Annotated in this window: 99 protein-coding genes and 1 pseudogene (2 of these 100 running past the window's edge); 15 read left to right on the top strand and 85 right to left on the bottom strand. The window is 41.9% G+C overall.

Going from position 1 to position 115,343, the window contains the following annotated elements; genetic code table 11:
* Window positions 1–1,172 carry the 3' portion of a murein biosynthesis integral membrane protein MurJ gene (gene murJ / locus AC1DIV_RS03035; RefSeq protein WP_340878112.1) on the top strand. It extends 355 nt beyond the left edge of the window, so the window shows 1,172 of its 1,527 coding nt (coding positions 356–1,527); the start codon falls outside the window, past its left edge; the stop codon is at window positions 1,170–1,172.
* Window positions 1,173–1,196: 24 nt separating this feature from the next.
* Window positions 1,197–2,363 (top strand): glycosyltransferase family 4 protein, encoded by a 1,167-nt coding sequence (locus tag AC1DIV_RS03030; RefSeq protein ID WP_340878113.1) that lies wholly within the window; start codon window positions 1,197–1,199, stop codon window positions 2,361–2,363.
* 38 nt (window positions 2,364–2,401) lie between these two features.
* On the opposite strand, the gene tagH is transcribed toward AC1DIV_RS03030, so the two are convergent.
* From tagH to AC1DIV_RS03005, 5 genes and pseudogenes are all read right to left on the bottom strand, one after another.
* Window positions 2,402–3,199: a teichoic acids export ABC transporter ATP-binding subunit TagH gene (gene tagH, locus AC1DIV_RS03025; protein WP_034315705.1), complete on the bottom strand. Its 798-nt coding sequence runs from the start codon at window positions 3,197–3,199 to the stop codon at window positions 2,402–2,404.
* 17 nt (window positions 3,200–3,216) lie between these two features.
* Complete coding sequence (locus AC1DIV_RS03020; protein WP_323596338.1) at window positions 3,217–4,014, bottom strand: ABC transporter permease; 798 nt, start codon at window positions 4,012–4,014, stop codon at window positions 3,217–3,219.
* Between the two features lie 3 nt (window positions 4,015–4,017).
* Window positions 4,018–5,223, bottom strand: a pseudogene (locus AC1DIV_RS03015) (CDP-glycerol glycerophosphotransferase family protein); the annotation flags it as partial.
* Window positions 5,224–5,359: 136 nt separating this feature from the next.
* On the bottom strand, window positions 5,360–6,898 hold the full coding sequence (locus AC1DIV_RS03010; protein ID WP_340878114.1) for a glycosyltransferase family 2 protein: 1,539 nt from the start codon (window positions 6,896–6,898) through the stop codon (window positions 5,360–5,362).
* Between the two features lie 96 nt (window positions 6,899–6,994).
* Window positions 6,995–10,324 (bottom strand): CDP-glycerol glycerophosphotransferase family protein, encoded by a 3,330-nt coding sequence (locus tag AC1DIV_RS03005; RefSeq protein ID WP_340878115.1) that lies wholly within the window; start codon window positions 10,322–10,324, stop codon window positions 6,995–6,997.
* A gap of 886 nt (window positions 10,325–11,210) precedes the next feature.
* On the opposite strand from AC1DIV_RS03005, the gene tagD reads away from it, so the two are divergent.
* The 4 genes from tagD to AC1DIV_RS02985 all read left to right on the top strand — a co-directional run bounded on the left by tagD (window position 11,211) and on the right by AC1DIV_RS02985 (window position 15,302).
* Window positions 11,211–11,609, top strand: coding sequence for a glycerol-3-phosphate cytidylyltransferase (gene tagD / locus AC1DIV_RS03000; RefSeq protein WP_034315711.1), 399 nt, complete (start codon window positions 11,211–11,213; stop codon window positions 11,607–11,609).
* Window positions 11,602–12,765: a CDP-glycerol glycerophosphotransferase family protein gene (locus tag AC1DIV_RS02995; RefSeq protein WP_340878116.1), complete on the top strand. Its 1,164-nt coding sequence runs from the start codon at window positions 11,602–11,604 to the stop codon at window positions 12,763–12,765. The genes tagD and AC1DIV_RS02995 overlap by 8 nt, the downstream gene beginning before the upstream one ends.
* Window positions 12,766–13,057: 292 nt before the next feature.
* Window positions 13,058–14,098: a C40 family peptidase gene (locus tag AC1DIV_RS02990; protein ID WP_477575707.1), complete on the top strand. Its 1,041-nt coding sequence runs from the start codon at window positions 13,058–13,060 to the stop codon at window positions 14,096–14,098.
* A gap of 277 nt (window positions 14,099–14,375) precedes the next feature.
* Window positions 14,376–15,302, top strand: coding sequence for an LCP family glycopolymer transferase (locus AC1DIV_RS02985; protein ID WP_340878119.1), 927 nt, complete (start codon window positions 14,376–14,378; stop codon window positions 15,300–15,302).
* Between the two features lie 17 nt (window positions 15,303–15,319).
* On the opposite strand, the gene AC1DIV_RS02980 is transcribed toward AC1DIV_RS02985, so the two are convergent.
* The 4 genes from AC1DIV_RS02980 to secA all read right to left on the bottom strand — a co-directional run bounded on the left by AC1DIV_RS02980 (window position 15,320) and on the right by secA (window position 20,190).
* The gene (locus tag AC1DIV_RS02980; protein WP_340878120.1) at window positions 15,320–17,110 is read right to left on the bottom strand and encodes an LTA synthase family protein; all 1,791 of its coding nucleotides are present in this window, start codon (window positions 17,108–17,110) and stop codon (window positions 15,320–15,322) included.
* A 76-nt stretch (window positions 17,111–17,186) separates the two neighbouring features.
* Window positions 17,187–17,369, bottom strand: a complete 183-nt coding sequence (locus AC1DIV_RS02975; RefSeq protein WP_142398479.1) for a hypothetical protein — start codon at window positions 17,367–17,369, stop codon at window positions 17,187–17,189.
* Window positions 17,354–17,815, bottom strand: a complete 462-nt coding sequence (locus tag AC1DIV_RS02970) for an SLAP domain-containing protein (protein ID WP_340878121.1) — start codon at window positions 17,813–17,815, stop codon at window positions 17,354–17,356. Before AC1DIV_RS02970 ends, AC1DIV_RS02975 begins: the two co-directional genes overlap by 16 nt.
* Window positions 17,812–20,190 carry a preprotein translocase subunit SecA gene (gene secA / locus AC1DIV_RS02965; protein WP_340878122.1) on the bottom strand — a complete coding sequence of 793 codons (2,379 nt, stop codon included), beginning with the start codon at window positions 20,188–20,190 and terminating at the stop codon, window positions 17,812–17,814. Before secA ends, AC1DIV_RS02970 begins: the two co-directional genes overlap by 4 nt.
* A gap of 256 nt (window positions 20,191–20,446) precedes the next feature.
* Here secA and AC1DIV_RS02960 point away from each other — a divergent pair, with 256 nt between their 5' ends.
* On the top strand, window positions 20,447–21,871 hold the full coding sequence (locus tag AC1DIV_RS02960; protein ID WP_340878123.1) for an alkaline phosphatase: 1,425 nt from the start codon (window positions 20,447–20,449) through the stop codon (window positions 21,869–21,871).
* Between the two features lie 491 nt (window positions 21,872–22,362).
* Here AC1DIV_RS02960 and AC1DIV_RS02955 read toward each other — a convergent pair whose 3' ends face one another.
* From AC1DIV_RS02955 to AC1DIV_RS02945, 3 genes are all read right to left on the bottom strand, one after another.
* Window positions 22,363–24,432: a SpoIID/LytB domain-containing protein gene (locus AC1DIV_RS02955; protein ID WP_340878125.1), complete on the bottom strand. Its 2,070-nt coding sequence runs from the start codon at window positions 24,430–24,432 to the stop codon at window positions 22,363–22,365.
* Between the two features lie 323 nt (window positions 24,433–24,755).
* A complete protein-coding gene (locus AC1DIV_RS02950) occupies window positions 24,756–26,762 on the bottom strand; it encodes a penicillin-binding transpeptidase domain-containing protein (protein WP_340878127.1) in 2,007 nt (668 codons plus the stop codon).
* Between the two features lie 154 nt (window positions 26,763–26,916).
* Window positions 26,917–28,353, bottom strand: coding sequence for a magnesium transporter CorA family protein (locus AC1DIV_RS02945; protein ID WP_340878128.1), 1,437 nt, complete (start codon window positions 28,351–28,353; stop codon window positions 26,917–26,919).
* A 463-nt stretch (window positions 28,354–28,816) separates the two neighbouring features.
* On the opposite strand from AC1DIV_RS02945, the gene AC1DIV_RS02940 reads away from it, so the two are divergent.
* Window positions 28,817–28,960 carry a hypothetical protein gene (locus AC1DIV_RS02940; protein ID WP_153246105.1) on the top strand — a complete coding sequence of 48 codons (144 nt, stop codon included), beginning with the start codon at window positions 28,817–28,819 and terminating at the stop codon, window positions 28,958–28,960.
* A 28-nt stretch (window positions 28,961–28,988) separates the two neighbouring features.
* On the opposite strand, the gene AC1DIV_RS02935 is transcribed toward AC1DIV_RS02940, so the two are convergent.
* Window positions 28,989–29,306 (bottom strand): hypothetical protein, encoded by a 318-nt coding sequence (locus AC1DIV_RS02935; protein ID WP_340878129.1) that lies wholly within the window; start codon window positions 29,304–29,306, stop codon window positions 28,989–28,991.
* Between the two features lie 547 nt (window positions 29,307–29,853).
* Between AC1DIV_RS02935 and AC1DIV_RS02930 the strand changes: the two genes are divergently transcribed.
* From AC1DIV_RS02930 to AC1DIV_RS02920, 3 genes are all read left to right on the top strand, one after another.
* Window positions 29,854–30,747, top strand: a complete 894-nt coding sequence (locus AC1DIV_RS02930) for a helix-turn-helix domain-containing protein (RefSeq protein ID WP_048681463.1) — start codon at window positions 29,854–29,856, stop codon at window positions 30,745–30,747.
* 489 nt (window positions 30,748–31,236) lie between these two features.
* Window positions 31,237–32,862, top strand: coding sequence for a hypothetical protein (locus AC1DIV_RS02925; RefSeq protein WP_340878132.1), 1,626 nt, complete (start codon window positions 31,237–31,239; stop codon window positions 32,860–32,862).
* Window positions 32,855–35,827: a DEAD/DEAH box helicase gene (locus AC1DIV_RS02920; RefSeq protein WP_340878133.1), complete on the top strand. Its 2,973-nt coding sequence runs from the start codon at window positions 32,855–32,857 to the stop codon at window positions 35,825–35,827. Before AC1DIV_RS02925 ends, AC1DIV_RS02920 begins: the two co-directional genes overlap by 8 nt.
* Window positions 35,828–35,956: 129 nt before the next feature.
* Here the strand turns inward: AC1DIV_RS02920 and AC1DIV_RS02915 are convergent, their stop codons facing one another.
* Window positions 35,957–36,565, bottom strand: a complete 609-nt coding sequence (locus AC1DIV_RS02915) for a LysE/ArgO family amino acid transporter (protein WP_034315735.1) — start codon at window positions 36,563–36,565, stop codon at window positions 35,957–35,959.
* A gap of 123 nt (window positions 36,566–36,688) precedes the next feature.
* Between AC1DIV_RS02915 and AC1DIV_RS02910 the strand changes: the two genes are divergently transcribed.
* Window positions 36,689–38,134 (top strand): aminotransferase-like domain-containing protein, encoded by a 1,446-nt coding sequence (locus AC1DIV_RS02910; protein WP_340878135.1) that lies wholly within the window; start codon window positions 36,689–36,691, stop codon window positions 38,132–38,134.
* Between the two features lie 70 nt (window positions 38,135–38,204).
* On the opposite strand, the gene AC1DIV_RS02905 is transcribed toward AC1DIV_RS02910, so the two are convergent.
* The 8 genes from AC1DIV_RS02905 to ssb form a co-directional block, all read right to left on the bottom strand.
* Entirely contained in the window at window positions 38,205–38,621 is a 417-nt protein-coding gene (locus tag AC1DIV_RS02905) for a hypothetical protein (protein ID WP_063595730.1), read from the bottom strand.
* A gap of 706 nt (window positions 38,622–39,327) precedes the next feature.
* Complete coding sequence (locus AC1DIV_RS02900; RefSeq protein WP_340878136.1) at window positions 39,328–43,065, bottom strand: S8 family serine peptidase; 3,738 nt, start codon at window positions 43,063–43,065, stop codon at window positions 39,328–39,330.
* 206 nt (window positions 43,066–43,271) lie between these two features.
* Complete coding sequence (locus AC1DIV_RS02895) at window positions 43,272–44,174, bottom strand: ABC transporter permease (protein ID WP_340878137.1); 903 nt, start codon at window positions 44,172–44,174, stop codon at window positions 43,272–43,274.
* A gap of 12 nt (window positions 44,175–44,186) precedes the next feature.
* Window positions 44,187–45,191, bottom strand: a complete 1,005-nt coding sequence (locus AC1DIV_RS02890; protein WP_133351499.1) for an ABC transporter permease — start codon at window positions 45,189–45,191, stop codon at window positions 44,187–44,189.
* Window positions 45,192–45,306: 115 nt separating this feature from the next.
* Window positions 45,307–46,923, bottom strand: coding sequence for an ABC transporter substrate-binding protein (locus tag AC1DIV_RS02885; RefSeq protein WP_057278170.1), 1,617 nt, complete (start codon window positions 46,921–46,923; stop codon window positions 45,307–45,309).
* A 42-nt stretch (window positions 46,924–46,965) separates the two neighbouring features.
* Window positions 46,966–47,934 carry an ABC transporter ATP-binding protein gene (locus AC1DIV_RS02880; RefSeq protein WP_057278171.1) on the bottom strand — a complete coding sequence of 323 codons (969 nt, stop codon included), beginning with the start codon at window positions 47,932–47,934 and terminating at the stop codon, window positions 46,966–46,968.
* The gene (locus AC1DIV_RS02875) at window positions 47,915–48,919 is read right to left on the bottom strand and encodes an ABC transporter ATP-binding protein (protein ID WP_152908346.1); all 1,005 of its coding nucleotides are present in this window, start codon (window positions 48,917–48,919) and stop codon (window positions 47,915–47,917) included. Before AC1DIV_RS02875 ends, AC1DIV_RS02880 begins: the two co-directional genes overlap by 20 nt.
* A gap of 440 nt (window positions 48,920–49,359) precedes the next feature.
* Window positions 49,360–49,722, bottom strand: a complete 363-nt coding sequence (ssb, locus tag AC1DIV_RS02870; RefSeq protein WP_214811232.1) for a single-stranded DNA-binding protein — start codon at window positions 49,720–49,722, stop codon at window positions 49,360–49,362.
* Window positions 49,723–50,082: 360 nt separating this feature from the next.
* On the opposite strand from ssb, the gene AC1DIV_RS02865 reads away from it, so the two are divergent.
* A complete protein-coding gene (locus AC1DIV_RS02865) occupies window positions 50,083–50,517 on the top strand; it encodes a YwpF family protein (protein ID WP_034315749.1) in 435 nt (144 codons plus the stop codon).
* A 114-nt stretch (window positions 50,518–50,631) separates the two neighbouring features.
* On the opposite strand, the gene AC1DIV_RS02860 is transcribed toward AC1DIV_RS02865, so the two are convergent.
* The 8 genes from AC1DIV_RS02860 to AC1DIV_RS02825 form a co-directional block, all read right to left on the bottom strand.
* Complete coding sequence (locus tag AC1DIV_RS02860; RefSeq protein WP_251540651.1) at window positions 50,632–50,913, bottom strand: hypothetical protein; 282 nt, start codon at window positions 50,911–50,913, stop codon at window positions 50,632–50,634.
* Between the two features lie 290 nt (window positions 50,914–51,203).
* A complete protein-coding gene (fabZ, locus tag AC1DIV_RS02855) occupies window positions 51,204–51,632 on the bottom strand; it encodes a 3-hydroxyacyl-ACP dehydratase FabZ (RefSeq protein ID WP_034315755.1) in 429 nt (142 codons plus the stop codon).
* Window positions 51,633–51,760: 128 nt separating this feature from the next.
* Window positions 51,761–52,015 carry a DNA-directed RNA polymerase subunit beta gene (locus tag AC1DIV_RS02850; RefSeq protein WP_053087418.1) on the bottom strand — a complete coding sequence of 85 codons (255 nt, stop codon included), beginning with the start codon at window positions 52,013–52,015 and terminating at the stop codon, window positions 51,761–51,763.
* A 168-nt stretch (window positions 52,016–52,183) separates the two neighbouring features.
* Window positions 52,184–53,026: a flagellar hook-basal body protein gene (locus tag AC1DIV_RS02845; RefSeq protein ID WP_340878138.1), complete on the bottom strand. Its 843-nt coding sequence runs from the start codon at window positions 53,024–53,026 to the stop codon at window positions 52,184–52,186.
* A 48-nt stretch (window positions 53,027–53,074) separates the two neighbouring features.
* Window positions 53,075–53,914 (bottom strand): flagellar hook-basal body protein, encoded by an 840-nt coding sequence (locus AC1DIV_RS02840; protein ID WP_477575705.1) that lies wholly within the window; start codon window positions 53,912–53,914, stop codon window positions 53,075–53,077.
* Between the two features lie 277 nt (window positions 53,915–54,191).
* A complete protein-coding gene (mreB, locus tag AC1DIV_RS02835) occupies window positions 54,192–55,193 on the bottom strand; it encodes a rod shape-determining protein (protein WP_048685812.1) in 1,002 nt (333 codons plus the stop codon).
* Between the two features lie 307 nt (window positions 55,194–55,500).
* Window positions 55,501–55,773 carry a sporulation transcriptional regulator SpoIIID gene (gene spoIIID / locus AC1DIV_RS02830; protein WP_034315767.1) on the bottom strand — a complete coding sequence of 91 codons (273 nt, stop codon included), beginning with the start codon at window positions 55,771–55,773 and terminating at the stop codon, window positions 55,501–55,503.
* Between the two features lie 434 nt (window positions 55,774–56,207).
* The gene (locus tag AC1DIV_RS02825; RefSeq protein WP_340878614.1) at window positions 56,208–57,086 is read right to left on the bottom strand and encodes a stage II sporulation protein SpoIIQ; all 879 of its coding nucleotides are present in this window, start codon (window positions 57,084–57,086) and stop codon (window positions 56,208–56,210) included.
* 154 nt (window positions 57,087–57,240) lie between these two features.
* On the opposite strand from AC1DIV_RS02825, the gene AC1DIV_RS02820 reads away from it, so the two are divergent.
* The gene (locus AC1DIV_RS02820) at window positions 57,241–57,666 is read left to right on the top strand and encodes a VanZ family protein (protein WP_340878140.1); all 426 of its coding nucleotides are present in this window, start codon (window positions 57,241–57,243) and stop codon (window positions 57,664–57,666) included.
* A 20-nt stretch (window positions 57,667–57,686) separates the two neighbouring features.
* On the opposite strand, the gene spoIID is transcribed toward AC1DIV_RS02820, so the two are convergent.
* The 45 genes from spoIID to AC1DIV_RS02595 form a co-directional block, all read right to left on the bottom strand.
* Complete coding sequence (gene spoIID / locus AC1DIV_RS02815; protein WP_226990485.1) at window positions 57,687–58,724, bottom strand: stage II sporulation protein D; 1,038 nt, start codon at window positions 58,722–58,724, stop codon at window positions 57,687–57,689.
* Between the two features lie 202 nt (window positions 58,725–58,926).
* Window positions 58,927–60,228 (bottom strand): UDP-N-acetylglucosamine 1-carboxyvinyltransferase, encoded by a 1,302-nt coding sequence (gene murA / locus AC1DIV_RS02810; protein ID WP_034315774.1) that lies wholly within the window; start codon window positions 60,226–60,228, stop codon window positions 58,927–58,929.
* Between the two features lie 32 nt (window positions 60,229–60,260).
* Window positions 60,261–61,010, bottom strand: a complete 750-nt coding sequence (locus AC1DIV_RS02805; RefSeq protein ID WP_048685820.1) for a YwmB family TATA-box binding protein — start codon at window positions 61,008–61,010, stop codon at window positions 60,261–60,263.
* A gap of 158 nt (window positions 61,011–61,168) precedes the next feature.
* Window positions 61,169–61,411, bottom strand: coding sequence for a DUF1146 family protein (locus AC1DIV_RS02800; protein WP_034315776.1), 243 nt, complete (start codon window positions 61,409–61,411; stop codon window positions 61,169–61,171).
* A 149-nt stretch (window positions 61,412–61,560) separates the two neighbouring features.
* The gene (gene nuoN, locus AC1DIV_RS02795) at window positions 61,561–63,087 is read right to left on the bottom strand and encodes an NADH-quinone oxidoreductase subunit NuoN (RefSeq protein WP_340878141.1); all 1,527 of its coding nucleotides are present in this window, start codon (window positions 63,085–63,087) and stop codon (window positions 61,561–61,563) included.
* 3 nt (window positions 63,088–63,090) lie between these two features.
* A complete protein-coding gene (locus tag AC1DIV_RS02790) occupies window positions 63,091–64,614 on the bottom strand; it encodes a complex I subunit 4 family protein (protein WP_340878142.1) in 1,524 nt (507 codons plus the stop codon).
* Window positions 64,611–66,482: an NADH-quinone oxidoreductase subunit L gene (nuoL, locus tag AC1DIV_RS02785; RefSeq protein WP_340878143.1), complete on the bottom strand. Its 1,872-nt coding sequence runs from the start codon at window positions 66,480–66,482 to the stop codon at window positions 64,611–64,613. The genes AC1DIV_RS02790 and nuoL overlap by 4 nt, the downstream gene beginning before the upstream one ends.
* Window positions 66,483–66,516: 34 nt before the next feature.
* The gene (gene nuoK / locus AC1DIV_RS02780) at window positions 66,517–66,831 is read right to left on the bottom strand and encodes an NADH-quinone oxidoreductase subunit NuoK (RefSeq protein ID WP_034315785.1); all 315 of its coding nucleotides are present in this window, start codon (window positions 66,829–66,831) and stop codon (window positions 66,517–66,519) included.
* Window positions 66,828–67,346, bottom strand: a complete 519-nt coding sequence (locus tag AC1DIV_RS02775) for an NADH-quinone oxidoreductase subunit J (RefSeq protein ID WP_048685826.1) — start codon at window positions 67,344–67,346, stop codon at window positions 66,828–66,830. Before AC1DIV_RS02775 ends, nuoK begins: the two co-directional genes overlap by 4 nt.
* Window positions 67,343–67,762 carry an NADH-quinone oxidoreductase subunit NuoI gene (gene nuoI / locus AC1DIV_RS02770; RefSeq protein WP_048685828.1) on the bottom strand — a complete coding sequence of 140 codons (420 nt, stop codon included), beginning with the start codon at window positions 67,760–67,762 and terminating at the stop codon, window positions 67,343–67,345. The genes AC1DIV_RS02775 and nuoI overlap by 4 nt, the downstream gene beginning before the upstream one ends.
* Window positions 67,763–67,795: 33 nt before the next feature.
* Window positions 67,796–68,803 carry an NADH-quinone oxidoreductase subunit NuoH gene (nuoH, locus tag AC1DIV_RS02765; RefSeq protein WP_477575703.1) on the bottom strand — a complete coding sequence of 336 codons (1,008 nt, stop codon included), beginning with the start codon at window positions 68,801–68,803 and terminating at the stop codon, window positions 67,796–67,798.
* Window positions 68,804–69,901 (bottom strand): NADH-quinone oxidoreductase subunit D, encoded by a 1,098-nt coding sequence (locus tag AC1DIV_RS02760; protein ID WP_048685832.1) that lies wholly within the window; start codon window positions 69,899–69,901, stop codon window positions 68,804–68,806. It lies immediately after the preceding gene.
* A gap of 5 nt (window positions 69,902–69,906) precedes the next feature.
* Window positions 69,907–71,058, bottom strand: a complete 1,152-nt coding sequence (locus tag AC1DIV_RS02755) for an NADH-quinone oxidoreductase subunit C (RefSeq protein WP_477575701.1) — start codon at window positions 71,056–71,058, stop codon at window positions 69,907–69,909.
* A complete protein-coding gene (locus AC1DIV_RS02750) occupies window positions 71,059–71,535 on the bottom strand; it encodes a NuoB/complex I 20 kDa subunit family protein (protein WP_170946902.1) in 477 nt (158 codons plus the stop codon).
* A 26-nt stretch (window positions 71,536–71,561) separates the two neighbouring features.
* Window positions 71,562–71,936: an NADH-quinone oxidoreductase subunit A gene (locus tag AC1DIV_RS02745; protein ID WP_048685838.1), complete on the bottom strand. Its 375-nt coding sequence runs from the start codon at window positions 71,934–71,936 to the stop codon at window positions 71,562–71,564.
* Window positions 71,937–72,278: 342 nt separating this feature from the next.
* Window positions 72,279–72,680: a F0F1 ATP synthase subunit epsilon gene (locus AC1DIV_RS02740; RefSeq protein WP_048685840.1), complete on the bottom strand. Its 402-nt coding sequence runs from the start codon at window positions 72,678–72,680 to the stop codon at window positions 72,279–72,281.
* 25 nt (window positions 72,681–72,705) lie between these two features.
* Window positions 72,706–74,103, bottom strand: coding sequence for a F0F1 ATP synthase subunit beta (atpD, locus tag AC1DIV_RS02735; RefSeq protein WP_048685843.1), 1,398 nt, complete (start codon window positions 74,101–74,103; stop codon window positions 72,706–72,708).
* Window positions 74,104–74,190: 87 nt separating this feature from the next.
* Window positions 74,191–75,051, bottom strand: coding sequence for a F0F1 ATP synthase subunit gamma (locus tag AC1DIV_RS02730; RefSeq protein ID WP_048685846.1), 861 nt, complete (start codon window positions 75,049–75,051; stop codon window positions 74,191–74,193).
* Between the two features lie 37 nt (window positions 75,052–75,088).
* Window positions 75,089–76,597, bottom strand: coding sequence for a F0F1 ATP synthase subunit alpha (gene atpA, locus AC1DIV_RS02725; protein WP_048685849.1), 1,509 nt, complete (start codon window positions 76,595–76,597; stop codon window positions 75,089–75,091).
* 24 nt (window positions 76,598–76,621) lie between these two features.
* Complete coding sequence (locus AC1DIV_RS02720; protein ID WP_063595715.1) at window positions 76,622–77,158, bottom strand: F0F1 ATP synthase subunit delta; 537 nt, start codon at window positions 77,156–77,158, stop codon at window positions 76,622–76,624.
* Window positions 77,155–77,676: a F0F1 ATP synthase subunit B gene (atpF, locus tag AC1DIV_RS02715; RefSeq protein WP_048685855.1), complete on the bottom strand. Its 522-nt coding sequence runs from the start codon at window positions 77,674–77,676 to the stop codon at window positions 77,155–77,157. Before atpF ends, AC1DIV_RS02720 begins: the two co-directional genes overlap by 4 nt.
* Before the next feature lie 165 nt (window positions 77,677–77,841).
* On the bottom strand, window positions 77,842–78,066 hold the full coding sequence (gene atpE, locus AC1DIV_RS02710; protein WP_048685857.1) for a F0F1 ATP synthase subunit C: 225 nt from the start codon (window positions 78,064–78,066) through the stop codon (window positions 77,842–77,844).
* A 64-nt stretch (window positions 78,067–78,130) separates the two neighbouring features.
* Window positions 78,131–78,826, bottom strand: coding sequence for a F0F1 ATP synthase subunit A (gene atpB / locus AC1DIV_RS02705; protein WP_048685858.1), 696 nt, complete (start codon window positions 78,824–78,826; stop codon window positions 78,131–78,133).
* A gap of 22 nt (window positions 78,827–78,848) precedes the next feature.
* Entirely contained in the window at window positions 78,849–79,217 is a 369-nt protein-coding gene (locus tag AC1DIV_RS02700; protein WP_048685860.1) for an ATP synthase subunit I, read from the bottom strand.
* A 458-nt stretch (window positions 79,218–79,675) separates the two neighbouring features.
* Complete coding sequence (locus AC1DIV_RS02695; protein ID WP_289351364.1) at window positions 79,676–81,904, bottom strand: S8 family serine peptidase; 2,229 nt, start codon at window positions 81,902–81,904, stop codon at window positions 79,676–79,678.
* Window positions 81,905–81,987: 83 nt separating this feature from the next.
* Entirely contained in the window at window positions 81,988–83,130 is a 1,143-nt protein-coding gene (gene wecB, locus AC1DIV_RS02690; protein WP_318291515.1) for a non-hydrolyzing UDP-N-acetylglucosamine 2-epimerase, read from the bottom strand.
* A gap of 23 nt (window positions 83,131–83,153) precedes the next feature.
* On the bottom strand, window positions 83,154–83,783 hold the full coding sequence (upp, locus tag AC1DIV_RS02685) for a uracil phosphoribosyltransferase (protein ID WP_034315825.1): 630 nt from the start codon (window positions 83,781–83,783) through the stop codon (window positions 83,154–83,156).
* Window positions 83,784–84,017: 234 nt separating this feature from the next.
* On the bottom strand, window positions 84,018–85,259 hold the full coding sequence (locus AC1DIV_RS02680; RefSeq protein ID WP_063595710.1) for a serine hydroxymethyltransferase: 1,242 nt from the start codon (window positions 85,257–85,259) through the stop codon (window positions 84,018–84,020).
* A gap of 370 nt (window positions 85,260–85,629) precedes the next feature.
* Window positions 85,630–86,223, bottom strand: a complete 594-nt coding sequence (locus AC1DIV_RS02675; RefSeq protein ID WP_251541601.1) for a TIGR01440 family protein — start codon at window positions 86,221–86,223, stop codon at window positions 85,630–85,632.
* 59 nt (window positions 86,224–86,282) lie between these two features.
* On the bottom strand, window positions 86,283–86,729 hold the full coding sequence (gene rpiB / locus AC1DIV_RS02670; RefSeq protein WP_034315832.1) for a ribose 5-phosphate isomerase B: 447 nt from the start codon (window positions 86,727–86,729) through the stop codon (window positions 86,283–86,285).
* Window positions 86,730–87,068: 339 nt separating this feature from the next.
* A complete protein-coding gene (locus AC1DIV_RS02665; protein WP_340878151.1) occupies window positions 87,069–87,512 on the bottom strand; it encodes a low molecular weight protein arginine phosphatase in 444 nt (147 codons plus the stop codon).
* A gap of 141 nt (window positions 87,513–87,653) precedes the next feature.
* Entirely contained in the window at window positions 87,654–88,220 is a 567-nt protein-coding gene (locus tag AC1DIV_RS02660; protein WP_048685870.1) for a manganese efflux pump MntP, read from the bottom strand.
* Window positions 88,221–88,294: 74 nt separating this feature from the next.
* Window positions 88,295–89,344, bottom strand: a complete 1,050-nt coding sequence (locus tag AC1DIV_RS02655) for an L-threonylcarbamoyladenylate synthase (RefSeq protein WP_034315839.1) — start codon at window positions 89,342–89,344, stop codon at window positions 88,295–88,297.
* A 289-nt stretch (window positions 89,345–89,633) separates the two neighbouring features.
* A complete protein-coding gene (gene spoIIR, locus AC1DIV_RS02650) occupies window positions 89,634–90,569 on the bottom strand; it encodes a stage II sporulation protein R (protein ID WP_340878152.1) in 936 nt (311 codons plus the stop codon).
* A 151-nt stretch (window positions 90,570–90,720) separates the two neighbouring features.
* The gene (gene prmC, locus AC1DIV_RS02645; protein WP_340878154.1) at window positions 90,721–91,590 is read right to left on the bottom strand and encodes a peptide chain release factor N(5)-glutamine methyltransferase; all 870 of its coding nucleotides are present in this window, start codon (window positions 91,588–91,590) and stop codon (window positions 90,721–90,723) included.
* The gene (gene prfA / locus AC1DIV_RS02640) at window positions 91,583–92,653 is read right to left on the bottom strand and encodes a peptide chain release factor 1 (protein WP_202313896.1); all 1,071 of its coding nucleotides are present in this window, start codon (window positions 92,651–92,653) and stop codon (window positions 91,583–91,585) included. Before prfA ends, prmC begins: the two co-directional genes overlap by 8 nt.
* A 163-nt stretch (window positions 92,654–92,816) precedes the next feature.
* Entirely contained in the window at window positions 92,817–93,266 is a 450-nt protein-coding gene (locus AC1DIV_RS02635; protein ID WP_251541608.1) for a hypothetical protein, read from the bottom strand.
* A gap of 188 nt (window positions 93,267–93,454) precedes the next feature.
* The gene (locus AC1DIV_RS02630) at window positions 93,455–94,060 is read right to left on the bottom strand and encodes a thymidine kinase (RefSeq protein ID WP_034315845.1); all 606 of its coding nucleotides are present in this window, start codon (window positions 94,058–94,060) and stop codon (window positions 93,455–93,457) included.
* 138 nt (window positions 94,061–94,198) lie between these two features.
* The gene (gene rpmE, locus AC1DIV_RS02625; protein WP_034315847.1) at window positions 94,199–94,399 is read right to left on the bottom strand and encodes a 50S ribosomal protein L31; all 201 of its coding nucleotides are present in this window, start codon (window positions 94,397–94,399) and stop codon (window positions 94,199–94,201) included.
* Between the two features lie 149 nt (window positions 94,400–94,548).
* Window positions 94,549–95,838, bottom strand: coding sequence for a transcription termination factor Rho (gene rho, locus AC1DIV_RS02620; protein WP_034315849.1), 1,290 nt, complete (start codon window positions 95,836–95,838; stop codon window positions 94,549–94,551).
* Window positions 95,839–96,156: 318 nt separating this feature from the next.
* A complete protein-coding gene (gene glpX / locus AC1DIV_RS02615) occupies window positions 96,157–97,119 on the bottom strand; it encodes a class II fructose-bisphosphatase (RefSeq protein ID WP_034315852.1) in 963 nt (320 codons plus the stop codon).
* 99 nt (window positions 97,120–97,218) lie between these two features.
* Complete coding sequence (locus AC1DIV_RS02610) at window positions 97,219–98,502, bottom strand: UDP-N-acetylglucosamine 1-carboxyvinyltransferase (RefSeq protein ID WP_048683515.1); 1,284 nt, start codon at window positions 98,500–98,502, stop codon at window positions 97,219–97,221.
* A 209-nt stretch (window positions 98,503–98,711) separates the two neighbouring features.
* Entirely contained in the window at window positions 98,712–99,362 is a 651-nt protein-coding gene (fsa, locus tag AC1DIV_RS02605) for a fructose-6-phosphate aldolase (RefSeq protein ID WP_034315855.1), read from the bottom strand.
* A 162-nt stretch (window positions 99,363–99,524) separates the two neighbouring features.
* Window positions 99,525–100,382, bottom strand: coding sequence for a class II fructose-bisphosphate aldolase (locus AC1DIV_RS02600; protein ID WP_048683519.1), 858 nt, complete (start codon window positions 100,380–100,382; stop codon window positions 99,525–99,527).
* A gap of 247 nt (window positions 100,383–100,629) precedes the next feature.
* Entirely contained in the window at window positions 100,630–101,001 is a 372-nt protein-coding gene (locus AC1DIV_RS02595; protein WP_034315860.1) for a response regulator, read from the bottom strand.
* Between the two features lie 310 nt (window positions 101,002–101,311).
* On the opposite strand from AC1DIV_RS02595, the gene AC1DIV_RS02590 reads away from it, so the two are divergent.
* Window positions 101,312–101,842 (top strand): DUF2529 domain-containing protein, encoded by a 531-nt coding sequence (locus AC1DIV_RS02590; RefSeq protein ID WP_063595704.1) that lies wholly within the window; start codon window positions 101,312–101,314, stop codon window positions 101,840–101,842.
* A 258-nt stretch (window positions 101,843–102,100) separates the two neighbouring features.
* Here the strand turns inward: AC1DIV_RS02590 and AC1DIV_RS02585 are convergent, their stop codons facing one another.
* The 10 genes from AC1DIV_RS02585 to AC1DIV_RS02540 all read right to left on the bottom strand — a co-directional run.
* On the bottom strand, window positions 102,101–103,708 hold the full coding sequence (locus tag AC1DIV_RS02585) for a CTP synthase (RefSeq protein ID WP_048683527.1): 1,608 nt from the start codon (window positions 103,706–103,708) through the stop codon (window positions 102,101–102,103).
* Between the two features lie 411 nt (window positions 103,709–104,119).
* Window positions 104,120–104,710 (bottom strand): DNA-directed RNA polymerase subunit delta, encoded by a 591-nt coding sequence (rpoE, locus tag AC1DIV_RS02580; RefSeq protein ID WP_057278194.1) that lies wholly within the window; start codon window positions 104,708–104,710, stop codon window positions 104,120–104,122.
* 205 nt (window positions 104,711–104,915) lie between these two features.
* Complete coding sequence (locus AC1DIV_RS02575) at window positions 104,916–105,086, bottom strand: hypothetical protein (protein ID WP_156319604.1); 171 nt, start codon at window positions 105,084–105,086, stop codon at window positions 104,916–104,918.
* 138 nt (window positions 105,087–105,224) lie between these two features.
* Entirely contained in the window at window positions 105,225–108,491 is a 3,267-nt protein-coding gene (gene icmF, locus AC1DIV_RS02570; protein ID WP_323596375.1) for a fused isobutyryl-CoA mutase/GTPase IcmF, read from the bottom strand.
* Window positions 108,492–108,521: 30 nt separating this feature from the next.
* Complete coding sequence (locus AC1DIV_RS02565) at window positions 108,522–109,154, bottom strand: TetR/AcrR family transcriptional regulator (RefSeq protein ID WP_034315867.1); 633 nt, start codon at window positions 109,152–109,154, stop codon at window positions 108,522–108,524.
* Between the two features lie 111 nt (window positions 109,155–109,265).
* Window positions 109,266–110,405, bottom strand: coding sequence for an acyl-CoA dehydrogenase (locus AC1DIV_RS02560; RefSeq protein ID WP_048683536.1), 1,140 nt, complete (start codon window positions 110,403–110,405; stop codon window positions 109,266–109,268).
* Between the two features lie 35 nt (window positions 110,406–110,440).
* Complete coding sequence (locus tag AC1DIV_RS02555) at window positions 110,441–111,577, bottom strand: acyl-CoA dehydrogenase (RefSeq protein ID WP_340878157.1); 1,137 nt, start codon at window positions 111,575–111,577, stop codon at window positions 110,441–110,443.
* Between the two features lie 35 nt (window positions 111,578–111,612).
* On the bottom strand, window positions 111,613–112,464 hold the full coding sequence (locus AC1DIV_RS02550; RefSeq protein WP_283866836.1) for a 3-hydroxybutyryl-CoA dehydrogenase: 852 nt from the start codon (window positions 112,462–112,464) through the stop codon (window positions 111,613–111,615).
* A 33-nt stretch (window positions 112,465–112,497) separates the two neighbouring features.
* Window positions 112,498–113,688: an acetyl-CoA C-acetyltransferase gene (locus AC1DIV_RS02545; RefSeq protein WP_063574642.1), complete on the bottom strand. Its 1,191-nt coding sequence runs from the start codon at window positions 113,686–113,688 to the stop codon at window positions 112,498–112,500.
* Between the two features lie 197 nt (window positions 113,689–113,885).
* Window positions 113,886–115,343: the 3' portion of a (Fe-S)-binding protein gene (locus tag AC1DIV_RS02540; protein ID WP_340878615.1), read on the bottom strand. It continues 672 nt past the right edge of the window; only the last 1,458 of its 2,130 coding nucleotides appear in the window; its start codon lies off the right edge, out of view; the stop codon is at window positions 113,886–113,888.

Raw genomic sequence — 115,343 nt, 5'->3', positions numbered from 1 at the left:
TCTCCGATTCAGAGCTTGCCCTGACGGAGTCACTGACCCGGATCATGCTGCCCAGTTTACTATTTTTCACGCTTTCATACATGGCGACGGGGGTCCTGAATGCGAATAAGCGCTTTATTCTGCCGGCACTCACTTCAACTGCACAAAACACGGTCATTATAGCAGCCACCGTATTGTTCGCTGCTCCCTTTGGGATTGAAGGACTGGCTTGGGGGTTTGTGTTCGGTGCAGCAAGCCAGTTCCTTATTCAATACCCATCATTGAAGAAATACGGAATCCGGCCCATCGTCTCTTTCCTGCCTCATAAAAGGCAGATTGCACAAACACTGTTCACCTTTTATCCAATCATTATCGCAGCTTTGGCGATCCAGTTGAATAGTGTCGTCGATCGAATTATTGCGACTTCGCTCGAAACTGGAAGCGTATCGGCCCTGAACTATGCGAATCGGCTGCTGTGGCTGCCATTGAGCATTGTCCTCACGCCGCTGATTACCGTATTGTACCCTTCAATCGTCGAGCGCGCGCTTATAGGCTATCAATCTTTCCTTAATTTGACCTTAAAAGGGTTGAAATCGTTGTTATTTTTAGCGATTCCGTTCATGGTCGTCATGTTAATCAGCGGAAACAGCTTAATCACTCTGGCTTTCCAACGCGGGGCTTTCGATGCTTCAGCAACTGACATGACTTATAGGGCATTCTTCTTTTATTCAGCTTGCCTCCCGTTTTTTGCACTGAGGGATTATTTGATGAACGCCTTTTACGCCTTGAAGAAAACGAAAGTGGCCATGTATTCCTGCCTGATTGCCGTTTTGCTTAACGTGCTGCTCAGCTGGGTTCTATCACGTTATCTCGGCGTCGGTGGAATTGCTTTAGCATCGGGGATTTCCATGCTCCTGCAATCCCTCTACCTTTTCGGCTACCTGTGGCTGAAGACAGGAAGAACGGACAAGGCTGCTTTCAGGGATGTTTTTCAGGAAAGCGGCAAGCTTACCATCATCGGAGCCATCATTTACGGAATCGCTCTCTGGATCCATCCGCTTACCCTATCGTTGCCCATCATCATGGAATTGGTGATCATCACGCTGCTGGTATTCGGATTATATCTCGCACTATCCATTCTTTTTAAAGTAAGCAGCCTGCAAGGGATGAAAAGGATCAGATCATCAAAGTAATACATTAGAAGAAGGAGTGCCAATATGAACATTTTAATCACAACCATTTTCAACTACCCTCATGAAGGAGGGCTATCGAGCCATATCACTACGTTAAAAAAGGGTTTAATGACACGGGGCCATAATGTGGACATATTATCTTTCTCTCAATTACCAGCTTTCAAGAGGAAGATGCTCGCCCAGGCTCCAGGATTTTTATTAAATAAAGTAAAACAGGGGAGCGGCCAGCTTTTCAATGATCGGCAACGCCAAAAATTATTGGCTTCATCTATTAATGGCTTGAAAAAGAACTATGATGTCATTAATGCCCAAGACATTTTCGCAACGCTCGCCTCCATCGAATCCGGGATACCAACGGTGCAAACCGTCCATGGATATTATTCATTCGAGGCAGTCAGCAGGGGCGCCCTTCTTCCGGACAGTGAAGAAGATTTGATCATTCGCGAGCTAGAAAGAAAAGCTTATCAGTCCGCTGCAAAAGTTGTGACGGTCGATCAAAGGATCAAAGACTATATAAATCATTTGGCACATATAGAGGCGGATACGATCAAGAACTTCATTGACGTGTCTGCTTTTAAACCGGAGATGGCAAAGCGGGAGCAAACTCGCCGGGACTTTCAAATACCGCTACATAAAAAGATGCTTTTCGTTCCGAGAAGAATGACGGAAAAGAACGGTGTCATCTACCCGCTCCTTGCTTTGCCGGAGGTGCTGGAAAACCATCCTGAAACGGTTTTGGTCTATGCAGGTACAGGGGAACAGCGAAGCCGGCTTGAGGAAACCGCAGCCAGTCTCAATATATCCGCTTCCGTACTTTTCCTGGGTTCTGTGCCGTTCGAGAAAATGCATAACCTCTATGAAGCATCGGACATCGTACTCATCCCTAGCGTTCATTCCCACGGGGTGGAAGAAGCGACTTCCATTTCCGCTTTAGAAGCGATGAGTTGCCGCTCACCCGTCATTGCAAGCGCAATCGGAGGTTTAAAGGAGATTCTCATTGATGGCGAAGATGGCCTTTTAGTAGAGGAAAAAAATAAAGAAGAACTTGCACAAGCCATCTCCCTTCTGCTTAAAGACCCTGAATATGCAGCAAAGTTAGCTTCGAAAGCAAGGTGTAAAATGGAAAGTGAATACTCCCACCTTTCAGCGGCCGAGCGGTTTGAGAAAGCTTATGTTGAAGTGCTTAACTAAAAAAAAGCAGACCCGAAGCCCGGGTCTGCTTTTCACGTTCATACCAGTGCGGAACTACGTCTTTTCATTTGCTCTTCACGGTATTTTTTCTGTTCTTGTTTAGACATGGCGTTATATTCTTTTAAGAATGCCTCATATTGCGGCATTACTTCCTTCATGGCACCGTATGCCTTTAACTCTCCATATTCAAGCCATAATGCCTTTTGGCAAAATTTCTTCATCTGACCGATTGAATGGCTGACAAAGAACATCGTTTTGCCCTTTGCCTTAAATTCGTTCATTTTCTCTAAACACTTCTCAGCAAAGTTTTTATCCCCGACTGATAAGGCTTCATCAATAATCAGGATATCTGGATCGATATGCACGGAAATGGAAAAACCAAGCCTGGACTTCATGCCGCTTGAGTAGGATTTCACCGGTTGGTCAATGAACTTACCAAGTTCCGAAAACTCAATGATCTCAGGCTCAAGTTCTTTGATCCGATTTTTATCGAATCCGAGCATCAGCATTTTCAGTTCGATGTTTTCCCTGCCCGTCAACTGATTATTCAGGCCCGATGAAACGGCAATCAAAGCCGTTTTCCCATTAGTTTGGACATTTCCGTCCGTAGGCGGGACAATGCCTGCAATAATATTGGACAATGTGGATTTACCTGATCCGTTGACCCCGACAAATCCTATTACATCGCCCTTTTCTGCTTCAAAACTAACATTCCTCAGAGCGAAGTACTCTTCCCCATAGCTTTTAGGCAAAAGGAGATCCAATAATTTTTCCGAGTTTTTATTATATAATTTATATTTTTTCGTTATATCTTTGACTATTACCGATTTTTCCAAATTTTCTCACTTCCAGTTTACTTAAAGTCAACAAAGCGATCTCTGAACCTGACATGCAGCGAGGAACCTATCATAAACAAGATGATAACGACTGCCCAGAAATAAATCGTATACTCCCAATGCGCTATCAGATACCATGATTCCCCCAACAACGAAGCTCGATACCCTTCCACAATATAATATAGTGGATTCAGCTTCATGATGTTGACTATGGTAGGGTGTTCCTTAGCATCCATTACCCAAAGGATTGGTGTTAAATAAAACATGACTTTCATTAAGGACACGATGATATTATGAACGTCACGAATGATGGTTGATAATGTTGAAGTGATTAAACCCAATGAAAATAACAGCAAGACCGTCGCTGCAACATAATACGGCAGTTGCAAGATGTAGAGTGTAGGGAGGTAACCTGTAAACCCTAATAGGATGATGATGACTCCCAGCAGCATGAGATGCTGATACAACTTAGCAAAGATGACATACGATGGAATCACACTCATCGGAAAGCTCATCTTGGATACCATATTCATTCGGGAATAGACGGATTTGGACGTTTGGGTTATGGCCGGGTTCACAAAGAACCAGACAACGATCCCTGCCATCAGCCATGGAAGGAAATCATCCCCGCGATTTAAGATGATAAATCCAAATACAAACCAATAAATCGCAATCTGTATCATCGGATTGATGATTTCCCATAGGACTCCCAGGTAGTTACTGCTGTTGGCACTTTTCACCTCATAAACAGATAAACGCCTTACCAAATAAAAATGTTTGATTTGTTCTTTTAAAACGGTCAAAGCTGAACTCATAAATTACACAGACCTTCCTAAAAACACTTTTTCTACGACACGGCGTGAAGCCTGGCCATCCTCGAGTGCACAAAACCGCTCGTGAAAATGATTGATATCATTGGTATTTTCATATTTCATCGTCTTGATACTATCAATGACCGCATCAGATGTTTTGACTAACAAACCTGGTGCATTCTTTTCGAAATCAAAGTAAAATCCGCGAAGCTTATCCCTGTAATTTTCAATATCATATACATAGAAAAGCATCGGACGCTGTAAATTTGCGTAATCAAAGAATACGGATGAATAATCGGTTATTAATAAATCCGAAATAAGATACAAATGACTAATATCTTCGTAACTGGATAAATCATAGGCGAATCCTTGATACGCCGATAAATCCAAGTTCTCAGAAACCAAATAATGAAGACGGAGCAAAATGACATACTCCTCCCCCAATTCCCGTTTCATTCGATCCAGATCCAGTTTTATTTCGAACTTATATTTTCCCTTGCTATAAAACTCATCATCTCTCCAAGTCGGGGCATATAAAACGATCTTTTTCTCTATTGGTATACCCAACTTCTGTTTCAATGAGTCGATTGTATCACGATTATTCCCGTTGTAAAGGATATCATTACGAGGATAACCTGTTTCCAGAATTTTAGAGGTATCGACATTGAAGGCCCGGGCAAAGATTTCACTTGAATAAGCATTCGGTGAAATTAAATAATCCCATTTACTTGATTCGGCATGGAAATTTTCTTTATATTTATCCGTTGTCGTTCCAGGCATATGAACTTCATTCATATCCGCTGCAAGTTTCTTTAGTGGAGTACCATGCCACGTTTGCAAATAGATCGTGTGCTTCGGCTTCGGAATCCAAAGCGGGAGCCTGCTGTTCGTCACCCAATAACGGGCCCTTGTCATTTTGAGCAGCCAACTGAATGAAAAACGATCGAGATATGGAATGCCTGCCTCTTCGAAAAGAGCTGCATACTTTTTATCTACGCTCCAATACATTTTATATTCAGGATGGTTACTCTGCAAGTATTCATAAATCGCCCGGGGATTACAGCTATACTGCTTGCCCAAAAAGCTCTCAAAAATGACAAGCTTCTGGTCCACTGGCAACACTGTGCCAGCAAATGCAAAAGCCATTTTATATCCTCTTAAAATAATTGCTTTAGCCTTATTTTTAACTAGCGATAGAAAGGAAGGTCTCTTTGAGGTTTGTACTTTTTCATTTGACATATCCGATCTCCCTTTTTATTGATTAATGATCATTGAACCATGCTAATTTCAAACTAAAAATAAGCTCACCCAATAAAAGGGAGAGCTTATTTTTGGCGTACTTCTACAGCTACTCCAAAGACTTAATTGCCAGTCCCAAATTATTTGCCACTGTTGTATAAAACTCCACATTTTTCTTATTATACGTCATCTTATTTTTCAGGACCCTTTTAATATTCATCAATTGATAATCATTGTAGCGAATGAACACTGTAAATAATGACATTTCCATTTTATCAATTTCTTCTAAAGAAACAGTAAACTTGCCTATATTACCGTCTATTTGAACTTCGCAATTGATTTCATTGTCCATTCTTTTTCGATCACGTATCAATACAGAATCTATGTTGTCTATATCATCACCATAAATCTCAAAACTTTGGTGATAGACATTATCCATGATAAAGGAATCCATTGCACGGGCAAGCATCGGTATCCTGACAAAGCGATATTCGTCTTCCAGAAATGGAAGTTCATAATATGGTAAACCATCTTTTATATGATACTTTTTATTGGAATCTCGCTTTAACCATTCAAATAACTTTACGAAATCCTCAATGCGATCGCCCATGAATAATTCAAGAGCCAATTTATAAACAGGCACCTTAAATTCATTCTTAAAGTCATATGACAGGTTTTTCGCAGTTTCGACAGCTTCCCTTAATATTTCTATAAAATCTTCTTTATTCTTGGATTTCACAAAAGTTTGGCTGTCGAACGTTTTTACAATATCGTACTCATAAATCCGGTTAAGGGCCACCTTTTTCAATTCGATGGCAATGTCCTTGGATTGAATATACTTTATTATGTCGATATCCGCTTTTCTTTTTTCCAACACATTCGTAACACGTGTTAAAGAAGAGGGATTTTCTGAAGTCCTATTGACATAATAAATAGGTTTTTTAGTAGTTGATACTGCTCTGACTTTAAAGAAAACATCATTAAAAAACCATTTATCTTCACCGAATTTCATATTCGGAAAACCAATTTCATTTTCTTTAATCATAGGCAGATTCATCATCCTGGCCGTTGGACCCATATGATAAAAAAAGTGCGGAACATCCATTGGGGTGATGCTTCTTCTTTCTTTAATGGAAGCAAACTCACCGATGACACTCTCTGCCTCAGATTCGACTTTTACCGTTTTGCCCACTACATAATCATCACCGGTTTCCTCCAGGATGTTATAGAGGCTTTCCAGTCCATCATGGGCAAGCCAGTCATCCGCGTCTAAAAAAGTTATATATTTGGATGTCCCCAACTCTATTCCAATGTTTCTGGGGGTCCCAGGTGACCCATTATTTTCTTGAAGAGTTACTGAACAGATATTTTTATATTTAGCTGTATACTCCTGAATGATTTTATTGGTAGCATCAGTCGAACAATCGTCAATAATGATATATTCAATCTGATCTATACCCATTGTCTGATTTATGACTGATTCAATCGTTTTTCTGATGAATTTTTCAGCATTATAAGCAGCCGTGACTACAGTGACCTTTTTTTCTTTTCCTAAAAATTTATTCCTTAAGCCAACAGGGTTATTTTTTATTGAAATATTACCGCTCTTTAAAAGTTCCCTCGCCTTTTGACGTACCAAGAAATTCATACGATTCCCTCCTTTTAAGTAGAGGTAACATAGATGTTTCTATCAGGCAGCCAGTTACCAGTTACTTAAAAGCAACAATACCCTTTATTTAAGGAATCAATCATTAAAAAATTTATCCACGATTCTCTGTGTAGCTTTACCATCCTCTATTCCACAATACTTCTCTCTAAATAAACCATATCTCTCTTTGTATTGCATGTTTATTTCATCAATATTGGTAATAGTATCGATAATCTCCTCAGTCGTTTTTAAAAATGGACCTGGTGCTTCCTTTTCAAAGTCCATATAGAATCCGCGGATGTTATCTCTGTAATCTTCCAAGTCATACGTGTAGTACAAAATCGGCCGGGCAGTATTAGCAAAATCGAACATTACGGAAGAATAATCCGTAATCAATATATCAGAAATCAGGTAAAGTTCCTGGATATCTGAATAATTGGATACATTTATCACGAAATCCTCGAATTCGCTCGGAATGCTCAGATTATTACTTATAACAACATGCATCCTTAACAACAGGATATATTCATCCCCTAGTTCTTCCTTCATTCTTTCCAAATCAAATTTCAGCTCGAAAATGAATTTATTATTTTTCGAAGTTTGATTATCCCGGAATGTAGGAGCATATAAGATGACTTTTTTTCCTTTTGGTATCTTCAGTTTTTCCATCACTGAGTCGGCAACCATTGAAGCATCTTCCTTGTAAAACAAATCATTTCTCGGATATCCCGTTTCCAATATTTCCCCTTCATATTTGAAAGCACTTCTGAAGGCTTTGGATGCGTATGGACTTGGTGATATTAAATAATCCCAAGTTCTCGTTGCACCATGCACCCGATTCAAGTACCCCTCGTCTCTTCCTTGAATATTATCGATATCAAACAGCATTTTTTTCAAAGGGGTTCCATGCCAAGTCTGAATATATGTCGTTTCCTTCCTTTTGCTTAAATAAGTAGGGAAGTTTTGATTATTTATCCAATAACCTGCTTTGGCTAAATAATAATAATATTCCGGGCTTAGGCGTTTGATCAGCTTCGTATTCTTTCCTTTTATCGGTAAATTACCATTATACACCCAAACTTTTTTATATTTATTATCCCTTTTGACCAGTTCTTCATAAATATATTTGGGGCTATCGGAGAATTGCTTCCCTATCCCACTTTCAAAAAGAATAAGGTTCCGGTCAACCGGTATGACCCTGGACATGATTTTATAAACTTTTTTCATGACAGGGAAATATTGTTCACTTTTCCTAAATCGATTCATAATGAGTTTTGATATCGGGTGGTTATATAATTTAATAAGTGAATTCTGATCTTTTTCTGCATGTTTAATCACTTCGAATATCCTTGAATTAGAATGGACATCCCGATATTTAATAAAACGGTTGGCCTTATCGATATACTTTTTCTTCATGACAAAATCAGTATTGGCGTATTCGGCTAATACACCTAACAATCCATCCAATTCATCAACGATTTCACCCGGAAGATCGTTATCCAAATCCAAATGTGACGGTCTTTTCCCTATGAAACGATCTCTATCAAATTGATAGTAAATAACCGGTTTATGCAGGAAACTAAAGTCGAAAGCAACACTTGAATAGTCCGTGATCATAATCGCACTTTCCTTAATTAACCTTTGGACATCCACTTCACCCTGACTAATCACCCGAACAGGGGCATCTTTAAAATAAGACGTGAATTTCTGCATATTAGGGTGAAGGCAAAAAATGATTTCAAACCCATTATTTTTAGATAACTCATGTAAAACCGGGTGATTCACCAAGTTCTGATACCTTTCGAAATACTCGCTTTCCAAAAATATTTCATCGGATGTAATCCAATCTCGCCATGTCGGAATGATCAGTAATTGCCGCTTTGTTAAAACATCATCCTTAAATAGTGAGTCGAACCTAGAAAGTCCGGTCGTGAATACTTCCTTCTCGTTGTATCCAAAATCCGTTACGATCATATCATTTTCGAAGTCTGAACTAACTAGAAAAACATCCGTACTAAAACCGGAGGATGCATTTTTGCCGTAGTTTGCAACCATGTTCTTAGTGCCCATTACACCATGTTGAAGAAATACTTTAACTCCCTTAACACGATTTTTAAATTCAGATGTTCTTAAAGGATATAAATAATCCGGATGATGTGATGAAATGATACGTGTCGATTCCATTGTCTTTTTAATATGATCCTTTGACTTGAAATAAAGGATATTTCCAAAGGGCTCGACGTTCTTGGCTTCCACGGAATTTTCTTCTATTACATAATACACTTCTTTTTCAGGGTGGTTTTCCCTCATATATTTAAAAAAGTGATATCCGGTATCTTGGGCTTTATAAGTTCTTTCACCAATTAGCCAAACATCCTTTTTCTTTTTAAATAGGGCCAGAAAACGCCTCCATCCCATCATCTTTTTTAAATATCGATAACTTTCCGTAGAGAAGTTAAACACTTCCAAAGATAAATTGGATGCTTTAAAGGTATAATATGGATTGATGATGGCCACTCCATTATTCGAGCTCACATCGGTCTTTTTTGTAAATAATTTAGTTCTCGTGGTTGGTCTTCCGACGCGTACCATTTTCGGCTCTTCCTGATCATGCAAATGTAATTTCATGTAAATATCATAGACATCATCTTCCAAGTCCACACTGACTAATTGTTCTAAATCCAATTTCAAATCATATATATAACGATTCAGTCCAAATTTCTTAATATTCATTTCCTTATTATGAATAAAAGATAGATTGGCCTGATATTCTTTGCCACTTTGTCTTCCTCTAACTAGGCCCTCACCTTTTATGATCACGGAATGCTTGGTGAAGATTTGACCATTAACCTGCATGGTCTTCGAATTGTTTTTGATTTTTTCAATTTGAGACTTAATCTGAATTTTAGGGGTTTTATTGATGCAAAGAGATATATTTCCTTTATTCGTTATCGAGAATATACTTTGTTTATCTTCATAGGTGAAAATACTTAAATTGTTCGTGTACGTCTCCTGAAAACGCCCTAGACGAATTGGAAATTCAATATGAACCTGTTCGTTCTCTTCTACATATTCAGCTTTATGTTCGATATTAAGTATTGTTTTCTTGCTCAGCTTTTCAATCGGAACGGCTACCTTTATATAACAGTCATAAACAGTCGGTTCATCATCTGCTAATTTCCTCATTAAATCTTTCATATCTACTTTAAAATCAAATTTAGACGAGCTCACTGATTCAGCTATTTTTATTTTTTGATCTTCATTTTCCCTAGAATGTAGCCATAGTTCTTTTGCGCAATAATGTTCTATTGAGAATTCTCCTTTAATCAATAGCATATTTTCTTCTTGCGCAATGGTCAGAACTTGTTTCAGCTTAATTTTAGGCGCTTTTTTTGCTTTCCCTTTTCCAAGAAGCTTTTTAATCATTTTAGACCACCTATAACAAATTATTTATTTAAATAAAAATGAATCATTCATTGTACTTTAAAATCATAAACTTTTTTTGGTTTTTCCTCAATATCATTAAACAGACAGGTAGATTTCCCGTATTTTCCCTTCAATTCCTCTTATGAACAAAAAAGAAAAAATCCAGGTGATTCATTGTCGTACTGAAACAAAAAAACCGCAAAAATCATTTGCATGTCCTTCCATGTTGCCAGAATGGAAAGGGAATAGCAAAAACATGTCTTTCAATTACAAAGAAGTCTTCTTACTATCAAAGTGAACGCTTTCAAAACAGGTCAACCGTTTATATTTTCCCCTCATTATGGATCCATAAAAGTTAAGCGATAGATTTATGGCCGATAGATACCATCCTCTGTCCTTTACCTTTCACTATTAGAAAACAGGGATTTATGAAGCCCCTCTAGTTGTTCTCTCTTAAACGTGGTAAAATTGTGAGTGGCTTTTCTGATTGCAGCAAGAATGATGAAATCTTTCTTCATTCATTAATGTGAGGGAAATTATTTTTAAATATCATTTAGTATAAATCCTTACATTAATTATAGACACTTTATTATGCCCTTTAGTGTCATACAAATTAGTCAACATTTAATTTTAACTTAAAAATTAATATTTACAAGAATCATCAATGTAAAAAATTGTGGTTTATTTGTAAAAAAATTGTGGTTTATTTGTAAAGCTATTAAGTTATAATTAGTTAGAGAATGCCATTGCCTAAATATATAGGAATACAACAAGCAGAATTAAAATGCTGGTTGCCTGTTTTATTGTTCCATTTCATATTCTAATAGACCAAATATATATTAATTTGATTGAATAACAGTTCAAGAGTCTTAAAGGAGGAATACAAATGAAAAAAGTAATCACTTACGGAACCTTTGATTTGCTTCATTGGGGTCATATCAATCTATTAAAACGTGCTAAAGATTTAGGGGATTATCTGATCGTTGCCATTTCTACGGATGAATTCAATGCTTTAAAAGATAAAAAAGCTTATCACAGCTTTGAAAACAGAAAAATGATCCTAGAATCAATTCGTTATGTGGATGAAGTCATACCTGAAGACAATTGGGAACAAAAGAAGGAAGACATCGTTCGTGAAGGTGTGGATATCTTTGTAATGGGTGATGACTGGAAAGGCCAATTCGATGAATTATCCGAAGTTTGTGAAGTGGTCTACCTTCCAAGGACAATCGGCATTTCGACTTCCCAAATTAAAGATGACCTTCTACAAGTTACTAATGGCTAAAGAATTCGCGATAGGGGTTTATCTTTTTTGTTTCAAAGTTTTATTCTCTATCTTTAAACTTTTCCCTTTATATGACAAAACGACCTTTGTCACATCATTCGGGGACAATTGCCAATATATCGCAGATGAAATGGACAAGCAGGACATTTCCGTTCAAAAAGTATTTTTAATGAAATCAAGCAGTTCTATACAAGTTAAGGACGATGGGGAAACCATCGTCCTTCCGTTTGAATCAAAAAATATCAGTGCCATGATCCGATCGATTTATCATCTGGCTACATCAAAATGGATTATCATCGATAATTATTTTGGCTTTCTTTCAGCCATTTCATTCAAAAAGCAAGTGACATGCGTGCAAGTGTGGCATGCGGCCGGTGCCGTAAAGCAATTCGGAGCAAAAGACCCTTCCATTAAAAACCGTTCAGCCGGTGCAAGGAAAAGATTTTTTGAGGTATATGATAAATTCGATTATGTTACGACAGGTTCAGAGAGAATGGCCGAGATTTATCAAGAAAGTTTCCAACTGCCGGCATCCCATATCCTAAGGACCGGGATACCTCGGACCGATTTCTTTTTTAATGATGAATCAAAAAGGACTGCCCGTAATGCTTTGCTGGCCAAGTATCCAGAACTTGAGCATAAGAAAATCATGTTATATGCCCCTACATTTCGTAATGACGGCTTGAACAACGGAAAGATTGCTCTTGATTTGGAATTGCTCTACAAGGAACTTAAGGGCGAAAATTATGCGTTATTACTAAAGCTGCATCCAGCTGTAAAAGCAGAGCATGATATACAAGATAAATTCCCGGGATTCATTTTCCCTGTCAATAGTGACTTTCACGTTAATCAACTGCTGATCAGTACGGATCTTTTAATAACCGATTACTCATCGATTCCATTTGAATTCTCTTTTTTGGGAAGACCCATGATATTCTTTGCATATGACTTAGAAAAGTATGTGCAGGAACGGGGATTCTGGGAGGATTACTCTTCTTCCATGCCCGGACCCGTGGTATCCACCACAGAAGAGCTCTTGAGGAAAATCCGTACCGCCGATCATTCATTAATGAAGATCGCTTCCTTTAACCAAAAATGGAATGAATACTCCACTGGAAAATCAAGCAGGAATTTAGTTGATTTCCTTTTTAAATAAAACCACCCACTTCGTAAAACAAAGTGGGTTTTCTATTTTTCCATAAACACTGAGCGAGAATACACCTCCCAAAAAAGATATATATTTACAGAAAATGACAAAGAGAAAGGCGAAACTCCAAAATGTGAAAAAAGACTCACAATATAGAAAATATTGTAGATTGCAATACTCAAGCGCCACCAATATAAACCAGTAAAATACTACTATTTTCCCCTTGTAACAAAAATGTAATATGTTTAAAACCATTTATTTTGTTAGAATAGGGAAAAAGACATATTTGAGGTGGAAAACCGTGAAAAAAAGTGTTGTCGCATTTTCGACATTAGCCATTTTATCTTCGACTTTTGTTTCTCCTGCCCTTGCCGGTACATATACAGTCAAAAGCGGTGATAACCTAAGTAAAATCGCCCAGAAGCATAATACGACGGTAAAAGACTTAAAACAGCTTAATAACTTAAAATCAGACTTCTTGAGAATCAATCAAAAATTAATTACACCCAACTCCAAAACAACATCAAATGCTTCTTCAGTTTCCGTGAAAACAACAAAGAAAACCACATATACCATTGTTTCAGGTGATACCTTAACCAGGATAGCAAACAAGCATAACCTTACACTTGCTGAATTGATGAAAATGAATAACTTAAAATCCGATAGAATTTATGCAGGCGCCAAACTTATCGTATCCAAATCAACCACCACCACTACCATTGATTTACCCGGCAGCTCCAAACCATCCAGTGGTACACAGACCCCAGCCAATTCGTCTACATACATTGTGGTAAAAGGTGATACTCTTTCCAAGATTTCCAGAAAAACAAACATGACCGTAGCCCAGCTTAAATCAATCAACTCGTTAAAGTCCGATTTAATCAGAGTGGGGCAAAAACTGAAATTAAGTAAATCGGCAAGCACTGCCCCTGCAGATAATAACGATGGTGGAAAAGTGGAAGCCCCAAGTTCAGGAAACAAAGTGGCCAAGCTCGTTTCCGAAGCAAAGAAATTGATCGGCACACCTTATTCGTGGGCGGGTTCCTCCCCATCAGGATTCGATTGCAGCGGATTCATCTACTATACGTTCAAGAAGGCTGGGTATGATGTTCCAAGGCTTTCATCATCCACTTATTATGATATGGGCAAAAAAGTTACTTCACCGAAAAGCGGCGATCTTATCTTCTTTGCAACGGGTTCCAATAAATCAGTCATAAGCCATATGGGAATTTACTTGGGCGGCGGGGAATTCATTCATGCCTCATCAAGTAAGGGAGTAACGATCAGTACCACTTCAAACTCTTATTTCAAAAGTAAAATCATCGGTTATAGAAGTTTATAAGATTTACTTGCCAGACTTTCTCTTAAAGTCTGGCAAATTTATGGAAATAATCATAACTTCTTTAACTCTGCTATACAATTTTGGAAAACAATTGAATGCTGTGCAAACGAAGGAATTCAGAATCCTTCGTTTTTTTGAATGAAAAAAGGTAAATATGCACTCTACCTACAAAAAGAAACTATTCTATTTTTGACAAAAAAAAGGTATAGTTAAAAATACCGACTAGGTACTTTTTCACACCTTCCATTTTGTGGGATGGTTAAGGGAGGAATATTAAATGAGATCCGAACATAAAAAAAAGAAAAAGAAACGCAAAACGTTTAAAATAATCGGCTTCACCCTTCTTATCCTTATCATTGGCGCAGGTGTTTATGGCGCTTCAGTATATCAATCATTAGCCGGTGCGATCAGCACTATGCAGGGCACAGCCCATAAAACGGATAAACGTGTAGAGGACATCAAGTTCAAAAGCCAAGATCCATTTTCATTACTGATTCTTGGTGTGGATGAAAGAAAAAATGACTCAGGTCGATCAGATACGATGATTGTCATGACCGTTAATCCTAAAAAGGAATCGATTGAGTTATTGAGTTTACCGAGAGATACGCGTACAGAGATCGTCGGTAAAGGTATAAATGATAAAATGAACCATGCCTATGCATATGGCGGAGTGGCCATGTCGATAAATACAGTGGAATCCTATTTGGATATCCCGATTGACTATTACGTCAAAATGAATATGGAAGGCTTTCAGGATATTGTGAATGCCGTTGGTGGTGTCACAGTCGATAATGATATGGACCTTGCCTATAAAGGATATACCTTCAACAAAGGTACAATCGACTTAAATGGTAAAGAGGCCTTGATTTATTCCCGAATCCGTAAAGAAGATCCCCGCGGGGATTATGGACGGCAAATGCGGCAACGCCAAGTTATCCAAGCTGTCATGAAAAAAGGGGCAAGCCTATCAACACTTACCAATTATGACGATATATTCGAAGCTTTAGGTAAAAACGTGGAAACCAATTTAAGTTTCAATCAAATGTTGAGCATTCAAAATAACTACAAATCATCCCTCAAAAATATTGAACAATATACACTTGAAGGTGACAATCAACGGGTAGATGGCGTTTGGTACAACATCGTTCCAGAAGATACAAAGCTTGAAGCCCAAAATCGTGTTAAAGCACATTTGGGATTATAATGGAAGGAGGATGACTTTTATCGGTCATCCTCTTTTTTTACTTCTTTCTCAATTTTTTTAAAGTAATCGGAACGTATCACCTGATCACTCAGATCAATCTCCTTTTGATCTTTTGGTGAAAATCCTTCGACCTTGCCTTCCCCATTTATTTTCATTTGAGAACCATAATCCCCTTTTAATATCAAGGCATCACCTTCTTCGCCATCCAGCATGCTCTCTCCAAAGTATGAAGAACTCTTTATATTGAACAGATCATATAGAGTGGGCAGAATATCGATTTGGCCCGCCACCTTATCTATCGATCTCCCTTCCATATCCTCCTGATAAATGATCACGGGAATGGGCATATATTTTTCAATCCACTCTTCATCGCTGATTTTACTACCGTAATACGCTTCAACCTCGTGTTTATCTTTTAAGAATAGCCCATCATGATCTCCGTAAATGACAATTACGCTGTCTTTCAATTTCCCGTCATCCTTCAACTTCTTCACGAAATCCCCGATAGCTGAATCTGTATAATGAATGGCTTCGAAATATTTAGTCAGATAACTATTTTCTTTTCCAACTTCAGGCTTCATTGTTATCTGTTCCTTCGGCAGCGAAAAAGGTACATGGCTGGTCAAAGTAACGAAAAAAGCGTAATAGGGGTTTTGTTTATCTTTTAAGAAATCATAGCTTTGATTAAAGAAACTGCGGTCTCCCAAGCCCATCGAAATCATCTCATCCTGCTTCATATCCTCTATGGAAAGATAGTCATCAAAACCTAGCGAGGGATATGCATGCTGCCTATTCCAAAAGTCTTCTTCATCTCCGTGGAAAGCAAAACTTTGATAATCCGACTTCTTTAATTCCTTGGCAAGACCAGGAAAATCATTATAAGGGAACCGAAAAAAGGTCGCACCTTGCTTTAAAGGAAATAGTCCGGTATTCACGATAAGCTCTCCATCAGATGAATTTCCAAATACCGTCTGCGGATATACATGCGGGAAATACAATCCCCCTTTCGCCAGTTCATTCATGAATGGCGTGACCTCCTGCCCGGCACTGGTTTGAAAGAGCGGAAACGCCTGTAAAGATTCCACCTGGATGATAATGAGATTCTTCCCCTCCAAGGATCCTGAAAGGGCATTTTCCTTTCTTTTCTTTTTATTGAAGTAATCAGAAACGGCCTTCTTTTCTTCCGAAGACATTTCATCCCTTCCCGAGTCAGTAAAATAGGCATACGCATCCAATGCGTGATGACCGATAGGACCCCAGTTTCGCAAAAAGGTATTTGCCTCATAACGACGGGTTATATCGACTTTGTCGATAAAGATATTCTTGACCGGTTTTAATCCTGCTATCATCAGGAATATTACGGCCGGCACAAGTGCCATATGCTTGAGGGGGTATTTTTTCTTCACAAAAGATTCAGCAATTGGAATGCCTGCCAGAAGAAAGATTGCATCCTTGATTTCCATCATACTGAATATACTTTCACCAAGCCCATTCAGATTGCTTTTTTGCATCCACATATAGGATGTTATAGGTGTCGAATAATAACGATAAAACCAGATGTCCCCAAGGAAAAAGACCATGATCGAAAGAAGGAAAACTGAAAAAATGATGCCCTTTATGATTCGATTCGATATCCATTCCTTCAGATAAACAATAAAACCCGCAACACCGATGATTATCGTAATGATCCCAATAGAAGGATCGTTACCCATCCTATTATTCGTATAAATGAAAAGTATGGCCACGATTGAGAATGACAATAACTCAAATAGCCTCTCCTTCAAGCGTTGATTACAGTTATTCTTCATGCTCCTGCCACTTTCCTCATCATTATTTCCAAGCCTTGGTTAGGCTAGATTGCGGAAGATTACTTATAAATATTACTTAGCGTTGCCATTTATGAGAAATTGCACACAGAAAATGGCATAAATATTTGGTGCTACTGACTTCCCTTATAAACAAAAAACCTTCATCACTAAAAGGATGAGGGCTTTGCTTTGGCACTCCGGCAAAAAGCTGCCGATTGCCGCTAGACTCATGCAGTTGTTTTTCTACTTTCTCTTCCATTCAAAAGCAATCTTCCAACCTTCATCAGGAATCGATTCCGCCAACATATCCCCTTCCTCGAACAAGAAACGCCATGGCATGCATGAAAGTGCTGGAAGCTCACCAAGCTCTAAAAGATCGAATGTCTTTTTTGCGAGGAATTTTCCATCTCCATCAACTAACAGTAAATCCACGATATCAAAACTGACAGCTTTCTCTATTGAACTTCGCAGAAAAGCCTCTATGATGACATCATCTTCCACCCTAATCAGCTTGATGCCGGATATTGAAATTTGGTTCGGTTTTAATGCAGGCAGCCTTTGATGGTGGAATTTATATACATATTCCTCTTGCTTGGAAATATCCCATCCCCTGTGAAACATCAGGACAGTATGAACGGTGTCATCATGATTTGCTAACTTAGGTACATCTGAAGCTGCATTATCCCTTTTTCCAAATAAACTCATCGTTCCTCCCCCTCCAAAGAAGCTGCATCTTGCTGATTGCTTTTCATATATTCCATAAAACGGATGCTTATCTCCGCCTCAATTTTACTTAATAGAAGGTTGAATTGACTGAGAGCTGCTTTTTCAAACAACGCATATGGGTCCTGCTGACCATATTCACTTAAACCAATGCCTTCCTTCAAACTGTTCATTTCATCTAAATGGTTCATCCAATTTGTATCGATGTGCTGCAGCATGAAAGCGCGCAACTGGTTTCCCCATTCTGCATCGTCTTGAAAGATCACCAGTCTCGATTCCCATTCAGCTAAAGCCTCCAACACCCTTCCTTCAATTTGGCCTTCTATATCCTTCAAATCACTTTCCTGCCAACCTAACGACAGCAAAACAAAGGTTAGCTCTTCAATTAAGGCAGAGGAGTCAGGCTCCGCTATATGTTCACGGTCATATTTCACTGTGAGGCGAGTAATGTATTTTACGATGTAGTCAAGTAAAATGGCCGACATCCGTTCAGGCTCCATATCAAGAACCCGATCTCTCATTGCATAGATGATTTTACTCTGCTCATTTAATGCATGTTCCAACTTCAATAAGTGATATCGGCTTGATTGATGCATCTGCTCTACCGTTTCCTGAACCATTTTAACGAATTTATCGGGTGCAGGGCCCAGCACCAACCCATTTTCATCCGTTTTGATTTTCTTGATATAACGTCCCATTTCTTCTTCATCATAGTAATTAAACAAATCATCTTCCAAAGAAATGATGAATTGTGTTGAACCAGGATCACCCTGCCGCCCGGAACGTCCTCTTAACTGCATATCGATCCGACGGCTTTCGTGTCGCTCCGTCCCGATAATATGAAGGCCGCCCAATTCCTTTACATCATTCCCAAGTAATATATCCGTTCCTCTCCCAGCCATGTTCGTAGCCAGCATCACTTGTTTTTTTTGCCCGGCCTTCGCAATGATCTCCGCTTCATCCTCTTCCGTCTTTGCATTAAGGATTTGATATTTAATTTTTCGATTATCCAGTTGAACCGAAATTTTTTCAGATTGCTCAATGGAGGTCGTCCCGATCAGGATAGGTCTGCCGCCATCATGGATCCTTTTTACTTCCGTGACGATTTTGTTGATTTTGCTTGTTTCATCTTTATAAAGCAAATCAACCTCATCCACTCGAATAATAGGTTCATTAGTTGGAATTTCAATGACGGGGAGCTGATATATTTCCTGGAATTCAGACTTTGATGGCATGGCACTCCCTGTCATCCCAGACATTGAATGATATAATCGAAAATAATTTTGAACGGAAATCATAGCCTGTGTTTCATTCTCTTCGGAAATCTCCAATCCCTCTTTTGCCTCAATGGCTTGATGTAGCCCGTCACTGAAGCTTCGCCCTTCCATCACCCTGCCTGTGAATTTATCGATGATTGCAATCTTTCCATCGAAAACAATGTAGTCCACATCCAATTTCATGATTGCCCGCGCTTTCAGCGCCTGTGTAACATTATGTAATAACTCTTGATGCTCCATTCCATACAGATTGTCGATGCCAAAGGCCTCTTCAATCTTGGAAGCACCTTGATCCGTGAAAAAGGCGGACCTTGACTCGATGGAAATCTCGTAATCATCCTTTTCTATAAATGTCTTCATGATTTGCGCCGTGATCTGGTGAAGCTCGGTTCCGTCGTTTGCCCTGCCCGCAATGATTAATGGTGTCCTCGCTTCATCAATCAAGATGCTGTCAACCTCATCGACAATGGCAAATCGGTGTCCTCTTTGAACCTTGTCTTCCCTTCGATAAACCAGATTATCACGCAAATAATCAAAACCGAACTCTGTTGCCGTCCCATACGTGATATCTGCCGCATATGCTTCACGTTTCGCAGAAGGTCCCATTTGGGAAATGTTCAAACCGACCGTCAAACCTAGAAATTCATGAATTTGTCCCATTAACTCTTTATCACGTTTGGCCAAATATTCATTGGCCGTAATAATATGCACACCGTTACCGAACAGTGCATGTAAATAGCTAGGCAATGTAGAGACAAGCGTCTTCCCCTCGCCCGTATTCATTTGGGCAATGCCCCCTTCACTCAGGACAAAACCGCCTGCAAGCTGAACATCATGGTGTTTAAGATTCAATACTCGCTTGGAAGCCTCCCTCACGACCGCAAAAGCTTCGGCTTGTATATCCAAAATATTATCACCAGCATCCAAAATGCTTTTAAATCTATTCTTCATTCCGCTTAATTCCAGATCTGAATATTTTTCATATTTACCCTCTAGCCGATTCACTTCTTCAACCAACTTATAAATTCTCTTCAAGTCTTTAGAACCTTCTTTGAAGAACTTTTTCATACTGGATAGCATAGGGTTTTCTCTCCTATTATTTCAATTGACCTTTAGTGAAATTATATCAGTTATGTATTTACTGTTTATAAATTATCGCCTTCATATTGTAATTATATAGAAATTCTTTAATTTTTTGAAAGACAAATTATACAAAAATCGACTCGATGCCGCTAACCATGCTAAAAAGATTAGTTCCATCCTGAATATCAGGGAGGGGTTTTTTTATCGATTTAAACAAATAATAGGAAGACTTTCACCCAATGGAGGATTTCAGATGAATAAGACATCTAGATATAAACTCGTACAGCCGCACCGCTTTGGATTATTCGTTCTTATAATTTTCTTTATTAGCATGAGCTCCCCTATTCAAGCAGAAACAAGAAACACCCCCAAGAATGTCATATTGCTGATTGGCGACGGCATGGGGCTAGGGGCAATAGAAATTGCCCGGCAATTGGAATATGGAAAGACAGGTGTACTACATTTGGAAAAACTGGAGCATGTCGCCCTGATGCGCACCTATTCCGCCAATAATTACGTCACTGACTCGGCAGCAGGAGGGTCGGCGATTGCCACTGGTATAAAAACCAACAATGAATCAATCGGTGTCGATGCCAATGGTTCCGAGGTGGATAGTGTATTGGATGCCTTTCAGAACAATGGCAAAAAAGTCGGGATCATCTCAACCAATATGGTAGTCGATGCCACACCCGCTGCCTTTGGTGCAAGTGTGCCTAACCGCTGGACAGGTGGCGCAAATATCGCGAGGCAGCTCTTTGATAACAGGATTGACGTCATTCTCGGAGGTGGTGCCAGCTATTTCGAGGCGGATAAGCAGAATGGCGAGGATTTAATCGCCAAATTTAAACAAGCTGGCTATGGGATTACGACGACTAAAGAAGAACTTAGTTCCATTAATAATCCGGCAAAACTTTTAGGATTATTTCACCCTACCTATATGAATTTTAAACTGGATAAAGAAGTATTACATTCCCAAGAGCCATCCCTCCCCGAAATGACATCCAAAGCGTTGGATATTTTATCCCGGGGTGATAAGGGATTCTTCTTGATGGCCGAAGGTGCGCGTATTGACCATATGGAGCATGCAGCCGACATCACTGGAATATGGAAAGAAACCATCGAATTTGACCAAACCGTAAAAGAGGTTGTAGATTGGGCAAAAAATCGAAATGATACGTTGATCGTTGTACTTGCAGACCACGAAACAATGGGGACCTCCGCTTCTGAAACAATGGATATCAAGGCATTGAAAAAAATCAGGGTTTCATCTGAATATATGTCCAAACAGCTTACATTCGATAAAAATAATGAAATCAATCCAGAAAGTGTCGTTTCCACATTCAAGAAGTATGCACATATATCCCTTACGGATCAAGAAGTCGATCAATTCATCAATAACGTAAGAATGAATAAAACGCTTGTCTATCCAAAGCATCAAATCGATTGGGAAATCGGTAGCACCATCGCCAGGCACCATAAGGCGGGCGTAGCTGATCGAAGCATACGGGCAGCCAGTTCCACAGGAGGACATACAGCCAATATGATTCCCGTTTTCGCCTCGGGTCCAGGCAGTGAAGCCTTTGATGGAGTCATTGAAAATACCGATATCTCAAAAATCATCACAAAAGCCGCCGGCGTTCCGTTCACACCCGGTCAGCATAGAACAAAAGAGGAATGAATGCATTCATTCCTCTTTTAAGATTCTCATTTTTTGATTAAGGTCCGTTAACTCAAGTTATGGCGAAGTTTGCGGGTATTACTCGTGAATTTGCAGCATTTACTCGTGAGTTTCCGCCTTTTACTCGTGAATTTGCAACATTTACTCGTGAGTTTTCGCCTTTTACTCGTGAATTATTGCATTTTACTCGCGAGTTTGCAGCATTTACTCGTGAATCCGCATTTTACTCGTGAATTTGGTGTGTATACTCGTGAGTTTCCGCCTTTTACTCGTGAATTAATGCATTTTACTCGCGAGTTTGCAGCATTTACTCGTGAATCCATACTTTACTCGTGAATTTGGTGCGTATACTCGTGAGTTTCCGCCTTTTACTCGTGAATTAATGCATTTTACTCGTGAGTTTGGGGCATTTACTCGTGAGTTTGATGAAGAGTCTTGATGCCATAATAAAATAGAGCAAAAAAAGACGCCATGATTGACGTCCTGCCCATTCATTTTTTTATATGTTTTTTTAATACATACCCAATTTGGTTTCCCTTTTTCACTTTGTACCACTCATCTTGTTGAGCCAGGATCGTTACAGATTGGTCCCTGTATAGATTCCCAACCGTTTCAGAAGATGCATTTCTATTTTCTTTAATATATAATTCGCTTGCTGTCACTATTCCCGTCGTCTTCCTAATCGAGATTTTCGTTGAAATGGTTTTCTGATTGTCACTCTTATCCTTAGCTGAGATTGTCACCGTAAATATGCCGCTGGACATATTTTTGAAATCCCATGTTGCGGATTGCCTGCCTTTACTGAACGGCCTTTCAGAAAGGATACCGACAACCTTCCCTTTACTGTTCTTAATTTCCACTGTTACATTAGCGTTTTCATTAATTATATATGTTATGTTCGCTTGCTCGGTACTATAGTCGCCCGTTGTTTTGACTTCGGTGATTTTCGGTGCCGACGTATCTTTACTGATCTTAATCGGCATTGTTGCCAAACCTTCATTCCCGTTGCGGTCCATTGCTGATATTTCTGCTTCATATGTACCGTTACTCACCGCTGTTGTGTTCCAGATTGCTGAATGGGTACCCTTTTTCATTGTTTGGTCACGGACTGGGGTAACAATAGATTTCCCTTTACCATCTTTAATCGTAAGTGTTACCACAGTATCTTCTTTTAGGGAGTATGTGATTCCAACCTCATCATTGACATGATCCGTTTGCGCTTTCATGCTTACTGAATTCGGTTCTGCCTTAGCGACAAGATCCGTTTTAGATCCAGCGCCTGGTCCATATTCCCTTTCTATAGTTGTGTCGGGATAATAAAATCCCAAAATATCCAGATAAGATTGTCCTGCTTCCGCTCTGTTTTTCGCCCCAAACTGACTTAGCCCGACACCATGCCCATATCCTGATCCTTTAATAGAAATTTTGGGGTGATCGGAGGATGAATGGTCAACCAGATAGCTTTTCATCACCTCTTGCCCCACCATGCCCCTGATTTTGGAAGCTGATACATTAGTAAGCTTAACCGTTTGCGGTAATAGCTTTCCCCCGTCATCAACGAGATCCCTTACATAGAAATTCAATTGGATGGAGCCTTTCGTTACACGGCCTCCCGTTTTCTCATCTGAAAATGTTAACAAGGGAATCTCCGTTATTTTAATATCTTTCTGCGCATATCCATTATTCTTCAGCCAAGCCTTAAGCTTCGGCACAACCGTTTTATCTTTTTCCTCTACACTTGTCCACCATTCTTCCGGTTTAGATAAGTCCATTTTTGAAAGGTCGATTTGCTGCTTGTCCAGCGTTATCTCCCAACTGGTTTTCGGATCATAGAAATCTTCTTTTATAGATAAATATGCAAGGGGGTTGCCACTTGACCAAACATTTGAATTCGATTCGGTCATTCCTCCATTGCTTGAGGAAAAGAACGCTTCGATTATTTCGCCATCATGCTTGATTACCATGCCCTTCGTCTGCTCAATGGCTGAATTAGTTCGATAGTGACCGGCAGCCCCGCCATATACTTGGTAAGAAACCGTATCGTCAATTATTGTGGATTGATGGCGAAGTGCATAGGTCCGGGCGGCAATCGCTTGTGCTTTTAAGGCTTCGGCATGCCAAAGTGCAGGCATCTCCAGCGGGACGACGCCCTTTAGATAATCTTCCATATAAACAGTATTGATCGGCCGGATGTAACCGTCCTCCGCTTTAAATGAAAATGAGCCTTGATACGGACGGCCGTTTATGGATAATGAAGAATCAGGTTTAACTGGTATTACCTTAAAAGAAGCATAAGATCCCTTTTTCTTAGATCCTTTGTATACGGCAAGTTTAGCCGACTCCACTTTCAAAGTCAGATTTTCCCCTGCCTTTATGAATATCTCTCCCCCTGATGTACGGTAGTCACCAGTTGCCGTTATTTCTGCGCTGGTTCTATTGCCCAAATAATTCTTCAGTTTCACTTCCATGGTTGAATTTTCTTCTGCTGCCGTCGCTTCATGAGAAGGAAATGCAAAAAAAGTGATAAAGAAAGCGATAAACAAATACTTTAATCTTTTCATTCCTTTTCATCCTCATTCCCATTCTATTCATCTTTCAAGGATTTTTGAATTAATCCTATTCAATCCATCGGCATGTGGTAACATAACGGCCTGGATGATGTCACTCTGTAAACATCATGATTTCAGGACGTCCCTAGTATACTAGCAAGTTATTGAACTCCCTTTTTACATTCTGTATGCACGACCCATTCTCCTTCAAATCCAGCTTCATTGCCGCCACAAATTAGAATCCACAACCAAAATAAAGCAGGACATGGAAGAAGCCAATGTCCTGCTTTTTAATGTTAAATGTTTGCCCAGTTCAAGATGGGGGACTTTTTTCTTTACTTCAAATACTTCTTCAACACCGGTTTCATTTGATCGACAACGACATGGCTGCCGCCTCGTCCTTTTACATCTTCCATCATCCATGCCATGAGAAGTTCCGGGTCTTCTGTGTCCATGGCAACAAACCAGCCGTTTTCTGTTCCGTCCGCGTTTTTGGATGCCTTGATTTCAGCAGTTCCCGTTTTGGCAGCGATTTTGATGCCAAGATCAGCTATTCCATGTCCGCTTCCCTTAGGATGCTCCACTACTTGTGTCAGCATCTTGGTGACCTGATTCGCTTGGTCTGCTGATATCGCATTTTCTTTCCATATTTTCTTTTCTATTTTATCTCCTGTTATTAAGAAAGGTGCAGGAATGTTTCCTTCATTTAGGAAGGCTGAATAGGTCATGGCGAGGTGGAGCGTGCTCATTTGAACTTGCGCTTGACCATATCCAGCATCTGCCAATCTCCCCTCACTGTCGATCTTGCCGATGCTCGATGCTTTGATCGGATAATCATAATTCAAAGACTCATCAAATCCGAAAGCCTTGAGTCCATTCGTGAATTTTTCCTTTCCAAGCCCGAGAGCTTTTTGGGCAAAGTAAATGTTGTCTGAATAAATTAATGCCTTTTCCATATCGATCGGAACACCAGGGTCCGAAACCCTTGTAATGGAATGATCTTTCCATGTCGATTTGGCCCACGTTTTCCCTTGGATATTGATCGACCCTTTCGGATCCACACCATTTTTCAAGGCGATCGCCGCAGTGAGGGCCTTAATGGTTGAACCAGGTGCATACGTCGAACTGAAACGGTTCAGAAGTGGTTTTTTCGGGTCTTCTTCAAGCGCTTTTTGTTCTGCTTTCGTTATTCCGAAAATATATTTATTAGGATCGAATGACGGACTTGAAACAAGTGCAAGCGTTTCGCCTGTCTTCGGATCAATTGCCGATGCCGATCCAACTTCGTTCTTATATTGCTTGAAAATATCCTTTTGAAGCTCGGCGTCGATGGTCAATGTAATTGTTTCTCCCTCTTCAGCAGGCTTTTCAGCAATCACCTTTTCTTCGCCATCTTCGGTTTTAATGAAGATTTTTCCGCCAGGTTTGCCTTTAAGCCGCGCTTCCAACACTTCCTCAAGACCTCGCTTGCCAATAACATCACTTGCGGTATATCCTTTTCCTTTCAATTTCTCCAGATCCTCGGCCGATGCCTCACCGACATATCCGATTAGATGGGCAGTGGCCTCTTTATACGGATATATGCGCTCTTCCGTATTATTGACAGATACCCCGGCAATGCTCAATAGCTTTTCCAAAGTTGCGCTATTATCATTTGACATTTTCTTGATGGGCACGAAATAGCTTGGCTTTACCCATGTTTGTTTTAATTTCTGATTCACTTCGTCAGTGGACATGTTGAGGATTCCAGCGACCTTTTTAACCGTTTCGGTTTCGTTGGCCATTTTCTCTGGCACGATTCCCACTTCTGCCACCGTTCCATTCATGGCGAGGCCGCGTTCCTTTCGATCGACAATTTCCCCGCGAATGGCTGGATACGATTCAACCGATACCTTCTCACCAGCTTCCAATTGAGGGAATATGTAGCTCTCATCCCACTTGATGTACCAATTTTCTTCCTCGCCTTCCCCTTCCTTGACAAGTATCGCTTTATGCTCAGAGCTGACAGCGCCCGCCATAGTGGACATATCAACGGTATATGCAAGGCTTACCTTCTCTCCATCTTTATGATCTTTTTCTTCTTTTGGCTGTTTATAGTCCACCTTTAAATGGTCGGCTTCAATCCCCGTATAGATTTTTTCATAACGCTTCTCAAATTCATCCGCACTGATTTCTTTCCTTGTCTCAGGTGACAGATACTCGTACATCTTCGCAAAATCTTGTTTATTCCAAAGCTTCGTGTATGCCGCAAAGCGCTCTTCCGGACTTGGCTCATCCGAGCAACCGGCCAGGAACAATACGCTCATCAACAATAAGCTGGAAAATAAAGCTAGTTTCTTCATGATTTCCTCCTAATGAATAGTTAGAATGATATACCTATAGTTTAGCAAAATATTAGGGAAATGGGGGATTTTGCATGCTGAATTTCTTCACTTTTCTAATTAACCATGTTTTTTCTAAAACAAAAGTCCCGTACATCGCGTACAGGACTTTACTTTAAAGCATTCTTTTTTTTCGGCTTTTTTTCTCTTGCAGCCATTTTTTCAGGAAGATGAAGCCGAGGATGGCCGAAATGATGAGTCCGCTTGTCGTTACAATGACAGCTACCCATTCGTATAAGCTGTAATCCATATACGCTTTCCATGGTAATTTCCCTTTCCAATCTTCAATATATAGATTCATTCCGAATATCCCGGAGATCACCGTATAAATCGTTAGTATCTGTAAAAGATAATTACTTCTTTTCCCAGACAGTTTATCCTGATTTTGATAAAGGTAGGAAAGTGTTTCCTTCACTTCACTGTAGAGAGGGGCAATCCTGAAGGTTTCATCCGTTTTTTTGAAAAGCTCTTTACCGATTGCCGTACTATTCACTTCAGTGAATAAGTACTTTGCAGAAAACTGAGTGATCATGAAAATCAGCTGTTCTGTATCCGATTGATCTTTTTCCACATCAATCTGGGAATGTTCATGAGCCAATTTAAGCAGTACGATCTTATAATAGAAGAAAAGCAACAATGTATAAAAATGCTGGCCGTACATTTCGCTTGCCAGTTCTTGTTCCAGTTTACCTGTCGCTTTCGTGACACACGCGAAATGATACATGCTAGTTACATAATAGGTTTCCTTTCCCCACCTGTCATATACCCTTTCTTGATAATACTTTTCTATATAATCAGGGTTTAATGCGCCTATATATGGCTCACCATCATTGTCATACCCGTTCAGCTCACTGATCCGGAATAAATCATTTTTAGAAATATCACGATTCTCAGGGAATGCCGTATAACTGATCACATACATTCTTTCATCAATGAAAAAGGGCAAACTCCCAAAATAGGTCGGATCCGCTTGTTCTTCATCCATATATTCCTCAATAGGCGGCAACAGTTCATTGAAGATGAAATCCTTCACTTGTTCATACTGATTTTCCCGGCAGCCAACTTTCGTTTTTTCTTCATCATCAGCAATCGGTTCGAGGATTCTAAATGTATCACCAAAATAGAGCACATCATTATGTGAAAGCCCTTCAGGTAAAGTAACACGAAGATTCATCATGCCGATATGAAATGGGCATATGAAGATATCTATAGAGTTAATAATAAATGGGGTATTTAGATAGGGTGATTCGAAGGTACAATCAATATCCAATTTTTTCGTGAAACGCCGCAAGCCTTCCTTCTGTTTTGCATGACCCGGAAATAAAATCGGCTCGATGTATGGCATGAAGTACTTTTCCAATTTACGGTGTGAAACTTTATGGCCACCGTAAAATTGATTTTGTTGTTCCATATCTTTCAAGTTCAAAAAAACGAAATTTTCCTCAACCAATTTCCCAACAAACTTTTCAATCATTTTTCCTTCAAGTGTAAAGGGAAAAATGAACTGCTGGAAAGTTCGCTTCGTGGGATCATTCTTCACTTTCACATCCATAAAATATATTCCTCCGATTAAACTGCTATAAACACAGGTTTAATTCATCTTGTTTCTTATATTTACCCATGTATATACAAACAAAACGAAACATAATATAGAAATAAAGTGGACAAATTATCCAAAAAACAAAAAGATCCCCCAAGCAAGTGCTCGGGGGCCATCGAAAAGAGTTCTTCAACCCTCTTCACTTTAGGGTACTAGAAACTGATGTTTCTAATGAAAAATCCGATATTCGGACCATTTTAGCATTTTTTTAAAGTATGATAAAACACGAAATTCCTCCATATTTAGGCTTTACCACTTATTATCATCTAATTAATCCTTATATGCAGGGATTGACAGATGAAAATATAACTCTAGGAATAATTACGTTATCTTTTTTTTCATTATTCACTTTATGAGGAAATCACGTTTTAATTTTAAAAAAATGGGTAAATAAAAAATGTAAAGGAGAGACATCATGAAATCCGATAGAAATAAACAACACTTTAAATTTTTTGAAAGAACAAATAACGCTAAACCAAGTGAAAGGAAACAATTGAGCGATTTCATCAAAAAGAAAATGAATGCTCAAAACTCTCATTTAAATGGTAAAAACTCATGACATATGGGATGTCATGAGTTTTTATCGTTTAAAATGCGATTTCATTTCCCTGAAGGTTGTGCTTCACACATTTTTTGATACCGATTACATTCAAAAAATGTTTAATTTTCTTCATTGAGGTTGCCTGATATTCATCGGCAATGGAAAACTCTTTAATATAGGCGATTTTTTCTTGGACATCTGTATCTATATGATCTTGGCTGTATTCTTTTTCACCTGATTTTTGGCATGTGTACACCACAGCTTCACCAATATTCCTTGTTGCCTTATCAAAATAAAAAGAAAACACAATGGCACATTCATCATCGTAAAAAGAGGGTTGAACTTTCATATTAATATCAATCATTAACCTTACACCTCTCTCCGTTTTGTTATTTACACTATAACAAAATCATTAAAAGGAAATAGGCGTTACAAACTACCCTCACGTTTCTTCCACGCCTACCAAATGAACCTTACACTCCCCATTCATAGATAATTATAACTACAGGAATATGCGCAAAAGAATAATCAACCAAAAATGATAATAAAAAAACATCTTCAATTGAAGATGCTTGAATCAGTTATAGTAAGCTTCATTTACTTATTTATATAAACCTGGAAGTTCTGCGTAAAGGCCTGGTAATTCGCTTGGGACAATAACAAAAGCAGCGATGATAAGAAAAGATACGACTAATGCTTTAGTACTTTTTTTCATAGGTCATTCCTCCTTTTCTTTTAAAAAAATATTGGTTAAAATAGAAATAAATTCTATAGTTATATTTAACCACACTTCTTAAAACCATATATTTCGACTAAAGAATCTATTTAAACCGTTCAGGACCTGTACATACCGCTTTCACCGATTTTTCATAACAAAATATAACTCTAGGCATATTTTAAGGAGAATCAAAATGGATTTTTTTGCAGTTGGACAAAAGATCAAAGAACTACGTAAACAAATCGGGCTTTCCCAGGAAGAGTTGGCAACCGGTATTTGTACACAAGCACAGATCAGTAAGATTGAAAAGGGCGATGTCTATCCATACGCATCCACTCTCTATTTAATTTCCCAACGTTTAGGCGTTGATGTAAACTATTTTTTCGATATTGGAATGACCCCTAGGCTGGATTACGTGGAAGAAGTGATTTATCAATTAAAAATAGCCAGAAGAACCCGAAATTATGAGGAAATGCAGCAAATTGTAAAGGCTGAGGAAAACAGTCCCCTCTTTCTTCAGAATAAAAAGAATCATCAATTGATTCTTTGGCACAAGGGAATATACGAATATGAAAAAAATAAAGATTTAGATAAAGCCATCGATTTCATTAATCAGGCCATAGCCATTACCCATACGACAGACAAAATTTATTCGGAACGGGAGCTTGAAATCTTAAGCAGCCTTGGTGTAATGTATGTAGCCGAAGAACAGTACGAAAATGCATTCGCCTTGTTACGGAAAGCTTTAGATCACTTGAAAGCCCTGCCCTTTTTGACGGATAAAACGCTTAAGACACGTCTATCCTATAACTTCGGCAGGGTGTTAACACGCCTGGTCCGATACGAAGAGTCCATTGCCTGCTGCCAAGATGCCATAAAGTGGTGCCTCGAACATGACCAATTATATGCTTTAGCGGATTTACATTACCATTTAGGGTATAATTTTGAACTCGTAGGTAACTTTGAAGAGGCAAAAGAGTACTTGGAAAAGTCAGCGTTTCTATTCAATTTACAAAAAAATCATACCTTTGTTACATTCATCAACAAAAAGTTGGACAGTTGGAAGAATGAAATGAAAATTAACTAATTTCATATTTTAGAGCCATTCCCGCGGGAATGGCTCTTCCCATTAACCAAGAATATGTATAATCTCACACTCATCATTTTCAAAACCTCTATTCTACATTTTAAATTCCAAGCCAAAATGAAGTATAATAAAGAGATGCTTCAAAAACGCCCATTAAAAAAGGGTTCCGGCCCCTCATCACTTAGTTTTGTGAAGCTAATGAGGATGAAGGATTCCTTGCATGTTCATCGTGAATGCCAGTTATTCCTGTTTATATCCGAATCGCTTATATTCAAGCGGATTTTTGACGATATTGACTTTTACAGGGTATTTATGAATATAACGGCAAGAAGCAGTGATTAAATCGAATAGAACGTAAAGAGAACGGCCATGTTCCGGCATTCGATCATATATACACAAAGCCGGGACGGGATTACGAAAAGTTAAGAACTGATGGTTCATGATCATACAAAAATATATAACTAGGGCTGGTCCCTGAAGGAGGAGAGTATGGAGCGGGAGTTGTTGTTAGTTGGGGAGCGGCTGGCGGAATTTTTGGAGGCCGGGGATCCGGAAGATTCGGATGTGGTGAATCAAGGGCTCCAGTTATACCGTCAGGGGCTCGTTGATATTAAAGAAGAAGCGGTGGATACGATTGCGGCTGAGGTACAGGAAGAGACACGATTTAAGGCCAGGCTGAATCTGCTCTCCCCACAAGATGGAAGCTGTACATGTGATTCAAGGTTCATTTGCCGGCATCAAATGGCCGTTTTCTTTTCTGCATATTCCGAACACGCTAGTGTTTCCGAATGGCTGGGCGATTGGAAAGCACCTAAAAACGCCTCAGCCGCCCAAGCACTGCAGCAGGTGAAACCGGCAAGTGAATTACTTAAACAGGCGGCGGGGAGATCCATCACCTTAGATAAAAGCTATCCATCATGGAAGCAATTCGTGAATGATGCCTTTGCGGAACATGTCGAGCCCCATATAGGCGAGGCTACTTACATGATTGAAAATCATATACAAACTTACTTTAAACGCCTTAGCTCAAAAGCTCCAATGGAAAGGGAATGGAAGTTGCTTTATCATTTTGTTACGCAATTTTGCACAATGCAGCAGACACTGAGAATGATTCAGCTGCATAAAAGTGAGACGCAAACGATCAGGGTCTTTTATGCACTTGCCGTCGACCTGGCAGAAGAGCTGCATGAAACGGTACAGCCGCTAAGCAGGCAAGCGCGGCCCTTCGCCTTTGATCCCTTCGTTTTCAGCATCAAGGAAGATGTAGCTAAACTGCTGGATGGAGGTGAAGGCCTCGAATATGAAAAGATCGACCTCTACCGGGAGATATGGAGCTACTTATTCTCCAACTCCTCATGGCGTAAAGAGGAACTTGAACGAATCAATAAAGAACTTCCCGAGAAGTATATGGGCACCACTGAGAGGACGTCCTATACCCTCGCAGCCATTCACCTATCCCTTTTGGAAAACCATGATAAACAAGCGATTGAGCTTCTCCATGAATTGAAGAAGGATGCCTGTCCATACATTTTTTATTGGCTGAATCTCCTGGCTGAATCTGAAAACCGGGCACGGGCCATCCCTTTCATTGAATTCATCAATAATAATGTCCAGGAATTCCTTGCCGGTCTATCCGATTATTATAAACGGGTAGATTTCGTCCGGACCTTTACGACTTTAATTAACAGTTGCTGTTATAAATTAAAACGGAACGATTTGCTTGAGAAATTTTACAGGGCCACCCTTCCGCACAGCTATTGGAACTATGCAAATTTCCTTTTTGAACAAGGACAATACAAAAAATGGGTGGAGATGCATATTTACTCGGAAATCAGCATTGACTTAATCAGCAGTGAATCCATCAAAGAAGTGGTATCAAAAGAACCGGAACTAATCCTGCCCCTTTATTATCATGCGGTCCAGGAAAAAGTTTCTTTGAAAAACCGGCCTGCTTATAAGCAAGCTGTCCGTTATTTGAAAAGGATGCGCACCATCTATAAAAAGAGCAAAAAGGAAGACGTATTCGAACGGTATATACTTTATGTAGCAGATTCGACCAAACGGCTTCGCGCTTTCCAAGAAGAACTAAAAAGGGGTAAGCTTATCGATGTTTAATCCAGGGAAATTAAAAATCAAAATAGCCGCTCTCGAAAACGGAACTTACGCCCTTGGTGTCGTCAATGAAGAGAATACCTTCCTCACCACGAATCATATTCGCAGGCTGTTATTCAACTGGGATGACGCAAGCTTTTATGGAACTAAAATGACTACGGATATAGTGGATGGAAATCAAGTATTCATTCTTGACGCTTGGGGACTTCTCAACTTTTTTGCGAGGGAAAGCTTTAACTCCTTCATAGAATGGGAATGGTCCGAAATATCCTCCCTTTGCCTTTCAGCAGCGCCCGTTCTTCATGAATCCATAGAAGCTGGAATCCCCGTACCGGATTTCACTAATCTACAATTGGACTCCATCGGCTGGAAACTGCCTGAAGAAGTGGAAGAGGAATTCGTCCCGTCCTTTTGGGAAGAAGAAATATCTTTGGATCTTCCTTCACCTGAACCGGAAACCAACCGTACTTTTATCGAAAAGTGGTATAACGGTGCCGCTAACATGTATTTAAAAAACTATTCACCCATGCAGCATAAATGGAGTGAAGCCGTCGGGGCATTAAAGGATACTCGACTTTCCCCCGAAGAATTACAGGCCTTTTTTGACAAAGACAGCTGGCAGGAATGGCTCGGTACCCTGCCCGACCCAAAACCATTCACTATAGGTCTCCGTTTAACTGAGCCACCTGAGGGTAATGGGCCTTGGATACTCGATGTTACCCTTCGTTCCAAAAGGGATGAGAATATCATTGAAACATATACAGGAAAAAAACTGCCGCGCGGCTGGAACAAGTATGCAAGTGATGTGGTGCGTGCCACGAAACGCTGGCAACTCGTCGTGCCATGGCTTGGGGAGAATGGCCGTCTGAAAAGGGAGATTTCGGAAACGGACGCATGGGAGTTCTTGACCGATGCAAGCGAAAAACTCCTGTTTCTTGGCGTCGAAATTCTCCTTCCATCGTGGTGGCTTGCCTTGAAGGAATCCTCATTGAAGGTCAAGGCGAAAGTGAAGAGCCAATCGAATCGCGGCCCGTCTTATGTAGGGTTAAAAGCTTTGATGGACTTTGATTGGCGATTCTCATTAAATGGCAAAGAGCTCACTGAGGCGGAGTTCGAGGAGCTCGTCAATGAAAAAAGGCGGCTTGTCTTCATACGCGGCCAATGGGTCAAGCTTGACCCAGCATTCATTAAACAAATTCAGGAGCTTATGGAAACAGCCAATGAAAAAGGCATCCAACTGACTGACTTGCTGCAGCAGGAACTGTTGAATGGCATAAATGAAGATGGCGATGACGATTCTGAAAACCATGAAATGCTTCGGATTCAATTTGAATTGAACCAGGAGCTCCGTAAAATGGTGGGAAGGCTCAGGGAAACCAAGAACATATCCGTCCTGCCCGTCCCTAATGCACTTCAAGGAGATTTACGCCCTTATCAAAAACTGGGCATGAGCTGGCTCCTTTTTTTAAGGGAGCATGGTTTTGGTGCTTGTCTAGCCGACGATATGGGACTTGGAAAAACAGTCCAGATGATTGCCTACCTGCTTCATGTGAAAGGCAAAGAAGGAGCTGGTGAAGAGCTGCCCACTGCGCCCAGGGACGAACAAAAGAGTGAACCGATCATCGTCGAAGAGGATAGCGGCGCAGAGAGCAGTGATGAGGCTGAGGCCATTGCCACTGCCCCCGAATCCGTCTCTGTTCAATCGGCGCTAATCGTCTGCCCGACATCGGTCCTTGGCAACTGGCAAAAGGAATTGGAAAAGTTCGCACCTTCACTTAAAGTTCACCTTCACTATGGATCGAATCGTGCTAAAGGTGAAGTATTTACTAAACTGGCAGCCGATCATGATATTGTCTTAACATCATATGGACTGACCCACCAAGATGTGGCTGAACTGACCTCGATCCATTGGAGCAGCGTTATCCTTGATGAAGCACAAAACATCAAGAATGCCCAAACGAAGCAATCCAAGGCGGTGCGAAAGCTAAATGGCAGACATCATATCGCCTTATCGGGTACGCCGATGGAGAACCGTTTAAGTGAGCTATGGGCGATTTTCGACTTCATCAACAAAGGTTATCTCGGAACGCTAGGTCAGTTTCAGGAGAAATATGTGGCGACCATTGAGCGTGATGAACAGAAGGATAAAATCAAGGAATTACAGCGTTTGATACAGCCATTTTTGCTTCGCCGTACAAAACGCGATAAAGAAGTCGCTCTTAATCTTCCGGATAAGCAAGAACAAAAGGAATTCGTACCGCTTACCACCGAGCAAGCATCGTTGTATGAACAACTGATTAAAGATACATTCACTGATATCGAACAACTGTCTGCCTTTGAAAGAAAAGGCATCATCCTCCAGATGCTGAATAAGCTAAAGCAACTTTGCAACCATCCAGCTCTTTACTTAAAAGAGACGGAAAAGGAAAACATCATGAAGGCACCTAACCGATCAGGCAAACTCGAGAAGCTGACCGAGCTTATCGATGCGGTCCGCGAACAGGATGAAAGCTGTCTCATTTTCACACAATATATCGGGATGGGCAATATGATTAAAGAATTGCTGGAAAAACGATATGGCTTTGAAGTGCCATTCCTGAATGGGAGTGCGAACAAGAAGCAGCGTGATGAAATGATCACCCGATTCCAAGATGGGGAATTCCCTATTTTCATACTCTCATTGAAAGCAGGCGGCACGGGTCTTAATCTTACAGAAGCAAACCACGTGATTCACTATGATCGCTGGTGGAATCCAGCTGTTGAAAATCAAGCCACCGACCGTGCTTACCGAATTGGTCAACAGCGTTTCGTTCACGTTCATAAGCTAATCTGCACAGGGACCCTGGAAGAAAAAATCGACCAGATGCTTGATAAAAAGCAAGCCTTGAACGACGAAATCATCAGCAGTGACAACTGGATCACCGAACTTTCCACAGAGGAAATCAAGGACTTGGTCGCTCTTCAATAACCTGATTTCACGATATGAAGATGATTGAGGGCAAAAAAAGGAGAATGCATATAGATATGCATTCCCCTTTTTTTATACATAGGCGTCCTGTTATACATGGCATCGTTTGGTTCGAAAACGTTTATTGATTCAAAATAGCGACTTCACCATATAGAGGGCTGTGATCCAAATGATGATTGCAGAAATTTTATTTAATATTCCAAGGAATTTTCCAGATGTATCAACCTTTTTCAGCAATCGTCCCGCAAGACATAATCCGTGGAACCAGCACCATGACACAAAGATGCACGTCATGGTGAAAATCATTTTATCTTTTCCTGAATAAACAAGTGAGCTCGAACCGATTACACCTATCGTATCCAGGATTGCATGCGGATTCAGTAATGATACGGATAAAGCAAATACAATTTGTTTTTTTGTCGACATCTGCATGGATTGGACACCTGACTGTGAGTTTGATTTGGCAAACCAAATCTGAAAGCCCATATACAATAAAAATATAACGCCGATTATGATTAATGTAAGGCGCAACCAATCGTATTGCATGACAATCAACGAAACACCTAAAATAGCTAACAGAATGAGCACCGTATCGCAAATTGCAGCCGTGATCGTTGCTGGCAATGCTTTTTTTATTGTAGGTTGGATTGCTCCTTGATTAAAAATGAAAACATTTTGCACTCCCAATGGAAGTATCAGCCCTAATGCCAATAATAATCCATGAAAAAATGGCCCCATATGAATACCCCCTTCCCTCATATTCAGTATAATGAGTAAAACAAAGGAATTGACCCTCCAATTGGTTGGTCTTCAAACCAACCAATTTAAAGGAATATAGAACATGAAAGGAGTGGTTTTCGTATGTTTATCGAATGGAGACCAAACCGGTCTTCCGCGCAATCACTTCACCAACAAATAGTGGATTGGATCAAACAACAAATTACACGGGGGGAATGGCCAGTTGACACTAAGCTTCCATCTCAACGCACATTGGCCGACTCATTTGGCGTAAACCGAAGTACCATCATCACAGCCATAGATGAGTTGATTGCAGACGGATTATTGGAAACTAAGCTTGGGTCTGGCACTTTCGTTTCCAATAATACATGGAATGTGCTCGTCTCCAGCAAACAGCCCGACTGGAAAAACTACGTCCGGAATGGCCTTCATGAACCTAATTTAAAAACGATTCAGGATATTAATCAGTATGAAACGGATACTGCCATCATCAGATTAGGCACTGGTGAATTATCTCCAGCTCTATTGCCTACAAAGCAAATCGAAAAGACGTTGCGATCCACTTCCTTTGATGCACACTCATTAGGATATTCCGAACCCAAAGGTGACAAGAGACTTCGCCAATGTATAAGTGTTTATTTAGAAACAAAAGGGATCAACGCAAGTCCCGGCTCCCTCATGGTCGTTTCTGGCGGGCTCCAGGCACTCCAGTTGATTTCAGTTGGTTTACTTCAAAAGGGATCGATGATTTTACATGAGTCCCCTTCCTATTTAAATTCCGTCCACCCTTTTCAATCTGCGGGCATGCATTTAGTAGGTTTATCAAAACAAGGACGTGAAAGTATCCCGACACAAATGAAGCGCATCAATGGGAGGAAGAAAGCGTCACTGTTTTATACTGTCCCAACGTTTAACAATCCAACGAATACTACATGGTCAAAAGAAGAAAGACTTAACCTCCTATCACTATGCAAAAAAGAACAGATCCCGATTATTGAAGATGACGTATATAGTGATTTGTGGTTTGATTCGGAACCGCCGCCGCCATTAAAATCCCTTGATGCAGATGGCCTTGTATTGCACATTGGCAGCATGTCCAAAACTTTAAGCCCAGGATTGCGCATCGGCTGGATTGCCGGCCCCATAACTGTGATTGAACGTTTAGCGGACATTAAAATGCAAATGGATTACGGTTCCAGTGCACTTTCCCAATACCTTGTGGCAGAATGGTTAGCAACTGGTCAATATTCAAAGCATTTAGAATGGCTAAGGCAAGAGCTGATGGAACGCAGGGATTTTACATTAACTCTTCTCAATCAATATTTTAAGGGACTGGCCGAATGGCAAATACCTCAAGGCGGATTTTATATATGGCTAAAATTATGTAAACCCATCGTGAATCCAAACCTTTTCAAGCAAGCGATAAAGGAAAACATACTTCTTAATCCGGGATACATATACGAACCAAACAACCATACACATATACGGCTATCATATTCATACGCCTCGGAGGAACAATTAGCTTATGGCATCCAAACCCTTTCAAAGATCATTCGGCGGTTGGTTTGACATCTCCAAGGATAGGAAACGCTCATCATGGCGAAACATTAATGGAGCTGCCGTGGCAGCTCCATCCATATCACTTATTGGCAGCTTTAATTTTCACGTTCCGCTCTTTTTGCTGAATGATGAAAAAAGAATGGTGATAGCCATGATTGATCATGATATGATCGAGGATTGCCGTAAGCGCCTCCCCCTTATTCACCTGATAAGTCTCTGAACTTTCCTCAATGATGATTTTTTCTTGGTGGGGGTCATAATTAATAGATGTTTTAGCACCTCTTTCAAAAAAAGAAAGGGTTACCTCCTGACATAGAGGAAAATCCTGATAGGGTGAATCAGAGCGTGGATCCTTTTCAAAGGGAGAATGGACGTGCTGAAGTGCATCAAAGAAACTCGGTTTTGTAAGATATGACCTTTCGCTTCCTCTCCTTTCGAATTTCACTGTAATTCCAAGACTACTTACTTTATTGCTTGATTTCTTCTTATAATTCATGGATACCCTCCTTTTTATTAGGTTCTTTATACCTAATTCTTTTATCTCATACCATATACCTGCCGGATAATGAAAATACTTCCTCACTAATAGATTTCCATATTAGCACGGTGAAATTACAGTAAACTACTCCATCTTCACGAAAAATTCAAAATCCGGAAATCTTATTACGCAAAAACGGCCCTCTTGGATAAGAGGGCCCATACTGTAGTTGAAGAAAGCGAGTATGCCTACAGTTTTTTTCTTTGAAAACGTTCCGGCTTATTTCAGAAATCCGCTCCCTTTCCGCCGACTGTCTGCCAAGCCTCCTCGACGCAAGCGTCTGTGGGGTCTCGGCTAGCCAGTTATTCGGCAGAAGTGTCGCAAATTTCTTCAATTTAATGAGGTTTCATTCCTTATAAAAAGGTAAAAATTCATGAAGGATAACCAAGATTTCTTTTTATAATCCCGGAGGGTCCATTCCTAACCCCATCTTGTATAAGGAAAAGCGAGTTTTCCTAAAGTTTACTCCTACGGGAATAGAGTGTGAAAGGGAGACCCCACAGGCGCAAAGGAGCGCCGAGAAGGCTTCCCGGACCTCACGCGGAAGGCGAATGCCCTATACATTCCAATCAACGTTAGCATTGTACTAACCCTCAAAAGATGCAGGTAAAATCAATTATGTCCACAAAAAACAACCCTCTTGGATAAGAGGGCTGCCTTACGTTTATTTTTTTGCTTTATTGATGTTAAAGGATTTCTTCGATTCATTTCCTGCAAGATCGGTCACCTTAAATTCAATCTTGTTGTTGCCAGTCTTAAGCGGCAGTTCCAAATCCTCTATCTTTTTCTTATAGGAACGCATTTTATATGGTTCCTTGAATTCATGATAGAATATTTCACTTCCGTTCAGGTAAAGGCGGATTTCATCGAAATTATCTTCTACCGTCACGTCCACTTTTGGATTCTTGCCTTTGAACCCCACAGTTTCCGGTACGCCTTTAACTTTTAAACCTGGCTTTGTTGCATCGACCATTATCGTCCTTTTAAAGGAAACCGTGTTATCCCATTTATCGGTTGCTTTAACCGTGAAGCTTTGGACACCATCTTCGAATTTCTTTTCATATGAGAATTCATATTTTTTATTCTTTTTGTTATACGTTGCAGGTACCGTTTTATTGTCGATTTTAAATTCCTTTATTTCCGACGCTTCTTCAATTTCTCCTGTTATTTTGATTTTATTTTTATTATTCACGCTCAAGGCTTCAGGACTCTTGATCTTTACAGCTGGTGCATGATTATCGATTGGAGCCGAATCACCGGCCAATTCGGTTTCAGCCGTTTTCTCATTACCTGCATAGTCGATTGCCACAACCTGAACCTTTTCGCCTTTTACATCAGGCAGGGTGAATTGTTTAGCATTCGCCGGGAGCGGCTCTTCCATGATGGATGCTCCATCGACTTGTACATCGTAATAAGCAAGCCCTGAACCATTTAAATTATCCTTACCTTGGATGGTTAAAACATTGCCTTTTTTCGAAATCTTGACCGCCGGCTTTACCGTATCGATTTTGATTGGCATTTTAACCGTCTGCCATTTTGCACCCTCGTAATCTATCATTGCTTTGATTTCAAAATAATAGACCCCATCCTTAGCGAGTGCATTATTGATTTTACCGTCCCATTTACGTGCCGGATCCAGCGTGTATGCGGTCCCTAGTCCGCCATCATAATAGTCCTTGCGTACATTATTCTCTGTGCGAAGTTTCCGGACTGATTTGTTATCACCATTCAATATATTGTATTCTACCTTTTTCGCATTCCTTAAGAATGATAGGACAGGCACGAAGTCATCCTGTGCACCATCACCATTTGGGGAAATCGCGATATTTTTGCCATTGAATGTTTTCCCCGCAGGGTCATAGCCAAGATACGTGAAATCTTCACCTGCTGTCGATACTCCTCCTGCCATGCCATAGAAAGATTCTTTGTCATATTTAGTGCCATCCAGGATTGGGGCTTTGTCCCACTCCCCTTTAAATCCTACATACGGTACATTCAGTTCCGGATTCGTATCGGCTGGATCCTTCAATGAAATGAACCCTTCAACAAAATAGCCGTTTGGAAACACCTTGTCAATATCCACAAGAGTTTGAAGGTCATCTCCAAGTACCTTTGCATCGGATATGTCCACTTTCACTTCGAATGTAATCGATTTTTTTGCAGGAACGGTAATCTTATTTGTATTTTTATTATTGATTTTAATCGAAGCGTTCTTAATTTCCTGTGCTTCCAGCTCGTTAGCGGTATAGCCCAGCTGTCCCTGGATTGCATAGTCTGTTTGGATATTTCCTTTTACATCATACTTGACTGCTTTGTTGCTGAAGTTTTCAACCTTTAAAGTAAAGGCGAACTTATTGCCGACCTCCTTCATGGCAACCTTCGCTTCTTTCGTGAATGCCTCGGTCACGACAGCAGGTGTGGACAATGCGGATTGCAGCTGCATGACCCCGGCTCCCTGCCTGCGAGGCGAATAAGGGTTTTTCCAGTCAAGTGCCTTATTGACGACTCCCTGATCCGTTAATGGTTTTGATGTATTCATCATCAGGTTCTTCGCTAAATTAGCCCGGGCCGATCCTTCTAATTTAAAGTCTTTATCCACTCTTTCAAGAACCAGTGCCGAGCCGCCGGAAACATGCGGCGCCGCCATCGAAGTACCGCTCATCATTCCATATTCATCATTGTTCAGCGTTGAATAAATTTGTCCGCCCGGAGCGGTGATTTCCGGTTTGAAATCCAAGTTCGGCGCGACTCCCCATGAACTGAATGAGCTCATTTTCCCTGCTTCTGGATTTACAGCTTTTGTTTTATCACCATTAAAGGTAATCGTCACCTTTTCGCCATCCGCTAAGGCCGCTTTCAGCTTTGCACCATCCGATTTCAACATGAACAGCTGGGGAATGGTGATGCTTGGATCTGTAGCCATGGAAATATATCCGTCAGCATTATTGTAAATTATGACTCCTGTCGCTCCTGCTGCCTGGGCATTTTGCGCCTTTTCTATAAAAGAAAGCGTGCCGCGCTCGATGAGGGCGAACTTGCCTTTAACATCCACTTTGGAAAGCTCCTCTGGCGTCCCAAGACCAGCCGACACCAATTCATGCGATTTATCCTTCAAGGCATTGGGATGTACGCTTGAAGCCGACATGAACGGAGCTTTTCCTGCCTGACCGTTTATTTCATAAGTCGCTGCATCCAAATCCATATAGTTATTCTCTACCGATGCCACTTGTACAGAATCGTAAGCAAGTCCTGGTGAACCTGAAACGCCAATGTCCGGGTTCGAGGCTGATGGGTTGGCAAATCCATTTCCAAAGTGTGCCGAGTTTCCTGCTGAAATCGACATGAGGATCCCATTATCAACAGCTCTGGATACCGCCTGCTGCTCCGGATCTTCTGCCGATACAAAGCCTGCAGTGGAGCCAAGGCTCATATTCAGCACGTCCGCCCCAAGAATGATGGCATCGTCAATCGCCTTAATATATATATCGCCCCATGTTGTCTGCATGTCGGGATCATTTCCGAAGACCTTTAATGCAAGCAGCTGGGCTTCAGGAGCAACCCCTTTAATGCCGCCATTCTCTTCATCTCCATTGGCTCCGGCCGTACCTGCCACATGCATTCCATGCATGGAAGCCTCTTCACCAAGGTCAAGGATTTCTTCATTTTCATCCATGTAATTGTATCCATAAGGAACCTTGGCCGTATAGTAATTGCCTAATAGATGGCTGGATTCCTTCATCGCGCTGATTTCACTTTCAGTCAGTTCAGCCTTATTCTCCTCGTTCAGGACCATATCACGGTGAGATGGGTCGATTCCAGTATCAATAATCCCGACGACCATCCCTTCCCCTTTATATCCATATTCCCGCCATGCTTCCTGGGCTTGGACAAGTTCTTTGCTATATAGCATGTCGGGTTTTTCTGCAGGACGTTCATATTCATTCGCTATATGTACTTCAGCAACTTCAGGCATGGCTTCCACCTTTTTGATCTCACCATACTGAAGTTCACCGCTGAATCCATTGACGACTGTCGTAAAACTTTCAAGTTCCTTGAAAGCTATTTTTTTCTCTTTCACCTTTTTTTTCAATTTCTTCTGAGTAGCTAGCTTTTCAGACTTTAATTGTTGTTTCTTATTTTTCGATAATTGTTTAAAAAGCTTCCCTTCTTTCGAAGCGGTTTCTATTGCCGGGGCTTCCTTCATCTCTACGATGACCCTGACCTTCTCATTGCTTTTGTATTTCTTCCCCAAGTCATTTTTCTTCAGCTTTATAATACTTTCCTGATTCTTCTTACCTGCACCGCCCGAGCCTGTCGGGGGATCTGGGAGCTTGGCTGCGGAAACGCTTGCAGTAAATACTAATAGAAAGATTGCTAGAATGGACAAGCTACGTTTGATCAATGAACTTTCCTCCTCTAAAATAAGCAATTTTTGGAATATTCTTACTGAGTATAAAAGTATCACAACTTTTGGGGTGATTTTAAGGGGTAATAGTCACTATTTTCCTATTTAGAACTAGGATTTTTTTATTATTTTTCATATTTTGCTGATTTACAAGATAAACGGCAAAAAGATGGTGATGTTAAACTAACATCACCCTTTTACTTCTAGTTTTTCATTCTTGGATCCAAGGCATCGCGCAGTCCATCCCCCATTAGGTTAAAGCCGAGTACTGTAAGCATGATCGCAAGCCCAGGGAAGAGAACCGTCCATGGTGCTTGAATGATGAACGCCCTGGAATCGGCGAGCATTTTTCCCCACTCTGGTGCTGGCGGCTGTGCACCGAGACCGAGAAAGCCGAGCGCTGCACATTCAATGATGGCAGTTGCAATCGCCAAGGTACCTTGAACGATAATCGGTGCAAGGCTATTCGGAAGGACGTGGTGAAGGAGAATGCGGCCATCCCCCATTCCAATTGCCTTTGCAGCCGTTACATATTCCTCTTCTTTCACCGTTAAGACCCGTGACCGTAAAAGCCGGCCGAATATCGGGACATTGACGATGGCGATGGCAATAAGTGCGTTGCGAAGGGAGGGCCCCAAAACGGCAACGACAGCAATGGCAAGCAAGATACTAGGAAAGGCCAGAATAATATCAAAGATCCTCGATATGATCGTATCTATCCACCTGCCGTAATAACCGGCAATGATCCCCAAAAAAGACCCAACCACAACAGATCCGGCAACAGATAAGAAGCCGACCCCTATTGAAATGCGCGAGCCATAAATGACCCTGCTCAAAATATCCCGGCCAAATTCATCCGTTCCGAACCAATGCTCCGCAGACGGGGCCAAATGTTTATCACTTAGCTTTTGCCCATCAAATGAATAAGGTGCTATAACGGGCGCGAAGATGGCGATTAAGATGAAAAATGAAACAATCCCCAGACCCACGATCGCTACCTTGTTTTTCTTAAAGCTTTTCCAGCCTTCCTTCCAGGGAGAGATGACTTTTTCCTCTGCCTCTTTTGGAGGAAGGATTGGCGGAGTATTCGTTGCTATTTCAGGCATGAGTTTCCCTCCCTATTTATATTTAATCCTAGGATCGATCGCTGCGTACAACAAGTCCACAACTAGATTAATCATGACAAACAAAAAGGCGATGACGAGAATTCCGGACTGTATCACCGGATAATCCCGAGATAGGATTGCATCATAAATATATGTACCGATACCTGGCCATCCAAAAATGTTTTCCGTTAATATGGCGCCGCCTAAAAGTAATCCTGTCTGCAGACCGATAACCGTCACCACTGGAATCAAGGCATTCTTAAAGGAATGCTTGTAAACAACCCAAAACATTTTCATTCCTTTAGCACGAGCCGTACGAATGAAATCCGATCTCATGACTTCCAGCATGGACGAACGTGTCATCCTTGCAATAATCGCCATCGGAATGGTAGCAAGCGCTAACCCCGGCAAAATAAGATGCTTAATCACCTCAAAAAACTGATCAACCCTGCCAGCCATGAGCGTATCTATCAAATACAGGCCGGTTATGGCCTCAACGGGATCCCTGATATTGTCCCGCCCTGTCGTCGGAAGTAAATCCCATTGAATTGAAATGATGTATTGCTCCATTAATCCCAGCCAGAAAATAGGCATGGACAAACCAATCAACGCAATCACCATGGCGACATAATCAAACCATGAGTTTTGAAACCAAGCTGATATTATCCCTGCATTCACGCCTATGACCACGGCGATGATCATCGCGATCAAGGCCAGTTCTATCGTGGCCATCAAGTATGGTCCAATTTCTTCAGAAACCGGACTATTCGTTTTTAACGAAACACCCAGGTCCCCCTTTAACAGGCCTGATAAGTAATCCCAAAATTGAATGAACCAAGGTTTATCCAGGCCAAGCTCCTTTGTCATCGCAGCGACTGCCTCTTCAGTTGCTTGCTGCCCTAAAATCACCTGTGCTGGATTTCCAGGAATTGCCCGTATCATCATGAACACAATAAACGCCATTCCGAGTAACACCGGAATGAGAGATCCTAAACGTCGTACGGTATAGGAAAACAAAACAATCACCCGCCTTTTAAATAAGGGTCCTTCGAAGCGCCCTCGATCATTTTGAAATGCATTCCATAACAAAACCGGGAAGCATGCAAGACTCCATACTACCCGGTTCGTACGGTTAATTTTCTAGAGAAACATTAACAAGGGATTGTGAACCAGTTGGATGTGGAACAAACCCTTTGACCGTCTTAGATCCGGCTAACTGCGGTAAAGAGTGTACAAGCGGAACCCATGGAGCTTCATCATGGATGATTTCCTGGGCTTTTCCGTACAACTCATTACGCTTGGCTTCATCTGCCGTGGACTGGGCTTCGATCAGCAATTCATGGACTTCATCGTTTGCATAACGGGCATAGTTGTTGGAGCCGATATTATCTTTATCCAATAATGTATAAAGGAAGTTATCTGCATCTCCATTATCGCCTGTCCAGCCCATCATGAAGGATTGGGCCTCACCAGCCTGCACTTTCTCTAAATATGCAGCCCATTCGTACGAAACGATATTCGCTTCGATGCCGACTTGTTTTAGGCTTGCTTGAATGGCTTCAGCCACTTTTTGACCATCCGGCATATATGGGCGCGGTACCGGCATTGCCCATAGATCCATTTTAAATCCATCTTCAAGTCCAGCTTTTTTCAGCAGTTCTTTCGCTTTTTCCACATCGTAATCATAGTCTTCGATTTTGTCATTGTAGCCAGAAACGGATGGAGGCATAGGATTCTTGGCAGGCTCTGCTGTGCCTTCATAAAAATTATCAATGATTTCCTTTTTGTTGATCAAATGCGAGATGGCTTGACGCACTTCTTTCTTGTCGAATGGTGCTTTCTCAACATTGAAAGCAAAGTACCCGACGTTCATGGATGCACGTTCGAATATTTGCAGTTTTTCATCTCCTGTAACCTTACTGATATCACTTGGGTTCAACCCGTCCATCAGGTCTATTTCACCCTTGATTGCAGCATTTAAACGTGCAGAGTTATCTTTAATGACCTTAAACGTGACTCCATCAAGTTTAGGCAGTCCATCTTGCCAATAGTCATCGTTTTTCACCACTTCAATCGTATCGCCAGGTTTCCATGATTTGAACTTAAAAGGACCTGTACCAGATGGGTTTTTAGTGAAGTCGTCACCCTCTTTTTCAATTCCATCAGGACTGGCAATAGCAAATGTAGGCATCGCAAGGTTTTTCAGGAACGGCGCCTGCGGACGGTTCAAAGTGAATTCCACCGTGCTGGCATCGATCGCTTTTACTTCTTTGATAACATGACCTTCATCACCTTCAAATCCTCCGAACATGGAGGCATAGTACGCAAATTTCCCTTCATCCTTACTTTTTGCCCATCGTTGAAAGTTTTTTACGACCGCATCTGCATTGAAATCCGTACCATCATGGAACTTGATTCCGGTTTCCAATTTGAATGTGTATGTTTTCGCGTCATCGGAGACTTCCCATGACTTTGCAAGACCCGGTTTGATTTCCGTATCATCTTCCCCATATTTCACAAGCGTTTCAAAAATCTGCTGAGTGACGATGAATGATTCCCCATCGGTTACGATAGCCGGGTCAAGACCGACAGCATCTCCGCCTTTACCGTATATCAATACGCCGCCCTTCGCTTCACTAGATCCCCCTTTACCATCATCTTTCTCTTTTGATGTAGACGAGGAGCATCCCGCAAGCGCTAGCGAAAGAGCCAGGATACCAGTCAGCAACAATGCCAATGTTTTCTTCATATTCTTCCCCCTTATTATTTGCGAATTTATGTATACGTCGTGTCAATTGTATAGATGACAAGCAACGTAGTGACCAGGTTTATGTTCAGTCAGGATTGGCTTGTCCGTATTGCATTCTGCCATCGCCTTCGGACATCTTGTATGGAATGGACAGCCGCTGGGCGGGTTTGATGGGCTTGGAACATCTCCCTGCAGGATTACCCTGTCCCCCTTATATTCCACATCCGGAATGGGCACGGCCGATAATAAAGCCTGCGTATATGGGTGAAGCGGATTTTCATAAAGTCCTTCACTTTCCGTCAATTCAACAATATGTCCAAGATACATCACACCGACACGGTCGGAGATATGCCTTACCACTCCAAGATCATGAGCAATGAACAAGTAGGTCAAATCAAAATCTTCCTGCAAATCCTGCAACAGATTCAAGACCTGGGCCTGAATCGATACATCCAGTGCAGATACCGGCTCATCGGCAATGATCAGTTTAGGGTTGACTGCAAGTGCCCTCGCGATGCCAATACGCTGCCGCTGGCCTCCGCTGAATTGGTGCGGATACCTTTTAGCATGGTAACTGCTTAAGCCGACGACCTTAAGAAGTTCCTGTACACGGGCCTTCCGCGCCTTTTTATCTTTAACCCCGTGGACAATGAGCGGTTCTTCCAAAATTTTTTCAATAGTATGCCTGGGATTGAGGGAGGCGAATGGGTCCTGGAAGACCATCTGCATTTCACGGCGCATCTTTCTCATTTCACTGGAAGATAAAGCAGTCAGGTCCTTTCCTTCGAAATAAACATTGCCCTCGCTCGGCTCAAGCAATCGAAGCAATAATCTTCCCGTCGTAGACTTTCCGCAACCGCTTTCACCGACAAGTCCCAAGGTTTCCCCTTTATAAATGGAAAAAGACAAACCATCGACTGCCTTGACCTCTCCAATGGTCTTTCCCAGAACCCCTCCTTTTATCGGAAAATGCTTCTTTAGGTTTTCTACCTTAACCAATGTTTGATTCATGCAAGGAAGCTCCTTTCCCATCTTCATACAGCCAGCAGCGAACATGCTGACCCTCATCGAATTCCAGTAGAGACGGGGTCTCATTCATACATTGCTCCATGGCATGGGAGCAGCGGGGTGCAAACTGGCACCCGAGGTTGCTTGTCCCAGGTTTTGGCACATTACCCGGTATCGAGTATAGGCGCTCTTTCTTTATTCGCATATCGGGAATCGACTGAAGTAAACCAACCGTATAAGGATGCTTAGGGTTTTGGAAAATCGTTTGCACATTTCCTTCCTCAATCACCTTGCCGGCATACATGACAATGACACGTTCACACATTTGCGCCACTACCCCAAGATCATGGGTAATCATCATGATTGCCGTGTCTGTTTCTTTATTTAAATTCTTCATTAACTCCAGGATTTGTGCCTGGATCGTCACATCCAATGCCGTTGTCGGTTCATCGGCTATAAGGAGTTTCGGCTCACAAATCATGGCCATCGCTATCATGACCCTTTGTCTCATTCCGCCAGAAAGCTGATGCGGATACTCTTTGAGCAATTCCTCGGCACGGCCAAGCCCAACCAGCTTCAACATTTCCACAGCTCTATTTCGTGCCTGCTTTTTATTCCATTTTTTATGTATCCGAAGCGTCTCGACCAACTGCTCGCCAATAGTGAATACGGGATTCAAGCTTGTCATCGGTTCTTGAAATATCATCGCTATATCATTCCCGCGAATTTTTCTCATTTTTGCTTCAGAGGCATTTGCGATGTTTTCTCCTTTAAAAAGGATTTCCCCCTCCACCTTACCAGCCGGTGAAGAAACCAAACCCATGATGGACAGAGAAGTTACGCTTTTTCCGCATCCAGATTCTCCTACAATCCCTAAAACCTCACCAGGATTGACATGAAAGTCGATTGAATTCACGACAGGGATCACCCCATCGTCCGTACGAAAACTGGTTCGAAGCCCATTAACCTTAATAATTGGTTCGTCCATCAAATCACTTCCTATATATAACTTATTTTCCATTATATTATTGGGTTTATTATTGCATCAAAATTAAAATATTACAATATATTTTCTAAAAATTCTAATTTAACAGAATTATTTTTTATTTTTTTCTATTTACACATATTTTGGCACAAAAAAAAGACTGCTTATTTGCAGTCATTCCAAGGGGGAAATCATATAACACGATTTTTTTGAGGGTAAATCGGGGTTTCCTGCGGAGAAGAAGCTATATTAGCTTAGGGGAATGAATGGATGAAAAATAATTCTATATACTACTGCGAAGTTTTATAAAAAATTCATGTAATTCTATGCATTGGTTATTCATTATGGTCATATAAATACTTTTATTGTGTTTCGAATTTAGATCTTACATTTTAAAACAATTCTTTATTAAGCAAGCTAGCATGCCCAACCTTCAAGTAACACTATAAACCAATATGTTCAAAATCCTTGGGCTTACCATCATTTTGTTTAGTTCCGATGAATTGAACCCTCTCGGCGACCACTTCAGTTACATATACATATTTACCCTCCTGATTTTCATATCTCCTTGTTTGTATTCGGCCAGTTATGCCGATTATGGCTCCTTTTTTACAATATTGAGCAGTATTTTCAGCCGACTTTTTCCATATGATACACTGTACAAAGTCTGCCTCATAGTTACCGACAGTATTACGGAAGTTCCGGTTGACTGCTAATGTGATATTGGAAACAGCCTTGCCATCGGGTGTGTATCTTAATTCTGGATCTTTCGTAAGCCTGCCGACGAGGGTAACTTGGTTAATCATTTTTTCACTCCTTCCTCTTCAATTGCTTTAATCATACGCTTTCTTCCATCGATTAAAAAATGGAGGAAATGATCTTATTACACCATTTTTCTTCATAAAAAGACGTTTGGATTGGTGCAAAAACACTTTTTATTGTTTAAAATCAGGTAAAAAACGAATAGTTAACAAAATTAAATATTTTGCAAATTTTTATTCCATCCTTCATAATTTAGACAAATGTTGGGTTTTCATTTCATTAAGAGACTTCTTTTTAGTATGATATAATTACCTTTAAAAGGATTAATCGATATGTACCCTTTCAAAAATTTACGTTTAAGAGAGGTAATCGCCGCTCTTTCTTGCAAGAAACGGAGGAATTAGATGAAATCATTCAAATTGATCTCGTTGCAAATTGTTACTGAAAATTTAAACTTGATTGATATTGCATTAACAGATGGATTGATTATAAATAAAGAAAACGACGCTAGATCATGGTTACTGGAAGCCTTTGTCGAAGAAAAACATTTCAAAGAGCTTGAACCCTCACTTCCCGATATAGACGGAGAGGTGTATATCCAGGCAGTCATTACCAAAAAGGACAATGAACCGGCTTTGTTTCAAACTGTCTTACGTACAATAAGAAAAGTGGGCAATCACTATAGCCTTTTATTCGTTGGTCATATCCAAAAAACACGGAGCAAATATGCAGAACTCCTTCTAGAAGATTTGGTCCAAAAGGGTCTCGTCGGCGATGAACTTATAAAAGAGTTCAAGCAAAAAATCCGCTCAAAGCCTAAATTAGCAACTAATAAATAAAAAACCTTCCCTTAATTTCCATCCCCTAATCGAATGCACATAAAAAAGACTGACTTAGACGGATAAGGATATTAATCCTCTTTTGCCTAAGCAGTCTTTCTCATTCTGTGCTAATTACTTATTTTTGTCGTCATTTTTATCAGGGTCTTCAATCAAGTCATCGGCATCATTATCGACGTTATTATCGTCATTTTCAAGCAATCCATCATCATTACCGTTCATGCCGTTATCATCCGTACCATTGTTATCATCTGTACCGTTGTTATCATCTTCAATGATGTTGTTATCTTCTTCTGGTGCAGGATTGTTGTTGTCATCATTATCCGTTCCACATCCAGCAAGGAACATAATAGATAATAAAGATCCCCCAAGTAGTGCAAAAATTTTCTTCATCATTTTTGGCAACCTCCCTTCTTTCTTTATCATTAGGTATTTTGCCCGAATGTGAAAATAACTTGCGTCCTATTTTAAATTTAAAAAGAAAATCTGCTTTTTGGAATTAAACATTAAAAAATGCCGGACATAATAATGTCCGGCATTCAAAGGGAGAATAGAAAGATCTAAAAACCGCTCTTGCTTTAAAAAAGCAATGCAGTGCTATTTATATACACCGCTTCACGATTCCTTAAACCACTTTTTGAAAACATATAGTTAAAACATTCCATTCCCATCACGGAAAAAGAATCTTATTTGTCACCAAAGGCAAACATGATATCGGCCTCACATGCTGTTTCCCCATCAACCGTCGCCACCGCTTTCCCTTTACCCATTGACCCTCTCATACGCACTATTTCCACTTCCAGACGCAGCTGATCACCTGGTTTAACTTGCTTTTTAAAGCGGCAATTATCAATCCCAGCGAAAAATGCAAGCCGGCCTTTATATTCTTCTTGTTTCAAGACGGCTACAGCGCCAACCTGCGCTAAGGCCTCTACAATTAAAACTCCAGGCATAACTGGATAATCGGGGAAATGGCCATTAAAGAATTCTTCATTTGCCGAGACATTCTTCAATCCAACCGCTCTTTTCCCTTCATCAATTTCTATGATCCGATCGACTAATAAGAATGGGTAACGATGCGGAATAATTTCCTTTATTTGTGTGATATCAAGCATACTTGTTCCTCCTATGACTTAAATATTTCAAACATAACGTAAACTCGCCCCTGTCATCTAGACAGAGGCGTAGTTGCCATGAAATATAAATCCGTTAACGACAGCAACTACTTCAAAAAAACATGGAACTACGCGCCCTTGTTCACTATATCAAAAATATGGGTCCATGTGGATTTTTGGAAAACATCCATTGCATGTCCTCCGCCAATCACACTATATCCTAATAGTGCCCCGGATAATACAGCAATGAAAATCAATCCGATAACAATGAGTAAACGAAGCCAAATTGGCAAAAGACGGACCTTGATCCTACGATTCGGTTTCGCCTCAACTTCCTTTATCTCTTCTTCAATTTGTTGTCTCATTACACGATTTTGTTCCATATAGAATGTGAAAGCTCCTTTTAAGAAAACTCGCCGACTGATATCCCCGATACGCCAGAAATTCAGCAGCTATGCAAAATGGTCGGCACGAATGATTTCTCTTGTTATGAATTCATTATAACCGATTTGCTCTAATTCCGCAGGGAGACATTTTATTTACCAGTTACCTTAACGGATTCCATTGACTAATCCGCTCATTTGATCAGCCATCGTTACCGCCCTGGATTGAAATTGGTAAGACCGCTGAACATTGATTAGATCCGTCATTTCTTTGGAAAGATCGACATTTGAGGACTCCAGAGTACCTTGACGGACTGCTGCCTGGTTGCGGGAATCCCCTGTTAATGCAGTCATGATATCGTCTTCCGTAACACCCAAGGCATTGAAGTTTTTGGGCAGGCCAAGTAAATTCCCGCCTAGCCGGTCAAGAAATTGCGGTTTCTTTACCGAGACTATTCCGAGCCCAAAACTCTTTTCGCCATATTCTTCCGTATCCACTATCAATAAGCCTTTTTCCGAAATCTTAATGTCTTTAATATTTCCCTCTATGAGGATCGGTTCACCATTTTCATCAAGTACTTTATGTCCAGCAGAGGTGACAAGCATCATTTGGTCGTTAGCATTAGGGGATAAATAAAAGGCACCATCCCTTGTAAGCCTTGTATGGACCCCATTATCGTCCTGAACGCTTACGGTGAAGAACTGGTCATCTCGGGTGAATGCGGCATCAAGGTTGCGGTCCGTCGTCTTTAAGGCACCCTGTGAAAGCACCAATTGAGATTGGCTTATCATTGCACCTGTTCCCTGCCGGATGCCAGGTGCGGTCAACCTTCCTTTTTCCTTGGTCTCACTCGGTTGATTATTGAAACTCTGTGTCAATAAGTCATTGAAACTCGTTTGGGTCTTTTTGTAGGCTGTCGTGTCCACATTCGCGATATTATTACTTATTTGATCGATTTTACTTTGAAGCTGGTTCAGCGTATTCGTCGCCGTCATCATCGTCCGGTTCATGGTTTTTCCCCTTACAGTTCAAATTTCCGAATTTCACCTACTGCTCAATTAAAGCCTGCCAACTTCATTGACCGCTTTATCCAAACTTTTATCATAGGCTTGAAGCACCTTCTGACTCGCTTCAAAAGAGCGGTATGCCGACATCATTTCTGTCATCGTTCTCGATTGGTCAACATTGGAGCCTTCAAGAAAGCCCTGCTCAGTGGAAAAACTGACATCCGCAGCCGCGTATGCGCTAGGTAAATCCCCATCATTCACAGCCTTATATAGGCCTTCGCCATCTTTCATGAGCTGTAATGACGGATCATCCGAATAACCGATCCCCAAACGTGCGGTTTGAACATTTCCCTCTAAAATAACACCGTTTTCCGCTACTGTGAATCGATCGCTATCAAGCTGGATCTTTTCATTATTTTCGCTCAATACATAATGACCGGACGGCGTAGTCAGATAACCTTGCCCATCCAGGGTGAAACTGCCGTTACGCGTATAACGGATAGCACCATCGCCATCCTGGACAGTAAAAAACACCGAGCCTTGCCGACCCGTTTCCTCATTGATCGGTAGGTTTTCATCAACAAGGGAAATATCCGTATTAAGCTGGGTTTCTTCCAATGTGCCCTGTGTAAATAAAGGATTCGCCTCCTGTACGTAAACACCCGTACTGAGCCCCCCAACCTGGGAAAAGTTAGACATGCTCAATTTGCTCTCCGTGGGAACCGTTTCACCACCCATGCTGCTTATGAGCTTTTCCGGAAAAGACCTTACACTCAATTGATCCGCTTTATACCCTGTTGTATTCGCATTGGACATATTGTTTGTGAGTAATTCCGTGCGCCTTTGCTGTGCAAGCATCCCGGAAGCAGCCGTATAAAAACCTCTTAACATCTTCTTCACTCCCCAATCTACATAACTTATCCGTTCAATATCTCATATCTATCTTATCGGTCATGAACATCAGTATCTTAAGGAAAAGGAGAAGCATTAGGCAGAAGAATTTGTCATATCATAGGCTAGGTCAAATTTAAAGGAATGGTGTTAAATTCTCGACTAAAAGAAGAGGGCCTATTGCTCATCAGTACTGGAACTGCACGCACTTTCACTATGCCTCACGTTTGTCTGAACCTTAGACCCCTATCTTATGATGCGGATTTCCACCCGCTTTTTAGTTGAATTTGTGCCGTGGCAATTTATCCATATTATCAAGCATGATACCGGTTCCGATTGCTACACAATCCATCGGCTGCTCGGCAACGAGCACTGGGACCTTAAGTTCTTCAGCAAGAAGTAAATCAATCCCGTGAAGCAAGGCTCCCCCGCCTGTTAAAATGACGCCGCGGTCGATGATATCAGCAGAAAGTTCTGGCGGCGTCCGCTCAAGTACGCTTTTTGCAGCTTGTACAATGATGGAAACCTGCTCGCGAAGAGCCTCCTCAATTTCTTCAGAATTGACCGAAATGGTTCTAGGCAATCCCGATACCATATCACGCCCACGGATATCGATGACTTCATTACGAGATCCAGGGAAGACGGTTGCAACCTGGATTTTAATGTTCTCCGCTGTACGTTCACCAATCAGGAGCTTATACTTCCGCTTGATATAATGTAATATTTCATTATCGAATTTGTCACCGGCCATTTTAATGGATGAAGATGTAACGATATCCCCCATTGAAAGAACGGCAATATCCGTTGTACCCCCGCCAATGTCCACGACCATATTGCCGCTTGGCTGAAAAATATCCATACCGGCACCGATTGCAGCCACTTTCGGCTCTTCTTCAAGGTATACTTTCTTCCCGCCGCTTTTTTCGGCAGCTTCTTTAATCGCCTTTTGTTCGACACTTGTTATGTTGGTCGGGCAGCAAATTAAAATTCTAGGCTTTGAAAGGAAGCCTTTCACATTCAATGTATTGATAAAATGCTTAAGCATCGATTCTGTTACATCGAAATCTGCAATGACACCGTCTTTTAAAGGACGGATTGCGATGATGTTTCCTGGAGTACGGCCTACCATTTTTCGAGCTTCTTCCCCGACGGCAAGAACACGGTTCGTATTCTTATCAATCGCCACTACCGAAGGCTCATTTAACACAATTCCTTTACCTTTGACATGTATAAGAACATTGGCTGTTCCAAGATCTATCCCAATATCTCTAGCAAACATTTCTTAAATCCTCCTTGAATATCCTCACATATAACCTACTTCTGTCCTAATTGTTTATTTTACCATATTGCATTGACACAAGTAAGTATGAATTATAAATAAACACTAATACAGACTATTATTTCCTATTTTGACAATATGTAAAAAAAATCAATGCCTTATGCACTACCTTACCTTATTTCCCCATAAAAAAATTCCGGCATGGAACCGCAATCAAGGTTAAGAAAAAGCTGACACTCACTTTCATGTCCCCTTATTCATTCCCCGATAGCCCGATTCACTTCCAATTGCCGGAATGATTCAAGTATCATTTAACGATTTCTTCTTCTCTTTCAGAACGTTTGTATTTTAATTTTGTCGCTTCTCCACCTCTAAGGTGACGAATGGATTTATGATAATCCAATATATCCTTCACTTCGTTAGCCAAATCAGGATTAATTTCTGGCAGCCTCTCAGTTAAGTCTTTATGCACTGTGCTTTTAGAGACTCCGAACTCTTTTGCAATGACGCGGACTGTTTTTCTAGTTTCCACGATATACTTTCCTATCTTGATAGTTCTTTCTTTGATGTAATCGTGCACACCACTCGACCTCCCCAAATTGGATGTGAGAAGTGTGAAATGAGATTCGTATTTTTCGAATCGAATACCGCTGCCCTATAAACAATGAAAGATAGAATTATTCACCTATTAGATAATTTGTAATAAACGATTCCTCACCTCAAACACTCTCTTTGCATGGTTTATAACATCTTATTAGCTTGGTTAAGAATATATGCCTAATGGGACAGGAGGTTTGGATATATTTCTGATTTTCATCTGTTTATTTTCATTAAACGTAAATTATTTCCCGAGAAATTTGTCAGAAATTCAAAGGTTTCAGCATATTGGACAATATTTCCCCGAAAGAAAAAAAGAAGCCGTTCAAAGTGAACGGCCTCCTTTTACCAAATTTTCAGTTGTTGTCATTCGTAACGCTCTAGGTTTTTGTTTTGATTTTATTAAAAATCTTAATCTTAATTAGATTGATTTAACGAATCTTTTAAGGAATCGCTTTCTTCAGTTGTATCTTCACCAGGGACAGAGCCTTCCTCATCAGTGCCACTCTCTAAATCAGTGCTCTCGTCAGTTTCGTCAACTGCAGGTGTTTCTTCTTTGTCAGCTTCAGATCCTTCGACTGCAGGTGTTTCTTCTTTATCAGCTTCGGCATCAGTTGCAGATTGGATCGCAGAAGCTTGTTTATCAACAAAATCAAGTGGGTTTAACGCAATGTTATCTTTTCTGATTTCGAAGTGGACATGTACGCCAGCCTCTTCATTGATTTGGCTTTTTCCGGCTGTAGCTATTGCTTGTCCTTGTTTCACTTTGTCACCGACTGCAACCTTAATGTCTTTAACAGATTGATAACGAGTAACAACGCCATCTTCATGCTCTACTTCAACTAAATTTCCAAGTAACGCATCGTCTTGGACTTTCGTTACATTTCCACTTAAGGAAGCTTTTACATCGAAAGACTTTCCATCTTCCATTGCAATGTCTATACCTTTGTTTTGCTCATATCTATTGTTGTAGAAAACCAATGCTTCTTCTTGTGCCTTTTCATCCGCATTCACATCATAAAACTGTTTCTTGATAACCGATTTGTCTGCATCGGCTACAGGCATCTTGATTGTCTCAAGATTGCTATTAACCTCTACAGAAGGTTCACCATAGTTTTTTCCTGTTTCAGCCGATTCCTCTTTGCCATCTTTAGCTGAATCATCAAAACTATTTTGTAATAAGAAGGCCGCGGCTAAGATTATGGCTGCACTTGCGATATAGATTGCTGATAATGCCCAACGTTGTTTTAGTATACGTCGGATTGTGGAAGTTGGTTTCTTTTCTTCCTCTCTCATATTAATCACCTCAGCAATCATTCTGAACATTTTGTTAAAATTATATACATTTTGGAAAAAATTTTTTTTTGGATTTATTTTGTGGAAATGAAACCGATTTTATTCGTAGAATGGTAAAATGTTTGGTATCTTACTGTTGAAGGATGTTTAAATCATGAAAAAAGCTTTTAAACTTGTGTTAACGTCATTGCCTTTTCTATATATGATTGCCATTTGGATAATGTCGAGCAACCCCGATGATATGATTCTTGATCTTCCCTCATCCTCATTTGACCGATTTATCAAAGAGGCACTTCATCTGGTCGAATTTGCCCTTTTGTATATATTATTTGTTTCGGCACTTGCTGCACACCAAAAACTGAGACCTGGTTTAAGCCTGTTGGCTGCCCTTGTAGCTTGCCTTTATGGAGTGATTGATGAATACCATCAATCTTTCGTCCCGTACCGCTCCTCTAGCTTAATAGATGTCATTAAAGATATCATTGGAGTAGCTGCAGTTTATTTTCATGTCCAATATCATTATTTCAAGCGTAAACGGGGCTTTTTGACCTTTATAGAAAAATTAAACGAAAAGAAATGAGAGATGGGAATTCCCATCTCTCATTTTTTTGCCGTCATCGTATTCAGCCACTTACTTGAAGACTGGACTTTGACGCCTTTATAATAATATTTCACGATGTCTTCATAGGTTTTCCCTTCCCTGGCCATGCCGTTAGCACCGTATTGGCTCATTCCAACTCCGTGTCCAGATCCTTTTGTCGTGATCACAATCTGGTTGCCTTGACGCTCCCAGTCAAAATCGGAAGATGTCAGCCCGAGCTTCTCACGAATCTGTTTTCCTGTCATTTTCTTTCCTCCGATATCCACTACACCTACGCGATTACCTGATGTTCTTTCAATGACAGTTCCTATGGATGCTCCCGAAGAAAGACTTACACCCAATTTATTTTCAAAATCTGCAGTGTCGACTACTACTTTATTATAAAACTTTGGTGATTCTTCTTTATCCCATGGACTGGATACACTTTTTAAATAGGGAAATTCAGCTTGCCAATAGTCCTCGGAATTCTCCGTATAGCCATTGCTTGTCGAAAAAAAGGTGGCAGTAATCGGTTTTCCTTCATAGGTTAAGATTTGACCCGCCGTTTCTTTTATGGCCTTGTTAATTTTTTGCATTTTCCATTTATAATCAGAGCCCCACTGTTTTTTCAGCTCATCATTATTCTTATAAACTTGGTGCATGACCGTATCGCTTACATCGGCACCATCCGGCAAGCCTAATCGACTTTCGCTTATGAGCTGATTGACAATATAGGTTCTCGCCGTCAACGCTTGTGCTTTCAGCGCTTCTTCTTCAAAATCTGCTGGCATTTCAGCTGCAACCACACCACTCAAGTACGATTCAATCGGCAGTTTTTCAATCTTTTTTGCAGATGTGCGGTAAACGGCAACTTCTACGGAACTCATTTCATTTGCTGCTACCTCTTTGCCTTCATTCTTCCCTTTACTTTCCAATTGCTCGGTCAACTGCCCACTTGTCTTATCATTTGAAAATGGAAGCACAAGCACTGCCGGAATCATGATAATTACGAATGCTACTGCTATGAATAGTACGACCATCGGTTTGATTGCTTTCAAATTCCTGAGCCTCCCTACACTTGTTTTCTCTGCCGTATAATCGTATCCAGCAGGTATCTTTACATAACAAATGTATGTCGAAGGACAAGCATTTATGAATAGAAAAACGACAAGTATTTAACTGTCGGCCAAGAATCCGGAACATGATAAAAAAAACCATTCACGGTTCGGAGACTCGAACGTGAATGGTTTTATAAGCTACTTATGCGTTTAAATCTGCAATTTTTTTTGTTTCAGCAGGCACATCTTCGTTAATACGTTCCACATCAGCACCTAGAGATGCCAATTTACCATGGAAATTCACGTAACCTCTGTCAAGATGCTTCAATTCTGTAACACGTGTAATGCCATCTGCAACCAATCCAGTCAGGATGAGCGCTGCCGCGGCACGTAAATCTGTTGCAGCTACTTCAGCACCTTGAATGTTAGTTGGACCATTAACGATAACGGAACGGCCTTCTATTTTAATATTGGCATTCATGCGACGGAATTCTTCAACATGCATGAAACGGTTTTCGAAAACGGTCTCCGTAATCATACTTGTTCCTTCAGCACGCAGTAATAATGCCATCATTTGCGATTGCATATCAGTCGGGAAACCAGGATGCGGCATTGTTTTGATGTCAATGGCCTTCAAGGTTTTTGGACCGATAACGCGTAATCCATCTTCTTCTTCAAGAATTTTAACGCCCATTTCCTCCATTTTAGCAATAAGGGAAGTAAGGTGTTCAGGTACAGCTCCTTGAACAAGAACATTGCCGCCAGTAAGAGCGGCCGCTGTCATGAATGTACCAGCTTCGATACGGTCAGGTATAATCGTATGTTCAGTGCCATATAATTTATCGACACCTTCGATTCTCATCGTACCAGTACCGGCACCTCTGACTTTGGCACCCATTTTATTAAGGAGATTCGCAAGATCTACAATTTCAGGCTCTTTGGCCACATTTTCAAGAATCGTAATACCTTCAGCAAGCGTAGCAGCCATCATGATGTTTTCGGTGGCACCAACACTTGGGAAGTCAAGATACACTCTTGCACCCTTAAGTCTGCCTTCTACCTCGGCATCAATGAAACCATTGCCGACCTTCACTTTTGCTCCCATCGCTTCAAAGCCCTTTAAATGCTGGTCGATAGGACGTGATCCGATGGCACAGCCACCAGGAAGAGCAACGCGGGCCCGGCCATTCCTTGCCAGTAATGAGCCCATCACTAAAACGGAAGCTCTCATTTTACGTACATATTCAAATGGTGCTTCTTCTAATAACTCTCTTGATGCATCTACAGTTACTTGATTGTCATGAAAGGCAACATCTGCATTTAAGTTGCGCAATACTTCATTGATTGTATATACATCGGAGAGCGTAGGAACATCTTTAATGATACTTTTCCCATCACTTGCTAATAATGTTGCAGCGATAACTGGCAAAACGGCGTTTTTAGCACCTTCTACTTTAACTGTCCCGCTAAGCCTTTTTCCGCCGCGGACGATGATTTTTTCCAAAAGTATTCCCCTCCGCGTCCATTTTCTCTATATTAATATTCAAACGTTATGATTGGTGTGCCAACTACAAAGTTCGTTCGGTCACCCAATCCTTCTGTCCGTAGCCCAAACTGCAAATTTAATTTTTCTTTTGTCAAAGGTTGTTTAAACAAAGTTGAATGTGCAGATATAGATGTAAAGTTTGTTTCGTGCACACTCTCAATTTCCCTTGCTTGGAACATATCTAACAGGTCTTCAGTTTTAGAGTTTAAAACCGAATCCATATTATCATTGATAGACCCTTTAATACAAGAAAAAATTGAAGGAGTTCCTATAAATAGGTCATTCACCCTGTTTTGGAACGTAGCGGTAAAAAAGGCATTATTGGCTTTCTTCCACTTTTTCCCCTTCACTTCGTAAATAACATAGGTAACTTTATCAAATTTCTCTTCCGTTGTCATTATTTTGATAGACTCGGTCAGACCTGAATCGACATTGTAAGTTAACGCCTCAGCCTTCCAGCCGGAAGCATCATCTTTCCGGTGCCATTGAAATTGAGGGTATTTTCGTTTTAAAGCTGTAACTTCGCTTTCAAACTCTTGTTTAGTTGTAATCTCTTTATTTATTTCTCTAGTGAGTACAGACCAATCCCCTATGTCTAAATCTTTATCTTCCTGTAACAGTCCCACCATTTTAACTATATCTGGTTTACTTTCTGCCACAATCGTACTATTCCCAATTAAAATCACCATCAAACCGAGAAATACTATGTATGTTAACATTTTTTTATTTAAAAAATACATGTTAAATCCCTCCCCTTTTACACATTCTTTCCACAAGGAGAGAGATCATACTTCGATTTTTCCGACAATTGGTGACACCTTCCCCTTAAACTTGAAGGAAGCAATAGCGAATACAAGAGTAGAATCATATTTTGCTATAAGAAAAGTCTTACAGCATATCAGTCATTACTAAACATATACGGAAGTTGGTTTGCAAATCCCAGGTAGTCGAGGAAGAAATTACTTACAACTGAACCGATGGCAACCGTTAATAAAATATATAATACCCTGGCCTTGATGACCGAATTGGATCTTAACATTTTATCAAAATGTAATGCCTGTAAAGCCCACCAGGTAACTGCGATGAAAAACAAGTGTGCAATTATTCCTGTTAAAGCCTGCTGTCCCATTGCTGAAAACATGTACATACCTCCTAAAAGACACCCGAATTCTATTCTAACACAAAACCCCTTCATATTTGGAATTAAAAAGGAAGAATTGCAAAATATCTTTTTAAAACTGTAAATAGAGGCTTGATCCAATGGAACAAGCCTCTGATACAGGCATTATATCATTTACTCGAAATAAAGTCTGTAAAATCACCAAATTGATCATGAATAAAATCAAAGGCAATATTTGGCGCCACCCCGAAAAGTATGGTGCCTATTACGCATATGATCAACACGGCGTAAAGACCCGGACGAATTTTAATGACCTTCCCTGAATGAATCGGTCGGAAAAAGACCTGCACCAATAATCCGAAATAATACACATAGGACACAATGGTACCTGCAATCATGATTCCCGCAAGGACGAAATGTCCAGGCTCCGTTATGAATGTCCCAAGAAAAATATTAAGTTTGCCAATGAAACCTGTCGTCCCGGGAATTCCAGCAAGCGACAGGATGAATACGGTGAATGCCATGGCAAGATACGGGGATTTCCTCCCCAGTCCTGCAAGAATGCTGATATCTTCGGACCCACTTTGACTGGAAAGCAGCTGAATGACTGCAAATACACCGATATTCATTAATACATAAGCCATTAGGTAAAACCAGACAGTATCCAGGAGGAAATATCCCCCGCCCAATGTTGCCACCGCCACAAGCAGGTAACCCGCATGGGCGATGCTTGAATAGGCAAACATTCGTTTTAAATTTTGCTGCCTTAACGCAACCACGTTTCCAATGATGATCGTCAGCCCCGCCAATGAAGCTATATAAATATTATTTTTATCCAAAAAATCGAGCGCCCCGAACGTATCACCGGAAGCTGTTAGGAACAACGAAAGAAAAAGGCGCAGGATGATGACGAAACCCGCCATTTTCGAAATTACACTCAAGAAGGCTGCGACCGGTGTCGGTGCCCCTTCATAGACATCCGGCGCCCACATATGAAACGGTGCGGCAGCTATCTTGAAGGATACACCGACAAATACCATGAAGAAAGCGAGCCCCATGATGTATTGCAGCTGCCCGTCCGTCATCGCAGCCATCGTCCTGCTCATTTCGCCTAGATTGACGGAACCGGTCACTCCATATAAATAGCTCATCCCGAATAAAGTGATTGCTGTGGAAATGCCTCCGTTTATCACATACTTCATGGACGCTTCGTTGGACTTCCGATCATGCTTGCGCATTCCGACTAATATATAAGATGAAAGTGAAAGAAGTTCCAGTCCAACGAACAGCGTGATCAAATCACCGCTTGAGGACATGACCATCGCTCCAAGCAAAGCGGTCAGGAACAGATAATAAAATTCCCCCCGGTGCTCCCGCAGCCCCTCTTTCGGTTCATATCCTTCAGCCAGAAGGATGATCAGGGCCGCTCCGAATAATAGTAGCAGCTTAAAAGCTTTTGCAAATGAATCTAAACGAAACGTATCGGATAAGATACTGACTGTCTCAAAGGATAGCAGGCTAATCAGTGACAAACATGCCAAAATGATTCCGGTTAGCGCGAGCCATGCCAGTTTTCTCCGATTAAAGTGCTTCGGCCAGAATAAATCCAGTATCGAAAGAATCATGGTCGTTCCAAGAATGATGAATTCAGGCATCATCGCTCCCCAATCATAAGAAAGCATCGTGTTCCAATCCATCCTTCATCGCCCCCCTAGAGCAAGCATCATGGCTTCAATCGTTCCTTGAAGAGGCCCGCCTAACAAATTTGGGTATACCCCAACAGATATTATCAAACCGAGAAGAACCAACGCCGGAAAAAACTCCCAGCCCCTTATGTCCCATTTCTCTTTTTCTATCAAGCTATCATTTTTCCCGAAAGTCATAAGCATGACCGCCCTCAGTACATAAACAGCGGTTAATACCAGCCCGATCACCCCTATTGCCGCAAGCATCGGCTGACTCTTGAATAAGCCAAGAAATACCATGAATTCACTGATGAAGCCGGACATGCCAGGCAAACCGAGTGAAGCCATTCCGCAAGCTAACATAAACCCTGAAAAAATCGGCATCGACTTGGCCAGCCCTCCAAGCTTAGGAAGCATCGTGGTTCCTGTACGTTCATACAACACTCCCACCAAGAAAAACAACAAAGCAGCAATTAGCCCGTGTGAGATGACTTGAAAAATAGCTCCCTGAATGCCCGCTTCATTCAAGGCTCCCAGCCCCATCATGACGATACCCATATGCGAGATTGATGAGTAGGCTAAAACGAGCTTGAAATCCGTTTGTACCAATGCCAGAAAAGCACCATATAAAAAACTGAGGACCCCAAATAGGACAATGGTAAAGGCCAAGCTTTTATATTGTTCAGGAAATATCCCCATTCCAAACCGGATGATTCCGTACGCCCCAATTTTCAATAAGACACCGGCATGTATCATGACAATGGATGGGGGTGCTTCTGCATGGACCCGCACCATCCAGCTATGAAAGGGAAAGACCGGCAGCTTTATCGCAAATGCCACGAGAAATGCAAGACATAAACCATATTTCATCGAACCGGATATGGGTGCAAAAAGCGAAACGCCGCCCATTGTCATCATCTGTGTCAATGCTGCAATGTTGGTCGTACCTGTCCTGGCAAACAAAATCAAAATGGCCACCAATAAAACAGCCGAACCAATGCCATTATAGATCAGAAAACTATAAGAAGCTTTCTCCCTCTCCAGAAAGCCCCATCTGCCAATTAAAAAGAAAGCAGGAATCAAAGTCATTTCGAAAAAGATGAAAAAAAGGATCAAATTTTCTGCCGTGAAGACACCGAGCATTCCAATCTCCAGGATCAAAAATAATAAATAATACCCTTTCCATTCTTTTTTTATATAAATGGATGCGATTGCGGCCAGTGATGAAATGATTGTTGTCAGTAATAGGAAGATGAGACTTAAGCCATCCAGCCCCAACTCAAAATCAACCGTGAAGAGCTTGGGATCATACATCTCCAAATTTCCAAACCTGATCCAATTCAACTTAATGTCAAATATGGATAGGGCCACACCCGAATAATATTGGCTGCAAAGAAAGAATGATAGGAAAAGGGGAGGCAGTGTTCCGAAAAAACCAAATTGTTTAATCGTCCTTTCCTCTTTTTTCGGCATGAGGGCAACCATCACGATGCCCAGCAGCGGTGAAAACACCAAAAGCGAGAGCAAATAGACATTCATCTTAGATACCCCCCAGTTACTGCAAAAATCACCAACAGTACCGCAAGTCCCAGAAAGGCTATCATGCCATATTGCTGTACCTGTCCCGTTTGCAGTTTAGACCCTATTTTCCCCAATCCTTCTATTGAACTTGTTACAGTGGAAACAAGCCCACCGACAATGAACCTTTCAATATAAGATAGGAATATACTAAAGCCTTTGATTGCATAGCCTGCAGTAAAATGATAAATCTCATCAATGTAATACTTATTTTCCAAAATCCTATATACCTCGGAGTTTTCTTTGACCAGCCATTCCCGAGATAACTTCTTTTTAACGTATATCATATAAGCAAGGTAAATCCCGGCCAGCGACACAATCACGGCCATCAACATTATCCAAATGGGCCCCTCACTATGGCTGGCGCCTAGAAGAGCTTCATTTCCCTCCACAAGCCACTCCCCAAGAAAAGTTCCAAACCACGGTGTTTGGATATACCCACCGATTACAGCAAGCAAAGCCAATGCGAGCATGGGAATTAGCATGATGAAAGGTGATTCCTTGATCTGTTCTGCTTGACTGCGTGAATCGCCTGCAAACATCATGAAAAACAGCCGGAACATATAAAACGCAGTTAAAAAGGAGGTAACCGCCGCTAGACCAAACAATATATAACTACCATTCTCCCAGGCTGCCATTAGAATTTCATCTTTACTGAAAAAGCCCGAGAGCAACGGAAACCCCGATATCGCCAACGTGCCAGTCAAGAACAGCGGACCGGTCCAATTCAACTTACGCCATAAGCCGCCCATTTTTTCCATATCCTGTGTATGTATAGCGTGAATAACACTGCCTGCTGCCAAAAACAGCAATGCTTTAAAAAAGGCATGGGTCATTAAGTGAAACACCCCGGCCACATATCCCGAGGTACCCAAAGCAAGCATCATAAAACCAAGCTGAGAGATGGTCGAATAGGCCAATACACGCTTAACATCCTTTTGCACCATGGCAATGCTTGCGGCAAATATGGCTGTAATTCCACCTGTTATGGCCACTACCTGCATCGCTGCAGAACTAGCCATGAATAACGGAAACATGGCCGCCACCAGGTATACCCCTGCAGCAACCATAGTTGCCGCGTGTATCAATGCGGAAACCGGAGTCGGGCCTTCCATTGCATCCGGAAGCCACGTGTGAAGTGGAAATTGTCCAGACTTCCCAACAGCTCCGATAAAAATCAAAATAGCGATTAAAGTCAGTTTATCACTTGATATCATGCCCGATTGAACGGCTTGAAAGATCTCTCCATATTCAAAGCTGCCTGTTTCCCAGAATAGCAGAATGATGCCGATTAAGAGCCCTACATCCCCAATCCTGGTCATGATGAATGCCTTCTTCGCTGCAGCCTTAGCTTCCAGTTTATAAAAGTAAAAACCAATGAGCAGGAAAGACCCCACCCCGACCAATTCCCAGAAGATATAAAGTTGTAATAAATTGGGTGCCATGACTAGTCCAAGCATGGCAAAGGTGAAGAAGCCCAGATAAGCATAAAAAATGGAGAATCGCACTTCACCCTTCATATACCCCTTCGAATATATCTGGACAAGCAGGCTGACAAGGGAAACGACCACAAGCATCAAGGCATTGAGCTGATTGATTTCGAATCCAGCTGAAAGTTGCGTCCCTCCGAAGGAAAGCCAATCTATCGATATATTATAAGTGGGTTCTTTAAATCGCTCGATCAGGACAAGCAACGATAAAACGAACGAAGCCACTGTACATATTATTCCTATAAAAGCCCCTCGTTCCCGCAACCGCCCGCCTGATAGAAGCAGAACCAGAAACGTGACGAGTGGAAAGATCGGTATGAGCCATGCGTGCTCCATCATCGTATCAAATCCCCTTCTTCAATTATATAAACCTTCAATTCTTCATCATTTCCATTTCATCGACATTGACCGTCTTACGATTGCGATAAAGGGACATTAGTATGGCCAGCCCTACAGCCGCCTCGGCTGCAGCGATCGTAATCGTGAATAAGGAAAAAACTTGACCCGTAATGGATGGCGTTACCCCGAATTTACTGAAGGCCACTAAATTGATATTTGCAGCGTTCAGCATCAGCTCGATTGAAATCAAAACAATGACCGCATTTCTTTTCGTCAAGGCACCATACAGCCCTATACAAAACAAAACGAGTGCCAATACAAGGTAAGCCGACAAAGGGACTCCCGTCATGATCGATCTCCCTCCTCATCATCTTTTTTAGCCAATACGATGGCACCGACTAAAGCAACAAGCAGGAGTACCGACATCACTTCAAATGGAATTACATATTTTGAAAAAAGTTCGATTCCTATTTGCTTTGTATTTTCCTCATGCAACGCCGTTGGCTGTACAGGTATATCCAGATTATAAATCCCAAGATACACCGCTACGGCAAATCCGGCAATCGCTGCCAGCAAGGAGAAATTCCCCCAGCCCCCTTTAGCCGGTGCATCATTTTCCTGGTGTTTTGTCAGCATAATCCCGAATAGCATCACGATCGTAATTGCCCCTGAATAAATAAGGATTTGGACAATGGCGACAAACTCGGCCGAAAGCAACATATAAATACCTGCAATGCCCAAGAAAGTAAAAACAAGTGCGATAACCATGTGCACCACTTTTGTTAAGGTAATCAGCAACACCCCGCCTACTATCGCGACGAGTGCCAAACCAATAAAGGCAATCAATTCACCCGACAAACTCATACTTTATTCACCTTCCGGATATTTTCATCATTTTCATCCAGCCACTCCAGATTTTTAAATAGATGATCACGGCTATACTCGGCCAGCTCGAATTGATTCGTCATCACGATCGCTTCTGTAGGGCAGACCTCCGTACATAAATCACATAAAATGCAAATCTCGAAATTGATGTCATACGTATCGATGATTTTCCCTTTTTTCGAAGGGTCCGGATGTTTCTTACCAGTTAATTGAATACAATCCGTTGGACAAATCGTCACACATTGATTGCATACGATACACTTTTCAGGATAGAACTTTTGGATTCCGCGAAATCGGTCAGGGAGCGGAAGCGGCTCATTCGGGTAGTCATAGGTCACTTTTTTCCTCGTCAAGTTCTTTAATGTATAGGTTAAACCTTTTGCTAAACCAAGCATATAAATCCCTCGCTTTCCGACCAGCTTAAGTTTCTAAAAAAGGTTAAGCAATTCTTTTATTAGTGCCGTCAAAAATATATTTGCCAATGCAACCGGAAGCAGCACTTTCCATCCGAATTCCATCAATTGATCAGCCCTTATACGAGGAAAGGTTACACGGATCCAGACCAATATATAGAATACGGCACTGAACTTCAGACCGAACCAGATGGCCGCCGGAATAAAATCCAAAAACGGAATAGAATTCCATCCCCCTAAAAATAATACAGTGGTTAGCGTTGCCATTGCAAACATATACACATATTCGGATAACATAAAGAAGGCCCAGCGAAATCCAGAGTATTCAACATGATAGCCTGCAACAAGTTCGGATTCCGCTTCCGGAAGGTCAAAAGGAACCCTGTTCAACTCGGCAACCGATGCAATGAAAAACACGATGAACGCAACCGGCTGAAGAAAAATGAACCAAACCTTTTCCTGTGCTGCGACTATATCATTCAAGTTTAAACTGCCTGTTATGAGGACGATGCCCACTAGCGACATCACCAAAGGGATCTCATAAGATATCATTTGCGCGGCTGCCCTCATTCCGCCAATCAAAGAATACTTATTATTGGATGCCCAACCTGCAGTGACGATGCCGATGGTAGATATGCCGGAAATCGCCATATAATAAAGCAGTCCGACACCTATATCAGCAAATTGGAAGGCATCGGTGAACGGCAAGGTGGCAAGGACCATGAAAGCGGGAGCAAAAGTAATTACCGGAGCTAAAATATATAACGGCTTATCAGCTTTCTTGGGTATCGTATCTTCCTTGATCAGAAGTTTCAAAACATCGGCAACGGTCTGCAAGAGACCCCATTTCCCTCCAATTTGGTTTGGGCCGACACGCATCTGCATGAATCCCATGATTTTACGCTCTGAAAGGATTCCATAGGTTACAAACCCTAAAACGACAAACAGGAGCAGGACTGCCAAACCAAAAAAAATGCCAAAATTCAGTAGGCTTGGAGCGGAGTGGAGAAGATCCTTGATCATTTATCCATCCACCTCCCCTAACACGATATCGATTGCACCTAAAATCGTTATCAAGTTCGCCATATTTTCCCCCTCCAATAATTTCGGAAGAATTTGCAGATTATAAAACGAAGGTCTGCGAAATTTCAAGCGGTATGGCTCCTTTTTCCCTTCACTCGCGATATAACAGCCTATTTCCCCTCTTGGTGATTCAATTCGGACAAATGCCTCACCCTTAGGAACCTTTATTATTTTAGGGACCTTAGCAAGGACCGGCCCTTCTGGAAATTGCTCAACCGCCTGCTCGATGATTTTCAGTGACTCTTCGATTTCTTCCATTCTACAATGATAGCGTGAAAAGGCATCACCCTCTTCCCTTGTAGGAACATCGAATGTGAACCTGTCATAAATGGAATATGGTTCATTTTTCCGTAAATCCCACTTCACACCTGTACACCTTAAGTTGGCACCGCTAAGCGAATACTGCAAGGCTTCTTCCTTCGTATAGATGCCCACCCCTTTAACCCGATTAACAAAGATTTCATTCCCTGTCACAAGCTCATGGTAACCGGCAAGCTGCTCCCTCATATAAGGGACAAACTCGGCAACCTTCGCAATCCAGTCTTCAGGAGCATCCCATTTCACACCTCCGACACGCATATAATTGAATGTTAGGCGTGCCCCTGACAATTCAGTCAATAAATTAACGATCATTTCACGTTCTCGGAATGCGTAAAGGAAAGGACTCGTCGCACCTATATCCAGCAAGTATGTACCCCACCAGACGAGGTGGCTTGCAACTCTGCCCAATTCCATTGCGATGACCCGCAAATATTCTGCCCTTTCAGGGATCTCCACCCCCATCATCGTCTCAACAGCATGGCAAAGCACATAATTATTTGTCATTGCCGCCAGATAATCGAGCCGGTCGGTATATGGGATTATTTGTGTATATTGCAGATTTTCCGCTAGTTTTTCCGTACCGCGATGCAGATACCCAATGACAGGTGTAGCCTCTTTGATAATCTCACCGTCAATCTTGATGACAAGCCGAAAAACACCATGTGTACTCGGATGCTGCGGCCCGACATTGAGAAGCATTTCTTCCGTCCTTAACATAGGGCTTATACCTCCACATCATAAGGCTCATAATCTTTTCTAAGGGGATACCCTTTCCAATCTTCCCCAAGTAAAATCCGCTTTAAATCAGGGTGTTCATAAAAGTTAATGCCCAATAAATCATACGCCTCACATTCTGGCCAATTGGCACCTGACCATAATGGGACCAATGATGGGATTACGGGAGTATCCCTATCAAGCTTCACCTTCAAGGCAACTGATTGGTTCATTTTGAATGAGTGTAAATGTACATAGATTTCCATATGGGATTCAAAATCCGTACCATGAAGTTCCGATAAATACGAAAAATCAAGCTGTTCATCGTACCGCAGAAATTTGGCTATTGAAAAATATGTATCCGGATTGGCCACTAAAGTGGGTACATCTTTTGATAGTCTATTAATATAGTTCTCTAATAATGCCCCTTGTCCTACATGGCTTTCAATAGCAGAAACAATTTGATCAAGTTTCGACTGATTTGGGGAAATTTCGCTAGGGGTGTCAACTTCCTCGCTTTCCTGTACAGCAGTCCTGTTCTTCGCAGCAGCAGCCGCTTTCGCTTTGGCAGCGGCTGCTGCCTTCGCCTTGGCCGCTGCCGCCGCCTTTTGCTTCGCTATGTCCATTTCGCCTTCCGGCTTTTCTGCCGTTTCTTCTTTCGCCTGTTTCCGGGCCAATGTCGCTGCCTTCGCCTTGGCCGCTGCCGCCGCCTTTTGCTTCGCTATATCCATTTCGCCTTCCGGCTTTTCTGCCGTTTCTTCTTTCGCCTGTTTCCGGGCCAATGCCGCTGCTTTCGCCTTGGCCGCTGCCGCCGCCTTTTGCTTCGCTATATCCATTTCACTTTCCGGCTTTTCTGCCGTTTCTTCTTTCGCCTGTTTCCGGGCCAAAGCCGCTGCTTTCGCCTTGGCCGCTGCCGCCGCCTTTTGCTTCGCTATATCCATTTCGCCTTCCGGCTTTTCTGCCGCTGCTTTCGCCTGTTTTTTGGCCAGCGCGGCTGCTTTCGCCTTGGCCGCTGCTGCCGCCTTTTGCTTCGCTATATCCATTTCACCTTCCGGCTTTTCTCCCGCTTCTTCTTTCGCCTGTTTTCGGGCCAGTGCTACGGCCTTTGCCTTGGCCGCGGCCTCTGCCTTTTGTTTCGCTAAGTCTTCCTTTTCACTCATCTATATCACCCGCTTTCCGGTTTTCGCCTCATAACGGATTTTTTCTTTTAATTTATTGATCCCGTAAATAAGTGCAGCTGGGTTTGGGGGACAACCCGGTATATATACATCGACAGGTACAATTTGATCTACCCCTTTGACCACTGAGTAAGAGTGAACATAAGGCCCGCCAGCAGTTGCACAGGAGCCCATTGCAATAACCCATTTCGGTTCTGGCATTTGTTCGTATAATCTACTTATTATTGGAGCCATTTTTTTCGTTACCGTTCCTGAAACAATCATGACATCCGATTGTCTGGGGGATGTCCGAAAAAAAGAACCAAATCGGTCCAAATCATAATGAGAGGAGCCGACACCCATCATTTCAATTGCACAACATGCCAAACCGAAAGTCATTGGCCAGAGTGAGTTACTTCTAGCCCAGCCTTTTATTTGTTCAAGTGTGGATAAGAAAATACTGTGGCGCATTTCTTCCATTTCTTTAGGGGTAAGTTCATCCAACTTCAATTCCACTTTAACACCTTCTTTTTCCAAGCATAGATTAGTCCTAGCATAAGGATCACGACAAAAAACAGCATTTCAATCAATGCAAACAGTCCGAGTTCATCATAGGCAACCGCCCATGGGTAAAGAAAAACCGTTTCTACATCAAATATGACGAACATCAATCCGAATAGATAATACCTGACATTGAATTGAACCCTTGAATCCTGAAAAGGATCGATTCCGCTTTCATAAGTCGTATATTTCATATCTGTCGGTTTATAAGGCCTTAGCAGTCTACCAAGAAATAAAGCGATCACAGGTAATAAAATACCGAGACAAAGGAAAACAAATACAATTAAATAATTATTTTGGTAAATATGCAGCTGTCCCATGTTCATCTCCCTTTATGGATAAATCATGTTAACTGGGTACAAGTTAAATTTGCCTGTCTTCTTTTTGGATACTGTAATAAAATATTATGCAGGGTAACAATCTTTTAGAAGCTACGTGATAGGAGGGGGTATGAAGCAATAAATGTAAGCGTATACATTATAACATTAGGATAAAAACATGTCGACGAGTTAAGGTTTAAAATGGAAAATACTTTACCCTATAATTCGACCTTTTTTTCCTAATTCCGATATTCCATGTCAATATTCCTCAAAAACCTTCAGGATAAAAAAACACCTGATCTTACCACGAATGGCTTGATCAGGTGTTTTCATCAATTAAAGTTATCGCATTTCTGCAATTTGGATTCGGTTAATGGCACGTTTAAGCGCTAAATTAGCTCTTTTGGCATCATTTGATCCATCATTGTTCTGCAATCTTTGTTCAGCACGGGCTTTTGCTGCTTGAGCACGTGCAAGATCGATAGTTTCAGCTCTTTCAGCAGATTGAGCTAAAATGGTTACCACATCAGGGCGAACTTCTAAGAAGCCACCATTTACAGCTACATAGTCTGTGTTGCTTCCATTTTTAAGACGGACAGCACCAATGGTAAGCGGGGCTACAGTTGGAACGTGTCCAGCCATGATTCCCAGCTCACCGCTTTTAGCTTTAGTGCTTACCATTTCAACTTCTGCATCATATACTGGGCCATCGGGAGTAACAACATTGACTTTAATGGTCTTCATTTCATTCCCTCCTAGGTCCCTTTAATTAAGCCATTTCTTTTGCTTTAGCAACAACTTCTTCGATGCGGCCAACTAGACGGAAAGCATCTTCTGGAAGTTCGTCATATTTTCCAGCTAGGATATCTTTGAATCCTTGGACTGTTTCTTTAACTGGTACATAAGATCCCTTTTGACCAGTGAATTGTTCAGCCACGTGGAAGTTTTGTGACAAGAAGTTTTGAATTCTACGAGCACGTTGAACGATTACTTTTTCGTCTTCGCTTAATTCGTCCATACCCAAGATGGCAATAATATCTTGAAGTTCTTTATATTTCTGTAAAGTCGATTGCACTTGACGAGCCACTTTATAGTGCTCAGCGCCAACGATTTCTGGGCTAAGGGCACGAGAAGAAGACGCCAATGGATCAACTGCAGGGTAGATACCCATTTCAGAAAGTTTACGCTCAAGGTTAGTTGTTGCATCCAAGTGAGCGAAAGTTGTAGCTGGAGCCGGATCCGTATAGTCATCGGCAGGTACATAGATCGCTTGAATGGATGTAACTGAACCTTTATTTGTTGAAGTGATACGTTCTTGCAATTGACCCATTTCAGTAGCAAGAGTTGGTTGGTAACCAACCGCTGAAGGCATACGTCCTAGTAGGGCGGAAACCTCAGAACCTGCTTGTGTGAAACGGAAGATGTTATCGATGAAGAAAAGAACGTCTTGTCCTTGTTCGTCACGGAAATATTCAGCCATTGTCAAACCGCTTAGGGCAACACGCATACGTGCACCTGGCGGCTCGTTCATTTGTCCGAATACCATCGCTGTTTTCTTAATAACACCAGAATCAGTCATCTCGTAGAAAAGGTCATTACCTTCACGAGTACGCTCACCTACACCAGCGAATACCGAGATACCGCCGTGCTCTTGTGCGATGTTATTGATAAGTTCTTGGATAAGTACAGTTTTACCAACACCGGCTCCACCGAAGAGACCGATTTTACCACCTTTGATGTAAGGAGCAAGTAAATCTACTACTTTAATACCTGTTTCAAGGATTTCAACAGATGTTGATAATTCCTCGAATGTTGGTGCTTGTCTGTGAATTGGATCACGACGCACCTCTGCTGTAAGTGGTTCGAATAGGTCAATGTTTTCCCCTAATACGTTGAAAACACGACCTAGAGTAACTTCACCTACAGGTACTGAAATTGGAGCTCCTGTATCAACAGTCTCTGCACCACGGGTTAAACCATCAGTGGAAGACATTGCTACAGTACGAACTGTATTATCACCTAGTTGAAGGGCCACTTCAAGAGTTAGTCCTGTACCAGACGCTGTATTTTCGATTCTTAACGCGTTATAGATCTTAGGAAGTTGTCCGTCTTCGAATTTCACGTCAACAACCGGACCCATAACTTGAGTAACGCGTCCTATATTCATCGTTTTCCCTCCTAACGTTGCTTATAACGACTATCGAGTTTATGGAACGGCCAAGCTTCGTCCGGGCCGACCGCTCCTTTAATGATTTTATTCTAAAGCTGCTGCACCGCCGACAATCTCTGTAATTTCTTGAGTGATCGCTGCCTGACGTGCACGGTTATATTGTAATGAAAGTGAGTCGATCAACTCTTTTGCATTATCGGTCGCATTTTTCATTGCAGTCATACGTGCAGAGTGCTCACTTGCTTTACCATCTAATAAAGCACCATAAATCAAACTTTCTGCGTATTGAGGCAGTAATACCTCAAGGATTTCTTCTGCATTCGGTTCAAATTCATAAGAAGTCAATGTTGCATTGGAAGTATTGAAGTCAGCTAACGGAAGGACTTGCTTTTCCGTTACCTCCTGCTGGATTGGGCTGACATAATGGTTATAGTACATATAAAGCTCATCACACAGCTCATTCAGATATAAATTCACTGTTGATTTTGCAAGGGAGCTAATGTCAGCGAAAGACGGCTGATCAGGAACCCCAATTACTTCAAGCTCTACGTGCATGTTACGGCTGACAAAGAAATCACGGCCAACCCTTCCGATTGCGATAATGACGAACTCATCATTGGATTTATGGCGTTCAAGAATGGTTTTATGAACGTGGCGAAGTATACTACTATTGTATGCCCCAGCCAATCCACGGTCCGATGTGATTACCAAGTAACCGGTTTTCTTAACTGGACGTGAAGTAAGCATTGGATGAGATGCATCCGTGCTTCCGTTCGCAATACTGGATACCACTTCTTGAATTTTTTCCATATATGGAACATATGCTTTAGCATTAGCTTCCGCACGGTTCATTTTAGAAGCAGATACCATCTGCATCGCTTTTGTAATTTGACTCGTCTTTTTCGTTGAAGTAATCCGAGACTTAATATCGCGTAAAGAGGCCATTCATTCTCACCACCCTTTATAAATTAGTTAGACCTTATTATTCGGAAATAACGAAGTTCTTTTTGAATTCGTTAATTGCAGCAACGATAGCAGCGTCTTCAGGAAGACCTTTTGTTGTGCGAATGTGATCTAATAATTCCGGATGAGAACGATCTAGGAACACATAGTACTCTTCTTCAAAACGAAGGATATCCGATACTGGAATATCATCTAAATGACCTTTAGTCAATGCATAGAAAATCATGACTTGTTTTTCTACTTTGATCGGTTTGTTTAGATCTTGCTTAAGGACTTCAACTGTACGAGCACCACGGTTAAGTTTTGCTTGTGTAGCAGCATCAAGGTCAGAACCGAATTGAGAGAATGCTTCCAATTCACGGTATGAAGCCAAGTCAAGACGTAATGTACCGGCAACTTTTTTCATCGCTTTAATTTGTGCAGATCCACCAACACGGGATACGGATAGACCAGCGTTAATCGCAGGACGTACACCTGAGAAGAACAAATCGGATTGTAAGAAGATTTGTCCATCAGTGATGGAAATTACGTTTGTTGGAATGTAAGCAGAGATGTCGCCTGCTTGTGTTTCAACAAATGGAAGCGCAGTGATTGAACCGGCACCTAAAGTGTCATTCAATTTTGCTGCACGCTCAAGTAAACGGGAGTGCAAGTAGAATACATCCCCTGGGAATGCTTCACGACCTGGAGGACGGCGAAGTAGCAAGGAAAGTTCACGGTATGCAGATGCTTGTTTAGAAAGATCATCATAAACCACAAGAACGTGCTTGCCGGCGAACATGAACTCTTCACCCATAGTCACACCAGCATATGGAGCTAGGTATAAAAGTGGTGCTGGTTGAGAAGCTGATGCAGATACAACGATTGTGTAATCCAAAGCACCATTTTTACGTAGTGTTTCAACAGTTCCACGAACCGTTGATTCTTTTTGACCGATAGCGACATAGATACAGATCATATCTTGGTCAGCTTGGTTAAGAATTGTATCGATTGCAACTGATGTTTTACCAGTTTGACGGTCACCGATGATTAACTCACGTTGTCCACGACCGATTGGAACCAATGCATCGATTGCTTTAATACCTGTTTGTAAAGGTTCATGTACTGATTTACGGTCCATTACACCTGTTGCAGGGCTTTCGATTGGACGAGTTTTTGTCGTAGCGATCGGGCCAAGGCCATCTAATGGTTGTCCAAGCGGATTCACGACACGTCCGATTAATTCTTCTCCAACTGGCACTTCCATGATACGGCCAGTACGGCGTACTTCACTGCCTTCTTTAATGTCTCTGAATGGTCCAAGAATAACAACACCTACGTTATTTTGCTCTAGGTTTTGTGCTAATCCCATTGACCCATTGGAAAATTCTAAGAGCTCCCCAGACATTGCATTATCTAAACCATGAACGCGTGCGATACCATCACCAACAGTGATAACCGTACCAACATCGCTTACTTTAATTTCCGACTGATAGTTTTCAATCTGCTTTTTAATCAGCGCACTGATTTCTTCAGCTTTGATGCTCATGAATTTCACCCCTATCTGTGAATATTAACCTAATAGTTGTTTGCTAAGGCGATCTAACTTACCGCTAATCGTCCCGTCATAAATGCGGTTACCGATTTGTAATTTGATGCCGCCAAGGATATTGCTATCCGTAATATTAGTGATGCGTAAATTTCTTTTGCCGATTTTTGCTGCAAAAGATGAAGACACAGCTTCCACTTCCGTTTCAGTCAATGGACGTACTGTATAGACCGTTGCATCAGCTACTGAGTTTTCTTCATTCGCAAGTTCAATGAACTCTTGTGCCATTGCTGTCACTTCATCTGTACGATGACGCTCCACCATCAGCATCACAGTGTTTTGAACGGAAGAAGAAAGGCTTGCAAATGCATTTGCAATCAAAGCGCCTTTTGCATCTTTAGTCATTTTAGGATGAGCCAGGAAGCTTAATAGCTCATTATCTTTTGTAAAAACTTCATTCACTATGCGAAGCTCTTCTTCAAGTTGGTTAATGAGATTTTGCTCTTTCGCAATTTGGAAAAGGGCAACGGCATAACGCTTTGCTACTGTTATATCGCTCATTTCCCTTCTCCTGCCTCTTGAATGTAGTCATTAATCAATTGCTCTTGATCTGCTTCGGATAGTTCTTTTTCTATTACTTTAGAAGCAATGAGTACGGATAAAGATGCCACTTGCTCGCGTAATGCCGTAATGGCTTTTTCTTTTTCCTGTACGATTTCACGCTTAGCTGTTTCTTTGACGCGTTCAGCTTCAAGACGTGCTTGATTTACGATCTCTTCACGCTGTGCTTCACCTTGAAGTTTTGCGTTTTCTATAAGTTGTCCCGCTTCAGTGCGAGATTGTTTTACGATTTCACGTTGTTCTTCTAAATATTTAAGTGCTTCTTGTCTGCTAGCTTCAGCTGCTTGAATTTCATTTGCAACATGTTCTTCACGTTGAGTCATGATGCCCATTAGAGGACCCCATGCAAATTTCTTCAGCAACGCTAACAAAATGATAAACATTACTAATTGGTATAACATGTCTCCGCCATTAAAGCCATGAGACGTTGACCCAAGTACAAAGCTGCTTGTTAACACGCTTGGTTCACTCCCTTCACGAGTTTCACTTCTTAAAGCGTTCATTATATGAACTTTAGAAAACTATGCTCTTAAACTGTATAAAAACAGGATTGTGGACATAAAGGAAAGGCGAAGGTTCACATGGAACGAACTTCGCCATTTTTGAACTTTTTGAAGGTTCTATTAACCACCATATACCATAAACGCAATTACTACCGCGATGATAGGCATCGCCTCAACTAAACCTACCCCGATGAACATTGTTGTTTGAAGCATACCGCGAGCTTCTGGTTGACGAGCGATACCTTCTACTGTTCTTGAAACGATAAGACCATTACCAATACCTGCACCTAGTGCTGCTAAACCAATTGCAATTGCTGCTGCAAGAAGACCTACTGAACCTGTCATTATAAATATCCTCCTTAGATTGTATCAAAATTTATTATTTTTTTAGTTCTAAATGAACTTATAATTAATGGTCGTCACTGACTTTATGAGACAGATAAACCATTGTTAACGTGACAAAGATAAACGCTTGGATACTACCGACGAAAATACTATAGCCTTGCCATACTAATGTAGGCACAATTGCACCAATAAATCCGGCAGCTCCACTAAATGCCAGGGTGCCCGCTAATAGACTCAGCAAAACTTCACCAGCATAAATGTTACCATATAGACGCAGACCAAGTGTCAAGGAGTTTGTAAATTCCTCTACAAGTGTCATTGGGTTTTTATAAGCTTTAAAGTAACCCTTGGCGCCTTTCATTTTTATAGCATAATAATGCGTTAAACCTAAAACCATGACTGCAAGAGTCAATGTGATAACTGGGTCGGCTGTTGGTGATTTCCACCAAAGCACTCCATCGTAACTAATTGCAAACGGAAGACCTAGCATATTGGACACAAAAATGTACATTAGCAAAGTCATACCAAGCAGTTGAAACTGACCACCTGTTCTCCAGTCCATGTTACTATTAATAATACCCTTAACGAAATCCATAATCCATTCCATGAAATTCTGCATGCCGGTTGGCTTCATGGCAAGCTTACGTGTACCAAGCACAGCAAGTATGAACACAACTAGACTGGCAACTGTAATCATTAGGACGTTACTCAAGTTAAAGGTAAGACCCATAAATTCTTGTAAGGGTGCTTCATGATTCAACTATATTCACCTCTCTTCCCCGCTATCGACGTATTAATTGGATGAAAAAATCTATAAAAATGACAATATAAGCTGTCATTAATCCCCATACAACACTTATCAGATGAAAATGCTCCGGAAATTCCAATGCAATGAGTACCGCTAGACCTGCGGATGCCATTCGTGTCATCGTCCCAAGAGATTTCGTTTTCTTTCCTTCATCGAGCGCCTGACTGAACTTTTTCATTTTCTGATTGATCAGCCATAAATTGTATAAACTCAAACTCGTACCCAGTATAAGCCCAGCAAAAACGGCTTGATAACTCGTAAGTCCCCATCCAACAACATAAACCGCCAGAAGAAAAATTATATATTTACTCTGCCTGTTGAACATGATTTTCATTTCTGGCATTTTTCATTTAATCTCCTGAGAAATATTTTCGTACTGAATGAAGCATTGCTTGTAAACCTAGCAAGTCCACAAAGAAGGCCAATTACTAATAGCAGCGGTTCGAATCTTAGGTTCTGACGAGTAAAAGAAGATACCGAACAAAACTGATCCGACTATTTGAGAAAGAATCGCTGACATCAAAGTCATAGCCATTTTAGACGGCGATCATTTGACGCAAGTTGCATCCTCGCGGTTGAATTTGGTGGAGGATAGAAAACATTTCATGCTGTAAAAATCTGCATGCCGGGCTCCTGAAAACCCTCTCATTTTACATCCTTTGTTAGCATACAATAGGCTAGAATCATTGTCAATGAGTGGTTAGTGAAATTTGTCACAGGTTTGTAATTATTAACGAATTGTTCACAAATTATCTTTTTTATACTATTGACATCCATTTTATTTTACTTATTGTCCTCTCTTCACTCGATAAGTAACGTCTTTTCTATCCGATCTTCCCTTCCGCCCCTTCTTGCAAAGATTATCGCCTTATATATTCCTTTAGGCGGCAAGTCCTCTTTCAATACATCTTTTTTGATCAAACCGGAAGGAGCAGATCTGGACCAATCCAAATATCCAGCGAATTTCAAGCTATCTTCCTCATAAAGGGCAATTCCGAATTCTTCAGCCCCGCGCGGAAGATACATTTCGTATCGATATGTGCCTTCCTGGTCCCCTTGACCAAAATCAAATCCCATTATCCTTGGATAATCAGGCTCTTCTTTTACATATAAATAAGGAAGGGATATTCTTTTGGTTCCTTCCATTATAATGAGGTATCCATCAAAGACTCCTTTTTTAAGCTCGGCTGGGTTGACCTGCAATCCGACTTTTATCCGTTTCTTTTCCTTCGGTTTCAAAGTAAGGGATTTCGGCAATTCCCAAGTAAGCCCCGTCTCTTTTAATGGGACCATGAATGAGTACTTCCTCATTTCCGTTCCGGTATTTTCTATGACTATCGTTTCATGATGCTCTTCAATTCCCTCTTTTTTTGTATACATCCCAAAGGACAATGAGCTTGGATTCAAGAGCGTGTCCGCTTTTAACGCTTCGTCGACCTGGATGCGTCCAGCCCCCTGTTCATATGTGTGATACAATTGATACGCTGTTTTCCTCAATGGCTTGGAAGTGCTCATCAATGCAGATTTCACTTGGTCAGGAGTCCATTCCGGGTGTTTTTGCAGGATTAAGGCGCATGCACCTGCAACATGCGGTGCGGACATACTTGTTCCATCCAGGGACATATATCCTTTAGGAATGGTGCTTTCAATTTCCACTCCCGGTGCCAATACGTCAGGCTTTATTCCCCACGATACGGTTACCGGTCCCCTGGAGCTAAAATCCGCGAGCCTATCCTGCTCGTTCTTATAAACAAATTGAACGGTTTTGCTCTGCCCTTGCTCCATGATTTGCTTGAGCTGCAATCCATCTCTTCTATTAATAGAAGCAGCTGGGATGTTCATTTCTTTTTCCAAGCTTCCAGTAAAGCTCCCGCTCGTATTATTAAAAACAATTACCCCCTTCGCACCTGCCTTTTCTGCATTGGATACTTTCTGCTGGAAGGTAAGTGTGCCACGTTCCATCAATACAATCTTATCCCGAACATTCTTCAGGTCCTTTTCATTACCCAGTCCCCCATATATGACATCCTCGGAAAACGTCAGGTTCCATTTTTTAGAGCCTTGAAACAAGGTTAAATGCGATTGATGCTTTTTTGATCCAAGTCCGTAAATCATATACGGAACCCTTAAGGGGGGAGTCGAGGCCCCAACGGAAATCGCTTTTTCCGCTGTTCCGGGTGAACCGACGGTCCATACAGCCGGACCGGAATTCCCGTTTGATGTCACGGCAACGATGCCGCTTTCCACAGCCTTATTCAACGCAAGGGAGATGGGTAAATCAGGACCATTGACGTTATTGCCTAGAGAGAGGTTCAATACATCCACCTTATCCTTCATGGCTGTCTCAATGGCCGTCAATACTTGATCTGTATCTCCAGAACCGCCTGGCCCCAAAGCTCGATATGCGTAAATCTCCGCTTCAGGTGCGACGCCTTTCATTTTTCCATTGGCTGCAATGATGCCTGCCACATGAGTGCCATGCAATGTATCCAGGTCGCCTTGATTTTTGGTTTCCATCGGATCTGCATCACCGTCAACCAGATCCTTACCTCCTTTATAAGCTCGTTGCAAATCGGGATGTGTATAATCGATGCCAGTATCGATTATCCCTACCTTTATCCCTTTCCCGGTGATCCGGTGATTCTCCTTATCAAAGAAACCCCTGACCCTGTCTCCTCCTATGTATGGGACACTTTTATCCAACACGGCTTGATAAACGGATACTTCCGTTACGGCCTGAATTCCCCCCTCCTTTTTAAGTTGTTCTATTTCTTTCATTTTCCCGTGAAGGGAAAATCCATCCAGGGCAACCGAATAAACATTCCGTAATTGAAGAGATGGATATTTTTCAAGCAGTTTTTCGATCTTTTTTCGATTAAACGCCTTATCCATCGTGACAACAACCGTTACTTCCTTAGATTCAGATAGTTTTGGTAAAGGCGGCAAAATGACTTTTGCGAAGCCCTTTTCATTTTGATAAATAAATATAAAAAGGAAAACAAACACTATGAACGTTTTCTTTCCCAACATAATCATCCCCTTAGCAGTTATCTTTTCTCAACAACCTTGGAGTATGCAAATAAAAAAAGGAAAAGCGCATAGCTTTTCCTTTTTTATGGTTCAAATCTAGTTGGCGGCATATTCACTTGCTTAAAATAGTACCGGATCGCTTCAGCTATGCGGACCGAAGCATTTCCGTCCCCATATGGATTTGAAGCTTTGGACATTTTTTCGTGCACCTCTTGATCGGTGAGCAATTCATGTGCCAAATCATATATGGTTTGTTCATCAGTACCAGCCAATCTTAAGGTTCCGGCCGCAATCCCCTCAGGACGTTCGGTCGTATCCCTTAAAACCAGGACGGGTACACCAAGTGACGGTGCCTCTTCCTGGATTCCTCCAGAATCAGTCAAAATCAGATAGGCTCTAGAAGCGAAGTTATGGAAATCCAATACATCCAGCGGTTCGATCAAATGAACCCGTGGATCGTCCCCGAGAACTTCGTTTGCCAATTCTTGAACAAGCGGATTTAAATGAACAGGATATACCACTTGAACATCATCATGCTCAACAATGATTCTCTTAACGGCCCTGAAGATATTCCTCATGGGTTCCCCTAGATTTTCCCTCCGATGGGCAGTAAGCAAAATGAGCCTGTCTTCTCCAAGGTCATTTAAAACCGGATGGGAATATGTCGGCCTTACAGTCGTTTTTAAAGCATCCGTTGCCGTATTTCCCGTCACGAAGATATTATCCTTCTTGTTTTCGTTCAGCAGATTCTCCTCGGCTTTTGAAGTCGGCGCAAAATGCAAATCCGCCATCGTACCCGTAAGCTGTCGATTCATCTCTTCGGGATAGGGGGAATACTTATTCCATGTGCGCAGCCCCGCTTCTACATGCCCAATGACAATTTGATTATAAAAAGCTGCCAGACTGGCGACAAACGTTGTGGTTGTATCACCATGAACAAGAACAATATCTGGTTTAGCTTCCTTCATTACGGAATCAAGACCATTTAATGCTCTTGTTGTAATGTCAGCAAGCGTTTGCCTTTCCTTCATTATGTCCAAGTCATAGTCCGGCTGTATGGAAAATAGTTCGAGAACTTGATCTAACATTTGGCGATGCTGAGCCGTAACAGCAACGATCGGCTTGAAATATTCTGGGTGTTTTTGAAATTCGAGTACTAAGGGAGCCATTTTGACAGCTTCTGGTCTCGTCCCGAAAATGGTCATGACTTTAATCGGTTTGTTCATTCGTGACACCTCAGTTTCTTTCCTTATTTTGTGCCGAATAAACGATCTCCTGCGTCTCCAAGACCTGGAACGATATAACCATGTTCATTCAGTTTTTCGTCAAGACCCGCAATATAGATATCAACATCAGGATGAGCTTCTTTTAAAGCTTCTACACCTTCTGGAGCTGCAATCAAACACATGAATTTAATATTGACTGCACCGCGCTTTTTAATGGAATGGATCGCTTCGATGGCTGATCCGCCAGTGGCTAGCATCGGGTCAACGACAATGCATTCCCTTTCTGCCAAGTCACTTGGCATCTTCGCATAATATTCAACCGGTTTCAATGTTTCAGGATCACGGTAAAGTCCAACATGTCCAACCTTTGCAGCAGGAATCAGCTTAATGATTCCGTCCACCATCCCTATGCCTGCACGTAAAATTGGGACGATCCCCACTTTTTTACCAGAAAGCATTTTCACTTTCGCTGTGCTTACAGGCGTTTGGATTTCCACTTCTTCCAGCGGCATATCCCTTGTGATTTCAAATGCCATCAATGATGCAACTTCATCCACTAGTTCACGGAATTCTTTTGTTCCTGTATTTATATCACGTATATAGGCTAATTTGTGTTGAATTAACGGGTGATCGAAAACATAAACTTTTCCCATTTGGCATCTCTCCAATTCCATTGCTTAGTTTTGCGCTTTTTTATGATTTCCCTAATCGAATAGAAAAATTTTCGTGTCTTTTAAAATTCACTTCAACCTATTTTACAGAAAAATGTTTCAATCTTCAATAAAGGTTTAGATGTCAGACCTATTTTCACTATTCGGATTCTTCTAACACACTGACCTTCCATAAATGCAAAAAAACCGCTCCCTTTAAAGGGAGCGGCTCCGATATTACAATGAAGGATATAATTCAAATTTGTTCGCTAATGATTCAACACGCTGTTTTGCTTCTTCAAGCTTAGCTGCGTCTTCATTATTTTTCAATACAAGTCCGATGATAGCAGCTATTTCATCCATGTCTTCCAATCCGAAGCCACGTGATGTCACTGCCGCAGTCCCAATACGTATACCGCTGGTAACGAAAGGTTTTTCCGGGTCATAAGGAATCGCATTTTTGTTCACGGTAATACCGATTTCATCCAAAACATGCTCTGCGATTTTTCCCGTTAATCCTGTAGAGCGCACATCAAGAAGAATCAAGTGATTGTCCGTTCCATCAGAAACAAGAGTGAACCCTTCTTTCTTCAAACCTTCACCCAAACGTTTAGCATTGTCGATGATTTGTTGGGCATATACTTTAAAATCAGCTTGAAGCGCTTCGCCGAATGCAACAGCCTTAGCTGATATAACATGCATCAAAGGACCGCCTTGAATTCCAGGGAAGATGGATTTATCGATCTTCTTACCGAATTCCTCTTTACAGATGATCATCCCACCGCGTGGTCCGCGAAGTGTTTTATGAGTAGTTGTCGTTACAAAGTCAGCATAAGGAATTGGACTTTGATGTAATCCAGCCGCAACTAAACCTGCAATATGCGCCATGTCGACCATTAAATATGCCCCGACTTCATCCGCAATTTCACGGAATCGCTTGAAGTCGATTTCCCGTGGATATGCACTTGCACCCGCTACGATCAATTTAGGTTTGTGTTGACGCGCTTTTTCCAATACATCATTGTAATCGATACGGTGATCTTTTTCGTCTACACCATATTCAACAAAATTGTAGTTAACACCACTGAAGTTTACTGGACTTCCATGTGTTAAGTGACCACCATGCGAAAGGTTCATCCCAAGCACTGTGTCGCCAGTTTGAAGCACTGTAAAGTAAACGGCCATATTGGCTTGAGCTCCAGAGTGAGGCTGTACGTTCACATACTCGCCTCCGAAAATTTCTTTCGCACGCTCACGTGCTAGATCTTCAACGATGTCTACATACTCACATCCGCCATAGTAACGTTTTCCAGGGTATCCTTCTGCATACTTATTAGTCAAAACCGACCCTTGCGCTTCCATGACAGCTTCACTCACGAAGTTTTCAGAAGCAATAAGCTCAATTTTACTTCTTTGACGCCCTAATTCCAGTTGAATTGCGTTAAACACTTGCTCATCTTGCTTTGCTAAACGATTCATTCCGTAATTCCTCCTCAAATTGTGCGTGATTCGCTTTTTAGTATTTATGTGCAACATGCCTTCAAAAAGCATGAAAAAGCCTTACCAATAATTATTAGAAAATTCTACTCCATTTTAACATGTCTAATTTAGAAGTGATAGTCTAATTTTATCGAACATTAAATGTTTTTTCATTTAAAAATGTTCGTATTTAACATCGAAATTGTGATAAATAGCTCTTTCACCCTATATTCCATGAGCGAAATCACCATTCTATTAGCACTATTAAAGAAAGTTTTTTCTTCTAAGCCATACCTTGAGCTTTACGATTTTGCCCGCTTCAATTAAAAAACAGCATTCCCCATCCGAGAAATGCTGTCTTACTTACCCATTAAGTACAACTCTTGTTTTCAGAGAGGTCCCGATAAACTGCACGCTCCCCGCCAATCAGTTTCGGACGGGTTTTGGCCATGGTCACATGTGCATGTCCTATTTCTTTAATGGCAGAGCGAATCGGAACCGCAACATGCTTCAGATGCATACCAATGAATGTGTCTCCAATATCTATCCCCGCATCCGCTTTGATATGTTCAACGACGACTGCATCTTTCCATTGCTGATAGGCGTACGTCGCCATCGATCCCCCAGCTGTTCTTACAGGAACGACCGAAACTTCTTCATAACCATAACGAATCGCGGTTTCCCTTTGTAAAACCAAGGCCCTGTTTAGATGCTCACAACATTGAAATGCAACCTGAACACCCGTTTTTCCTTGAAAATCCCTCACAACGGAAAAAATCATCCCAGCAACATCGAGCGTCCCGTCAGTACCGATCCTTTTCCCGATCACTTCACTTGTACTGCAGCCGATAACCAGTAGCTGTTTCTCTTTTAAAGCCGTCTGTTCTTGGAACTCATATAAAAGTTCCCGAAACTGGTTTTCCCATATCTCCAGCTCATTTGAAAATGTAGCATCACTTGTCATGAAAACGCATCCTTTCAATAAGAAAACTTGCTATCGGAACTCTCCAAAAACCATAAGAATTAGCTGTGCTTACCTTCGTACTCCGCAATCTTACCGATCCTGTTTTGATGGCGCCCGCCCTCAAATTCCGAAGTCAGCCATGTTTGGGCAATTTCCCTGGCAAGACCCGGACCAATGACACGTTCCCCCATCGCTAACATATTGGTGTCATTATGCTGACGGGTCAATTTCGCACTATAGACATCATGAACCAATGCACATCGTATTCCTTTGACCTTATTGGCAGCAATGCTCATTCCGATTCCAGTTCCACAGATTAAAATGCCCCGATCGAACTCACCCCGTGCCACTTTTTCAGCAACCGGCAAGGCATAATCAGGATAATCCACCGACGTACTGCATTCACAGCCAAAGTCCTCAAATGGAATCTGTAACTCATTCAATAAATTCTTTATTTCTTCACGGATATGTATACCACCATGATCCGAAGCAATCGCAACTTTCATCATAATCCTCCTCTAGCTTTTTCATTTGATTTTATTGTGTCACAAAATTATGAAAAGATAAAGGATGTCCATCACTTCCCCGCAAAGAAGCAGGAAACCAACTCTGGTTTCCTGCTAGCGGGTAATGGTCCTGTTCAACTTTTCCGCTTTCACTTTAAGTTCCATTGCGGATTTTCCGACATTTCCCATGACTATCCCTTGTTCGTTTGTGACAGCCGTCACTTCTTCCGCTCCAGCAGATGCTTATTCTGCAATAGCAGCCACTTCTTGGGACTGCCTTGATCCTATACCAAGCTTAGTAATATCTTTTACTCCAGCGGCCACATTATGTACCCCAGTTCAATTTTTAAGCCTTTTGACTAATTCATCTATCAATTCCTGCAGCTCCCTGAACGTTTCCCGATAAATGCCTTCAGAACCGCCGAACGGATCCATTATGTCTCTATCATATTTATCGCCGAGAATGAATTCTTTTAAAGTAAACGTCTTATCGATCATTTGGGGGTATGAACGGGTAATGGCCGATTTATGCCCTTCCGTCATGGTGAAGATATGAGTCGCCCACTCCATTTCATTCGCGGACAAAGGCGTTGAATGATGATTATGCACTATGTCATTTTCAACCAATACATTTTTAGCATGCATCGAAGCATCCTGACCTGTTGAAGCATACACGCCTGCGGACTTCACTTCAACACCCGCAATATTCTTGTTTTTCAATATCGCTTCTGCCATCGGGCTTCGGCATGTGTTACCTGTACATACAAATAATACTCGGATCATTTTAACGCCTCCTTTTTATTCATTATAAGCTATCGCCCGTTTATTATAGTCAAAAAATCACTGTCATTGTGTCCGAAGAAAAATAAAAACCGCCCCGTTAATCGGAACAGTTGAGGAAGGAATGATATGAATTCAGGCGGATCAAAAAGAGAACAATAATTTCAATCCAAACGCACACAGGATGCTTCCGCCTAGAATCTCACTATACACGCCAAGCAAACCCTGCATTTTTCTACCCAGTAAAAGCCCCGCCCACGTTAATAGAGTGGCGGCAAACCCAAAACAAAGAACGGTTAAAATCGTTTTGGCACCGTAAATCCCCAGAGTCAACCCTACCGAGAAGCTATCCAGGCTTACCCCTAAAGCAAAAATGATTAAACCTTTCCCGACAGGAGCCAGCATCTTATTTTGCATGGCACCAGCTCCATCCTTTTTACCAGGAATAAACATCTGTATACCCAGAATGATCAACAAGAGACCGCCGGCGTATGTAGCGAAGGTCCCGAATTTTTCTGAAATGAAACGGCCTGCCCCCATTCCAAGCAAGGGCATCCAAATATGAAAAATGCCTACTGTCAAACCTATAAACAGAATTTGCCTCAACCTTAGCTTAAACATTCCCATTCCAAGGCCCACTGAAAAGGCATCCATTCCCAATGCGAAGGCCATTAGCAATAAGGTGATGATTTCTCCAGCAAATGTATTCATTCCAATCCCCCTCGGACGTGCCTACTACATGTTATGCATGTCCGAAAAGAAATAGAAGGATAAATCAGTCCTTATTACACATGTTCCTTGATGATTTGATGACCTGCAGCCTTCTCAAGCCGGTTCATGACCGCAGCCCCTATTCCATGGTCAGGAAACATTTCACTAAAAATGACATCGACCTCCAGCTCGTCAAACTGTCTTAAGGCATCATATAAGCCTGTCGCAACTGTATGTAAATCGGCTAATGAACCTGGGACAACCACATAATCCGCCTTATAATCCTGTTGATGTTCATAAGCCGTAATGATGCCCACCTTTAACCCGTCACTTCTTTTTTCATCCACAAGCTTCTGAAGGAAAGCTTGATTACCCTTGACTAAAAATAGAGGGGCCTTCGGTGCATAGTGGGTATATTTCATGCCCGGGGCTTTTGGCGCCGTTTCCTGATTCTTCAAAGCGACATCTTGCCTGACTTCCCCTATTACCGCTTCCAGCTGTTCCAGGGTCACCCCGCCAGGCCTTAAAATAACAGGAACTTCCACAGTGCAATCCAGTACTGTGGATTCCACGCCCACACCTGTATTCCCGCCATCGACTATACCTGCAATCCGGCCCATCAAGTCATCTTCAACATGTTTTGCTGAAGTGGGGCTTGGTTTACCGGAAGTATTTGCACTTGGAGCCGCAATGGGCAAATCACTCGCACGAATAAGGCCAAGGGCAACCTGGTGATCCGGCATCCTGACAGCCACCGTGTCCAATCCAGCTGTCACAAGATTCGATAGCTGGCCCGGTTTTCGTTTCATGATCAAAGTCAAAGGACCCGGCCAAAATTCTGCCATTAACTTCCGGGCCTGTTCCGGAATCTCTTCTACAATACCTGACAACTGGTCATCCGAGGCTATATGAACGATTAAAGGATTATCACTCGGACGCCCCTTTGCTTCGAACACTTTTTTGACCGCCTCGTCATTTTTGGCATTCGCGCCGAGTCCATAAACGGTCTCCGTAGGAAAAGCAACCACTTGATTAGCCTTTAATAATTCAGCTGATTGTGTAATCTGGGGATAACTTTGTAAATTATCCACATTTTTATCCACTGACCAAATTTTCGTTTTCATTTTGAACACCATCGCCTTTTAACATTTCTTATTTTATATAATCGCTTTAATATGAACGGTATTTTCAACTTAACGTACGAATTCCGCTTAAAAGATACTTTGAAAGTATAAAAGAAGTATACACATAATTCAAGTGTTATCCACAAATTGGGGATAACCACATCGAATCCGTGGATAAGTTTGTGGATATTAATAATTAATGACAGACTTTTTTGATTTTTTGTTAATAACCCTGTGGATAAGTTTTTAAAATTATCTGAATTTAAAGAAGAGGGACTCAGCCCCCTCCTTAAAATAGATCATTGAAGATTTCTGCAAACAAGGACTTCACTTCCACCTCGGGCTCCTTTTCCCCTTCATATAATTGTTGACCTTTTTCATTGGATGCCGCAAGTTCAACCTTGTTTTCTTCAACTTTCCCTTCAATGACTTCCTCTGTCACCTGTTCCTTATCTTTCACTACCGCCACTTCTTCTTTTACCTCTGGCTCTACAACCTCTTCTTTTACCGTTACTTCCGGTGCTTCCTCTTTTACGCTCTCCACGATTACCTCTTCTTCAACTACTTCTTCCGGCCCTTTTTCCTTTTCAGCCAGCCCTTCTTCTTCAACCACTTCCTCCGCAACAAGTTCACTCTCTTCATTCGTTGCAGCATACGCCTTTCCTTCCGAAGTCAATGACCCTTCCCCTTCATCCTCGACAATCGGACTTTGACTTACAGCCGTCCCATTTGAAAAATCCAAGAAACACAATGGGGGAAATAACACACACCACCAATTAGCGCCGTCCCCTTCACCAAGCGTGATAATCACTGCTTCATATTCCCCTGCCGGATATAAATACTGCCCGTACAGTTTTGTCGGAAATTCAGCTTGTCCAAAATCCACTTTCACCGACTGCTCCAAACCTTGTTCCTTTATTACCGCCTCAGCCGTCGCCTGGATATCCGGCAGATGCGAGGTGATCACATCCCTCGCTTCATCCAAAGAAGTAAGCTCCGCCACCCACTTAGTGATATCTTCATTTACCTTATCCCTAATCAGCCGTTTAACCGCTTGATCCTCCTCTGCATCACTATTGGCGAGTATCCGCAGCCGAATCGCCTCATCCGGGATTACCTTCGTATCTTCTGCACCGACCATCTCTGCTTTAGGCATATATATACTTACGATCGTTCCTATAGTTAAGATTAATAGATAAATAATGGCTAAATGTTTAGTTTTCATCGCCTTCGCCCCCTCACATGAATTAGTCTCACCATTTTCCAGCTATCTTAAACTAGTAAAAACAAAAAAAGTTGATAGCTGGAAATATAGATTCCAAAGGATTAGTGAGGGTGCTGTCCCTAAAAAAACCGTCTCACATAAGGGAGACGGATCATTTTAATTCAGCAAAGACCATTCGATCTTTTTCATTAATGTCATTTATGATGGATACTTCCGCGGCAGGAAAGGTTCGCTTCAATAAATCTGCAACCGCCGCACCCTGCCCTGCACCCACTTCAAAACCGATCAGTCCAGGCACCTTCATGACCAAAGGTAGCTGTTCCATAAAGCGGCGGTAAAAATCCAGCCCATCGAGACCGGCAAACAACGCACGATGTGGTTCATGACCAGTCACGACCACTGACATGGATTTATGATCATCTTCTGGTATATATGGCGGATTCGATAAAAGGATGTCCACCTTCTCGTTCATATTCATGAACGGCGAAAGCAAATCACCTTGCATGAACTCCACTTCGGCACCAAGTGATTCGGCATTTTTCCGCGCCACCTCAAGCGATGGTTCCGCTATGTCCGTGGCCGTCACCATCAGGTTTGATTTTTCAAGTTTCATCGTTATGGCAATTGCGCCGCTGCCAGTCCCAATATCAGCTAAACGGAGCTTCTGTCCCTCCATAAAAATGGCCGGGAGTTTACGTAATGTATAATAAATCAATTCTTCTGTTTCCGGTCTCGGTATGAGCACTTCTTCATTCACAAAAAAGGTCCGTCCATAAAATTCTTCACTGCCGATTATATATTGGATGGGCGTCCCCTCAGCATGCAGCTCAATAGCGTCCTTAAATTGCCCAAAATCCGCTTCACTAAGCTCATCATGGAGGTTGGCCAGCATTTGGGAGCGAGTTTGTTTTAAAAAGTGCTGTAACAGGATTTCCCCAGCATTGGCATCACGATCATTTTCCTTTAAAAAAGAAGAAGCCCATTTAAGGGCTTCAAACACTTTCACGGCAGAATTACTCATCTGCATTTTCCAGCCTTGAAGATTGGTCTTCCATGATTAATGCATCAACGACTTCATCCAGTTTACCTTCCATGATTTGATCCAGTTTTTGAATCGTTAAACCAATGCGGTGGTCGGTAACGCGGTTTTGCGGGAAGTTATAAGTGCGAATCCTTTCAGATCGATCGCCCGTTCCAACGGCCAGCTTCCTATTTTGATCATATTCCGCCTGTATTTCGCGATTGATTTTATCGAACACCCTGGCACGCAAAACCTTCATTGCTTTTTCTTTGTTCTTGATTTGTGATTTTTCATCTTGACAGGATACAACCGTATTAGTCGGAATATGAGTCAAGCGCACCGCTGACATTGTCGTATTGACACTTTGCCCTCCAGGACCGCTTGATGCAAAGGTATCGACACGAATATCCTTATCATGGATTTCAACTTCCACTTCCTCAGCTTCAGGTAAAACGGCAACCGTGGCTGTGGATGTATGAATCCGCCCGCCTGATTCCGTTTCAGGTACTCGCTGAACGCGATGGGCTCCATTTTCGAATTTCAACTTTGAATAAGCGCCATTGCCATTTATCATGAATATGATTTCCTTGTAGCCGCCAAGCCCAGTAGGATTAGCTTCAATTACTTCAGTCCGCCAGCCCTGCACCTCGGCAAAACGGCTATACATCCGGTATAGACTGCCTGCAAATAAGGCCGCCTCATCTCCGCCAGCCGCTCCGCGGATCTCCATGATTACGTTTTTATCATCGTTGGGGTCTTTAGGAATAAGCAATATTTTCAGCTTATCCTCAAGGCCTTGTATGGTCTCTTCAAGTTCATTGATCTCTTCTTTTACCATTTCACGCATTTCCGCATCAAGTTTCTCCTCCAGCATCGCCTTCGCTTCCTGAAGTTGCTCACGAACCGCTTTATATTCTTTATAAGTCGATGCGGTCTCTTGAATGCTGGATTGCTCCTTGGAATATTCCCTTAGCTTCTTGGAGTCATTAATGATCTCCGGGTCACTTAATAGTTCATTCAATCTTTCATATCTATCTTCTACTGCTTGCAAACGATCAAACAAATTATTCACCTCATAAATTTTCCAAAACATCTGAAACGAATTGGAAGTAATCCATCTTTTATTACTATAAATAAGTAGCTCAGTGCCCCAGCTCAGTTCACTTCTAGGTTAATTATAGTATAGGTGAATAATCAACGTCAAAGAGATTCAAAAATGTCGTGCGTTACTTGTTTAATTCGACATCTACATTATATTGAGGCACAACCCTGTTTATCATGCCTTGTATTCGCTGCATTTCCTTATTTCTTTCTTTTTCGGTCTTGATTTTGCCTTTATCATGGACCGTAACGTGTATGGTATTTCCATTAAACCAAACGGAACCGGCCTCATAATCAGTTTCCGATTCGATCACCCCGCGGATTTCATCAATTTGCTGCCCCATGGATGGAGAATTATTGGATGTATGATGCGGTGTGTTGAGGACCTGATCTGATGGTCGTTCCGCTTCATTATCCCAATCATTATTGGATACTTGATTTAACCCATTGCCAACCCTGCCATCCCGGGATTGATCTCCATATTCCGAATCATTATTTATTGCATTGTCATTTTGACCGCATGCCGTTAGTGCAGCAAGCAGAAAGGCCGTCATAATAAGCAGTTTTGATTTCATATTTTTTCCCTCCATTTTGACTGGTTAAGAAGAACATTTCCTCGTTAGCCTACCCAAAATGGGGCAATATTTATCTTTTATTTCCCTTCCATGTATTGGTCAGGCCACCTAATAACTCGATAGTCTTTTCCACTTTTCCCCATAAAAAAAGCACCCTGTGATCTCATTGGATCATAGGGCACCATCATTCAAATATGTTCTTTAATCCCGACAGCCTGCTTACCCGGAACTTCGTGATGATGGCGGCAGCGGGGCTCGTACGATTCCGATGCACCCACAAGGATGATCGGCTCATCATAGGAGGCCGGCTCCCCATCTATCAAGCGCTGTGTCCTGCTCGCAGGTGATCCGCATACTTCACACACTGCCTGCAGCTTAGTCACCGATTCTGCAAGCGATAATAGAACAGGCATAGGACCGAATGGTTCACCTCTGAAATCTTGATCGAGTCCAGCCATAATCACTCGATAACCGCTGTCCGCAAGATGCTGGGCAACCCCGATAATTTCATGATCAAAAAATTGCACTTCATCTATTGCAATGATATCCAGGGGCTTGTCCAAATACTTAAAAATATCCGTTGAATGGGCAATCGGTTTTGCCATCACAGAAGAGCCATTGTGTGATACGACAGCCTCTTCCGCATAGCGATTATCAATAGCTGGTTTAAATACAGCTATCTGCTCTTTAGCAAATTGAGCACGGCTGACTCGTTTAATCAATTCTTCAGATTTACCTGAAAACATGCTTCCGCAAATAAGCTCGATCCAGCCTGTTTGTTTCATTACATACATGGAAACAGCTACTCCCTTCCACCTGTCGATCCATTGGCCATAATTGAAGTCGACCTGGCTTTGTATAAATTCTTACTTGTTTATGGAAAAGAAAAAACAGGCAAGAAAAATACTTGCCTGTTTTTTAAAAAGTCCGGCTTATTTAATACCGTATTTTTTGTTGAAACGATCAACACGTCCGCCAGCTTCAGCGAATTTTTGACGACCAGTATAGAATGGATGGCACTCTGAACAAGTCTCAACTTTGATCTCTTCTTTAACTGAACCAGTTTCAAAAGTGTTTCCGCAAGAGCAAATTACTTTTGAAAGCTTATAATTTGGATGAATTCCAGTTTTCATTCTTTTCAGCTCCTTATGCCCTGAATCATTCGAAACAGAGTTATATACTTCAAGTTGAGGGAAAAGCACCCTCACATTTATTGTAAAAACACATGAACTCATTATAACAACTTAAAACTAGTTGTGCAACTGTTTGTTTCTTACAGGGTTTAAGAACGTTTTACGCTCGCTGGACCCTTTTTCATTTCTGACATCTCTTCATCCAGCTTACTGAAAAATTCTTCATTGCCTTTTGTCTGTTTTAGACGGCGAAGGAATTTCTCCGAGAAATCAGGCGAATCTGACATCGTTTTCCTAATGGCCCATAGTTTATCCAGGCGATCTTTCGGAATTAGCAATTCTTCTTTACGTGTACCTGAGCGACGAATATCGATTGCCGGGAAGATCCGTCTTTCGGCAAGGGCACGATCTAGATGCAGCTCCATATTGCCCGTACCTTTAAATTCTTCATAAATGACATCGTCCATTCTTGAACCAGTATCTACCAAGGCTGTAGCAAGGATCGTCAGGCTGCCGCCTTCCTCGATATTCCTCGCCGCACCGAAAAAGCGTTTCGGACGATGGAATGCAGCAGGGTCAATCCCCCCTGATAGTGTACGCCCGCTCGGCGGAATGACAAGGTTGTAAGCACGGGCTAGGCGAGTGATGCTGTCCATTAAAATGATGACATCCCGTTTATGCTCCACAAGTCGCATGGCTCGTTCTAACACCAGCTCAGCCACCTTGATATGGTTTTCCGGCACTTCATCGAAAGTTGAACTTACCACGTCTCCTGCGACGGAACGTTCAATGTCTGTCACTTCTTCCGGGCGTTCATCGATCAACAGCACAATCAATTCCGATTCGGGATGGTTTGTGGTTATCGCATTGGCAATTTCCTTGATGAGCATCGTTTTACCAGCTTTTGGCGGTGCAACAATCAGACCACGCTGTCCGAAACCGACCGGTGCCAGGACATCCATAATCCTGGTCGATAAGTTCTTCGGTGTCGTTTCCAGTTTAATTTGCCTGTTAGGATACAGCGGTGTTAAACCTGGAAAGTGGACACGCTCTTTAGCTGATTCCGGATTATCGCCATTGACCGCTTCAACATGCAGCAATCCATAATAGCGCTCGTTTTCTTTTGGAGGCCTTACCTTACCGGACACTTTATCTCCATTTCGCAAATCGAATCTGCGGATCTGTGAAGCCGAAATATAAATATCCTCCGAGCTTGGAGAATAATTAATTGGACGCAGGAAACCGAAGCCCTCGGAAGGGATGATCTCTAAAACGCCCTCCATGAATAGGAGACCATCCTGCTCAGCTTGCGCTTTCAGGATAGCGAAAATAAGTTCCTTTTTGGAAAGTTTGCTGTAATAGGAAACTTTATATTCACGAGCGTGCTCATAGAGATCCTTAAGTTTCATGTTTTCTAAATTAGAAATAGTTAAATTCATTATGACACCACACTTTTATTAATTAAACGTTTTCACCCATACTGAAAAAGAATTGGTTTGTTAGATGGAAGAAAAACCGCAATCCATGTACCCGACCAGAGTTTTCTTAGAAAGGATGATACATTTTTACATGTAAAGAAGAAAATTATTTGAAGGCTTCTTGAAGTTTGGAGTGAAAGGGCAGATTTTAAATTATTAATAGTAGACCAAGCTTTATTTTACTTTTTTTATTTTAATTATTCAACTTAAATTTTTTTAAAGAGAAAGCGAGCGATGAAACCGCTCGCTTTTTAAAAGTGATTTTTCTAAAAAACGCTATCAGTCAATCAAACCATTCGGTTTAATCTTAAGACTGTGACGCCCATCAATGAATCGAACGGTACCAGATTTAGCACGCATGACTACGGATTGCGTTTCGCCGTAATGCCCTTTAAATTGTACACCGCGTAAAAGTTCTCCGTCAGTCACACCTGTTGCAGCAAAAATTGCGTCATCTCCGCGAACAAGATCTTCCATTCTGAGGACTTTTCCTAATTCAAGGCCCATTTTCCCACACCGTTCCACTTCTTCATCAGTATGAGGAACGAGCTTACCTTGAATTTCCCCTCCAAGGCATTTCAAGGCAACGGCTGCAATGACTCCCTCTGGAGCTCCGCCAGATCCGAATAAGATGTCAACACCGGTAAGATCGAAGGCCGTATTTATCGCTCCTGCGACATCTCCATCGTTGATCAATTTGATACGTGCCCCTGCCTCACGAAGTTCATGAATGATCTTCGAATGACGATCGCGGTTCAATACTGTTGCAACCACGTCTTGGATATCTTTATTTTTTGCCTTGGCTACCGCTTTCAGGTTGTCCAACACGGAAGCATTGATATCAATCTGACCAACCGCCTCGGGTCCGACAGCTATTTTATCCATATACATATCCGGGGCATGAAGCAAGTTCCCCTTATCGGCTATCGCCAATACAGCCAATGCATTCCAGCCGCCAGATGCAACGATGTTCGTTCCTTCTAATGGATCAACCGCAACATCCACTAGCGGCCCAAGACCAGTGCCAAGTTTTTCGCCAATATAAAGCATTGGCGCCTCATCCATTTCCCCTTCACCGATTACAACCGTTCCTTGCATGGGAATGGTATTGAAAACATCCCGCATCGCAGTTGTTGCTGCATCATCCGCTTCGTCTTTCTTTCCTCTTCCCATCCAACGAGCTGAATTTAGGGCCGCCGCCTCTGTTACGCGGACTAGCTCCATCGATAAACTTCTTTCCATTTCCGGTTCCCCCTCATGTACACTAGCATGATTTATTTATATATTAGTATAACACATTATATCATATATAGTAACACAATGAGGTAACAAGAAAAGGGATCAGCTTTTAAGCTGCTCCACTTCTTCTTGCGTCATTTCTTCACGCCAAATCGTCGCTCCCAAACCTGAAAGTTTTTCAACAAGATGGCTATATCCGCGATCTATATGTTCAAGCCCGGTCACTTCTGTAATCCCTTCAGCCATTAAACCGGCAATTACCAGAGCTGCTCCGGCACGTAAATCGCTTGCCTTCACTTTTGCCCCGTGAAGTTGGACAGGACCATCGACGATGCCTGCTCTGCCCTCGACTTTGATCTTCGCATTCATGCGTCGCAGTTCATCAATATGCTTAAATCGTGCCCCGTATATCGTATCGGTCACCATGCTAGAACCGCTTGCTTTTGTTAAAAGGGAAGTGAAAGGTTGCTGAAGATCTGTTGGGAATCCAGGGTAAACCAACGTCTTGATATCAACGGATTTATAATTTTCTCCCGGCGAGACAAATATCTGGTCATCACCCGCTTCAATATTAATCCCCATTTCCCTTAATTTGGAAGTCAATGACTCCAAATGCTGGGGAATGACATTATCGATCAGAATCCCTTCACCGACAGCAGCGGCTAAAATCATGAAAGTACCGGCTTCAATCCGATCCGGTATGATCGTATGCTTGCAACCATGCAAACTTTCCACACCATCAATACGAATGATATCCGTTCCAGCACCTTTAATTTTTGCTCCCATATTGGTCAACAATGTGGCGACATCGATGATTTCCGGTTCTTTCGCAGCGTTTTCAATCACAGTGCGGCCTTTGGCCAAAACGGCGGCAAGCATGATGTTGATCGTTGCCCCTACACTAACGACATCCAAATATATGCGTGCTCCCCGGAGCTCGTCCGCCCTAAGGTAAATGGCTCCTTGTTCATTCGTCACTTGTGCGCCAAGTGCTTCGAACCCCTTAATATGCTGATCTATCGGACGGGGTCCCAAATGGCAGCCTCCAGGCAAGCCGATCACTGCCTTTTTGAATTTACCAAGCATTGCCCCCATTAAATAATACGAAGCACGTAACTTCTTGACCCTGCCATTCGGAAGAGGCATTGAAATCATCCTGCTGGGGTTGACTGTCATCTGCCCTTCATCAAAGGACACCTCACCGCCGATTTCCTCCATTAACTCTTTCAGCATCTGTACATCCGAGATATCCGGCAGGCCTTCAATCGTTACGGGAGAGTCCGCTAAAATTGTTGCCGGAATAAGGGCAACCGCACTATTTTTTGCTCCGCTGACACGAATGCTTCCCTTTAGAGGATAGCCACCGGCAATTTTAAGTTTTTCCATAATATACTCCCTTCCACGCTAAGCACTTAGAAGCTACTTCCAAAAAGTAATATTTTACCACAAGAAAATTGCATAATCCGACAACATTTACTATCTAGTTCTTTAGTTTACACAAAAGTAGAAAATTCATGTAAAAAAAAGATAAAAATTTCTAATTTATGTTAATTTTATTAAAACAGTGCAATCTATAGCGACTTAGCGGCAAGGCATTATGCTTCTGTACGTGAATTCCAATCGTTCAAGAAAGCTTCAATCCCTTTATCCGTTAATGGGTGGTGGAATAATTGCATTAAAACTTTATAAGGGATCGTTGCAATATGTGCTCCTTTAAGAGCCGCTTCTGTAATATGCATCGGATGGCGGATGGAAGCTGCAATGATCTCAGCATTGATATCATGGATTGCAAATATGTCAGCAATATCCGAAATTAAATCCAAACCATTTTGGCCGATATCGTCCAAGCGTCCTAAAAATGGCGATACATAAGTTGCTCCTGCCCTAGCTGCCAATAATGCTTGGTTGGCACTGAAAATAAGCGTGACATTTGTTTTGACACCTTGTTTTGTAAGTGCTGAAACAGCCTTCAAGCCATCTGGAGTCATTGGCACTTTGATCGTGATATTAGGTGCAATCGCAACAAGCTCCTTGGCTTCTGCCATCATTCCTTCAAAATCAAGCGCAATGACTTCAGCAGAAACGGATTCCTTAACAAGGCTTGTGATTTCTTTTAGCCGGTCATGGAAAGAAACTCCCTTTTCCCTGGCAACAAGTGATGGGTTAGTCGTAACACCTGCTAGTACGCCAAGTTCGTGCGCTTGTTTGATTTCTTCCATATTTGCTGTATCTATAAAGAATTTCATAAAATATCCTCCGTATGTAATCGATTTTTTATTTCTCTATTGAATTCTAATTGTTCGAAAAATAGAGATCGGATTAAGCCTTCATCTAAAAGAAACCATTAGGGGGGAGCCCCCCCAATGGGAATATTGCCTTACATTTAAAGGGATGGAACCCTTTTGAAATTATGCTTTGCCGTTTGAACCGAATTCACGAATTTTGCCGATGACCGTTTCTTTGATAGCTTCACGGCCAGGAACCATGTATTTACGAGGATCGTACACTTCAGAATCGTTATTCAGGATTTCACGAACCGCTTTTGTGAACACAATTTGATTTTCCGTATTCACATTGATTTTTGATGTTCCAAGAGAAATCGCTTTTTGGATATCTTTCGTAGGGATGCCTGTACCGCCATGAAGAACAAGAGGTTTGTTCGTTAAATCCCGTACTTCTTCCATTTCTTTATAGCCTAGGTTAGGTTCACCTTTGTATGGTCCGTGAACGGATCCCAAAGCTGGAGCAAAACAGTCGACATTCGTTTCTTTAACCAACTGCTCACATTCTTGAGGGTCTGCATATACGACTCCATCAGCGATTATATCATCTTCTTGTCCGCCAACCGTGCCCACTTCCGCTTCAACCGAAACATTCCGTGCATGAGCGAATTCGACAACCTTCTTGGTTGTTTCGATATTTTCTTCAATTGGATGATGTGAAGCATCGATCATTACTGAAGTGAATCCCGCTTCGATGGCTTCCTTACATTTATCATAACTTGAACCATGGTCAAGGTGAATGGCCACAGGAACAGTGATTTTCATGTCTTCCAACAAACCTTGAACCATCATGACAGTCGTTTTAAAACCACCCATATGACGGGCAGCACCTTCGGAAACACCAAGGATGACTGGAGATTTTTCTTGTTCAGCAGCAGCTAGGATAGCTTGAGTCCATTCAAGGTTATTGATATTGAATTGACCTACTGCATATTTTTCATCAAGGGCTTTATTCAGCATATCTTTCATAGAAACTAAAGGCATTTGATTTCCTCCTACTAGTGGATGTTTATTTTTAAAGTTAATTCTTTCTAGATATTCCCTAAAACCAAAGTAGCATACGCTTTATAAATCAGAATATCTCTCCTCTTTTAGCATATCAATACATCAAAAAAACAGCAACAATTACAACTGTACCATGTCTCAAATTTTATTCCAAAAAAACACGGCCTATCTAAAAAAAGATAGCCGCGGCAATTTCCCCGTCAATAATATTAAATTTTCAAGACCGTTAACTCGATTGAATCGGCAAGTATTCACGAACGGCTTTTCTAATATCATCAATATCAAACGGCTTTGCAAAGTGTGTCATTGCCCCTAAATCCTTTGCTTCTTGAATCATATCAAGTTCACCATATGCCGTCATGATTATGACCCGGATGTCCGGATCGACGACTTTCATCCTTTTCAAGATCTCAATGCCATCCATTCCCGGAATCTTCATATCCAGCAATACAAGATCGGGTGAATGATTATTTAGCACTTCCAAGGCTTGAATGCCATTAGCTGCTTGAAATGTTTCATACCCTTCTTTATGTAACACCTCGTTCAATAAAATACGAATCCCGAATTGATCATCAACAATCAATATTTTCCCTGGCATTTTATCACCTCTCCCCTTCCCGATTCATCCATTAAATATATTAGCCTATTCGGCCTATTACCCGAAAAAGGGTAGTTACATAGATTGCGTTAAATTACTTGAGCAACGCATTTATTCATTCATGATATCTATGTTCATATTCGATAATTGTAACAAAATTCCTGCTGTATGGCTAAAAGGAATTTTAATTTTTTTGTTTTTTCGACCGATTTAGTTAATTCAGCCCTTTGGACCAAAAACCCTGAAACCTGTCAATGCAAAGGAAAGTCCTTTATAATAAGTATATTATTTTTTAAAGGAGTCCCTGATCATGTTAAAAATTTTCTCGACACAGATAAGCGGTTTATTTAAAAAAATGATTGAAAATGAAGCCTTTGAAATGGAGGATGCCGGACGCCTGCTGGCTCAGGCTGTGGTTGGGGACGGTTCTGTGTTCATTCACGGTTTTGGTGAAATGCAGGGCGTCACTGCCGAGGCATTGAATGGGGAAGAACCCTTTCCTAAGGCAAAAAGCTATGATTTAAGTGAAACAATTTCCAAGGAAGATCGATTTCTTATATTCAGCCGCCATTCGGACGATTCAGAAGCATTGATGCTGGCAAAACAACTCAAGGAAAAAGATATCCCATTTGTTGCGGTTTCTACATCCGTCCCTTCCGAAGAAGATTCTCTTTTGGAGTTGGCTGACGTACATATTGATTTACGCATCCAACGGGGATTGATTCCCGATGAAACCGGAAATCGATATGGGTACCCTACCCTCCTTACCGCTCTTTTCGCTTATCATGGAATTAAATTCACTCTTGAAGAAATCATAAAAGAATATGAAGATGAAGAATGATGAATTCATCTAAAAAAGTTCGGAAAAATATATCTTTCATCAAATGATGTTCCCGAACCCACTGACCACTCACTAAATGTTAAAACAAATTTGATTGGAGCGGGTGTGCGGGACTCATGCGGGAAAGCGAGTCTAAGCGGTGCTTGGAGTGGCCATCAACCTCCCAAAGTACAAACCATAAAAAAACTGTAGGCAAACTCGATTTTCTTCAAGTTTGCCTACAGTCTGAAACAGCCACAGGGGCTGTTTTTTTGTTTATTAACGATTTTCGCCGTTCTTTAATGACATACCGACAAAGTCGCGGAATAGCGGCTGTGGACGGTTAGGACGTGACGTGAATTCCGGATGGAATTGGGAAGCCACAAACCAAGGATGATCTTTCAGTTCAATGATTTCGACTAGACGGCCATCTGGACTTGTACCGGAGAACACGAATCCTGCCTCTTCCATAGCTTGACGGTAGTGGTTATTGAATTCATAACGGTGACGGTGACGTTCATAAACAACTTCGTCATTATAAGCTTCGTATGCTTTAGTACCTTCGATAAGCTTACATGGATACAGACCAAGACGCAGTGTTCCGCCCAAATCTTCTACATCCTTCTGCTCAGGAAGAAGATCGATGATTGGATCAGGAGTATCCTCCTTAATTTCAGCTGAATGTGCTTCTGGCAATCCCAGGACGTTGCGTGCATACTCAATGGACGCCAACTGCATGCCTAAGCAAATTCCGAAGAATGGTTTTTTTGTCGTGCGGGCAAATTCAGTCGCTGCAATTTTCCCTTCGATTCCACGATCTCCAAAACCTCCAGGTACAAGGATTCCATCTGCATCTTGAAGAAGTTCTGCAACATTTTCTTTAGTTACATCTTCGGAATTCACCCAGTCGATTTCAACATCTGCATCAAATGCGTAACCAGCATGCTTAAGTGCTTCCACTACAGAAAGATAAGCATCTTGCAATTCAACATATTTTCCGACTAAGGCGATTTTCGTTTTCTTTGATAAAGAAGTAACTTTTTTGACTAGTTCCTTCCAATCTTCCATATCCGCTTCGCCACAATCCAATTGCAAGTGATCACAAACGATTTGGTCCATATTTTGTGCTTGAAGCGCTAGAGGGATGGAGTAAAGCGTATCCGCATCAAGACATTCGATAACAGAATTTTTATCGATATCGCAGAATAAAGCGATTTTATCCTTCATATCTTGTGAAATCGGGCTTTCTGTACGTGCAACGATGATATTTGGCTGAATGCCAAGACTGCGTAATTCTTTTACACTATGCTGTGTCGGTTTTGTTTTCATTTCACCTGCAGCTTTGATGTAAGGAACCAATGTACAGTGGATATACATAACATTATTGATGCCGATATCACTCTTGATTTGGCGAATCGCTTCAAGGAATGGAAGAGACTCGATATCCCCTACAGTACCGCCAATTTCAGTGATGACTATGTCGGCATTCGTTTCATTGCCTGAACGGAAAACCCGTTCTTTAATTTCATTCGTGATATGGGGAATGACTTGAACCGTTCCACCTAGATAATCGCCGCGACGTTCTTTTCTCAGGACGGTTGAATAAATTCTGCCTGTAGTCACATTGCTGTGTTTACCAAGGTTGATATCGATGAAACGCTCATAGTGCCCCAAATCCAAATCCGTTTCAGCACCATCATCCGTTACAAACACTTCACCATGTTGATATGGACTCATCGTACCAGGGTCCAAGTTGATATAAGGGTCAAACTTCTGGATCGTAACATTCAATCCCCTATTTTTTAATAATCTTCCTAAAGAAGCGGCCGTAATCCCTTTTCCCAAGGAAGAAACTACTCCACCTGTCACAAAAATATATTTTGTCATCTTATATCCTCCTAATAGAATGTTTTCTTCCAATTCAGTTCTTCACATCATTAGATCGGAACCTGAATCAAATCTTCCGCCACATGAGCGGTTAAAAGCTAAAAACCGTAACCAGTACAAACCATTAATCACTTAAAGGTCTTTAGTGAGAGTCATGCAGGATACATGAACAAGAATAAATTTCCTTAAATGACAGTTAACATAAATATGTTCTCTATAGTTTTTACAATTCTACGAGAAATCATTTTTAAAAATAAAAAAATGATGTCATTTATTCATTCCATCATTAAAAACAAAAACGCTCCGCTTACAAAAAAGTAAGGGAGCGATATAATTTAATCATTGTGTCCTTTTTTAAGGAGCCCAAAAATGATTCTACAAATTTCGCCTTAAAAAGTCAAGGGCGATTATTTATTTCTCATCCTCTTCATTCAAGTCATCCAAGTCATCTTCGTCTTCATCTTCGTCCTCATCATCTTCCAGGACAAATGCATCATCTTCGATTATTTCTTCTTCCAGATCGTCGTCATCATCCACGTCATCATCCAAAAGCACTTCGTCGATGACTGGAGAACCTAGAATATCATCATCGTCGTCATCTTCATCCTCGTCCAAATCATCGATATCCTCTTCAAAGTCAAGGTCTTCGTCTTCAAGTTCATCGAAATCATCGATGACCACAGCAGCCTTTTTGGCTTTCTTTTTCTTTTTAGGTTTTACAACATGTACGACTTCTTCTTCGATTTGGTCAACCGGGTACCATGTTTTCAATCCCCAGCGATTGTCTCCAAGTGAAGTGAAACGGCCATCCACATTTAAATCCGTATAGAATTGGGCAATTTTCTTTTCCACTTCCGCTTTGGATAAATGGTGCAGCGAAGCTAATTCACTAATTAAGTCTTTAAATGGAATCGGTTCATTTCTTTCAACTAACAAATCATATGCCATCTCTATTAAGGACATTTCCAATAATTGCTCTTTTGAGTATTGTTTTAAACTCAAATTCCGCACTTCCCTTCTCTATTCAAACACTGAATTCCGTGTTTTTTCACATAAAAAAATAATCTAAAACAGTAGTTCGATAAAATAACGACAATTCCTGCTAGACATATACTCCATTATAAACAATCTAAATGGGTTTATGCTAGTTCTATATGATACTTTCACAGATTTACCTTATTGTCTATCATTCACAGGAAACCAAAAGCTAAAGATCATTCCTTTTTTTCTTTTTCGATTTCTGACGATAGGCTGCCGTAAAAAAGACAACAGTCAGGATAAAAAAAGAAATGGCACCCAGTTGATGCTCATACAGCTCAAATAAAAAAATGATGGCAAGAATGTAACCTATGATCAACCCAATCATTTTCAGGTTCATTTTCTCAACTCCAATAGGGCTGATTCTTCATTTTTGCCCCTTTTCCAAATAATTATAAGGTAAAATCTTCATTTTGTTAAAAAAGACGGGAATTATTAAAAAAAAGGGCCCCTAAACGTTCGGAGCCCCCTTCTTTGTTTACATATTTCTTCGATATTGACCGCCTACATCATATAATGCCCTCGTTATCTGACCCAGACTGGCCACCCTCACGCAGTTCATGAGCTCAGCAAAGATATTTTCCCCATTCATGGCTGCCAATTTCAGTTTAGTTAACGCTTCATCCGTGAACTCCTTATTTCTTTCCTGGAATGCCCGGAGATTTATGATTTGCCCTTCCTTTTCTTCCTTGGTTGCACGGGCAATTTCCATGCTGTTCACCGCTTCTTCGGAAGGAGGATTTGGATTCAAATACGTATTGACACCGATGATCGGCAATTCTCCCGTATGCTTTTTCATTTCGTAATGCATCGATTCATCCTGGATTTTCCCGCGCTGATACTGCGTCTCCATTGCACCCAGCACACCGCCTCGATCATTGATGCGATCGAACTCTTGCAGGACGGCCTCTTCGACCAGATCCGTCAATTCCTCCACGATGAAGGCACCTTGCATCGGGTTTTCATTTTTTGAGAGACCATGCTCCTTCGTAATGATCATTTGGATGGCCATTGCCCGGCGCACGGATTCTTCAGTAGGCGTCGTGATGGCTTCATCATACGCATTAGTGTGCAGGGAATTACAGTTGTCCTGCAGTGCCATTAAAGCTTGAAGTGTCGTTCTGATATCATTAAAATCAATTTCTTGGGCATGAAGCGAGCGCCCGGAAGTCTGTATATGATATTTGAGCTTCTGGCTGCGGTCGTTCGCACCATATTTATCCCGCATGACTGTCGCCCAGATCCTTCTTGCCACCCTCCCGATCACCGTATATTCCGGGTCGAGCCCATTTGAGAAGAAGAATGACAAATTCGGGGCAAAGTCATCAATATTCATTCCTCGGCTTAAATAATATTCGATGTAAGTAAAGCCATTCGCTAATGTAAAAGCCAGCTGTGAAATTGGGTTGGCACCCGCTTCTGCAATGTGATAGCCAGAAATGGATACAGAGTAATAGTTCCTGACTTTTCGATCGATGAAATAGGCTTGAATGTCGCCCATTAACCTTAAAGCAAATTCCGTAGAGAAGATGCATGTATTCTGGCCTTGGTCCTCTTTCAGAATATCCGCCTGAACAGTACCGCGTACCGTCTGAAGCGTATAAGCCTGCACTTCTTCAGCTTCGGCATCTGTAAGGGGACGGCCTAGCTCTTCTTCTTTCCGTTGAATCTGCTGATCGACAGCCGTATTCATATACATGGCCAAAATGATTGGTGCCGGTCCATTGATGGTCATGGATACAGAGGTTGAGGGGTGGCAAAGATCAAAACCTGCATACAGCTTTTTCATGTCATCCAACGTGCAGATGCTGACTCCGCTTTCCCCTACCTTTCCATAGATATCAGGCCGGTGATCAGGGTCCTCGCCATATAAAGTTACAGAGTCGAAAGCCGTGCTAAGCCGTTTAGCAGTATCATCCTTTGATAAATAATGAAAACGCCTGTTGGTACGGTCGGGCGATCCTTCACCGGCAAATTGCCGCTTCGGGTCTTCCCCTTCACGCTTGAACGGAAAGACTCCCGCTGTGTAAGGAAAGAAGCCCGGAACGTTCTCACGGAATACCCATCCCAAAATCTCTCCATAATCCACATATTTCGGCAGTGATACTCTCGGGATCATTAAACCTGATAAACTTTTCGTTTTCAGCTTTGTGACGATTTCTTTATCCCTGACTTTCGTTACAAACTGCTCTCCTGCATACTTTTCTTTTAAATCCATCCATCCAGAAAGGATTTTTTTAGATTCAGGTGATAAATTCGAAGCGGTTTCCTTTTTCAGTTTTTCTAAAGAAGCCACCATATCGCCGTCGTTATCATGTTCCTTAACTGCATCAATGGCTCCTTCAAGCTGGAAAAGCCTCCGGGCAATACGCACTTGTTCAGCGGCACGCTTATGATACGATCTGACCGTATCACTGATTTCACGTAAATAATACCGGCGGTCAGTGGGAATGATGACATTTTGTTTGTAAACATCCGCTTCTTTCGAAAAGGCCGTACTCCAAGCCGTTCCTGATTTTTCATTAAGCTTTTCAATCAGTGCGGCAAATAATGCATTGGTGCCTGGGTCATTGAATTGGGAAGCGATTGTACCGTATACTGGCATTTCAGATGGATCTTGATCAAAAAGCGTACGGCTTCTTTGGTATTGCTTTTGAACTTGGTTTTTTGCATCCTCGGAACCTTTGCGCTCGTATTTGTTAATGACTATCAAGTCTGCATAATCAATCATATCGATTTTTTCAAGTTGCGAAGGTGCACCGAATTCACTCGTCATTACATACATGGAAACATCGCATATTTCGGCAATTTCTGCATCACCCTGACCGATCCCGCTCGTTTCAACGATGATTAAATCGAAGCCTGCTGCCTTCACGACGGAAATGGCATCCTTTATCGCCAAAGACAGCTCACTTTTTGAATGGCGCGTGGCTAGGCTCCGCATATAAACACGATCTGAAAAGATCGAGTTCATTCTGATCCTGTCACCAAGAAGGGCACCGCCCGTTTTCTGTTTGGTCGGGTCTACAGATAGAATGGCGACTCTCTCGTCCGGAATTTCGTTAATGAACCTTCGTATCAATTCATCAGTCAATGAACTTTTTCCAGCTCCGCCAGTCCCCGTGATTCCCAGAACAGGAACCTTCTTTTCGGAAGTCTTGATCTGCTCAAAAAGACTCTCCACCGCTGCCGCTGATTCCTGTGAAACATCGAGTCTATTTTCGGCAAAGGTAATAAATTGGGCAATGGCATTCGTTCCCCCGGCAATCAATTCATCAAAACGTTCCTGTAAAGATGGTTTGACTGTCGAGAAATCACACTCCTCCATCAAAACGTTTATCATTCCTTGAAGCCCATATTCCCTCCCTTCATCAGGTGAAAAGATACGGGCAATTCCATAATCATGGAGTTCTTTAATTTCCCTAGGGATGATGACCCCGCCACCGCCGGCAAAAATCCGAATGTGCCCGGCTCCCTTTTCCATCAGCAGGTCATACATATATTTAAAATATTCCACATGTCCGCCTTGGTAAGATGACATGGCTATGCCTTGAACATCTTCCTGGATGGCCGCATTCACGATTTCTTCCACCGAACGATTATGACCTAGGTGAATAACTTCCGCCCCGCTGGACTGAAGGATTCTCCTCATTATATTGATGGATGCATCATGTCCATCAAATAAGCTTGAAGCTGTAACGAATCTAATATGGTTCTTCGGTTTATACACCTCAACTGTACTCATGTAGCTCCCCCTTATTGAAACTTATTTATATCAGTGCACTTTGGAACCCGATACATTTTGAATCAATAATTGCGTCTGCAGTTCAACATACTCTTGAAGCGTGTACTGTTTATGCAATGCCCATCTTCTAAAACTCCACATCTGTCCCTGTACGAAAATATTATGTGAAACAAGGCTTATTTGTTTTTCCGTTAATGATAGCTCCCCATTCTCGACACATTTCGTTATCACTTTTTCGAACATGCCCACCATCCGAAGTTCTTTGTTCAGAACATATGGTAAAGCATCTTTCGTCAGGGCTTTCACTTCCTGATACATGACAAGCACTTCGTCCTGCATATCATCCATCACTTTATAAAAATAGGCGATCGTCAGCTTCAAGCTTTCAAGTGTCCCATCACTCTGTTCTATTTCCTTCTGAAGCTTTTCCTGGACTTCATCATAAATAAAGTCACAAACGAGATATAAAATATCTTCCTTGGTCCGGATATACTCGTATAATGTGCCAATGCTAAAGCCTGCCGCTTTGGCAATTTCCCTGGTAGTCGTACGATGAAATCCCTTTTCTTTAAAAAGGGTTACCGCTCCTTTAATCATTTGTGTACGCCTTTTTTCAACCAGCCGCTCATCCTTTACAGATGCAAGAACCTCTCTTTTTTCCATTTCCAAACTCCTTTTGAAAGCCCTTTATTCATTAATCAAAGACATTCTGACGAAATTGAAAAGGGAATTCCGGTAAAGGCAGAGCCTTATCGGAAAACCGCAGTTTCAACCCTATTTAGTAACCATCCGTGAGATGACCAGCTTTTGAATTTCCTGTGTCCCTTCATAAATCTGGGTTATTTTCGCATCGCGCATATACCGCTCCACTGGATAATCTTTTGTATATCCATAGCCCCCGAAAACCTGTACGGCCTCCGTCGTCACTTTCATTGCTGTATCTCCAGCAAAGAGTTTGGACATGGCCGACTCTTTCCCATAAGGAAGGCCCACTGATTCCAACCAGGCAGCCTGATAGGTTAATAGCCTTGAAGCCTCAACACCCGTTGCCATATCCGCCAATTTAAAACCGATTCCTTGCTGTGCAGAAATTGGCTTGCCGAATTGGACGCGCTCTTTTGCATAATCAACCGCGGCATCCAATGCACCTTGGGCTATCCCTACAGCCTGGGCTGCAATTCCATTACGGCCGCCATCAAGCGTCATCATCGCGATTTTAAAGCCTTCTCCTTCTTTTCCAAGGAGATTTTCTTTAGGAACACGGCACTCATCAAAGATGATTTCCGTAGTCGGTGATGAACGGATTCCAAGTTTCTTCTCTTTTTTACCAACACTGAAGCCCGGGAAGTCCTTTTCAATGATAAAAGCACTCGTTCCTTTTTGCTTCGATTCAGGATCTGTCAAGGCAAAGACGACATATGTATCCGCAATCCCGCCGTTCGTAATGAAGATTTTGGAACCGCTGATAACATATTCATCACCCACAAGCTTTGCAGTCGTTCTCATCCCGCCGGCGTCTGAGCCTGAGCTAGGCTCAGTCAGGCCATATGCACCGATTTTTTCCCCCTGTGCCATCGGGCGAAGGTATTTTTGTTTTTGTTCTTCAGTGCCAAACTTATATATTGGCCATCCTGCGAGCGAAGTATGGGCTGATAAAGTCACCCCAGTAGAAGCGCAAACCCGGGAAAGTTCCTCAATCGCTATGCAATACGCTAAGTAATCACTTCCAATTCCGCCGTATTCCTCAGGCCACGGAATCCCAGTCAATCCAAGTTCAGCCATTTTATCGAAGATTTCACGGTCGAATCGTTCTTCTTCATCCCTCTCGGCAGCAGTCGGAGCCACTTCATTCTGGGCAAAGTCGCGCACCATTTTCCTGATCATTTCATGTTCTTCCGTTAGTTTAAATTGCATGACAATGCCTCCTAAATTTCTCAAATTTCTCGTAATTATAGATTTTTACTGATGACCATTCTCTGTATTTCGCTTGTACCCTCATAAATTTCAGTTACCTTCGCATCCCTGAAATATCGTTCGACCGGATAATCCGTTGTATATCCATAGCCTCCGAACACCTGGACTGCTTCTATCGCCACCTCAACGGCCGTCCTCGAAGCGAATAGCTTAGCCATTGCAGCCTCTTTACCGCAATTCAACCCCTGCGAGCGTAAATATGCCGCCCGATAGACGAGTAGCCTTGAAGCTTCTATGCCCGTTGCCATTTCGGCCAGTTTGAAACCAATCCCTTGCTGTTCTGCAATGGGTTTTCCGAATTGCTCCCTGCTTTTTGCATATCGGACAGCATGTTCCATGGCACCCTCAGCAATTCCCAGCGCTTGAGCGGCAATCCCGATCCTTCCAGCATCCAAGTTGGCCATGGCGATCTTAAAGCCTTCACCTTCTTTGCCAAGGAGATTGGCTGCAGGGACTTTCATATCCTCGAATGTTACCTGCACGGTGCTCGAGCCATGAAGGCCCATTTTACGTTCGTCTTTTCCGATGATTAAACCTGGCGTCCCTTTTTCTACGACAAAAGCAGAGATTCCCTTGCTTCCCTTTTGAGGGTCGGTTGAAGCAAAAACAATGAACACATCCGCTTCCCCGCCATTGGTGATAAAAACCTTGGACCCATTTATTCGATATTGTCCGCCTTCCCTTACTGCCACTGCCTTCGATTTCAAACTCGCAGCATCGGAACCTGAGCTTTGCTCAGTCAAACAAAAGGCCCCTAAATTTTTACCAGCGGCTAACTTAGGCACATACTTTCGCTTCTGCTCTTCCGTTCCAAAATAAACGATTGGATTTGTGCCAACAGATGTATGAACGGACAGTATGACACCGAGAGTGGGACTTACTTTGGAAATCTCATTGATGGCAATGATATAAGACATGAAGTCCATACCCGCGCCACCGTATTCTTCTGAAATCGGAATTCCCATCAAACCAAGCTCACCCATTTTTTGCAGAATCGTTTTTGGAAACACGCCTGTTTCCATTGCCTCGATATGAGGAGTGATCTCATTCTCCGCAAAAGAGCTTACCATTTTCCGCATCATTTCATGTTCTTCGGTAAACTTGAAATCCATCCTTCATCCCTCCCTGGCTGCACATCTTTCCATGATTAGTTATATTCATAAAAGCCCCGTCCTGATTTCTTGCCTAACCACCCAGCCTTTACATATTTCCTTAACAGCGGACACGGTCGGTATTTATCGTCTCCCAGTCCTTGGTGAAGGGTTTCCATTATATACAAGCATGTATCCAGGCCGATGAAGTCAGCTAGCGTAAGCGGGCCCATCGGATGGTTCATGCCCAGTTTCATTACGTCATCGATCGCTTCTTTAGTAGCGACGCCCTCATAAAGTGTAAAGATGGCCTCATTGATCATCGGCATCAAAATCCGATTCGCTACAAAACCTGGAAAATCATTGACTTCCACCGGTACCTTATTCAAGGATTCAGCCATCTTTTCAACCTCTTGATAAACTTCATCCGCTGTAGCAAGGCCGCGGATGACCTCAACCAGCTTCATGACTGGAACCGGGTTCATAAAGTGCATGCCAATTACCTTTTCCGGCCTTTTCGTGGCAGCGGCTATCTCGGTAATCGGTAGCGAAGAAGTATTGGATGCAAGAATGACGTGCCGGGGCGTGATTTCATCCAACTCGGCGAATATTCTTGTTTTTATTTCCATGTTTTCCACTGCCGCTTCAATCACCAAATCTACTGCAGCTGCATTTTTCAAATTCGTTGAGGAAGTAAGCCGGGAAAGGATTGCATCCTTCTCCTCGGATTCCATTTTCCCTTTTTCAACCTGCCGCGATAGGTTTTTGGCAATAGTCCCTAAACCCTTTTCTACATACTCATCTTTTAAATCGTGTAAAAGAACTTCATAACCGCTCATTGCACAGACCTGGGCAATGCCAGATCCCATCTGTCCCGCACCAATGACCATCACTTTTTGAATGCCCATGGGAATATCCCTCCTCATTTATCTATGAAACTATTATCCTTGCTTAGGCACTTCTATTAAAATGGCATCTCCCTGACCGCCGCCACTGCAGATCGCTGCGATGCCCAATCCCCCTCCGCGGCGTTTCAGTTCATGCATCAGCGTAATGATGATGCGGGCACCACTTGCCCCGATCGGGTGACCTAATGCTACAGCCCCTCCGTTTACATTCACTTTTCCCGGCTCGATGTTGGCAATTTTCCCGCTGGCCAATGCAACCGCAGCAAATGCTTCATTCACTTCAAATAAATCAATCTCCTCTATCGATTTACCTGTCTTCTTCAGAAGTTCATTTATTACCAGACCTGGCGTTTTAGGGAAGTCCTTTGCTTCCACTGCCACTTCTGCATGAGCTAAAATATAGGCAAAAGGCGTTTTCCCTTCTTTTTCAGCACGTTCCTCACTCATCAATACGAGTGCACCTGCCCCGTCATTGACACCTGGTGCATTACCAGCCGTAATGGTCCCCTCATTATTGAAAGCTGGACCTAGTTTAGCCAACTTTCCGGCAGATGTATCTTTTCTTGGGGCTTCATCATGTTCGATGGTAATTGGTTCGCCTTTTCGGACCGGCACCTGTACGGAAATGATTTCTTCTGCAAGAATTCCGCCATCGATTGCTTTTATCGCTTTTTGGTGACTCTCATAAGCCCAGTTATCTTGTTCCTCACGGGTGATTTCAAGATCCTCGGCTGTACTGTTACCGTAAGTCCCCATATGGACGCCCGTAAAACTGCAGCTAAGTCCATCCGATATCATCGTATCCTTCAGTTCCCCATCACCCATCCTTAGGCCCCACCTTGCTTTCGGAAGGATATAAGGTGCATTGCTCATCGATTCCATTCCCCCGGCAACAATGATTTCTTCTTCACCTAAGCGAATGATCTGATCAGCCAATGTGACACTGCGAAGTCCTGATGCGCATACTTTATTAATGGTTTCCGTTTTCACTTCCCAAGGCAATCCAGCATGACGGGCTGCCTGGCGGGACGGTATTTGGCCTTGGCCTGCTTGAAGCACATTCCCCATGATGACCTCGTCCACTTGGCTGCCTTCAATCCCTGCCCGAACAAGTGCCTCTTTGATTGCTATTCCACCAAGTTGTGATGCCGTCAAACTGCTAAGGCCACCGCCGAATTTACCAAAAGGTGTTCTCACACCGCTAATAATCACTGTTTTCGCCATCATTATTTCCCCCTATAAGTAACATTGATTGAACGCTCGCTCAATTTGGAGTTAAAAAAATAGTGTTGTAAGCGCTTAATATTATATTATATTACACATTTTTCTCAAAAATGAAAATATTTAGTTTATAAATATTGAAAATATTGCCTACTCCCATTTGAATCTCATTTAGAGGAAGCAGGCTATTCCATTTAAAATTAAGAGGCAATCGATTTATTTTCACCAATGACCGCTTTTTCGAGTAGTTCAGCTACATCATACGTTTTAACATTTTCCTCAACTTCTTTTGCTTTCGTCCCATCAGATAGCATGGTCAGGCAATAAGGACATCCTGAGCTGATCACTGTTGGACTGACGGCCAGCGCTTGTTCGGTACGGGCCACATTAATGCGGTTTCCAGTTTCTTCTTCCATCCACATCAAACCGCCTCCAGCTCCGCAGCACATACCCTTCTCACGGTTACGCTCCATCTCAATAAGTTTCACTCCATCAATGGATTGTAAGATTTCACGCGGCGGGCTGTAAACTTCATTGTACCTTCCCAAGTAACAGGAATCGTGGAATGTAATCGTCTCATTCACCGGATACTGCGGCACCAGCCTGCCTTCACTGACAAGTTTGGCCAACAGCTCAGTATGGTGATACACTTCCGCTTCCAAGCCAAAATCCGGATACTCATTCTTAAAGATATTGTATGCATGCGGATCGATCGTCACGATTTTCGTTATTTCATTCTTCTGGAATTCTTCTATATTTTTCACGGCAAGTTCCTGAAAAACAAACTCATTACCCAATCGACGTGGAGTATCCCCTGAGTTTTTCTCCTTATTTCCGAGAATTGCAAATGTGACGCCCGCTTCATTCAATAATTTAGCAAAGGAAAGGGCAATCTTCTGGCTTCGGTTATCGTACGACCCCATTGAACCCACCCAAAATAAATACTCGAATTCTTCGTCTGCCTTTTTTAATTCCTTCACGGTTGGGACGCTGACATCTTCCCGAAGGCTTCTCCAATCTTCTCTCTCTTTACGATTTAATCCCCACGGGTTCCCTTGACGCTCGATATTGGTCATGGCACGCTGTGCATCGGGATCAAGTCTGCCCTCAGTAAGAACTAGATAACGGCGCATATCAATGATTTTGTCGACATGTTCATTCATTACCGGGCATTGATCTTCACAGTTCCGGCATGTGGTGCAAGCCCAAAGTTCTTCTTCCGTAATGACTTCGCCAATCAGGCTCGGACTGTATGCTTCTGTTGCTGCAGCTGATTCCTGCGCCCCCTGCGCGGCACCAGCCAAAGCGATCTTATTTCCCTTCGTATTTCCAAAAACAAAAGATGGAACCCATGGCTGCTTCGTTGTAACGGCAGCGCCTGTATTTGTTAAATGGTCACGCATCTTGATTATGATATCCATCGGGGACAGCATTTTCCCGGTACCTGTAGCCGGGCACATATTCGTACAGCGACCGCACTCCACACAGGCATAGAGGTCCACCATTTGATATTGCGTCAAGTCCTCGATATATTTGGCACCGTAATATTGATTGCCTTCTTTGTCGAGAATCTCTTCTTCCAAATCAACCGGTTTCAATTTCCCCGGATTGTCCAGGCGATTAAGGAATACATTTATCGGACCGGCAATCAAATGAGC

It is taken from the genome of Peribacillus sp. 05N428 (assembly GCF_056397085.1).
The sequence above is the reverse complement of the archived record's forward strand: the minus strand, read 5'-3'. Positions and strand labels throughout refer to the sequence as shown.

Excerpts from the sequence above, each read along its gene's own strand:
- AC1DIV_RS02800 (WP_034315776.1), bottom strand. The coding sequence starts at position 61,411 with ATGTTTTCAGCAATGGGACAGCAGGCTTTAACAGGAATAATTGCACAC.
- AC1DIV_RS02950 (WP_340878127.1), bottom strand. The coding sequence starts at position 26,762 with ATGAAGAAACTAGCTTTATTTTCCAGCTTATTGTTGATGAGCGTATTG.
- AC1DIV_RS02820 (WP_340878140.1), top strand. The coding sequence starts at position 57,241 with ATGAAAAAAGCTTTTAAACTTGTGTTAACGTCATTGCCTTTTCTATAT.
- glpX (WP_034315852.1), bottom strand. The coding sequence starts at position 97,119 with ATGGAAAGAAGTTTATCGATGGAGCTAGTCCGCGTAACAGAGGCGGCG.
- nuoK (WP_034315785.1), bottom strand. The coding sequence starts at position 66,831 with ATGACGGGAGTCCCTTTGTCGGCTTACCTTGTATTGGCACTCGTTTTG.
- upp (WP_034315825.1), bottom strand. The coding sequence starts at position 83,783 with ATGGGAAAAGTTTATGTTTTCGATCACCCGTTAATTCAACACAAATTA.
- AC1DIV_RS02850 (WP_053087418.1), bottom strand. The coding sequence starts at position 52,015 with ATGGAACAAAATCGTGTAATGAGACAACAAATTGAAGAAGAGATAAAG.
- nuoN (WP_340878141.1), bottom strand. The coding sequence starts at position 63,087 with ATGGATTGGAACACGATGCTTTCTTATGATTGGGGAGCGATGATGCCT.
- AC1DIV_RS02960 (WP_340878123.1), top strand. The coding sequence starts at position 20,447 with ATGAATAAGACATCTAGATATAAACTCGTACAGCCGCACCGCTTTGGA.
- AC1DIV_RS02905 (WP_063595730.1), bottom strand. The coding sequence starts at position 38,621 with ATGAATTATAAGAAGAAATCAAGCAATAAAGTAAGTAGTCTTGGAATT.
- AC1DIV_RS02875 (WP_152908346.1), bottom strand. The coding sequence starts at position 48,919 with ATGGACGAACCAATTATTAAGGTTAATGGGCTTCGAACCAGTTTTCGT.
- AC1DIV_RS02840 (WP_477575705.1), bottom strand. The coding sequence starts at position 53,914 with ATGTTAAGAGGTTTTTATACGGCTGCTTCCGGGATGCTTGCACAGCAA.
- AC1DIV_RS02935 (WP_340878129.1), bottom strand. The coding sequence starts at position 29,306 with ATGATTGATATTAATATGAAAGTTCAACCCTCTTTTTACGATGATGAA.
- AC1DIV_RS02575 (WP_156319604.1), bottom strand. The coding sequence starts at position 105,086 with ATGAACCTGAAAATGATTGGGTTGATCATAGGTTACATTCTTGCCATC.
- AC1DIV_RS02700 (WP_048685860.1), bottom strand. The coding sequence starts at position 79,217 with ATGCCAGAAATGAAAATCATGTTCAACAGGCAGAGTAAATATATAATT.
- mreB (WP_048685812.1), bottom strand. The coding sequence starts at position 55,193 with ATGTTTGCTAGAGATATTGGGATAGATCTTGGAACAGCCAATGTTCTT.
- AC1DIV_RS02600 (WP_048683519.1), bottom strand. The coding sequence starts at position 100,382 with ATGCCTTTAGTTTCTATGAAAGATATGCTGAATAAAGCCCTTGATGAA.
- AC1DIV_RS02995 (WP_340878116.1), top strand. The coding sequence starts at position 11,602 with ATGGCTAAAGAATTCGCGATAGGGGTTTATCTTTTTTGTTTCAAAGTT.
- spoIIR (WP_340878152.1), bottom strand. The coding sequence starts at position 90,569 with ATGAAAACTAAACATTTAGCCATTATTTATCTATTAATCTTAACTATA.
- AC1DIV_RS02655 (WP_034315839.1), bottom strand. The coding sequence starts at position 89,344 with ATGAAAACGAAAATTTGGTCAGTGGATAAAAATGTGGATAATTTACAA.
- AC1DIV_RS02550 (WP_283866836.1), bottom strand. The coding sequence starts at position 112,464 with ATGGGCATTCAAAAAGTGATGGTCATTGGTGCGGGACAGATGGGATCT.
- AC1DIV_RS02910 (WP_340878135.1), top strand. The coding sequence starts at position 36,689 with ATGTTTATCGAATGGAGACCAAACCGGTCTTCCGCGCAATCACTTCAC.
- AC1DIV_RS02680 (WP_063595710.1), bottom strand. The coding sequence starts at position 85,259 with ATGAATCGTTTAGCAAAGCAAGATGAGCAAGTGTTTAACGCAATTCAA.
- AC1DIV_RS02560 (WP_048683536.1), bottom strand. The coding sequence starts at position 110,405 with ATGCAATTTAAACTAACGGAAGAACATGAAATGATCAGGAAAATGGTG.
- AC1DIV_RS02665 (WP_340878151.1), bottom strand. The coding sequence starts at position 87,512 with ATGATCCGAGTATTATTTGTATGTACAGGTAACACATGCCGAAGCCCG.
- AC1DIV_RS02740 (WP_048685840.1), bottom strand. The coding sequence starts at position 72,680 with ATGAAGACCATTAAAGTCAATGTTGTTACTCCCGATGGCCCAGTATAT.
- atpD (WP_048685843.1), bottom strand. The coding sequence starts at position 74,103 with ATGAATATAGGACGCGTTACTCAAGTTATGGGTCCGGTTGTTGACGTG.
- AC1DIV_RS02585 (WP_048683527.1), bottom strand. The coding sequence starts at position 103,708 with ATGACAAAATATATTTTTGTGACAGGTGGAGTAGTTTCTTCCTTGGGA.
- rpiB (WP_034315832.1), bottom strand. The coding sequence starts at position 86,729 with ATGAAAGTTGCGATTGCTTCGGATCATGGTGGTATACATATCCGTGAA.
- AC1DIV_RS02915 (WP_034315735.1), bottom strand. The coding sequence starts at position 36,565 with ATGGGGCCATTTTTTCATGGATTATTATTGGCATTAGGGCTGATACTT.
- atpE (WP_048685857.1), bottom strand. The coding sequence starts at position 78,066 with ATGACAGGTTCAGTAGGTCTTCTTGCAGCAGCAATTGCAATTGGTTTA.
- AC1DIV_RS02760 (WP_048685832.1), bottom strand. The coding sequence starts at position 69,901 with ATGTTAAGGACGGAAGAAATGCTTCTCAATGTCGGGCCGCAGCATCCG.
- AC1DIV_RS02980 (WP_340878120.1), bottom strand. The coding sequence starts at position 17,110 with ATGAAGAATAACTGTAATCAACGCTTGAAGGAGAGGCTATTTGAGTTA.
- tagD (WP_034315711.1), top strand. The coding sequence starts at position 11,211 with ATGAAAAAAGTAATCACTTACGGAACCTTTGATTTGCTTCATTGGGGT.
- AC1DIV_RS02545 (WP_063574642.1), bottom strand. The coding sequence starts at position 113,688 with ATGGCGAAAACAGTGATTATTAGCGGTGTGAGAACACCTTTTGGTAAA.
- AC1DIV_RS02985 (WP_340878119.1), top strand. The coding sequence starts at position 14,376 with ATGAGATCCGAACATAAAAAAAAGAAAAAGAAACGCAAAACGTTTAAA.
- AC1DIV_RS02790 (WP_340878142.1), bottom strand. The coding sequence starts at position 64,614 with ATGAATGTCTATTTGCTCTCGCTTTTGGTGTTTTCACCGCTGCTGGGC.
- AC1DIV_RS02805 (WP_048685820.1), bottom strand. The coding sequence starts at position 61,010 with ATGTATTTTTTAAATAAAAAAATGTTAACATACATAGTATTTCTCGGT.
- AC1DIV_RS03020 (WP_323596338.1), bottom strand. The coding sequence starts at position 4,014 with ATGAGTTCAGCTTTGACCGTTTTAAAAGAACAAATCAAACATTTTTAT.
- icmF (WP_323596375.1), bottom strand. The coding sequence starts at position 108,491 with ATGAGTACAGTTGAGGTGTATAAACCGAAGAACCATATTAGATTCGTT.
- AC1DIV_RS02925 (WP_340878132.1), top strand. The coding sequence starts at position 31,237 with ATGGAGCGGGAGTTGTTGTTAGTTGGGGAGCGGCTGGCGGAATTTTTG.
- AC1DIV_RS02920 (WP_340878133.1), top strand. The coding sequence starts at position 32,855 with ATGTTTAATCCAGGGAAATTAAAAATCAAAATAGCCGCTCTCGAAAAC.
- AC1DIV_RS02955 (WP_340878125.1), bottom strand. The coding sequence starts at position 24,432 with ATGAAAAGATTAAAGTATTTGTTTATCGCTTTCTTTATCACTTTTTTT.
- wecB (WP_318291515.1), bottom strand. The coding sequence starts at position 83,130 with ATGAACAAACCGATTAAAGTCATGACCATTTTCGGGACGAGACCAGAA.
- AC1DIV_RS02860 (WP_251540651.1), bottom strand. The coding sequence starts at position 50,913 with ATGATGAAGAAAATTTTTGCACTACTTGGGGGATCTTTATTATCTATT.
- AC1DIV_RS02590 (WP_063595704.1), top strand. The coding sequence starts at position 101,312 with ATGTTAAAAATTTTCTCGACACAGATAAGCGGTTTATTTAAAAAAATG.
- AC1DIV_RS02565 (WP_034315867.1), bottom strand. The coding sequence starts at position 109,154 with ATGGAAAAAAGAGAGGTTCTTGCATCTGTAAAGGATGAGCGGCTGGTT.
- AC1DIV_RS02660 (WP_048685870.1), bottom strand. The coding sequence starts at position 88,220 with ATGAATACATTTGCTGGAGAAATCATCACCTTATTGCTAATGGCCTTC.
- fabZ (WP_034315755.1), bottom strand. The coding sequence starts at position 51,632 with ATGCTTGATATCACACAAATAAAGGAAATTATTCCGCATCGTTACCCA.
- AC1DIV_RS03010 (WP_340878114.1), bottom strand. The coding sequence starts at position 6,898 with ATGAATTTCTTGGTACGTCAAAAGGCGAGGGAACTTTTAAAGAGCGGT.
- secA (WP_340878122.1), bottom strand. The coding sequence starts at position 20,190 with ATGCTATCCAGTATGAAAAAGTTCTTCAAAGAAGGTTCTAAAGACTTG.
- AC1DIV_RS02695 (WP_289351364.1), bottom strand. The coding sequence starts at position 81,904 with ATGTTGGGAAAGAAAACGTTCATAGTGTTTGTTTTCCTTTTTATATTT.
- AC1DIV_RS02595 (WP_034315860.1), bottom strand. The coding sequence starts at position 101,001 with ATGCCAGGGAAAATATTGATTGTTGATGATCAATTCGGGATTCGTATT.
- AC1DIV_RS02630 (WP_034315845.1), bottom strand. The coding sequence starts at position 94,060 with ATGTATGTAATGAAACAAACAGGCTGGATCGAGCTTATTTGCGGAAGC.
- AC1DIV_RS03030 (WP_340878113.1), top strand. The coding sequence starts at position 1,197 with ATGAACATTTTAATCACAACCATTTTCAACTACCCTCATGAAGGAGGG.
- AC1DIV_RS02975 (WP_142398479.1), bottom strand. The coding sequence starts at position 17,369 with ATGGAAGAGAAAGTAGAAAAACAACTGCATGAGTCTAGCGGCAATCGG.
- AC1DIV_RS02880 (WP_057278171.1), bottom strand. The coding sequence starts at position 47,934 with ATGAATCAAACATTGGTTAAGGTAGAAAACCTAAAGAAGCATTTTCCG.
- AC1DIV_RS02635 (WP_251541608.1), bottom strand. The coding sequence starts at position 93,266 with ATGAAATCAAAACTGCTTATTATGACGGCCTTTCTGCTTGCTGCACTA.
- AC1DIV_RS02930 (WP_048681463.1), top strand. The coding sequence starts at position 29,854 with ATGGATTTTTTTGCAGTTGGACAAAAGATCAAAGAACTACGTAAACAA.
- AC1DIV_RS02825 (WP_340878614.1), bottom strand. The coding sequence starts at position 57,086 with ATGAGAGAGGAAGAAAAGAAACCAACTTCCACAATCCGACGTATACTA.
- AC1DIV_RS02675 (WP_251541601.1), bottom strand. The coding sequence starts at position 86,223 with ATGACAAGTGATGCTACATTTTCAAATGAGCTGGAGATATGGGAAAAC.
- atpA (WP_048685849.1), bottom strand. The coding sequence starts at position 76,597 with ATGAGCATCAAAGCTGAAGAAATCAGTGCGCTGATTAAAAAGCAGATT.
- nuoH (WP_477575703.1), bottom strand. The coding sequence starts at position 68,803 with ATGATCAAGGATCTTCTCCACTCCGCTCCAAGCCTACTGAATTTTGGC.
- AC1DIV_RS02940 (WP_153246105.1), top strand. The coding sequence starts at position 28,817 with ATGAAATCCGATAGAAATAAACAACACTTTAAATTTTTTGAAAGAACA.
- AC1DIV_RS02730 (WP_048685846.1), bottom strand. The coding sequence starts at position 75,051 with ATGGCCTCTTTACGCGATATTAAGTCTCGGATTACTTCAACGAAAAAG.
- prmC (WP_340878154.1), bottom strand. The coding sequence starts at position 91,590 with ATGAGTAATTCTGCCGTGAAAGTGTTTGAAGCCCTTAAATGGGCTTCT.
- AC1DIV_RS03005 (WP_340878115.1), bottom strand. The coding sequence starts at position 10,324 with ATGATTAAAAAGCTTCTTGGAAAAGGGAAAGCAAAAAAAGCGCCTAAA.
- AC1DIV_RS02610 (WP_048683515.1), bottom strand. The coding sequence starts at position 98,502 with ATGGAAAAACTTAAAATTGCCGGTGGCTATCCTCTAAAGGGAAGCATT.
- AC1DIV_RS02865 (WP_034315749.1), top strand. The coding sequence starts at position 50,083 with ATGAAATCATTCAAATTGATCTCGTTGCAAATTGTTACTGAAAATTTA.
- AC1DIV_RS02555 (WP_340878157.1), bottom strand. The coding sequence starts at position 111,577 with ATGGATTTCAAGTTTACCGAAGAACATGAAATGATGCGGAAAATGGTA.
- AC1DIV_RS02745 (WP_048685838.1), bottom strand. The coding sequence starts at position 71,936 with ATGGGACAGCTGCATATTTACCAAAATAATTATTTAATTGTATTTGTT.
- AC1DIV_RS02885 (WP_057278170.1), bottom strand. The coding sequence starts at position 46,923 with ATGAAGAAAACATTGGCATTGTTGCTGACTGGTATCCTGGCTCTTTCG.
- fsa (WP_034315855.1), bottom strand. The coding sequence starts at position 99,362 with ATGAAATTCTTTATAGATACAGCAAATATGGAAGAAATCAAACAAGCG.
- nuoL (WP_340878143.1), bottom strand. The coding sequence starts at position 66,482 with ATGATGGAGCACGCATGGCTCATACCGATCTTTCCACTCGTCACGTTT.
- rho (WP_034315849.1), bottom strand. The coding sequence starts at position 95,838 with ATGAATTTAACTATTTCTAATTTAGAAAACATGAAACTTAAGGATCTC.
- ssb (WP_214811232.1), bottom strand. The coding sequence starts at position 49,722 with ATGATTAACCAAGTTACCCTCGTCGGCAGGCTTACGAAAGATCCAGAA.
- nuoI (WP_048685828.1), bottom strand. The coding sequence starts at position 67,762 with ATGCTTGGTTTAGCAAAAGGTTTAACCTATACATTAAAGAACTTGACG.
- AC1DIV_RS02720 (WP_063595715.1), bottom strand. The coding sequence starts at position 77,158 with ATGAGCGATATAACAGTAGCAAAGCGTTATGCCGTTGCCCTTTTCCAA.
- AC1DIV_RS02845 (WP_340878138.1), bottom strand. The coding sequence starts at position 53,026 with ATGAACCGGACGATGATGACGGCGACGAATACGCTGAACCAGCTTCAA.
- rpmE (WP_034315847.1), bottom strand. The coding sequence starts at position 94,399 with ATGAAAACTGGAATTCATCCAAATTATAAGCTTTCAAAAGTAATTTGC.
- AC1DIV_RS02775 (WP_048685826.1), bottom strand. The coding sequence starts at position 67,346 with ATGAGTTTGTCGGGTGAATTGATTGCCTTTATTGGTTTGGCACTCGTC.
- AC1DIV_RS02970 (WP_340878121.1), bottom strand. The coding sequence starts at position 17,815 with ATGAGTTTATTTGGAAAAAGGGATAATGCAGCTTCAGATGTACCTAAG.
- AC1DIV_RS02750 (WP_170946902.1), bottom strand. The coding sequence starts at position 71,535 with ATGGAAGAAATGCGCCACAGTATTTTCTTATCCACACTTGAACAAATA.
- AC1DIV_RS02755 (WP_477575701.1), bottom strand. The coding sequence starts at position 71,058 with ATGAGTGAAAAGGAAGACTTAGCGAAACAAAAGGCAGAGGCCGCGGCC.
- AC1DIV_RS02895 (WP_340878137.1), bottom strand. The coding sequence starts at position 44,174 with ATGCCTGAAATAGCAACGAATACTCCGCCAATCCTTCCTCCAAAAGAG.
- AC1DIV_RS02945 (WP_340878128.1), bottom strand. The coding sequence starts at position 28,353 with ATGGATGTGAAAGTGAAGAATGATCCCACGAAGCGAACTTTCCAGCAG.